Origin of the sequence: Kitasatospora sp. NBC_01300 (assembly GCF_041435235.1) — a bacterium.
Lineage (GTDB): Bacteria > Actinomycetota > Actinomycetes > Streptomycetales > Streptomycetaceae > Kitasatospora.
Genome location: NZ_CP108409.1, coordinates 1 through 115,343, shown reverse-complemented (window position 1 = coordinate 115,343; position 115,343 = coordinate 1). Strand labels below are relative to the sequence as shown.

Annotated in this window: 99 protein-coding genes and 6 pseudogenes (1 of these 105 running past the window's edge); 55 read left to right on the top strand and 50 right to left on the bottom strand. The window is 72.0% G+C overall.

What is annotated here, in order from left to right; translation table 11 throughout:
• The 4 genes from OG556_RS34270 to OG556_RS34255 form a co-directional block, all read left to right on the top strand.
• On the top strand, window positions 1-67 hold the 3' end of the coding sequence (locus tag OG556_RS34270; protein ID WP_331742997.1) for a cytochrome P450. It extends 1,181 nt beyond the left edge of the window; the window shows 67 of its 1,248 coding nt (coding positions 1,182-1,248); its start codon lies off the left edge, out of view; it ends in the stop codon at window positions 65-67.
• A gap of 26 nt (window positions 68-93) precedes the next feature.
• Window positions 94-843 (top strand): SRPBCC family protein, encoded by a 750-nt coding sequence (locus OG556_RS34265; protein WP_331742994.1) that lies wholly within the window; start codon window positions 94-96, stop codon window positions 841-843.
• A gap of 7 nt (window positions 844-850) precedes the next feature.
• Window positions 851-1,051, top strand: a complete 201-nt coding sequence (locus OG556_RS34260; RefSeq protein ID WP_331742991.1) for a hypothetical protein — start codon at window positions 851-853, stop codon at window positions 1,049-1,051.
• A gap of 326 nt (window positions 1,052-1,377) precedes the next feature.
• Window positions 1,378-2,598 carry an RNA-guided endonuclease TnpB family protein gene (locus tag OG556_RS34255; protein WP_331742988.1) on the top strand — a complete coding sequence of 407 codons (1,221 nt, stop codon included), beginning with the start codon at window positions 1,378-1,380 and terminating at the stop codon, window positions 2,596-2,598.
• Between the two features lie 33 nt (window positions 2,599-2,631).
• Here the strand turns inward: OG556_RS34255 and OG556_RS34250 are convergent, their stop codons facing one another.
• The 4 genes from OG556_RS34250 to OG556_RS34235 all read right to left on the bottom strand — a co-directional run bounded on the left by OG556_RS34250 (window position 2,632) and on the right by OG556_RS34235 (window position 7,033).
• Window positions 2,632-4,215 (bottom strand): HAMP domain-containing sensor histidine kinase, encoded by a 1,584-nt coding sequence (locus OG556_RS34250; RefSeq protein ID WP_331742986.1) that lies wholly within the window; start codon window positions 4,213-4,215, stop codon window positions 2,632-2,634.
• The gene (locus OG556_RS34245) at window positions 4,212-4,907 is read right to left on the bottom strand and encodes a response regulator transcription factor (protein ID WP_331745369.1); all 696 of its coding nucleotides are present in this window, start codon (window positions 4,905-4,907) and stop codon (window positions 4,212-4,214) included. Before OG556_RS34245 ends, OG556_RS34250 begins: the two co-directional genes overlap by 4 nt.
• A 198-nt stretch (window positions 4,908-5,105) precedes the next feature.
• Window positions 5,106-6,371 carry an ATP-binding protein gene (locus tag OG556_RS34240; protein WP_331742983.1) on the bottom strand — a complete coding sequence of 422 codons (1,266 nt, stop codon included), beginning with the start codon at window positions 6,369-6,371 and terminating at the stop codon, window positions 5,106-5,108.
• A complete protein-coding gene (locus OG556_RS34235; RefSeq protein ID WP_331742980.1) occupies window positions 6,368-7,033 on the bottom strand; it encodes a response regulator transcription factor in 666 nt (221 codons plus the stop codon). The genes OG556_RS34240 and OG556_RS34235 overlap by 4 nt, the downstream gene beginning before the upstream one ends.
• A gap of 154 nt (window positions 7,034-7,187) precedes the next feature.
• Here OG556_RS34235 and OG556_RS34230 point away from each other — a divergent pair, with 154 nt between their 5' ends.
• The 4 genes from OG556_RS34230 to OG556_RS34215 are packed head-to-tail and all read left to right on the top strand — an operon-like array spanning window position 7,188 to window position 10,660.
• Entirely contained in the window at window positions 7,188-7,679 is a 492-nt protein-coding gene (locus OG556_RS34230; RefSeq protein WP_371523064.1) for a hypothetical protein, read from the top strand.
• Complete coding sequence (locus OG556_RS34225; protein WP_331742974.1) at window positions 7,669-8,760, top strand: peptidoglycan-binding protein; 1,092 nt, start codon at window positions 7,669-7,671, stop codon at window positions 8,758-8,760. Before OG556_RS34230 ends, OG556_RS34225 begins: the two co-directional genes overlap by 11 nt.
• Entirely contained in the window at window positions 8,757-9,467 is a 711-nt protein-coding gene (locus OG556_RS34220) for an ABC transporter ATP-binding protein (protein ID WP_331742971.1), read from the top strand. The genes OG556_RS34225 and OG556_RS34220 overlap by 4 nt, the downstream gene beginning before the upstream one ends.
• On the top strand, window positions 9,464-10,660 hold the full coding sequence (locus OG556_RS34215) for an ABC transporter permease (protein WP_331742968.1): 1,197 nt from the start codon (window positions 9,464-9,466) through the stop codon (window positions 10,658-10,660). Before OG556_RS34220 ends, OG556_RS34215 begins: the two co-directional genes overlap by 4 nt.
• A 106-nt stretch (window positions 10,661-10,766) precedes the next feature.
• Here the strand turns inward: OG556_RS34215 and OG556_RS34210 are convergent, their stop codons facing one another.
• Window positions 10,767-11,981, bottom strand: coding sequence for a serine hydrolase domain-containing protein (locus OG556_RS34210; protein WP_331742965.1), 1,215 nt, complete (start codon window positions 11,979-11,981; stop codon window positions 10,767-10,769).
• 266 nt (window positions 11,982-12,247) lie between these two features.
• Between OG556_RS34210 and OG556_RS34205 the strand changes: the two genes are divergently transcribed.
• Together OG556_RS34205 and OG556_RS34200 are read left to right on the top strand one after the other, a co-directional pair.
• Window positions 12,248-12,967 carry a helix-turn-helix domain-containing protein gene (locus tag OG556_RS34205; protein WP_331742962.1) on the top strand — a complete coding sequence of 240 codons (720 nt, stop codon included), beginning with the start codon at window positions 12,248-12,250 and terminating at the stop codon, window positions 12,965-12,967.
• 198 nt (window positions 12,968-13,165) lie between these two features.
• Window positions 13,166-14,242, top strand: a complete 1,077-nt coding sequence (locus OG556_RS34200) for a hypothetical protein (RefSeq protein WP_331742959.1) — start codon at window positions 13,166-13,168, stop codon at window positions 14,240-14,242.
• 99 nt (window positions 14,243-14,341) lie between these two features.
• Here OG556_RS34200 and OG556_RS34195 read toward each other — a convergent pair whose 3' ends face one another.
• The 6 genes from OG556_RS34195 to OG556_RS34170 form a co-directional block, all read right to left on the bottom strand.
• Window positions 14,342-15,415 carry a glycosyltransferase gene (locus tag OG556_RS34195; RefSeq protein ID WP_331742956.1) on the bottom strand — a complete coding sequence of 358 codons (1,074 nt, stop codon included), beginning with the start codon at window positions 15,413-15,415 and terminating at the stop codon, window positions 14,342-14,344.
• 5 nt (window positions 15,416-15,420) lie between these two features.
• A complete protein-coding gene (moaA, locus tag OG556_RS34190; RefSeq protein ID WP_331742953.1) occupies window positions 15,421-16,455 on the bottom strand; it encodes a GTP 3',8-cyclase MoaA in 1,035 nt (344 codons plus the stop codon).
• Window positions 16,436-17,626 (bottom strand): deoxynucleoside kinase, encoded by a 1,191-nt coding sequence (locus OG556_RS34185; protein WP_331742950.1) that lies wholly within the window; start codon window positions 17,624-17,626, stop codon window positions 16,436-16,438. Before OG556_RS34185 ends, moaA begins: the two co-directional genes overlap by 20 nt.
• 62 nt (window positions 17,627-17,688) lie before the next feature.
• Complete coding sequence (locus OG556_RS34180; protein ID WP_331742948.1) at window positions 17,689-20,052, bottom strand: MBL fold metallo-hydrolase; 2,364 nt, start codon at window positions 20,050-20,052, stop codon at window positions 17,689-17,691.
• Window positions 20,037-20,636 carry a non-canonical purine NTP pyrophosphatase gene (locus OG556_RS34175; protein ID WP_331742946.1) on the bottom strand — a complete coding sequence of 200 codons (600 nt, stop codon included), beginning with the start codon at window positions 20,634-20,636 and terminating at the stop codon, window positions 20,037-20,039. The genes OG556_RS34180 and OG556_RS34175 overlap by 16 nt, the downstream gene beginning before the upstream one ends.
• On the bottom strand, window positions 20,633-21,505 hold the full coding sequence (locus OG556_RS34170) for an SDR family oxidoreductase (protein ID WP_331742942.1): 873 nt from the start codon (window positions 21,503-21,505) through the stop codon (window positions 20,633-20,635). Before OG556_RS34170 ends, OG556_RS34175 begins: the two co-directional genes overlap by 4 nt.
• A gap of 177 nt (window positions 21,506-21,682) precedes the next feature.
• On the opposite strand from OG556_RS34170, the gene OG556_RS34165 reads away from it, so the two are divergent.
• Together OG556_RS34165 and OG556_RS34160 are read left to right on the top strand one after the other, a co-directional pair.
• On the top strand, window positions 21,683-23,719 hold the full coding sequence (locus OG556_RS34165; RefSeq protein WP_331742939.1) for a DUF2264 domain-containing protein: 2,037 nt from the start codon (window positions 21,683-21,685) through the stop codon (window positions 23,717-23,719).
• On the top strand, window positions 23,700-24,506 hold the full coding sequence (locus OG556_RS34160; RefSeq protein ID WP_331742936.1) for a class I SAM-dependent methyltransferase: 807 nt from the start codon (window positions 23,700-23,702) through the stop codon (window positions 24,504-24,506). The genes OG556_RS34165 and OG556_RS34160 overlap by 20 nt, the downstream gene beginning before the upstream one ends.
• On the opposite strand, the gene OG556_RS34155 is transcribed toward OG556_RS34160, so the two are convergent.
• Window positions 24,503-25,117 carry a sulfotransferase family protein gene (locus OG556_RS34155; protein ID WP_331742933.1) on the bottom strand — a complete coding sequence of 205 codons (615 nt, stop codon included), beginning with the start codon at window positions 25,115-25,117 and terminating at the stop codon, window positions 24,503-24,505. The genes OG556_RS34160 and OG556_RS34155 overlap by 4 nt on opposite strands.
• A gap of 92 nt (window positions 25,118-25,209) precedes the next feature.
• Between OG556_RS34155 and cysC the strand changes: the two genes are divergently transcribed.
• From cysC to OG556_RS34140, 3 genes are read left to right on the top strand one after another with little or no spacing between them, the layout of a single operon-like run.
• A complete protein-coding gene (gene cysC / locus OG556_RS34150; RefSeq protein WP_331742930.1) occupies window positions 25,210-25,788 on the top strand; it encodes an adenylyl-sulfate kinase in 579 nt (192 codons plus the stop codon).
• Window positions 25,785-26,723, top strand: a complete 939-nt coding sequence (gene cysD, locus OG556_RS34145) for a sulfate adenylyltransferase subunit CysD (protein ID WP_331745366.1) — start codon at window positions 25,785-25,787, stop codon at window positions 26,721-26,723. Before cysC ends, cysD begins: the two co-directional genes overlap by 4 nt.
• A 2-nt stretch (window positions 26,724-26,725) precedes the next feature.
• Window positions 26,726-27,976 (top strand): GTP-binding protein, encoded by a 1,251-nt coding sequence (locus OG556_RS34140; RefSeq protein ID WP_331742927.1) that lies wholly within the window; start codon window positions 26,726-26,728, stop codon window positions 27,974-27,976.
• 128 nt (window positions 27,977-28,104) lie between these two features.
• On the opposite strand, the gene OG556_RS34135 is transcribed toward OG556_RS34140, so the two are convergent.
• Genes OG556_RS34135 through OG556_RS34125 form a run of 3 tightly spaced genes read right to left on the bottom strand, consistent with a single transcriptional unit; the run spans window position 28,105 to window position 30,316 of the window.
• A complete protein-coding gene (locus tag OG556_RS34135) occupies window positions 28,105-29,508 on the bottom strand; it encodes an MFS transporter (RefSeq protein ID WP_331742924.1) in 1,404 nt (467 codons plus the stop codon).
• Complete coding sequence (locus OG556_RS34130) at window positions 29,505-29,966, bottom strand: SRPBCC family protein (protein ID WP_331742921.1); 462 nt, start codon at window positions 29,964-29,966, stop codon at window positions 29,505-29,507. Before OG556_RS34130 ends, OG556_RS34135 begins: the two co-directional genes overlap by 4 nt.
• Window positions 29,963-30,316 (bottom strand): metalloregulator ArsR/SmtB family transcription factor, encoded by a 354-nt coding sequence (locus tag OG556_RS34125; protein WP_331742918.1) that lies wholly within the window; start codon window positions 30,314-30,316, stop codon window positions 29,963-29,965. Before OG556_RS34125 ends, OG556_RS34130 begins: the two co-directional genes overlap by 4 nt.
• A gap of 235 nt (window positions 30,317-30,551) precedes the next feature.
• Here OG556_RS34125 and OG556_RS34120 point away from each other — a divergent pair, with 235 nt between their 5' ends.
• The 5 genes from OG556_RS34120 to OG556_RS34100 all read left to right on the top strand — a co-directional run bounded on the left by OG556_RS34120 (window position 30,552) and on the right by OG556_RS34100 (window position 35,806).
• Window positions 30,552-30,995 carry a MarR family transcriptional regulator gene (locus tag OG556_RS34120; RefSeq protein ID WP_331742915.1) on the top strand — a complete coding sequence of 148 codons (444 nt, stop codon included), beginning with the start codon at window positions 30,552-30,554 and terminating at the stop codon, window positions 30,993-30,995.
• Between the two features lie 132 nt (window positions 30,996-31,127).
• Entirely contained in the window at window positions 31,128-32,030 is a 903-nt protein-coding gene (locus tag OG556_RS34115; RefSeq protein ID WP_331742913.1) for an oxaloacetate decarboxylase, read from the top strand.
• A 49-nt stretch (window positions 32,031-32,079) separates the two neighbouring features.
• Entirely contained in the window at window positions 32,080-33,564 is a 1,485-nt protein-coding gene (locus OG556_RS34110; RefSeq protein WP_331742912.1) for a 3-isopropylmalate dehydratase large subunit, read from the top strand.
• Window positions 33,561-34,238 carry a 3-isopropylmalate dehydratase small subunit gene (gene leuD, locus OG556_RS34105; protein WP_331742910.1) on the top strand — a complete coding sequence of 226 codons (678 nt, stop codon included), beginning with the start codon at window positions 33,561-33,563 and terminating at the stop codon, window positions 34,236-34,238. The genes OG556_RS34110 and leuD overlap by 4 nt, the downstream gene beginning before the upstream one ends.
• Before the next feature lie 404 nt (window positions 34,239-34,642).
• On the top strand, window positions 34,643-35,806 hold the full coding sequence (locus tag OG556_RS34100; protein ID WP_331742907.1) for a protein-L-isoaspartate O-methyltransferase: 1,164 nt from the start codon (window positions 34,643-34,645) through the stop codon (window positions 35,804-35,806).
• A gap of 139 nt (window positions 35,807-35,945) precedes the next feature.
• Here the strand turns inward: OG556_RS34100 and OG556_RS34095 are convergent, their stop codons facing one another.
• Window positions 35,946-36,245, bottom strand: a complete 300-nt coding sequence (locus OG556_RS34095; protein ID WP_331742904.1) for a hypothetical protein — start codon at window positions 36,243-36,245, stop codon at window positions 35,946-35,948.
• Window positions 36,246-37,289: 1,044 nt separating this feature from the next.
• Here OG556_RS34095 and OG556_RS34090 point away from each other — a divergent pair.
• From OG556_RS34090 to OG556_RS34080, 3 genes are all read left to right on the top strand, one after another.
• Entirely contained in the window at window positions 37,290-37,790 is a 501-nt protein-coding gene (locus OG556_RS34090) for a hypothetical protein (protein WP_371523187.1), read from the top strand.
• A complete protein-coding gene (locus OG556_RS34085; protein WP_331742902.1) occupies window positions 37,787-38,596 on the top strand; it encodes an isocitrate lyase/phosphoenolpyruvate mutase family protein in 810 nt (269 codons plus the stop codon). The genes OG556_RS34090 and OG556_RS34085 overlap by 4 nt, the downstream gene beginning before the upstream one ends.
• Window positions 38,597-38,982: 386 nt before the next feature.
• Window positions 38,983-40,698 (top strand): FAD-dependent oxidoreductase, encoded by a 1,716-nt coding sequence (locus OG556_RS34080; RefSeq protein WP_331742900.1) that lies wholly within the window; start codon window positions 38,983-38,985, stop codon window positions 40,696-40,698.
• On the opposite strand, the gene OG556_RS34075 is transcribed toward OG556_RS34080, so the two are convergent.
• A complete protein-coding gene (locus OG556_RS34075) occupies window positions 40,682-41,632 on the bottom strand; it encodes a polyprenyl synthetase family protein (RefSeq protein ID WP_331742897.1) in 951 nt (316 codons plus the stop codon). The genes OG556_RS34080 and OG556_RS34075 overlap by 17 nt on opposite strands.
• Window positions 41,633-41,967: 335 nt before the next feature.
• Window positions 41,968-42,594 carry a helix-turn-helix domain-containing protein gene (locus OG556_RS34070; RefSeq protein ID WP_331742894.1) on the bottom strand — a complete coding sequence of 209 codons (627 nt, stop codon included), beginning with the start codon at window positions 42,592-42,594 and terminating at the stop codon, window positions 41,968-41,970.
• Window positions 42,595-42,644: 50 nt separating this feature from the next.
• On the opposite strand from OG556_RS34070, the gene OG556_RS34065 reads away from it, so the two are divergent.
• On the top strand, window positions 42,645-43,574 hold the full coding sequence (locus OG556_RS34065) for an NADP-dependent oxidoreductase (RefSeq protein ID WP_331742892.1): 930 nt from the start codon (window positions 42,645-42,647) through the stop codon (window positions 43,572-43,574).
• Window positions 43,575-43,981: 407 nt separating this feature from the next.
• On the opposite strand, the pseudogene OG556_RS34060 reads toward OG556_RS34065, so the two are convergent.
• Both OG556_RS34060 and OG556_RS34055 read right to left on the bottom strand, forming a co-directional pair.
• A pseudogene (locus tag OG556_RS34060) lies at window positions 43,982-44,695 on the bottom strand (ISAs1 family transposase); the annotation flags it as partial.
• A pseudogene (locus tag OG556_RS34055) lies at window positions 44,632-44,772 on the bottom strand (transposase family protein); the annotation flags it as partial. The pseudogenes OG556_RS34060 and OG556_RS34055, both read right to left, overlap by 64 nt.
• Between OG556_RS34055 and OG556_RS34050 the strand changes: the two are divergent.
• A complete protein-coding gene (locus tag OG556_RS34050; protein ID WP_331745499.1) occupies window positions 44,717-44,899 on the top strand; it encodes a hypothetical protein in 183 nt (60 codons plus the stop codon). The pseudogene OG556_RS34055 and the gene OG556_RS34050 overlap by 56 nt on opposite strands.
• 172 nt (window positions 44,900-45,071) lie before the next feature.
• On the opposite strand, the gene OG556_RS34045 is transcribed toward OG556_RS34050, so the two are convergent.
• The gene (locus OG556_RS34045) at window positions 45,072-46,187 is read right to left on the bottom strand and encodes an NAD(P)/FAD-dependent oxidoreductase (RefSeq protein ID WP_331742891.1); all 1,116 of its coding nucleotides are present in this window, start codon (window positions 46,185-46,187) and stop codon (window positions 45,072-45,074) included.
• A gap of 80 nt (window positions 46,188-46,267) precedes the next feature.
• Here OG556_RS34045 and OG556_RS34040 point away from each other — a divergent pair, with 80 nt between their 5' ends.
• The 10 genes and pseudogenes from OG556_RS34040 to OG556_RS33995 all read left to right on the top strand — a co-directional run bounded on the left by OG556_RS34040 (window position 46,268) and on the right by OG556_RS33995 (window position 54,935).
• The gene (locus OG556_RS34040; protein WP_331745359.1) at window positions 46,268-46,948 is read left to right on the top strand and encodes a TetR/AcrR family transcriptional regulator; all 681 of its coding nucleotides are present in this window, start codon (window positions 46,268-46,270) and stop codon (window positions 46,946-46,948) included.
• 434 nt (window positions 46,949-47,382) lie between these two features.
• Window positions 47,383-47,562, top strand: coding sequence for a hypothetical protein (locus OG556_RS34035; RefSeq protein ID WP_331742889.1), 180 nt, complete (start codon window positions 47,383-47,385; stop codon window positions 47,560-47,562).
• Complete coding sequence (locus tag OG556_RS34030) at window positions 47,559-47,687, top strand: hypothetical protein (protein WP_331742886.1); 129 nt, start codon at window positions 47,559-47,561, stop codon at window positions 47,685-47,687. The genes OG556_RS34035 and OG556_RS34030 overlap by 4 nt, the downstream gene beginning before the upstream one ends.
• Window positions 47,688-47,765: 78 nt before the next feature.
• Window positions 47,766-47,921: a hypothetical protein gene (locus OG556_RS34025; RefSeq protein WP_331742883.1), complete on the top strand. Its 156-nt coding sequence runs from the start codon at window positions 47,766-47,768 to the stop codon at window positions 47,919-47,921.
• A 497-nt stretch (window positions 47,922-48,418) separates the two neighbouring features.
• Window positions 48,419-49,216 (top strand): phytanoyl-CoA dioxygenase family protein, encoded by a 798-nt coding sequence (locus tag OG556_RS34020; protein ID WP_331742881.1) that lies wholly within the window; start codon window positions 48,419-48,421, stop codon window positions 49,214-49,216.
• A gap of 1,353 nt (window positions 49,217-50,569) precedes the next feature.
• Window positions 50,570-51,703: a polyprenyl synthetase family protein gene (locus tag OG556_RS34015; RefSeq protein ID WP_331742880.1), complete on the top strand. Its 1,134-nt coding sequence runs from the start codon at window positions 50,570-50,572 to the stop codon at window positions 51,701-51,703.
• A 21-nt stretch (window positions 51,704-51,724) separates the two neighbouring features.
• Window positions 51,725-51,841 (top strand): annotated as a pseudogene (locus OG556_RS34010) (transposase); the annotation flags it as partial.
• Window positions 51,842-51,976: 135 nt separating this feature from the next.
• Window positions 51,977-52,777, top strand: coding sequence for a VOC family protein (locus OG556_RS34005; RefSeq protein ID WP_331742878.1), 801 nt, complete (start codon window positions 51,977-51,979; stop codon window positions 52,775-52,777).
• A gap of 722 nt (window positions 52,778-53,499) precedes the next feature.
• Window positions 53,500-54,708 (top strand): cytochrome P450, encoded by a 1,209-nt coding sequence (locus OG556_RS34000; RefSeq protein ID WP_331742876.1) that lies wholly within the window; start codon window positions 53,500-53,502, stop codon window positions 54,706-54,708.
• On the top strand, window positions 54,705-54,935 hold the full coding sequence (locus OG556_RS33995; protein ID WP_331742874.1) for a 4Fe-4S domain-containing protein: 231 nt from the start codon (window positions 54,705-54,707) through the stop codon (window positions 54,933-54,935). The genes OG556_RS34000 and OG556_RS33995 overlap by 4 nt, the downstream gene beginning before the upstream one ends.
• Window positions 54,936-54,969: 34 nt before the next feature.
• On the opposite strand, the gene OG556_RS33990 is transcribed toward OG556_RS33995, so the two are convergent.
• The 5 genes and pseudogenes from OG556_RS33990 to OG556_RS33970 form a co-directional block, all read right to left on the bottom strand.
• Entirely contained in the window at window positions 54,970-55,584 is a 615-nt protein-coding gene (locus OG556_RS33990; protein ID WP_331742872.1) for a TetR family transcriptional regulator, read from the bottom strand.
• 128 nt (window positions 55,585-55,712) lie between these two features.
• Window positions 55,713-57,341: a thiamine pyrophosphate-binding protein gene (locus OG556_RS33985; RefSeq protein ID WP_331742871.1), complete on the bottom strand. Its 1,629-nt coding sequence runs from the start codon at window positions 57,339-57,341 to the stop codon at window positions 55,713-55,715.
• A 107-nt stretch (window positions 57,342-57,448) separates the two neighbouring features.
• Window positions 57,449-58,426: pseudogene (gene speB / locus OG556_RS33980) on the bottom strand (agmatinase); the annotation flags it as partial.
• Window positions 58,427-58,511: 85 nt separating this feature from the next.
• Window positions 58,512-59,345, bottom strand: a complete 834-nt coding sequence (locus OG556_RS33975; protein WP_331742869.1) for a class II aldolase/adducin family protein — start codon at window positions 59,343-59,345, stop codon at window positions 58,512-58,514.
• Window positions 59,346-59,356: 11 nt separating this feature from the next.
• Window positions 59,357-60,847, bottom strand: coding sequence for a sodium:solute symporter (locus tag OG556_RS33970; RefSeq protein WP_331742867.1), 1,491 nt, complete (start codon window positions 60,845-60,847; stop codon window positions 59,357-59,359).
• 281 nt (window positions 60,848-61,128) lie between these two features.
• On the opposite strand from OG556_RS33970, the gene OG556_RS33965 reads away from it, so the two are divergent.
• A complete protein-coding gene (locus tag OG556_RS33965; protein ID WP_331742865.1) occupies window positions 61,129-62,691 on the top strand; it encodes a PucR family transcriptional regulator in 1,563 nt (520 codons plus the stop codon).
• 53 nt (window positions 62,692-62,744) lie between these two features.
• Here OG556_RS33965 and OG556_RS33960 read toward each other — a convergent pair whose 3' ends face one another.
• Entirely contained in the window at window positions 62,745-64,961 is a 2,217-nt protein-coding gene (locus OG556_RS33960; RefSeq protein WP_331742863.1) for a WD40 repeat domain-containing protein, read from the bottom strand.
• A 270-nt stretch (window positions 64,962-65,231) separates the two neighbouring features.
• Entirely contained in the window at window positions 65,232-66,137 is a 906-nt protein-coding gene (locus tag OG556_RS33955; RefSeq protein ID WP_331742861.1) for a hypothetical protein, read from the bottom strand.
• Between the two features lie 38 nt (window positions 66,138-66,175).
• On the opposite strand from OG556_RS33955, the gene OG556_RS33950 reads away from it, so the two are divergent.
• On the top strand, window positions 66,176-66,415 hold the full coding sequence (locus tag OG556_RS33950) for a hypothetical protein (RefSeq protein ID WP_331742859.1): 240 nt from the start codon (window positions 66,176-66,178) through the stop codon (window positions 66,413-66,415).
• A 179-nt stretch (window positions 66,416-66,594) separates the two neighbouring features.
• Here OG556_RS33950 and OG556_RS33945 read toward each other — a convergent pair whose 3' ends face one another.
• Complete coding sequence (locus tag OG556_RS33945) at window positions 66,595-67,221, bottom strand: helix-turn-helix domain-containing protein (RefSeq protein ID WP_331742857.1); 627 nt, start codon at window positions 67,219-67,221, stop codon at window positions 66,595-66,597.
• Between the two features lie 64 nt (window positions 67,222-67,285).
• On the opposite strand from OG556_RS33945, the gene OG556_RS33940 reads away from it, so the two are divergent.
• Window positions 67,286-67,804: a GNAT family N-acetyltransferase gene (locus tag OG556_RS33940; protein WP_331742856.1), complete on the top strand. Its 519-nt coding sequence runs from the start codon at window positions 67,286-67,288 to the stop codon at window positions 67,802-67,804.
• Between the two features lie 71 nt (window positions 67,805-67,875).
• Here the strand turns inward: OG556_RS33940 and OG556_RS33935 are convergent, their stop codons facing one another.
• The 5 genes from OG556_RS33935 to OG556_RS33915 all read right to left on the bottom strand — a co-directional run bounded on the left by OG556_RS33935 (window position 67,876) and on the right by OG556_RS33915 (window position 74,847).
• On the bottom strand, window positions 67,876-69,735 hold the full coding sequence (locus tag OG556_RS33935) for an ABC transporter ATP-binding protein (RefSeq protein WP_371523063.1): 1,860 nt from the start codon (window positions 69,733-69,735) through the stop codon (window positions 67,876-67,878).
• 102 nt (window positions 69,736-69,837) lie between these two features.
• The gene (locus OG556_RS33930) at window positions 69,838-71,070 is read right to left on the bottom strand and encodes a JmjC domain-containing protein (protein ID WP_331742854.1); all 1,233 of its coding nucleotides are present in this window, start codon (window positions 71,068-71,070) and stop codon (window positions 69,838-69,840) included.
• A gap of 174 nt (window positions 71,071-71,244) precedes the next feature.
• The gene (locus tag OG556_RS33925) at window positions 71,245-71,400 is read right to left on the bottom strand and encodes a hypothetical protein (protein ID WP_331742852.1); all 156 of its coding nucleotides are present in this window, start codon (window positions 71,398-71,400) and stop codon (window positions 71,245-71,247) included.
• Window positions 71,401-72,156: 756 nt separating this feature from the next.
• Window positions 72,157-73,635, bottom strand: coding sequence for an insulinase family protein (locus OG556_RS33920; protein WP_331742851.1), 1,479 nt, complete (start codon window positions 73,633-73,635; stop codon window positions 72,157-72,159).
• A gap of 633 nt (window positions 73,636-74,268) precedes the next feature.
• On the bottom strand, window positions 74,269-74,847 hold the full coding sequence (locus OG556_RS33915) for a hypothetical protein (protein ID WP_331742848.1): 579 nt from the start codon (window positions 74,845-74,847) through the stop codon (window positions 74,269-74,271).
• A gap of 152 nt (window positions 74,848-74,999) precedes the next feature.
• Here OG556_RS33915 and OG556_RS33910 point away from each other — a divergent pair, with 152 nt between their 5' ends.
• The 3 genes from OG556_RS33910 (at window position 75,000) to OG556_RS33900 (ending at window position 77,782) form a co-directional block, all read left to right on the top strand.
• The gene (locus tag OG556_RS33910) at window positions 75,000-75,671 is read left to right on the top strand and encodes a hypothetical protein (protein WP_371523062.1); all 672 of its coding nucleotides are present in this window, start codon (window positions 75,000-75,002) and stop codon (window positions 75,669-75,671) included.
• A 929-nt stretch (window positions 75,672-76,600) separates the two neighbouring features.
• Window positions 76,601-76,930 (top strand): hypothetical protein, encoded by a 330-nt coding sequence (locus OG556_RS33905; RefSeq protein ID WP_371523061.1) that lies wholly within the window; start codon window positions 76,601-76,603, stop codon window positions 76,928-76,930.
• 558 nt (window positions 76,931-77,488) lie between these two features.
• Window positions 77,489-77,782, top strand: a complete 294-nt coding sequence (locus tag OG556_RS33900) for a hypothetical protein (RefSeq protein ID WP_331742843.1) — start codon at window positions 77,489-77,491, stop codon at window positions 77,780-77,782.
• Window positions 77,783-77,828: 46 nt separating this feature from the next.
• Here the strand turns inward: OG556_RS33900 and OG556_RS33895 are convergent, their stop codons facing one another.
• The 4 genes from OG556_RS33895 to OG556_RS33880 all read right to left on the bottom strand — a co-directional run bounded on the left by OG556_RS33895 (window position 77,829) and on the right by OG556_RS33880 (window position 80,241).
• Window positions 77,829-78,020: a hypothetical protein gene (locus OG556_RS33895; RefSeq protein WP_331742841.1), complete on the bottom strand. Its 192-nt coding sequence runs from the start codon at window positions 78,018-78,020 to the stop codon at window positions 77,829-77,831.
• Between the two features lie 106 nt (window positions 78,021-78,126).
• Complete coding sequence (locus OG556_RS33890; protein WP_331742839.1) at window positions 78,127-78,585, bottom strand: winged helix DNA-binding protein; 459 nt, start codon at window positions 78,583-78,585, stop codon at window positions 78,127-78,129.
• Complete coding sequence (locus OG556_RS33885; RefSeq protein WP_331742837.1) at window positions 78,578-79,333, bottom strand: alpha/beta hydrolase; 756 nt, start codon at window positions 79,331-79,333, stop codon at window positions 78,578-78,580. The genes OG556_RS33890 and OG556_RS33885 overlap by 8 nt, the downstream gene beginning before the upstream one ends.
• 557 nt (window positions 79,334-79,890) lie before the next feature.
• Entirely contained in the window at window positions 79,891-80,241 is a 351-nt protein-coding gene (locus OG556_RS33880) for a beta/gamma crystallin domain-containing protein (RefSeq protein WP_331742835.1), read from the bottom strand.
• Window positions 80,242-81,328: 1,087 nt separating this feature from the next.
• Here OG556_RS33880 and OG556_RS33875 point away from each other — a divergent pair.
• Window positions 81,329-81,727: pseudogene (locus tag OG556_RS33875) on the top strand (Imm21 family immunity protein); the annotation flags it as partial.
• A gap of 646 nt (window positions 81,728-82,373) precedes the next feature.
• On the opposite strand, the gene OG556_RS33870 reads toward OG556_RS33875, so the two are convergent.
• On the bottom strand, window positions 82,374-82,877 hold the full coding sequence (locus OG556_RS33870; RefSeq protein ID WP_331742833.1) for a MarR family transcriptional regulator: 504 nt from the start codon (window positions 82,875-82,877) through the stop codon (window positions 82,374-82,376).
• 87 nt (window positions 82,878-82,964) lie between these two features.
• Here OG556_RS33870 and OG556_RS33865 point away from each other — a divergent pair, with 87 nt between their 5' ends.
• Complete coding sequence (locus tag OG556_RS33865; protein ID WP_331742831.1) at window positions 82,965-83,471, top strand: cupin domain-containing protein; 507 nt, start codon at window positions 82,965-82,967, stop codon at window positions 83,469-83,471.
• Between the two features lie 47 nt (window positions 83,472-83,518).
• Window positions 83,519-83,935, top strand: coding sequence for a RidA family protein (locus tag OG556_RS33860; protein WP_331742829.1), 417 nt, complete (start codon window positions 83,519-83,521; stop codon window positions 83,933-83,935).
• Between the two features lie 179 nt (window positions 83,936-84,114).
• Here OG556_RS33860 and OG556_RS33855 read toward each other — a convergent pair.
• Both OG556_RS33855 and OG556_RS33850 read right to left on the bottom strand, forming a co-directional pair.
• Window positions 84,115-84,387: pseudogene (locus OG556_RS33855) on the bottom strand (barstar family protein); the annotation flags it as partial.
• A 1,382-nt stretch (window positions 84,388-85,769) separates the two neighbouring features.
• Window positions 85,770-86,192 carry a hypothetical protein gene (locus tag OG556_RS33850; RefSeq protein ID WP_331742827.1) on the bottom strand — a complete coding sequence of 141 codons (423 nt, stop codon included), beginning with the start codon at window positions 86,190-86,192 and terminating at the stop codon, window positions 85,770-85,772.
• Between the two features lie 340 nt (window positions 86,193-86,532).
• Between OG556_RS33850 and OG556_RS33845 the strand changes: the two genes are divergently transcribed.
• On the top strand, window positions 86,533-86,697 hold the full coding sequence (locus tag OG556_RS33845; RefSeq protein WP_331742825.1) for a hypothetical protein: 165 nt from the start codon (window positions 86,533-86,535) through the stop codon (window positions 86,695-86,697).
• Between the two features lie 23 nt (window positions 86,698-86,720).
• Window positions 86,721-87,632 (top strand): aminoglycoside phosphotransferase family protein, encoded by a 912-nt coding sequence (locus OG556_RS33840; protein ID WP_331742824.1) that lies wholly within the window; start codon window positions 86,721-86,723, stop codon window positions 87,630-87,632.
• Between the two features lie 587 nt (window positions 87,633-88,219).
• Here the strand turns inward: OG556_RS33840 and OG556_RS33835 are convergent.
• Complete coding sequence (locus OG556_RS33835) at window positions 88,220-88,444, bottom strand: hypothetical protein (protein ID WP_331742822.1); 225 nt, start codon at window positions 88,442-88,444, stop codon at window positions 88,220-88,222.
• Between the two features lie 356 nt (window positions 88,445-88,800).
• Between OG556_RS33835 and OG556_RS33830 the strand changes: the two genes are divergently transcribed.
• Entirely contained in the window at window positions 88,801-89,286 is a 486-nt protein-coding gene (locus OG556_RS33830) for a hypothetical protein (RefSeq protein ID WP_331742820.1), read from the top strand.
• A gap of 703 nt (window positions 89,287-89,989) precedes the next feature.
• Here the strand turns inward: OG556_RS33830 and OG556_RS33825 are convergent.
• A complete protein-coding gene (locus tag OG556_RS33825; RefSeq protein WP_331742818.1) occupies window positions 89,990-90,211 on the bottom strand; it encodes a helicase associated domain-containing protein in 222 nt (73 codons plus the stop codon).
• A 201-nt stretch (window positions 90,212-90,412) separates the two neighbouring features.
• Between OG556_RS33825 and OG556_RS33820 the strand changes: the two genes are divergently transcribed.
• On the top strand, window positions 90,413-91,249 hold the full coding sequence (locus OG556_RS33820; RefSeq protein WP_331742816.1) for a nucleotidyltransferase domain-containing protein: 837 nt from the start codon (window positions 90,413-90,415) through the stop codon (window positions 91,247-91,249).
• 40 nt (window positions 91,250-91,289) lie between these two features.
• Here OG556_RS33820 and OG556_RS33815 read toward each other — a convergent pair whose 3' ends face one another.
• The 3 genes from OG556_RS33815 to OG556_RS33805 all read right to left on the bottom strand — a co-directional run bounded on the left by OG556_RS33815 (window position 91,290) and on the right by OG556_RS33805 (window position 95,211).
• Window positions 91,290-93,110, bottom strand: a complete 1,821-nt coding sequence (locus tag OG556_RS33815; RefSeq protein ID WP_331742814.1) for a hypothetical protein — start codon at window positions 93,108-93,110, stop codon at window positions 91,290-91,292.
• 441 nt (window positions 93,111-93,551) lie between these two features.
• Complete coding sequence (locus tag OG556_RS33810) at window positions 93,552-94,118, bottom strand: hypothetical protein (protein ID WP_371523060.1); 567 nt, start codon at window positions 94,116-94,118, stop codon at window positions 93,552-93,554.
• 895 nt (window positions 94,119-95,013) lie between these two features.
• A complete protein-coding gene (locus OG556_RS33805; RefSeq protein WP_371523059.1) occupies window positions 95,014-95,211 on the bottom strand; it encodes a hypothetical protein in 198 nt (65 codons plus the stop codon).
• Between the two features lie 1,660 nt (window positions 95,212-96,871).
• Here OG556_RS33805 and OG556_RS33800 point away from each other — a divergent pair.
• Window positions 96,872-97,879, top strand: coding sequence for a hypothetical protein (locus OG556_RS33800; protein WP_331742805.1), 1,008 nt, complete (start codon window positions 96,872-96,874; stop codon window positions 97,877-97,879).
• 246 nt (window positions 97,880-98,125) lie between these two features.
• Here the strand turns inward: OG556_RS33800 and OG556_RS33795 are convergent, their stop codons facing one another.
• The gene (locus OG556_RS33795; RefSeq protein ID WP_371523058.1) at window positions 98,126-98,263 is read right to left on the bottom strand and encodes a hypothetical protein; all 138 of its coding nucleotides are present in this window, start codon (window positions 98,261-98,263) and stop codon (window positions 98,126-98,128) included.
• Entirely contained in the window at window positions 98,260-98,508 is a 249-nt protein-coding gene (locus tag OG556_RS33790) for a peptidase inhibitor family I36 protein (protein ID WP_331742803.1), read from the bottom strand. Before OG556_RS33790 ends, OG556_RS33795 begins: the two co-directional genes overlap by 4 nt.
• A 602-nt stretch (window positions 98,509-99,110) precedes the next feature.
• On the opposite strand from OG556_RS33790, the gene OG556_RS33785 reads away from it, so the two are divergent.
• Complete coding sequence (locus tag OG556_RS33785) at window positions 99,111-99,350, top strand: hypothetical protein (protein WP_331742801.1); 240 nt, start codon at window positions 99,111-99,113, stop codon at window positions 99,348-99,350.
• 128 nt (window positions 99,351-99,478) lie between these two features.
• On the top strand, window positions 99,479-101,077 hold the full coding sequence (locus OG556_RS33780) for an IS1634 family transposase (RefSeq protein ID WP_331742799.1): 1,599 nt from the start codon (window positions 99,479-99,481) through the stop codon (window positions 101,075-101,077).
• On the opposite strand, the gene OG556_RS33775 is transcribed toward OG556_RS33780, so the two are convergent.
• Window positions 101,049-102,977, bottom strand: a complete 1,929-nt coding sequence (locus tag OG556_RS33775; protein WP_331742795.1) for an AAA family ATPase — start codon at window positions 102,975-102,977, stop codon at window positions 101,049-101,051. The genes OG556_RS33780 and OG556_RS33775 overlap by 29 nt on opposite strands.
• Window positions 102,978-103,290: 313 nt before the next feature.
• Between OG556_RS33775 and OG556_RS33770 the strand changes: the two genes are divergently transcribed.
• From OG556_RS33770 to OG556_RS33755, 4 genes are all read left to right on the top strand, one after another.
• Window positions 103,291-104,445, top strand: a complete 1,155-nt coding sequence (locus tag OG556_RS33770; RefSeq protein WP_331745354.1) for an exonuclease SbcCD subunit D — start codon at window positions 103,291-103,293, stop codon at window positions 104,443-104,445.
• Window positions 104,445-107,459 carry an SMC family ATPase gene (locus OG556_RS33765; RefSeq protein ID WP_331742793.1) on the top strand — a complete coding sequence of 1,005 codons (3,015 nt, stop codon included), beginning with the start codon at window positions 104,445-104,447 and terminating at the stop codon, window positions 107,457-107,459. The genes OG556_RS33770 and OG556_RS33765 overlap by 1 nt, the downstream gene beginning before the upstream one ends.
• A 1,224-nt stretch (window positions 107,460-108,683) precedes the next feature.
• The gene (locus OG556_RS33760) at window positions 108,684-113,342 is read left to right on the top strand and encodes a DnaB-like helicase C-terminal domain-containing protein (RefSeq protein WP_331742792.1); all 4,659 of its coding nucleotides are present in this window, start codon (window positions 108,684-108,686) and stop codon (window positions 113,340-113,342) included.
• Complete coding sequence (locus OG556_RS33755) at window positions 113,342-113,962, top strand: hypothetical protein (RefSeq protein WP_331742790.1); 621 nt, start codon at window positions 113,342-113,344, stop codon at window positions 113,960-113,962. Before OG556_RS33760 ends, OG556_RS33755 begins: the two co-directional genes overlap by 1 nt.
• 57 nt (window positions 113,963-114,019) lie before the next feature.
• On the opposite strand, the gene OG556_RS33750 is transcribed toward OG556_RS33755, so the two are convergent.
• Window positions 114,020-114,505, bottom strand: coding sequence for a hypothetical protein (locus OG556_RS33750; protein ID WP_331742788.1), 486 nt, complete (start codon window positions 114,503-114,505; stop codon window positions 114,020-114,022).
• Window positions 114,506-115,343: the final 838 nt, after the last annotated feature.

The window sequence follows — 115,343 nt, the reverse complement described above, 5'->3', positions numbered from 1 at the left end:
CACAGCGCTCGACTGGCGGCCCAACCCGCTGCAACGCCGGCTGAACGCCCTCCCGCTCACCTACTGATGAACGAAGACGAAGGAGCACCGACCATGGCCCGAGAATTCGAGGTCCGCCGGGAACAGGACCTGCCGGCCACACCCGAACAGGTCTGGGCCGCCGTCGCCACCGGCGCCGGCAACCTGGGCTGGCTGTACCCGATGGAGGTCGAGCCGCGCGTCGGCGGAAAGGCCACCCGGGGCGACTCCACCGTCGTCGCCTGGGAACCGCCGCACCACTTCGCCGTCCGGGCGACCCAGGACGGCGGCTTCTCCAACACGCTCAGCTACCGCATCGAGCCCGCCGACGGCGGAACGAGCCACCTGCGGATGGGGATCCACTGGGTGCACACGGGCATCGTCGACGAGGCCTGGAGGTGGGACGCCAAGTCGGACGTGGCCGAGAAGCACGTCGACTTCTACCAGCACGGCCTCGCCGAGTACCTGCGCCACTTCGCCGGCCGCCCCGCCGTCTACGTCAGGGCCCAGCGCCCCGAACCCACCGCCGACCCGGCCGACTTCGCCGCGCTGCGCCGCCGCCTCGGCCTCGCCGACGACGCGGCCGTCGGCGACCGGGTGCCGCTCCACCTCCCGGGGACGGACGGCCGTCCGCAGGAGGTGGTCGTGGACTGGCTCAGCACCGACTTCCTCGGTCTGCGCGGCCCGGACGCGCTCTACCGCTTCTTCAACGGCAGCACCTGGAACGTGCCGATCTGGCTCGGCCACCACCTGTTCGCCGAGGACACCGACGAACAGCGGGCCACCGCGGCGTGGACCGCCTGGCTCAACGACACCCGAGCCTAGGTCCCCGATGGAAACCTCAAGGCAAACACTGCTCTACGCCGCCGAACTCGTCGAGGAGAACGGCACCTACACGCTCGTCGTCGAGGACGTGCGTCGGGGCGGCGTCCAGACCACCCCGGTCCCCAAGGCCATGGTCGACAAGCTCCCGACCTTCCTCTCCGCGCTTGCCGCCAAGCTCGACCCGGCACCGCCGACCCGCCGCTGGTAGACCTCCTGGCCCCTCACGAGGCCGGTGCCGGCCGGAAGCCACCGCTCCCGACCGGCACCGGCCTCGCCGCCCCGGGCCGGAGTTGACGGCACACGCACCTTGGGATGGGTGATTCCGAACTCCAGCAGGGTGAGGCTGTGAGCGCAGGGACGTCGGTTACGTGATGCTCATCATGGACTTCCGTGGATACCCCCGGCTTCAGCCGGGGGAGGAATTGGACTGCCCGCGTAGCGGGTCAGGTGCCTGCGTTTCGCCTCTGGGGTGGGCCGCGGTGCTGTGACGTGCGGGATTCGAGTTGCACGGTTTGCCCCGCTAGGTTGTGGGTCATGACCACGACTCATGTGAAGCGGGCGTTCAAGTACCGCTTCTATCCGACGGATGCGCAGGCGGCTGAGCTGTCGCGCACCTTCGGGTGTGTGCGGAAGGTCTACAACATGGCGTTGCAGGCCCGTTCGGAGGCGTGGACGCTGCGTCAGGAGCGGGTCGACTACAACGCCACGTCGGCGATGCTGACGGGGTGGAAGAAGACCGGGGAGCTGTCCTACCTGTCCGAGGTGTCGTCGGTTCCGTTGCAGCAGGCGCTGCGGCACTTGCAGGTGGCGTTCACCAACTTCTGGCAGAAGCGGGCGAAGTACCCGACGTTCAAGTCCCGGAAGAAGTCCCGCAGGTCCGCCGAGTACACGTCCTCCGCGTTCCGGTTCCGGGACGGCCGGCTGACGCTGGCGAAGATGGACCAGCCGCTGGACATCGTGTGGTCCAGGCCGTTGCCGCGGGGCGCTGCGCCGTCCACGGTGACCGTGTCGCAGGACAGTGCGGGGCGCTGGTTCGTCTCGCTGCTGTGCGAGGACCGCCCGTGGATGCCCGCACCCGTGAACCCGGCCGTGGGTGTCGACGTCGGTGTCACCAGTCTGGTGGCGCTGTCCACCGGGGAGAAGATCGCCAACCCCCGGTACGGGCGCAGGGACGGGGAACGCCTGGCCAGGGCTCAGCGGGAGCTGTCCCGGAAGGTCAAGGGCAGCGCCAACCGGGAGAAGGCCCGGCTCAGGGTCGCCCGTGTGCACGCGCGCATCGCGGACCGTCGCAGGGACTTCCTGCACAAGCTCACCACTCGGCTCGTCCGTGAGAACCAAACGGTCGTGATCGAGGATCTGACGGTCCGGAACATGCTCAGGAGCCGGACGCTCGCGCGTGCCATCAGTGACGCGGGCTGGGCCGAGATGCGGTCCATGCTGGAGTACAAGGCCCGGTGGTACGGGCGGGACCTGGTGGCCATCGACCGGTGGTTCCCCAGCTCGAAACTGTGCTCGGTCTGCGGCGTGACCGCCGCGAAGATGCCACTGAACGTCCGCGAGTGGGCATGCGCCTGCGGCGCACAGCACGACCGGGACGTGAACGCGGCACGCAACATCCTGGCCGCCGGACTGGCGGTTACAGCCTGTGGAGACGGTGTGAGACCTCAACGGAGAACTCCGGGCGGGCAGTCGTCGGTGAAGCAGGAAGCATCCCGACCGCAGCGCTCACGCGCAGCGGCTCAGCCGCGAGGCTGAGGGGAATCCCCCGGCTTCAGCCGGGGGAGGAAGTCAAGGGGCGTCCTTCGTCAGGGGTCCGCGGGGCAGGACGGGGGTGAACACCGCGCCGCTGCCGGGGGCGTTGGCGGCCTCGATGAAGCCGCCGTGCAGGCGGGCGTTCTCCTGGGCGATGGCCAGGCCGAGCCCGCTGCCTTCGGAGCGGGTGCGGGCCCTGTCGGCCTTGTAGAAGCGGTCGAACAGGTGGGGGAGTTCGGCGGGTGGGATGCCCGGGCCCCGGTCGGTGACGGTCAGCACCAGGTCGGATTCCGGCTGCGGGCCACGGGTGGTGAGGGTGAGGCGTACGGGCGGGCGGCCGTGGCGCAGGGCGTTGCCGGCCAGGTTGGCGACGATGACGTCGAAGCGGCGCGCGTCCAGGCGGACGGGCAGGGCGGCGGGCAGGTCCAGCTCGACCCGGTCGCTCCAGCCGCGCAGGTCGAGGGTGGCGCGTACGGCTTCTGCGGCGTCCACGTCCTCGGTGCGCAGCGGGGCGGCGCCGGCGTCCATGCGGGAGATTTCGATGAGGTCGTTGACCAGGCGGGTGAGGCGTCCGGTCTCGTTGCTGATCATGCGCAGGGCGGTCGCGGTGTCGGCGGGCAGGTGTTCGGCGTCCTCGTCGAGGATGTCGGTGACGGCGGCCATGGCGGCCAGCGGGGTGCGCAGTTCGTGGGAGACGTCGGCGGCGAACCGGCGGCCCTGGCTCTCGACCGCCCGCAGCTCTTCGATGGTGCCCTGGAGGGTGCGGGCGGTGTGGTTGAACGTCTTGGACAGCTGGGCGAGTTCGTCGTGGCCGGAGACGGCGAGGCGGGTGTCGAGCCGTCCTTGGGCGAGGGACTGGGCGGCGTCGCCCAGGGCGCGGACGGGGCGCAGGACCTGGCGGGTGGCGAGCAGGGCGAGGCCGGCGGCCAGGACGGCGGCGAACGCGCCGGCGCCGGTGGCGGCGGCGAGCAGCGTGCTGGTGGCTTCTTGTTCGCGGTCCAGGGGCAGGAGGGCGTAGACGGTCAGCCCGGACAGGTCGCCGGCTCTTGCGGCGGTGGCGGCGGTGGTGTGGGCGGTGTGGGTGACGGGGACGCCGACCGCGAGCCAGGAGTGCCCGTCGGCGGTGAACCGCTGGAAGGCGCCGTGGCCCGAGCCGACGGTGTCCTGGAGGGCGGCCGGGACGGTGACGGCGGCGGTCCACTCGGAGTGGGCGGCGCCGTAGCGGGCCAGGACGCGCCAGTCGCGGAAGCCGCCGGTGCCCGAGAGCCGCAGGGCCAGGCGGTCGAGTTCGGCCTGGGTCGGGGGGAAGGGCAGGGCGGGGGCCAGGACGTCGACGCGGCGGCGCAGCTCGTCCAGGGCGGTGTCCTGGGTCAGGTCGAGGGTGGAGCCGGTGGCGGCCTGGTAGGTGAGTGCGGAGGTGGCCAGGGCGCTGACGGCGGCGGTGGCGACGAACGCGGCGAGCATCCGTGGACGCAGCCCCAGGACGGCCCGGCGCCACCGGAGGAGGCGGGAGGCGTCGGCGCGGTCCGGCCGGTCGTCGGCACGGGCGGTGCCGTCCGCGGCATCGCGCGTGCGGGTTTCGGCCGAGGGGTGCTCCGGTGGGTGCGGCGGGGTGGTCACAGGGGCCCGAACCGGTAGCCGAATCCGCGCACGGTCTGGAGGTAGCGGGGCGTGGACGGGTTGTCCTCCAGCTTTGCGCGCAGCCGGTTCACCCCGGCGTCGACCAGGCGGATGTCCTCCTGGCGGCCCAGGCCCCAGACGGAGTCCAGCAGCTGCTCCCGGCTGAAGACCCGGCCCGGCGCGGCGGACAGCTCCAGCAGCAGGCGCAGCTCGCCGGGTGCCAGGGGCAGCGGGGTGCCGCGTTTGGCGACGGTCAGCGCGGCCCGGTCCAGCACCAGGTCGCCGTGCACCTCCCGCACCGGCTCGGCGACCCCGGGCGCGGGGGACACGTGGGTGGTGCGGCGCAGGACGGCCTTGATCCGGGCGTCGAGGACCCTGGACTGCGCGGGCTTGACCACGTAGTCGTCGGCCCCGTACTCCAGGCCGAGGACGGTGTCGATGTCGTCCCCCCGCGCGGTCAGCATGATCACCGGGAGACTCCCGTGTGCGCGCAGCCGTCGGCACACCTCGAAGCCGTCGATCCCGGGCAGCATCAGATCCAGCACCACGATCTCCGGAGGCTCCCGGAACGCCTGCTCCAGGCCGTCCTCGCCGGTGGCGGCCATCCGTACCTCGTGGCCCTGGCGGCGCAGGCCCAGGGCCAGCGCCTCGCGCACCGACGCGTCGTCCTCGATCAGCAGTACCCGTGACATATCCACCAGTATCGGGCCCTCCGGTCTGCGCAGGGGGCCGTGGGGCAGGGATCGGCGAGGTTGTTGCAGAACGCTCATACGCAGCTCACAGGCCCGGAAACCGCGCGACGGACGGTGGTTCCCGTCGCGGTGGCCGACTGTGCCGAACGGAAGGCACTGCACGGGAGGGCCTCGCGCCCCGGCCCCCGGACCGTCGGGTCAGGCCGTGGGGAACTCGACCCGGACCCGCAGTCCGCCCGTGTCGCCGGGGACGGCGGTGACGGCGGCGTGGTGGGCGCGTGCGATGGAGGCGACGATGGACAGGCCCAGGCCCGCGCCCTCACCCGGGCTGTGCCGGCGCTCCCGGAGGCGGCGGAAGGGCTCGAAGAGATAGGGGACGGTCTCCGGCGGCACCTGGGGGCCGGTGTTGGCGACCTCCAGGACACCGTCGTGCACGCCGACCTCGACCCGGCCGCCGTCGTGGTTGTAGCGCAGGGCGTTGCCGACCAGGTTGCGCACCAGGTGTGCCAGCAGCACCGGGTCACCCTCGACGGACATGGGGGAGGTGTCGGCCCGGACGGTGACGCGGTTCTCCCGGGCCTCCTGCGAGGCGGCGTACTCGGCGGCCGCGGTGCGGGCCAGTTGGTCCAGTGCGACCGGTTCGCGGCGGTCCAGCCTCTGGTCGGAGACGGACAGCAGCAGCAGGCCCTCGATGAGCCGTTCGCTGCTCTCGGAGACCTCGATCAGTTTGCGGCGGACCCGGGCGACGGCGGCCGGGTCCTCGGTGGCCAGCCCGATTTCGGCCGCGGCCCGCTGCACCGCGAGCGGGGTCCGCAGTTCGTGCGCGGCGTTGGCCGCGAACCGCTGCTGCGCGCCCACCAGTTGTTCCATGCGGTCGAGCATGGCGTCGAAGGTGTCGGCGAGCTGTTTGAGCTCGCCCGGGGGTGCGTCGAGGGCGATCCGCTCGTGCAGGTTCTCGCCCGAGAGCCGCTGCGCCGTGTTGGTGATCACCGACACCGGGCGCAGCACCCGCCCCGACATCCACCAGGCGAGTGCCGCCGAGATGACGGCGAAGGCGGCCAGAGCGATCAGGGAGACGGTGAGCAGTTGGTTCTGGGCTGCCTGCTCGGCGGCCTGGGTGACGACCTTGACGGCCTGGAAGTGGGACTGTCCGCCGTCGGCGGGGGTGGTTCCGGGGAGAGCGCTTGCGGGTGCGGCGGTTCCCACCGTGAGGGTTTGCGCCGCGGAGGGGCCCGGGGTCCCCAGGGTGGCCAGTCGCGGTTCGACGGCGACGGCCGTGCTGATCGAGGTGTACAGGTTCTCCCGGACCAGGAAGTTGACCAGGAAGATGAGCATGGCCCCGGCGAGGACGAGCAGCCCGCCGTAGAGCATGGTCAGCCGGCCCCGCTCTCCGCCCGGCAGTCGCGGGCGTGCTCTGCCGGGCAGGGGGAGGCGGTTCAGGGCGGCCGGGGCGATGCGCCTCATGCCGGGGCGCCGATGCGGTAGCCGTGGCCGGGCACGGTGTCGATGACCGAGGGCTCGCCGAGCTTGGCGCGGAGTTTGCTGAGGACGACCCGGACCGCGTTGGTGCGGTATCCCATGTTCTGCTCCCACACCTGCTCGATCAGGTCCTCGCCGCAGACGACGGCGCCCTCGGCCTGCATCAGCACCTCCAGGACGCCGAACTCCTTGCGGGACAGGGCGAGGTAGCGGCCCTCCCGGAAGGCCTGGCGGCGGGCGGTGTCGAGGGTGATGCCGGCACGTTCGATGACCGGCGGGAGGGCGGGGTGGGTGCGGCGGCCGAGCGCCAGGACCCGGGCGAGCAGTTCCTCGTAGGCGAACGGCTTGGTGAGGTAGTCGTCCGCGCCCAGGTCCAGGCCGTCGACGCGGTCGCGGACGGTGCCGGAGGCGGTGAGCATCAGCACCCGGGTCAGCAGTCGCTGCTCGACGACGCTCTGGCACACCTCGTCGCCGTGCGCCCCGGGCAGGTCGCGGTCGAGCACGAGCACGGCGTAGTCGGTGAGCCTCAGCCGCTCCAGCGCGTCGGCGCCGTTGTACACGACGTCGACGGCCAGGGCGTCGCGCCGCAATCCCTCGGCGATCATGTCCGCCAGGAATTCCTCGTCCTCCACGATCAGTACACGCATGACACCAGGTGTACCTGAAAGCCACCTTTCGTCGCCGTAAAGGTCTCGGCTGACAGCGGCGAAATGCGGGTGCGTGCCAGCCTCTGCGTGGTCGAAGTGGCCGAAGCGGTCGGCCACTCGTCATCGGACACGGAGGAATTCCATGCGGAACCACATGCGGAACCACAGGTACGGCGCGGCGGCCGCGCTGGTGGCGGGGATCGCGCTGTTCGTCACGGCCTGTGGTGGAGGCGTCACGGGCTCCGGCGGGGGCGGCGGCTCGGACTCGTCGGGCCAGGGCGCGGCGGCGGACCAGGCCTACGAGCACCGCAAGTGCCTGCGCGAACACGGCGCCGAGGTGAAGGAGCCCGAGCCGGGCCAGGACCCGCGGGCCATGGTCCTGGAGGGCGGCCAGGACAAGATGGGGGAGGCCCTCAAGGCCTGCGGGGGAGCCGGTGGCGCGGGTGGCGCGAAGATGTCGCAGGCCGACAAGGACAGGGCCCTCGAATTCGCCCGGTGCATGCGCGGTAACGGTGTGGACATGCCGGACCCGAAGTTCGACGGCGACTCGGCGATGTCGGGATCGGCGATGAAGGTCCCGGAGGGCGCCGAGAAGGACAAGTTCGACCAGGCGAACAAGGCGTGCAGTGGTCAGAATGCGCAGTGAGCGCGGGCGCAGCCGCCGGACGTACCTGATCGCCGTGCTGGCCACCTCGGTCACGCTCGCGGGCGGGGTCACGGCCCTCTCGCAGACCGGAGGCGCCGGCAGCGCCGGCGTGGCCCGCACGGACGGGCTGCCGCCGAGCACGGGCTCGGTGGAACGCCAGGACCTGAGCAGCCGGACCCGGGTGGACGGGACCCTCGGCTACGCCGAGGAGCGTCGGATCAACGCCGGTGTGCCGGGCACCCTCACCTGGGTCCCGGAGGCCGGGGCGGTGGTGAAACGCGACGGGGTCCTCTACGAGGTCGACGGCCGGAAGGTCCGGCTCATGGTCGGCGAGCGCCCGATGTACCGGACGCTGAAGACCGGAGACGAGGGGCCGGACGTCAGGCAGCTGAAGGAGAACCTCCGCGACCTGGGCTACGGCAAGGGGCTGGCCGCGGACGAGAAGTTCACCGCCGGTACGGCGGAGGCGGTCAAGCGCTGGCAGAAGGCCCACGGCCTGACCCAGAGCGGCGAGATCGGCCCCGAGCAGATCGCCTTCTCGCCCGCCGCGGTGCGGATCAAGAAGAACGACGCGGCCGTCGGCGACCAGGCCGCTCCCGGCAAGCCGGTCCTCACCGCCACCGGCTCCGAACGGCAGGTGCAGATCAAGATCGAGGTCTCCCGGGCCGACCTCGCCAAGCCCGGTACCCGGGTCGAGGTCGACCTGCCCGGCGGTGGCAGGGCCAAGGGCAAGGTCGCCTCCGTCGACCGCACCATCGGTGAGGACGGCAAGGAGCAGGGTTCCCAGGACAAGCCCGCCAAGATCACCGCCCGGGTGGTCTTCGACGACCCGGGGCAGGCGGAGGGCTTCGACCAGGCGCCCGTCACCGTCGAGCTCGAAGGCGAGGTCCGCAAGGACGTGCTGACCGTACCGGTCAACGCGCTGCTCGCGCTGTCCGGCGGCGGCTTCGGCATCCAGATCGTGGAGGACGGGAAGGTGCGCGAAATCCCGGTCGAGCTCGGCATGTTCGGACAGGGCCGGGTCGAGGTCAGCGGGAGCGGCCTGGCCGAGGGAATGAAGGTCGGGGTGCCCAAGTCATGAGCACTGTGGTCGAGTTGAACCAGGTCGCCAAGGAGTACCCGGGCGGGGTCACGGCGCTGCACGGGGTGGACCTGCGCATCGAACGCGGCGAACTGCTCGCCATCGTCGGCCCCTCGGGGTCGGGCAAGTCCACCCTGCTGCACATCGTCGGCACCCTGGACCGGCCCAGTGCCGGATCCGTCACCCTGGCGGGCCACGACGTCGCCGCCCTGTCGGACCGCAGGCTCTCCGCGCTGCGCGCCCGGCACATCGGCTTCGTCTTCCAGTCCTTCCACCTGGTGGCCGGGGTCAGCGCCCGGGACAACGTCGCCGAGGGCCTGCTCTACTCGGGCCTGCCGCGCGCCCAGCGCCGCAGGCGCGCGGCCGTGGCCCTGGAGCGGGTCGGGCTCGCGGACCGGATGCACCACCGGCCGCACGAGCTGTCGGGCGGCCAGCGCCAGCGGGTGGCCATCGCCCGGGCGGTGGTCGGCGAGCCGGACCTGCTGCTGGCCGACGAGCCGACCGGCGCGCTGGACTCCGCGTCGAGCGAGGCGGTGATGGAGCTGCTGTACGACCTCAACGCCGAGGGCGCCACCATCGCGGTGATCACCCACGACGGCGAGATCGCCGACAGCCTGCCGCGCCAGGTCCGCATCCGCGACGGCCGCGTCGTGGCGGACCTGCGCACCGGCGCCGCCGCCCCGGCCGATCGGGGTGGGGAGCGATGAGCCGCACCCGGCTGGCCCCGGCCCGGCTCGGCCCCCGCGACGTCCTCCACGTCGGCTCGGCCGGCCTGCGCACCCGGCCGCTGCGGGTGGTGCTGTCCGCGCTGGGCATCGCCATCGGCATCGCCACCATGATCGCGGTGGTCGGCATCTCCTCCTCCAGCAAGGCGCAACTCCTGCGCCAGCTCGACCAGTTGGGCACCAACCTGCTGGTGGCCTCCCCTGGGCAGGGGCTGTTCGGCGAGAAGGTGAAGCTGCCCGAGGAGTCGGTCGGCATGGTGAGCCGCGTCCCCGGGGTCGAGCAGGTCGGCGCGACCGGGGACCTGGCGCAGTCCGTCAGACGCAGTGAGAAGATCCCCGACGGCGAGACCGGCGGCCTCACCGTGAAGGCCGCCACCGAAGGACTGCTGGACGTCGTGCGCGGCGCGGTCGGCTCGGGCACCTGGCTCAACGAGGCCAACGGGCGCTACCCCTCGACGGTGCTCGGACACGTCGCGGCCCAGCGCCTGGGCATCACCGCCCCGGGCCAGCAGGTCTACATCGGCGGCCGGTACTTCACCGTCATCGGCATCCTGGACCCGCTGCCGCTGGCCCCCGAGATCGAACGGGCCGCCCTGGTCGGCTGGGAGGGCGCTGGCACGCTGCTGGGCTTCGACGGCCACCCGACCCAGATCTACGAACGGTCGACGGACCAGACGGTCGGCGCCGTCCGCGCACTGATCCCCCGCACCGTCGACCCGCAGAACCCGCACAACGTGCAGGTCACCGACCCCTCCTCGGCACTCCAGGCCAAGGCCGCCACCGAGGGGGCGTTCACCGACCTCCTGCTCGGACTGGGCGGGGTGGCGCTCCTGGTCGGCGGCGTCGGGGTCGCCAACACGATGATCATCTCAGTGCTGGAGAGGCGCCACGAGATCGGACTGCGCCGCTCCCTGGGAGCCACCAGGGGCCAGATCCGCCTCCAGTTCGTGACGGAGTCCCTCCTGCTCTCCGGACTGGGCGGGCTGGCCGGCGTGGCCCTGGGCGCGGCCGCCACCTACGCCTTCGCCGCCTCGGGCGGCCTGCCCTGGGTGGTCCCCCTGTGGGCCGTCACCGGGGGCTTCGCCGCCACCCTGCTCATCGGCACGGTCGCAGGCCTCTACCCGGCCGTCCGGGCCTCCCGGCTCTCCCCGACGCTGGCCCTCCACGCCGGCTAGGTCCTGCCCGGTCGATCTCGGCGGATCACCTCGCGGCGCCCCCGGTCGAAGGCTGGGGGCGCGTCGCGTGCCCGGCACGATCGGCCGGACCTGGCCGGCCGACGGATCAGGAGCCAGGGCAGAACTCCGCCTTCAGCTCGTCGGTGAACAGGTCGATCGGCCCGCTGCCGCCGTTCAGCCAGTCCCCGTTGACGTTGGTGGAGAGCAGGTGGCGGCCGTCCCGGCTGCCGTAGGTGTAGGTCCACGAGCCGTTGATGGCGCCGCCCATGCCCCAGACGGTGGTGCAGGGCAGGTTGACGGAGCTGATGCCCAGGCCGTAGGCGGTGTCCTTGATCCACTTGTCCGCCGGGGTCTGGACCATCGTGAACATCTCCTGCTGCTGGGCCGGCGGCAGCAGTCGTCCGCCCAGCAGGGCGGCGAAGAAGGTGTTGAGGTCGCGGGTGGTGGAGATCATGTCGCCGGACGCCCAGCCCCAGGACGGGCTCAGCTCGGTCACGTCGTGGTCCGGAGTGTTCGGGTCGGTGTACCCGAGGTGGGAGTACGCCCGCCCGTGCGGTCCGTGGAGGGTGACGTCGTCGGAGGCGGGCTCGTAGGTGCTGGTGAGGCCGAGCGGGGCGGTGATGCGCTGCCGGATCTGCTGGGCCAGGGTGCTGCCGGAGGCCCGTTCGACGATCATCCCGGCGAGGACGTAGTTGGTGTCGGAGTACGTCCAGCCGGTGCCGGGGGCGAAGTCGGGTCGGTGGGCGCGGGCGATGCCGACGAGCCGCTCGGGGGTGAAATCGTCGAAGCGGTGCTGCAGGAAGGGCTCGTGCCAGAACTCCTTCCCGATCTCGTCGTCCATGGCGAAGTTGGGGACCCCGCTGGTGTGGTTGAGCAGCTGCCGGACGGTGATCCGGTCGGGCTGGTAGCCGGGGGCGTCGAGGACGCCGGGCAGCCAGTGCTCCACGCTGTCGTCCAGGCTCAGCCGGCCCTCGGCGGCGAGCTGGAGCACGACGGTGGAGACGAAGGTCTTGGTGGTGCTGCCGATCCGGAACCGGTCCTGCTCCTGGCGGGGCCGCCCGGTGGTGATGTCGGCGACGCCCGCGTCGCCGAACCAGCGGTGGTGCCCGTTCCGAACCTCGGCGACCGCGCCGGGGAGACCACCGGTCGTCACGCCCCGGGCGAGCAAGGCCTGCACGCCCGGGTGGCGGTCCCGCTGCCCGGCCTGCCCCGCCTGCCCGGTGGCCTGGTCGGCGAACACCGGTGCGGCGGTGGTGACGGTGGCGGCGAGCACGGCCCCGGTGAGCAGGGCGGTGACGGCGGCGCGGGCGGTGGTCCTCATGGCGTGTTCCCCTTCGGCGGTGTTTCCCGTTGACGGGGAGAAAGCTCCCGCGAATTCACGACACCGTCAACATCAACTCCGTGGCCGGTTCCACATCACAGCAGGTCAGTTGACAGATATCCTTGCAATGTGACTGCCAGTGAATGCAACACCTGGGCGCTCCCATTGCAACAATGCGGGCATCGGGTGGATACTTTCCTGACCATCGCGAGGAGCCGCGCAAGGAGCCCGCGCAAGGAACCCGAGAGGACGAGGGGCGAGGACGGATGCCCGGAGGTCGACTGACCCAGCAGGACCGCCGCCGGATCGCCACCGGCCTGGCCGAGGGGCTCGGTTACGGCGCGATCGCCCGCGGCCTCGGCCGGCCGACCTCGACCGTCACCCGCGAGATCGCCCGCAACGGCGGCCCGTCCGGCTACCAGGCCGAGCGCGCCCAGCGTGCGACCGTCCAGCGTTCCCGCCGCAGCCGCTCCGCACCCTCCCCGCGCCCGAGCATCCCGGCTCCCGGCGGCGTCGACCGGGACCCGGCCGCCGTCGGCGAATTCGCCGACCGGCTGGCCGAGTTGCTGGTTCACCTCGGCATGCCCCGGATGGTGGCCCGGGTGCTCGGCTGCCTCTACGTCACCGACGAGGGCAGCCTGACCTCCGGCGACCTGGTGCAGCGGCTGGGGGTCAGTCCGGCCGCCGTCTCCAAGGCGATCGGCTACCTGGAGGGGCAGGCGCTGGTCCGCCGGGAACGCGACGACCGGCGGCGCCGCGAGCGGTACGTCATCGACGGCGACATCTGGTACCGCGCGCTGCTGGCCAGTGCCGAACGCAACGCGATGCTCGCCGGGATCACCCGCCACGGCGCCGAGTTGCTCGGACCCGCCACCCCCGCAGGCGCCCGGATGGACGACGCGTCCGCGCTGCTGGAACGGATCGGCCAGGACATCGTGCGGTCCGTCCGGCAGTGGCACGAGGAGCGCGGCCCGGCCCCGTCCTGACCGCCCGACGACAGACCTTCGACACGATCGGCGGCGCGCAGAGCCCGTTCAACCCCCCGACCGGCAAGTACCTGCGAGGCCCGCTTTCGACCGTCGATATCGAGTCAATCGAGATGATCCTTGAGAGTGATCTGTCCATCGGAAACTAAGGTTCGTTGACAGTGCATCAGTCGGACCAGGCTGCCCCTAGGAGATCCAATGCGCCGACAGCTCTCTGGCCACGTCGACAACTCCCCTTCGCGGCATGCCACGCGTACCTGGTCGAGGGCGGCGCTGGCGGCGGTCGCGCTGGTCGGCGGCCTCGGGCTCCAGGCGCGGCCGGCCGCCGCCGCCGACGACGAGTGGATCTGTGGGCAACTGGTCAAGGGCGCGATCCTCGAGAAGTACCGGAGCATGGGCGGGCAGGACTCGCCGTTGGGCTGTCCCACCAGTGGGGAGGGCATCACCCCTGACGGGCGTGGACGGTTCACGGTCTTCCACGGCGGGTCGATCTACTGGACGCCGACGACCGGTGCGCACCCCGTGTGGGGCCTGATCCGTGACAAGTGGGCCGCCTCCGGCTGGGAGAGGGGAAAGCTCGGCTACCCCCTCACCGACGAGCTCACCAACCCCGACAACCGGGGGAAGCGGCAGCAGTTCGAGGGCGGCACCTACTACTGGCATCCCACCGTGTCCAACGGCGTGCACGCCGTGGTCGGCCGGATCGGCCAGCTGTGGAGCGAGTACGGCTGGGAGGACGGCTCGTTCGGCTATCCGGCCGGCGACGAGACCCAGGTCCTGAACTCGGTCGAGATCCGCCAGCAGTTCAGCAAGGGCTACACGCTGTCGTGGAACCCGGGCGACGGCAAGGTGTGCGCCAGCGAATGCACCTCGTACACGAACATGGTCCGCTCCACCCCCTGGGTCGAGTACACGAAGGTGTACAAGTTCGAGAACAGCGACAAGAAGCTGGTCGAGATCAGGCCGACGGCCGCCGGCTACAAGGAGCCCAGGGCCAACAGCGACGACTCCAACGTCGCCGCGGCCAACTTCAAGAAGCTGTGGGACGAGGTGTGGAGCCTCGCCCCCTATCCCAAGGGGCTGGAAGCCCAGGACAAGGCGAACTCGATCGGCAAGCAGATGTGGTGCCACGCGCTGTGGTCCTTCGACATTCCGATCAAGGGGCGCCTGGGCGGCGACACCTGGGACCTTGAGTCCTGGCGTCCGGACATTCCCTGGTCGCGTATCACCAGCGCCACCGAGGTGTGGAAGCACAAGTGCAACTGGGACTCCTGATCCGACTGAATCCGACTGATCGCCGTGCCACTGGCGCGACGGCGATCACGAGCCGCTGAAGACGCTCTCCGGCCCGGCCGCCTCAGGGACTCGGCCGCCTCAGGGGGTGGAGGCGACGAGGTCGAGGGCGATCCGGGCAGCGCCGTTCGCTGCCCGGGCCGGTGGTGTGACCGGCCGGCTCCGCGTCCCGGCCGGGCCCTTCAGGGCCTCGGCCAGAGCGCTGGCGATGGCGTGCTCCTCGGCAGCGGCCACCACCATGGTCGGGCAGGCCGCAGCCTTCAGGTGGACGCGCTGGTCGTCGAAGTCGCGGACACCGGGCACGGCCACGGCCGGTACGCGGGAGCGGACCAGTTCCTGCACGGTGTTGTACCCGGCGTGGGTGATCGCGGCGTCGGCATGCCAGTACACGTCGTAGGCGGGCCCCAGGTACGGGCGGACCCGCACCGGCCCGGGCATGCCGGGCGGCACGAGGACGGCTCCGTCGAAGTGCGGGCCGGTGAGCACCAGGACGTCGACGTCGGCGGGGGCATGTCGGCGGCGCGCGAACTCGCGGATGCCGTGCAGCGCGGCCGTGAGGAATCCGGGCGCGTCGTCGTGCCCACCGCCACCGGCCACCACCGCGATCCGCAGGGCCCGGGTGTCCTCGGGCCAGGGCGAGCGGTCGTCGAGCAGCGGTCGGACGACGTGGGGCACGCCCAGCACGCGCACCCCGTGGGCGGTCTCCTCCCGTCCCGGCTCGCCCAGCAGGTAGATGGTGCCGATGGCGGGCGTGTGGCGGGAGACCCAGTCCGGTGGGTCGGGGCGGTTGCGCTGGAAGCGGTGCACCAGGAACTGGGGGCAGCCCAGTCGGGCGGCTTGGTCGTACAGTTCCCGCTGCACCGTCACGTCGTGCAGGACCACGTCGTCGCGTCGCAGCACCCGGGTGACCATGGCCCGGGCGAGACCGTGGTCCACCGCGGGACCGGTCCCGTGCAGTGCCTCGCCGACCAGGCTGTCGGCGTCGGTGGGCAGGACGGTCTGGGTGAATCCGTAGTCGTCGATCAGCCGTTGGGCCCGTTCGGTCAGCAGCAGGGAGTCCCAGCCCAGGCCGCGCAGTTCGCTGTGCACGGCGATCTGGCGGGAGACGTGGCCCAGCCCTCGGCCCCAGGTGAAGGAGACCACGCGGCCGTTCACGGCGTTCAGCCGCCGATCATGGACATGCTGCGGTCGGGCCGGACGAAGTCGGGGTGGTTGATCTTGTGTCCGGGCCACTTGCGCCACATCGCCTCGCGGACCAGCCGTTCCAGTTCGGTGTCGTCGGCGCCCGTGCGGAGCGCGGTGCGCAGGTCGGTCTCCTCCAGCGCGAACAGGCAGACGCGGAAGGCTCCTTCCGCGGTGGTCCGCATGCGGTTGCAGCTGTCGCAGAAGGGCTTCGTCACCGAGGGGATGAAGCCCAGGACCCCGGGCGCTCCGTCGGCGAAGCGGAAGGAGGTGGCCGGCTGCGGCGCGTCCTGGGTGACGGGGACCAGGTCGTAGGCGGCGGAGACCGCCGTCAGCGTCTCCGCGGCCGGGACCACCTTCTCCCGCTCCCAGGTCCGCTCGGCGTCCAGCGGCATGTACTCGATGAAGCGCACGTCGTAGCCGCCTTCCCGCGCCAGGCGGGCGAAGTCGACGGCCTCGTCGTCGTTGGTGCCGCGGATCACCACACAGTTGATCTTGATCGGGTCGAATCCCGCCTCGCGGGCCGCCTCCAGACCCGCGGTCACCTTGTCGAAGGCGTCCCGACGGGTCATCTCGGCGTAGCGGTGCCTCATCAGGGAGTCGCAGGACACCGTGATGCGGCGGAGCCCCGCTTCCCGCAGGGGCTGGGCCAGGCGGTCCAGCAGCAGCCCGTTGGTGGTGATGGAGACGTCCACCCCCTCCAGCGCGCACACGCGGGCCACGATCTCGGGCAGTTCCCGGCGGACGGTCGGCTCCCCGCCGGTGATCTTGAAGTCGCGCACCCCGAGGGAGTGGAAGAGCCGGGCGAGCCGGTCGATCTCGTCGACGGTCAGGAGCTCCTCCTTCTCCAGCCAGGGCAGCCCTTCGGCCGGCATGCAGTAGGTGCAGCGCAGGTTGCACTTGTCGATCACGGAGATGCGCAGGTCGCCGCCGATCCGGCCGAACGTGTCGATGAGCGGGCCGCCGGTCGGGGCGGGTCCCGGATTGCGCCAGTCAACCTTGGGCTCGGTCATGTCGGTCGCTCCTTCGCTTGGCGGAGCCGGTGCGCACCGGGAGCAGTTCCTCGAAGCGCGCCAGCACCTGGTCGGGGTTCATGTCGGAGGTGTCGAGGCGGTGGACGGGGATCCGCGGGGCGAGCTCCTCGGCCACGTCCTCGAAGCACTGGGCCACCAGGGACACGTAGGAGCTGGTGAACGAGCGCTCCAGGACGCGGTTGCGGCGGCGGAGCCGGCGCATCAGCACGTCGGTACGGGCGGTCAGGTGCACCACCGCGTCGGGTGGTGGCAGCGCGGAGGTGATCAGGTGGTGGTAGCGGTAGTACGTCTCGTACTGCTGGGCGCTCAGGGCGCCGCTCAGCCGGAGCGCCTTGGCGTAGGCCAGCGCGCTGTGCACGTCCTGGTCCATGACGCCCGTCTCGCCGGTGCGGAGGTTCTGCAGCACCCGCAGGAGCAGGGTCTCCATCTGGCAGAAGAACCCCGAGGCGTCGTCGCCGCGCAGGTAGCGGGTCAGGTAGTTGTCCGGCCCCCGGTCCCGGCCCCGGCTCACCGGGACGACGTCCCGTACGTGCTCGGTCTCCGGGGCGCGGGCGGTGTGCCGCTTCAGCAGGGTGCTCTTGCCGACGGCGGGCGGGCCGATGACCACCACGCGGGCCGCTCCGTCCTTGCGCCACAGGGCGGGGACCGGATCGATCAGCCGTCGTGCCTCGTCCTCGATCTCGGCGGTGGTCCGGCCCTCCCCGTCCGTGGCGGTGGTCAGGTGGGACAGCCGCAGCTCGCCGAGGCAGTACGCGGAATGCGGATCGAGTTCGACACCCTCCCCGGTGACGGTCTCCGGCGGGCTCCAGCGGAGCCCCGGTCCGGGTGTGGTGCGCCGGGCGGTGCCCGCGCACCGGTGGGCGAACACCCGCACGTCGTAGGGCGCTTCCCCGCGGGGGCCGGGCGGGAGGTGGAGTTCGGTCAGGTAGTGCAGACGGGCCGCGGTCACGCGTTGTCGGCAGGCGTGGCGGGCCACGTCCGCCGCGACCTTCCGAGCCGTGGTTCCCGGTGGCACGACGGCCCAGGGCAGGCCGGCCCGCTCGTCGGTCGACCGCGGTTCGGTGAGCAGGACCCGGTCCTGCTCGTCGAGGATGACGCATGCGGCGCGGAGGTGCTCCGGGCGGTGCCGGGGCGGTGGTTCGGTGAGCATCGCGGTCCTCGCGGTCGATCGGGGAAGCCGGGGAAGGCGGGTAAGCCGGGGATCGGGCGGGGTCAGGCGGCGCAGGCCGGCGGCAGCCTGGCCTTCACGTACGCCCGGCGGGCCAGTTCCGCCAGGGCGAGCAGGGCCACCCGCTCCGCGAAGGCGACCGGATCCACGGCCCGTCCCGCCTTCCGCACGGTTTCCCGGGGTGGCAGCAGCCAGGAGAAGCGCACGTCACCGCTGAGCAGCGCCCGCAGGAGGGCGTCGTGCGGCGGCAGCGGGCAGGGAAACGCCGCCCGCACCCGGAACTCGGGCTGACCCACCGTCGTGTCGTCGGTGTTCCGCTGCTCCGGCCCGCCGTCCGCCTCGACCAGGCCGTGGAGTCGGCACCCGGGCGACTCCTGGAGGACCAGGGTCCGTGGGCCGTCGGACGCCTCCTCCAGCGGGGGCACGCCGAGCCACCAGCAGCGCTCGGCTCCCCTGGTCACGGCCGGGTCGGGACCGACCGGGTCGAGCAGCTCGCCGTCCCAGCCCCGGCGGGCCAGGTCGGCACGGAGCCGGTCGGCCGGGACGGGGAACAGCGAGGCCGCACGCCATCGGGGCACCCGCACCCCCGGGGGAAGCACCGCCGGTACCCGCCACCGGCGGACGGGGGAGCGCTCGATGTTCGCCAGCAGCTGCCGGTAGGAGGAGTCCGGGAACCGCACCCCGCCGCCGAGGTGGGGCTGGGCGTCCAGCAGGCTCGCCAGCACGAGCAGCCCCACGCCGTCGTCCGGCCCGGACGCGGGGGCGGGCCATTCGCCGCGCCCGAGCACACCGAGGTAGTGGGTGCGGCCCGCGTCGGTGAACGTCCCGGACGCGAGGGACGGGTCCTCGCCTCGGGCCAGGCAGTGGGCGATGCGCGGCCAGAACCGAGCCGGCTGCGGTCCGGAGCGCGGCTGCGACCGGAGGAGCGGGGGAGCGGTACGGGCCCGCGGCGCCGAGGGCGGACGCACCGGACGGCCCTGGAGCCAGGCGTCGAGCTCGCGGTCCAGTTCCACCAGCGCCGAACCGAGCCGGGCGCGCAGCAGGAGGGCGAACAGCCCGATGCCCGACAGCATCACCGGCCCGGTGGCGGGGATCGGGTCGTGACGGCTGGTGACGACGGCCGGGCCGGGGTCCGGATCGGCCGCCGGACCGGGCCGTACCTCGCGCAGCCGCCCTCCGTACTGCGCCGCGGAGTAGCCCAGAGGCCCGTCGAGCAGGTCGTCCAGGTCGCTGGCGGAGAGGGCCGTCTCGACGTCCGGCACGCTCTCCGGCGGCAGGGTGCACAGCGTGCCGTCGGCGCCCAGCCGTACCGTCCGCTCCGCCAGGGGTTCCGCGTCGGCGCCCACCGCGACGAAGCGGTAGGCGGTGGTGCGCAGCCGGCCCCGGGCGGCCGCGGCGAGGTCGGGGAGGCCTGGCACCTCGACCTCGCCGGACCGTCCCTCCGCTCCTGCGGACGCGGGGAGCAGCCGGTCCAGTGCGGCGGCAGCTCCGTCGTGGCCGTCCTCGGCCGCGGGGGCGGGGCCCGCGGCCAGCCGGCCGATCCAGCTTCCCGGGCGGTAGCTGCGGTCGCGCGGCTCGTCGGTGGCCCGCACCCAGTCCACGGCGGACTCCTCCCAGCGCACGGTCCCTCCCGCCACGGTGAGCCGGTCTCCCGGGCCGGGGCGCAGCACCCGGCGGTCCGGGTCGTCCACGCGCAGTGCCTGGTCGACGAGGCGGGGCGGTACGGGGAACTTGTGCCCGTTGAGCCAGGCCGCGTCGCCCAGTCCGTACTGCCCTTCCGGCAGCGGGACCACGTGTGCGGGACGGACCTGTGCCATCAGCGCCGTCAGCGGGTCGGACCAGTCCGGGCCCGTTCCGGGTGGGACGCCCTCCACGCTGCGGGTCTCCTCGATCGGTTGGCAGGGAGCCAGCAGGACGTCCGGGGGTGGTCCGTCGGTGAGCAGTCGTCGCACCCACGCGGGTGTGACCAGGCTGTCGACCATGTGCCAGACGAAGGCGTCCCGGGTGCGGACCGAGAGTCCGTGTTCGGGGACGGCCATGGTCGAGGGCGTCCAGGTCAGTTCGACGCCGCGGCACGGGCTGAACGCCGTCCAGTCGCGCACCACGACGGTGTCGCGGAAGCCGAGTCGGCGAAGGGCGTGCGCGATCCTCGGGTCGTCGGGGTGCAGGACCGGCAGCGTCCGGTCGAGCCGGGCCAGGGAGGCGGGGTCGAAGTGGTCGCGGTGGGAGTGGGAGATCCACACCGCGTCGGGCCGGGGCAGCGCGCGCGGCAGGACGCTTCGGGCCGGGGCGAAGCCGAGGAGGCCGCCGCGGTAGCTGTCGTGTAGGTGGGGGTCGCAGAGCAGGGTGAAGTCGTCCGCCCGGATCAGGAGCGTCGCGTGTCCGCCGAGTTCTAGCGCGACTGGCATGCCGCGCTCCTCAGGGAGGTGGCCAGGGCGCGGAACGCCCGTCCTCGGCAGTACAGTCGGGCCTTCTCGTCGGCGGTCATCTGGCCGAGCGTGCGTCCGTCGCCCTCGTCGGGCACGAACACGGTGTCGTAGCCGAATCCGCGGTCGCCGAGCGGGCTTTCGGTGATCCAGCCCCGGGCGACCCCTTCGCTGACCACCCGCCGTCCGTCCGGGTAGCAGAGCAGCGCCACGGTGCGCACCCGGGCCCCCCGGCCCGGTGCGGTGACGCCCGCCATCTCGGCGAGCACCTTGGCCACGTTCGCGGTGTCGTCCGCGCCCTCGCCGGCGTAGCGGGCCGAGAACAGGCCGGGAGCGCGTCCGAGGGCGTCCACCTCCATCACGGTGTCGTCGGCCACCGCGGGCAGGCGGGTCGCGAGGGCCACCGCGGAGGCCTTGAGGTAGGCGTTCTCCTCGACGGTCGTCCCGTCCTCGACGACGTCGGGGAGCCACATGGGTCTGGGCAGCAACTCCAGGACCCCGTCGAGCAGTTCGACGATCTCGGCGGCCTTGCGGGGATTGGCGGTCGCCAGTACGGCGTGCATCATGCGCGTGTCCCGTCCGCTTGCCGGGGGTGTGTCCGGCTGCCCCTGCGCCCCGGCAGCACTTCGGGCTCCGACCTGCTGTGGCCCATGGCCAGGTAGCCGCCGTCGACCGGTAGATCGGCGCCGGTGACGAACGACGCGCCGGGCCCGCAGAGGAACAGCACGACGGCCGCGACCTCCTCCGGCTGCCCCACGCGCCGCAGGATGTGGTGGTCGCCGAGCACGGGGCCCCAGCGTGCCCGGTCGCCACCGGTCATCCGGTCGGTCTCCGGAGTCCAGATCAGGCCCGGTGAAACGCTGTTGACCCGGATGCCGTCGTCGGCGAGGTCGAGCGCCTGGCAGCGGGTCAGCGCGAGCAGCGCTCCCTTGCCCGCGCTGTAGGTCCACTGGTGGGGCTGGGCGATGTGTCCCGAGACCGAGGCGACGTTGACCACCGAGGCTCCTCGCGCCGCGCGCAGCAGGGGTGCCAGGGCCGACGTCATCATGGCGCTGCCCTTGACGTTCACTCCCAGGCTCCGGTCCCAGTCCGTCGGCCCGGCGCCCTCGCCGAGGGCCAGGAAGCTCGCCGCGCAGTTGACGAGCGAGCGGACCGGCAGGCCTGTTGCTCCGGCCGCCCGCGCGGCCTCCAGGCAGTCCGGGTGCCGTGAGATGTCGCCCACCACCACGGAGGCCGCCGGGCCGAGTTCGGCGGCGACGCGGCGCAGCCCGTCGGAATCCCGGTCCACCAGGACGGCGTGGGCTCCCGCGGCGACGAAGGCGTGGGCCACGGCGCGACCGATGCCCGATGCGCTTCCGGTGATCACGCAGGCCGTGTCGGCGAGGCTCCGATGAGGTGGGGAGGGGGTCCTTGCGGGGTCGGGGTCGGGCGCCATGTCCCGCCTCCTCGGTTCGGAGCGACGGCGATCAGTCTTCGGACGAACCACCTACCTGTGACTTATGGTGCACGTGGTGATACGCACCGCAACCCAGTGTGTCCCCTTCTCCGATCCCCCGACCCGTCGCCAGCCGGAGGAGCGCCCTTGCACCCGCCTGAAACGACCGGATTCCCGGTGCCTCCCGAGGACCGCCGACTGTCGCCGCACACCGGCTGGACGCGAGCCCATTGGGAGGCCGTCGCCGACCGCCTGCTGGACGCCCTGCTGCCCTTCACCCGCCCGCAGGGGGCCGCGGTGCGGCCACCCGGCGCGCCGAGCTGGTCCGGCCCGGACGTCGACGGGCTCGAGGGCTTCGCCCGCGCCTTCCTCCTCCTCGCCGTCCGACTCGCCGGCGCCGAGGGCGCGGACCCGGCCAACCGCACCGAGCGCTGGGCGCTGGGGCTGGCCGCGGGCACCCGCCGGGGCGGCCCCGAGGCCTGGCCGCAGATCACCGACTGCTCCCAGCAGATCGTGGAGGCGGCGTCCATCGCCGTCGGGCTGCACCTGTCCCGGCCCTGGCTCTGGGACCGGCTGGCCCCGACGACGCAGGGCCGACTCGTCGACTGGCTCTCCCCGGTGGTCGGTTGCCGCACCCGCGACAACAACCACGTGCTCTTCCAGGTCGTCGTGGAGGAGTTCCTCGCGTCCCTGGGCGCCCTCGACGACCGCACCGGGATCGAGGCGGGGCTGGACCGCGCCGACGAGTGGTACCGGGGCGACGGCTGGTACCAGGACGGCCCGACCCGGCGCAGCGACTACCGCGACGACAGCGACGGCGCGGTCCGCCAGGGGGACCGGACGTACGAGGCCGGAGAACGCTTCGACTACTACAACGCCTGGGGCTTCCACCACTACACGCTGCTCTGGAGCCGGATGGCCGGCCCCCGGGGCGTCGCACGCGCCACCGTCTACCGGCAACGCCTGCACGCGTTCCTCGCCCAGTACGTCCACCTCTTCGGCGCCGACGGGGCGCCCGTGCACCACGGGCGCTCGCTCTCCTACCGGTTCGCCTGCCTCGCCCCGGTGTGGCTCGGAGCCCTGGAGGACGCGACGCCGCTGCCACCCGGGCTCACCCGCCGACTCGCGAGCACGACGCTGCGCCACTTCGTGCGCAACGGGGCGCCCGACGAGCGGGGGCTGCTGCCGCTGGGCTGGTACGGGGCGTTCCGGCCCTCGGCCCAGGCCTACAGCGGCCCCGGCTCGCCGTACGCCGCGAGCAAGGGATTCCTGGGCCTGCTGCTCCCTGCGGACCACCCCGTCTGGACGGCCCCCGAGGAAGACCTGCCGGTCGAGCGGGCCGGCCACGCGACGGCGCTCCCGGTGCCCGGCTTCCTCGTCCAGGCCACCCGCGAGGACGGCCTGGTCCGGCTGCTCAACCACGGGAGCCACTACCTGACCCCACCGCCCGGTACGCGCCGCGACGATCCGCACTACGCGAAGCTCGCCTACTCCACGCGGACCGGCCCCGAGGTCGGCGCAGCCGCGGGGGAGCAGCGCCTCGACAACCACATCGCCCTCGTCTCGCCGAGCGGGCAGGTCTCCCGGCGCGAGCGCATCCACCGCGTCGCCGTCACCGACGGCTACGCCGCGTCCTGGCACCGGCCCCGGATGGACGACGACGAGCTTCCGGCCGCCTGCCGCATCGACAGCGTGTCCATCGTGATCGGCGCACGGGAGGTGCGGATCCACCGGGTGGCCGCCCCCGCCGGCTACACGGTCCGTGAAGGCGGCTACGCGCTCGCCGATCAGGACCCGCTCCGCGCCGACACCAGTGGCACCCGCGCCACCGTGCGACGCGGCGACGGGCTCGTCAGCGCCATCGCCGGACTGCACGGATGGACCGGAGCGCACGTCCGACACGGGTACGGCTCGAACGCCTTCGGAACGCATTCGGCCGTACCGTACTGCTCGACCGCCCCCGGCGTCCCCGCCGTCCCCGCCGTCTCCCCGGGCCCGACGACGGCACCGCTGCGGGAATCGATCCACGTGTCCGTCGTCCTGCTCACCGCGAACGGCGCGGATCCCGCCCACGAGGCGCTCCCCCCGGGGCTCTCGGTGAGCGTCGACGGCCTCACCGTGCGCCTGGACCTCCAGGGCCGCGCGTCATGGCTGGTCAGACCCGGCACACCGCAACCGGTCGTCGGAGGTCCGCGTGTCGCCCACCCCGCATGAGATCTTCACCTCGGGAGCGCCGCACTACGCCCGCTACCAGCCCCGCTACCCGCGGGGACTCTACGACCACCTCACCGAGAAGTTCGAGCTGAACGGGACCCAGACGGCCCTCGACCTCGGATGCGGGCCCGGCACCCTGGCCCTCCCGCTGTCCCGGCTGGTCGCCCGCGTCATCGCCGTGGACCCGGAACCGGGCATGCTCGAAGCAGGCGCGACGATCGCCGAACGGCAGAACGTCGACAACATCCAGTGGAAGCGAGGAGGCTCCTCGGACCTGCGCGCGCTGGGCATTCCTCCGCTGGACCTCTGCGTCATGGGCAGATCGTTCCACTGGATGTCCCGCGAGCAGGTGCTCGCCGACCTCGACGGCCTCGTCAACCCCCAGGGCGGTGTGGTCCTCGTCGCCACGACTCCATCCGAAACGGAGTGGTCCCGTGCCGTGGACGGGGTGCGGGAGCGGTACCGCACGCACCCCGGCGGCGGAGACGACGGCTCCCGCCCGGAACCGCAAGAGCCCAACCGTGAGATCCTTCGACGCTCCCCCTTCCCCCGCGTCACGGCCGAGCACTGGACGTACCGCATCGACCGCACCCTCGACGAGGTCGTCGGCCTCCAGTTCTCGCACTCCTCCTTCACCCCCGCCCGGCTCGGCGGCCGCAAGGACGCCTTCGAACGGGACCTACGGACGGCGCTGGCCGACCTCGGCCCGAACGGCCGCTTCGAACAGACCGTCCGCACCGAGGCACTGACCGCGACGCGGCGGCACCGAGCTCCCCGCCCCGGCTAGTTGACGTGCGGAAATGGCCCCTCCGGGACCGGCACGCCGAGGAAGGGGGCGAGCCGTTCGTACCCCTCGCCCCCGACGACGTCCAGGACGAGCAGATCGTCCTCCCGACCCGCGAAGTACCCGGTCACTCCGGCGACATGCCGCCGGTGCACCCCGCGGAACCGCTCCGCGTGGAACGCGTGGCAGCCGTACACCGCGGACCTCAGGAAGCGCTGCAGTTCGAGGTGGACCTCACTCCGGACGGCCTCCTCCGGCAGGGGCCGTTCCCAGTGCGCCCGGCAGGACCGCAGCCAGCCCTCCTCCTCACGGACGGTCAGCACGAACTTGCTGCCCGGCCAGGCGAGGTCGAGATCCTGGTAGTACGGCACGACGGTGATGTCGGTGATGCCGTCGTGCGATTCGAGCAGCGGGAACCGCGCACTGCCGGCCAGCAACGTCCGGTAGGTGGCCCGGTCGACCGGGTAGTGGACGACGTCGAACCCCAGGACGCCCAGGGCCGCGGTCAGGGAGCGCGTGCCCGTGCGCGTCAGACCGACGCCGAAGACCTTCGGCGGGTACGGGAGGCCGCAGCCGCGCCCGGAGGGGACCGGCGGAGTTGAGGATTCGCTCACACAGGTACCCAACGACGCGGCATCCTCCGAGGTGCGGGGCACGGTGCCGCCCGCAATCGTGTCGTCGGGGCGTCGGCCTCGTTCTAGCGGGTGTGAACGATCCGTCCCGCTCCGCAGCCTCCCGCGCCGGCTTCCCAGGAGCCACCGTCTGGCTGACCGGCCTGCCCAGCGCCGGCAAGTCGACCATCGCGCAGGCCCTCGCCACCCAGCTGCGCGCCGAGGCCCGCCGGACCGAGGTGCTGGACGGGGACGAGATGCGCGGCCTGATCTCCGCCGACCTCGGATTCTCGCGCGTCGACCGGGACACCAACGTCCAGCGGGTGGGCCTGGTGGCCGAACTGCTCGCCCGCAACGGCGTCCTCACGCTGGTGCCCGTCATCGCCCCGTACGAGGAGGCCCGCGACGCGGTGCGCAGGCGACACGAAAAGTCGGGGACCGCGTACCTGGAAGTCCATGTCGCGGCGCCCGTCGAGGTCTGCGCCCGGCGCGACGTCAAGGGCCTCTACGCGCGGCAGCGCGAGGGCCTTCTCACCGGCCTGACCGGCGTGGACGCGCCCTACGAGGAACCGAGCCAGCCGGACCTGAGGCTGGACACGGACCGGCAGAGCACCGCCGAGTCGGTCGTAGCCCTGCGCGCGCTCCTGACCGACCGGGGACTGTGCACACCGTGACGGCCACCGGGACTCCGGCCGACGGCCCGGGCGCGTCCACGCCGGCCCCCTCCCAGCTCGACCTGCTGGAGTCGGACGCCGTACACATCATCCGAGAAGCGGTGGGCGAATCCGAGCGGCCCGTGCTGCTCTTCTCGGGCGGCAAGGACTCCAGCGTCCTGCTGCACCTGGCCCGCAAGGCCTTCAGCCCGGCGCCGCTGCCCTTCCCACTGCTCCACGTCGACACCGGCCACAACTTCCCGGAGGCCCTCGCCCACCGGGACCAGCTCGTCGCCGCCCACGGGCTGCGCCTGCACGTCGTCTCCGTCCAGGAGTTCATCGACGACGGGCGGCTGCGCGAGCGGCCCGACGGCACCCGCAACGTGCTGCAGACCGTTCCCCTGACGGCGGCGATCGACCAGCACGGCTTCGACGCGGTGCTCGGCGGCGCCCGCCGGGACGAGGACAGAGCCCGGGCCAAGGAGCGGGTGTTCTCCATCCGCGACGGGTCCGGCGGCTGGGACCCCAGGCGCCAGCGCCCCGAACTCTGGCAGCTCTACAACGCCCGGTGCGGCCCCGGCGAACACGTCCGGGTCTTCCCGCTGTCCGACTGGACCGAGCTCGACGTCTGGCAGTACATCGCACGCGAGAACATCGGCCTCCCCGCGCTCTACTACGCCCACCACCGGAAGGTGTTCGCCCGCCAGGGCATGTGGCTCACCCCCGGCGCCTGGGGCGGCCCGGAGGAGGGCGAGCAACTGGAGACCCGACGGGTGCGCTACCGCACGGTCGGCGACATGTCCTGCACCGGAGCCCTCGACTCGGACGCGACAACCCCCGCTCAAGTCATCGCCGAACTCGCGACCTGCCGCTCGACCGAGCGCGGCGCCACCCGCGCGGACGACCGGCTCTCCGAGGCGGCCATGGAGGACCGCAAACGAGAAGGCTACTTCTGACCATGCACAGCCCCAGCCATCCACTGCGACTGGCCACCGCAGGCTCCGTGGACGACGGCAAGTCCACCCTGATCGGACGGCTGCTCCACGACACCGGATCGGTGCCGGCCGACGAACTCGCCGCCATCGAACGCGCCTCGCTCCGCCGCGGCCTGCCCGAGCCCGACCTCGCCCTGCTCACCGACGGACTGCGGGCCGAACGCGAACAGGGCATCACCATCGACGTCGCCTACCGCTACTTCACCACCCGCCGCCGGTTCGTCCTCGCGGATACCCCCGGCCACGTGCAGTACACCCGCAACATGGTGACCGGAGCGTCCACCGCCGAAGTGGTGGTCATCCTCGTCGACGCCCGGAAGGCACTCGCCGAGCAGGCCCGCCGACACGCCGCGATCTCGGCGCTGCTCCGAGTACCGCGCATCCTCCTGGCCGTCAACAAGATGGACCTCGTGGACTGGTCCGAGTCCCGATTCGCCTCCGTCGTCGCAGAGTTCACCGCCCACGCCGCGTCGCTCGGCGTCTCCGGGACGGCCGCCATCCCGCTGTCGGCCCTCACCGGGGACAACGTGGTGACCCCGTCGGCCAGGATGGACTGGTACCAGGGCCCCACACTCCTGTCCTGCCTGGAAACCGTCCAGACAGATCCGGAACCAGGCCACGGACCGGCCCGCCTCCCGGTCCAATACGTCATCCGCACGGGCACGGCGGCCGACCGCCGGCACGCCTACGCCGGCCAACTCCTCTCCGGCACCCTGCGGGTCGGTGAACCCGTCACCGTCCTGCCGGCGGGCCACCGGACCTCGATCTCGGCCATCGACCTACTGGGAACCCCCGTCGACACCGCCACGGCGCCGCAGTCCGTCGCGATCAGCCTCGCAGACGAACTCCACGTCTCCCGAGGCGACCTCATCGCACCCACCGCCGCAGCACTCCCGACCCCCACCCGGAACATCCGGGCAACCGTCTGCCAACTGCACGACCGACCGCTGCGCACCGGCGACCGGATCCTCGTCAAGCACACCACCCGAACCGTCCGAGCGACGATCGGCCCGATCAGTGCCCGCACGGACGGGCTCAGCGGCGCCGTCCACGGCGAGTCGGGCAGGCTGGCCGTCAACGACATCGGAACCGTGCTGCTGCGAACCGCCGAGGCACTGGCACCCGACCCCTACGCCGAGTCCCGCCGAACCGGAGCCCTGCTGCTGATCGATCCAACCGACGGCGCCACCCTGGCCGCGGGCCTGGTCGAATGACAGCCGAGGCAGGCGGACCGATGCCACGGCAAGAAGGGCACCATCCACCAGGCTCACCGGGACGGAACGGAAGATCAACCAGGGTCACTGGGACCGGTTTTGAACGCGGTAGTCCTGTAGACGACACGTCACGTCGACGATCGCTTGCTGAGGAGCGTCAACGCGGTGATCAAGGCGAGAGCGGCGAAGACGCCGGCTGTCCCGAACGCGGCATGCTGTCCGGTGGTGAGTGCGAGCGGTGTCGGACCACCGATCGCGGACGTGCGGGCGGCGGCGACGCTGGTGCAGGTGGCAGCGCCGACGGCGGTGCCGACGGCGAAGGAGGTGTCGGCGAGGCCGGCGGCCAGGCCTGAGTCCTTCTCGGTGACGCCGGTCAGCGCGGCGATCTGTGCGCATACCGTGACGGCGCCCATTCCCGCCCCGAACAGGAACAGGGCCGCCGGCAGAAGACTCATCGGCTCACCGGCCGGTATGCGGGTGAGCAGCAGGCAGCCACAACCGAGCAGGACGGCCCCGGCGGCAGCCACCCGCCCCAGACTGTGCCTGCGCACGATCCGTTGGCTCAGCAGTGCGCCTGCGGCCGCGGTGACGGTCATCATCGCGGCCGCCAGCCCGAACTGTGCCGCCGGCCAGCCGAGCACCTGCTGCGCGAAGGAGGTGAGGGTGACGAGCATGCCGTCGACGGTCATGCCGGCGATGAGCAGGAGGAGGTTGCCGCCGATCAGCATGCGCGAGCGCAGCGACCGGAAGGGAACGAGCGGGGCCGCCGATCGCTTCTCCATCAGGACGAACATCCAGACCAGCACGGCCACGGCGGCCAGTAGCCCGATGCTCTGTCCATTAGCCCACCCGGATGTCGGCACCCGGGTGATCACGTAGACGAGCAGAACGAGTGCCGGGGCGATGGTCAGCGCACCGGGGACATCGAAGGAACGGGGGCGTGTTCGGTCCCGGCTTTCGCGCAGCGTGGCGGGGGCGAGCACCAGCACGAGGGCCCCGACCGGGACGTTGACCCAGAACACCCACTGCCAGCCGAGGGTATCGGTGATGATGCCGCCCAGGAGTAGACCGGCGGTGGCGCCGAACCCTCCGAGGCCGCCCCAGACACCGAGCGCCTTGTTCCGCTCGATCCCTTCGGGGAAGGTGTTCACGACCATCGACAACGCGGCCGGAGCGATGATCGCGGCCGAGACGCCCTGCACCGCCCGGGCGGCCATCAGGGTCTGGATGGACGGAGCGAGCCCGCACGCCAGCGAGGCCACGACCCGCAGCGCCATCCCGGCGATGAACACGCGCCGACGGCCCAGCAGATCCGCGGCGCGGCCGCATAACAGCAGCAGCCCGCTGAAGGCCAGCGCGTAGGCCGTCACGGTCCATTGGACGGCAGGGCCGTGCAGTCGGAGGTGGCCTTCGATCGCGGGCAGAGCGGCGAGCAGGCTGGTGCCGTCCAGAATCGTCATGAAGAACGCGGTGCCCAGCAGCGCCAGCACCTGCCAACGGCGAGCCTGCGAAAGGTTGCTGGTGGTCGTCACGGTTGCTGGATGCTTCGCAGCAGTTCGGCGGCGAGCGCGTCGAGCCACTTGCCGGTGCCCTGCTCCCGCCAGCTCGGTTCTTCGCGGCCGTCGAGGAAGGTGCTCTGCTCGGTGAGCAGCAGCCGGGTGCCGCCACCCTCGGGGAGGAACTCCACCGTCGTCAGCGACACCGTCGCAAGGTCCTGCCCCTCGGACAGCGTGGAGGTGTAGACGATCCGCTCGTCCTGGACGATGTCGCGGTACCAGGACTCGAAAGTCAGCACCGGCCCGCCGCCGGTGCGGCCGCGGTTGACCTCCCGCCCGCCGACGCGGAAGTCGAGCTCGTGCTCGGCGTCGGGGCCGGCGAACCAGCGGGCCTTTGCCTCGGGGGCGGCCCACGCGGCGAACACCGTGGCCGGTGAGGCCGCGTAGAGGCGTTCGAGGGTGAACGTGGCATGCGTGACCAGGTGATCGGTCATTGTGTGCTCCCTTGATCCGGGCTGTCGCGGTGTTCGGTCAGGTAGTCGCCGAGGCGATCGAGGCGGTGTTCCCAGGCGGTGCGCTGTGCAGTGATCCAGTCCTCGGCCATTCGCAGCACGCCCGGCTCGAGGTGGCAGGTGCGTACCCTTCCGGCTTTCTCGGACCGGACCAGTCCGCATGTCTCCAGTACCTGGAGGTGCTGCATCACCGCCGGCAGCGACATGTCCTGCGGCCGGGCCAGCTCGCTGACCGAGGCGGGCCCGCGGATCAACCGCTCGACGATGTCCCGGCGGGTTGCGTCCGCCAGCGCTTGGAACACCCGGTCCAACGAACCAGATTGGTTAAGCATGTGCCTAACTGTTCGATGCCGGCGGCGAATAGTCAAGCATTTGGTTAACTTTTCCTCCGGTCCTCTGCGGCGCGCCGTCACGGTCACCGACCCGGCGGTCGCGGCCGCCCTCGCCTGCCACGCACGGGCCGTCCTCGGCCGCCGCGAATCCGGGGGCCGGCCCGCCTCAATTCAGTAGCTAAAACTACGCAGTTGGTACTTGACAGTCCAGACTACCGACTTTAGCGTGGGCGGTATGGAACAGAACGCCGCGAGCGCCACCGATTCGGCCGTCCGGGCGGCCCGCGACCTGCGGGTCCTCCTCAACCGTCTGCGCCGACGCCTCAAGGAGAGCGAGGACTCGCACGGGCTCACCCCGTCGCAGACCTCGGTCTTCAGCCGGCTCGCGGACGGACCGGCGACGGTCGGTGACCTGGCCGCCGCCGAGCGGGTCCGTTCACAGTCGATGACCAACACGATCGCCGCGCTCGCCGAACGCGGCCTGATCGAGCGCCGGCCGGATCCTTCGGACGGACGCCGCCAGGTCATCTCGCTGAGCCCGCAAGGGCTGGAGCAGCTGAAGGGCAGCCGGCACACCCGGGAGGAGTGGCTGGCCGGCGCGCTCCAGGAGCGCTACACCGCCGCCGAGCGCCGGTCCATCATCGAGGCGCTCACCCTGCTGGAGCGACTAGTCGAGTGACACCTCGCCCCCTGACGTCCGTTCAGCGCGTCCCGGAGCGAACCGATTCCGGCCGGTGGCCTGGCCGATAGCCCGGCCCGGCCCCGGGCCCGGCTGCGGCCGACAAGAACGAATCAAGGAGGACGAACGACCATGAGCCGTGCCGCGAAACTCAAGGAACTCATCCTGTCCCGCGAACTGCTGGTGATGCCAGGAGCCTTCGACCCGGTCAGCGCCAAACTCGCCGAGCAGGCCGGCTTCACCGCCCTCCAGTGCACGGGCGCGGGCATCTGCGGAGTCCACCTCGGGCGCCCGGACTACTCCATGGTCTCCATGGACGACATGGCCGCCTGCACCGCACGCATCGTGGACGCCGTCTCCGTCCCGGTCATGGGCGACGGCGACACCGGCTTCGGCAACGCGGTCAACACCCACTACACGGTCAGGGCGTTCGAGCGCGCCGGTGCCGCGGGCGTCAACCTGGAGGACCAGGCGGTGCCCAAGCGGTGCGGGCACCTGGACGGCAAACAGCTCGTCGATCTCGACGAGGCCACCGCCAAGATCCGGGCAGCCGCCGACGCCCGCCACAACCCCGACTTCGTCATCAACGCCCGCACCGACGCACTGGCCCTGGAGGGCATGGCGGGAGTGATCCGGCGCGGCAACGCCTACCTGGCGGCCGGCGCCACCATGGTCTTCGTCGAGGGCGTCACCAGCCGCGAGGAGATCCGCGCGGCGGTCCGCGGCATCCGCGGGCCCGTGGCCGTCAACGTGATCGAGGGCGGCAAGTCCCCACAGCGCCTCACCTTCACCGAACTGCAGGAACTGGGCGTCGCCCGGGTCAGCCTGCCCGCCGTGCTCCTGCTGGCCGCCATGGGCGGCATGCGCACCGCACTGCGGCGGATCCGCGAGGACGACGGCACCGCCGACCTCGGCGACCTGCTCGTCCCCTTCCGCGAGGCCCACGACCTGATGGGCATGCGGGAGGTGGAGGAACTGGAGGAGCGCTACCTGCGCCCCCTGGCCGGCACGGCGCCCGCCACCGCCCGACGATGACCCCTGCCTCGCCCACCCGCACCTCCCGCCACCGAAGGAGGACCGCACCATGACCACCGAAACCCACACCCACACCGCCACCCACACCGCCACCCACACCGCCACCCACACCGCCACCGACGACACCGACACCGCCACCGACCGCAACCGGTCCGTCATCGCCAAGATCTGGGACCAGCACGTCGTCGCCGAACTCGACGACGACACCTGCCTGCTGCACATCGACCGGATCCTCCTGCACGACCGCAGCGGCGGGCTCGCCCTGCGCGCCGTACGCGACGAGGGGCGGCAACTGTTCGACCGCTCCCTGGTCTTCGGCACCATGGACCACGTCGTCGACACCCGCCCCGGCCGCACCGACGCCACACCCGTGCCCGGCGGCGCGATGTACATCGACGCCTTCCGCGCGGAAGCCCGCCACCAGGGGGTGACCCTGTTCGACATCGGCGACCCGCGCCAAGGCATCTCCCACGTCGTCTTCCCCGAACAGGGCATCGCCCTACCCGGCACCACCATGATCTGCGCCGACAGCCACACCCCCACCCTCGGCGGTATCGGCGCCCTCGCCTGGGGCGTAGGCGTCACCGAGTGCGAACACGCCCTGGCCACCCAGACCCTCGCGGTCCGCCGCCCCGCAGCAATGCTCGCCCGATTCGAGGGGACACCGGGCGAACACGTCACCGCCAAGGACCTCGTCCTGGCCCTGATCGCGAACATCGGCGCGGGCGGCGCGGCGGGCCACGCCGTCGAGTTCGCCGGCCCCGCGATCAGCGCCCTCTCCATCGAGGCTCGCATGACGCTGTGCAACATGGCCGTGGAGGCCGGCGCCCGCACCGGCATCGTCGCACCCGACGACAAGCTCCTCGCCTACCTCAAGGGCCGCCCCCACGCACCCGCCGGACCGGCCTGGGACCAGGCCGCCCGCGCCTGGCTCGACCTGCGCAGCGACCCCGCGGCCCGCTACGACCGGACCACCACCCTCCAGGTCGACGGCCTCGGCCCCCAGGTCACCTGGGGCACCAGCCCGCAGCACGCCACCGGAATCGACGCGACCGTCCCCCACCCCGACGAACTGGCCGACCCCCAGGCCGCCCGCCGCGCCCTGGACTACATGGACCTGCGACCCGGCACCGCGCTCACCTCCGTCGCCATCGACGCGGCCTACCTCGGCTCGTGCACCAACGCGCGGCTCGACGACCTGCGCGCCGCCGCCGCAGTCCTGCGCGGCCACCGGGTCGCCGAAGGGGTCACCGCCATCTGCGTGCCCGGCTCCACCGCGGTGCGCCGCGCCGCCGAAGCCGAAGGCCTGGACCGGGTGTTCACCGACGCGGGCTTCCAGTGGCGCGAATCCGGCTGCGGCCTGTGCTTCCACGCCGGCGGCGACCGCTTCCCCGACGGCGCCCGCGTCATCAGCTCCACCAACCGCAACTTCGAGAACCGCCAGGGCCCCGGCGTGCGCACCCACCTCGCCAGCCCCGCGACCGTCGCCGCCTCCGCGCTCGCCGGCCGCCTCGCCGACCCCCGGGAGCGGTGACCACCGTGCAGCCCTTCCACACGCTGACCGGCATCGCGGCACCCCTGCTGCGCGCCGACATCGACACCGACGCCATCGCACCCTCCCGGTTCCGCCCCGCGACGCTGTCCAAGTACGGCTACGAGGCAGCCCTGTTCGCCGGCCTGCGCTTCGACGAGGACGGCGCACCGCGCCCCGGCTTCGTCCTCGACCAGACCCCCTACCGCGACGCCGTCATCCTGGTCACCGGCCCGAACTTCGGCTGCGGCAGCTCGCGCGAGACCGCGGTCTGGGCCCTGCGGGACTTCGGCATCCGCGCCGTCATCGCCCCCTCCTTCGGCTCGATCTTCGAGACCAACTGCCTGCGCAACGGCCTGCTCCCACTGTCCCTGCCGCCCGCCAAGCACCGGCAACTCGTCGAGGCGGCCTTCGCCCCCGCGGCGAGCGCGCGCCTGCGCATCGACCTGGACACCTGCCGACTCACCACCGCAACCGGCCCCCAGCCCACCTTCACCACCGGTTTCACCATCGACGAACGCTCCCGCCAACAGCTCCTCAACGGCCTGGACCCCATCGGCGAGACCCTCCTCCTGCGCGAGACGATCACCCGCTTCCGCACCCGGGACCGCCGCCACCGCCCCTGGAACTACCCGGCCCCTTCCGCCCCACCCGCAGGCGGGCCGGTGCCCAGCTGACTGATCCCAAGGGCCCGGCAGCGGCGGGGGAGTACGGCGGCCGGTCGTGACGTCTGCGGGTGGGTTCGCCGAGCCGGCCGCCGTCCGAGGTGAGATCCAGACCTCGTCGCAACGCAAGCCCCAAAGGTGTCGCAACGACCGCTGGAACCCAAGACCTGCTCGGCGCGGTGGACGCTCTCGTGCGCGCCCCCTGGGCGCTCCTGCACGCCGTCTACCGCGTGGCGTGGAGGTGCGCGAGGATGGGCGGCCGACCGTGTCCGGCACACGACCGAAGGGGAAGTGACGATGGGTGAGCACGAGAAGCCGCCGCCGGATCCTCAGAAGGGCACACCGCCTCCCAACAACGCCGACGGCGAGGTCCCCCCGGCTCCGCCGTCCGACGGCAAGCACCGTAAGTAAGAACGGTGGCTGACGAGGACATGGCCGGGCGTCGGGCGCGCCTGGACGCGGAGATGGAGCGGTGCGGGGCGTGGCCGGCCGCTTCGCCGTGGCTGCGTGACGCCTTCACCGCGCTGCCGCGCGACGCGTTCGCGCCGGACCGGCTGTGGCGGTGGGACAACCGGGCCTACGTACCGCTCGACCGCTCGGCGGATCCGGGCGGCTGGGCGGCCGAGCTGTACTCCGGGATCTACTCCGCGGCGGTCACCCAGCTCGACGGCGGCCGGCCGTCCTCGTCGCTGTCCGCGCCCTCGGTGGTGGCGGACATGCTGGACAGCCTCATGGTGGAGCCGGGGCACCGGGTGTGGGACGTCGGCACCGGCCAGGGCTGGACGGCGGCGCTGGCCGCCTGGCGGGCCGGGCCGGGCCTGGTCGTGACCACCGAGGTGGACGGGCACCTGGCCGGGTTCGCGCGCGCCCGCCTCGCGGCCGCCGGACTCGACGCCGAGGTCGCCCTGGGCAACGGCACCCGCAGCGGCCCGCCCGGCGGCGGCCCCGTCGACCGTCTCCACGCCACCTACGCCGTGGAGACCGTCCCCTGGTCCTGGGTGGCGGCGGTACGCCCGGGCGGACGGATCGTCTATCCCTGGGGGCGGCTGGGCCACGTCGCCCTGACCGTCGCCGACGACGGACGGTCCGCCACGGGATGGGTCCAGGGCCTGGCCCAGTTCATGGGCGACCGGCACGGCCCGGCGCAGCCGAGCACCGGCAGCGCCGCCTTCGCGCAGGTGCGCGGCAATACCGAGCCCGAGACCCGCCAGGCACTGGACCGTGACTCGCAGCTGCTCGACGACGGGGACCTGCGGTTCGCCCTGCGGGTGGCCGTCCCGGACGCTGTGGTGCTCACCGCCCGGGACGACGACGGCCTCAACGCCTGGATTCACGACGGCATCAGGTCGTGGGCCACGGTGACCGCGCGCGGCGACGGCGAGGCGCCGCTGCTTCTCCAGGGCGGACCGCGCCGCATCGGGGACGAGGTGGTCGCCGCCTGGACCCGGTGGGAGGAACTCGGCCGACCGGACCGCTACGACTACGGGATCACCGTCACCCCTGAGGAGCAGTGGGCGTGGCAGGGCGGCCCGGACGGCCCCCGCTGGCCCATCGCGCAGGCAGCCCCGGCCGGACGCTGACCGGGGAGGCGCAGAGGGGACGCCGTTGCAGCGCCCCGAGGGCCTACTCGGTGACGGCGCGTCCGGCGCCCCGGGCGACGGCACCCGTTCCCCTGACAGGGCTGCGGCGACCGTCCTCAACCACGGTAGCGGACAACCCTCAGACTCCGTGCTCCCGGACCGCCGCGATACCCGCCCGCACCTCTTCCAACAGCGCTTCCAGGCCCTGCGCCTGCTGCCATTCCTCGGCCGAGTGATGCCACGTGTGCTGCGTCGCCGGGGCTTCGGGCGGACCGGCGACGACCTCGACGGTCCGCCTCCCCTTCCGGTCGGGGCCCGTGACCCGCAGGTCCATGTTCCGAACGTGGAACCGCTTCGGAGAGCTGCCGAAGACCTCCAGGATCCGGCCGTCGAACGTATAGAACTCTCTGCCTGCCCTGGCGGTGGTCTCCTCGGTCATGACGCGACGCTACAGGCGGGGACCTCCGGCTGCCAGACCTCCGTCCGCCGGCAGGTCCGTCACCGCTCCCGCTGCCGGACGGGCCCGGCAGCGGAGGTAGAGGACCGGGGCCGGGTGCGAGACCCGTGGACAGTCCAAAGGAATTGGGCCTCTCCTGCCCCGGCCATGGTTCGGCGCGTGCCGAAGTCTCCCGCACCTAGCGTTGGCCACATGACGATCTCCGACCCATCCGTCCTCTCCCCCCGTGTCACCGCGTACGCCGACGCCCGTGCGGCCCTCGACCAGCCGCTGCTGGTCCCCGAACCTGTCGCCGACGCGGCGGACGCGCCCGCAGGCTCACTGGCCTGGCTGCGCGCCACTGTCGCCCGCTTCACCGCCGACGCCCAGACGCACGCCCGTCGGCGCTCGCACGTGGCGGAGGAGCTTGCGCGCCTGGACCCGCGCGAACTGCGCCAGGCGGCTGCCGGCTCTGTGGTCGGCGCGGACGACCGGCACACTGTCGTACGCATCCTGGCCGAGGAACTGGGTCTGCCGAGTACGGACGCAGTGGCCGACGCAGTCATCACTGCGTCCGCCGGATACTTCGGCAGCGACCTGACGCCCGCCCAGGGGAAGATTGCCGACGAAGCCGTCGCGTCGCTGCTCGCCCGGACCGTCCAGGAGGACGGCATGGAGGACCTGGAGACCGCCGCGCAGCGGATCGGGCTGTTGGTGCAGGCGTGCGATGCGACCGCCCGACTGGTCGAGCACGCCCGTCGGGCCGCGCCGGACGGGCTCCCGTCGGGTGGCGCGGACGCCCTCCTCGCCGAGGTGCTGCGGCAGGACCCGCCGGTGACCGCGCTGCGCCGACGAGCGCTGGCCGACGTCCGCGTAGGCGCGCTGGACCTCCGGGCCGGGGAGGTGGCGCTGATCGATGTCACCGCCGCAAAGCCGGTCGCCCCCGCCGACGGCGACCAGTCCGATCCGGACATCGGCGCACACGCCGATCCGGTCCTTCTCGCCTTCGGCGCGGGGCCGCACCGGTGTCCGGGCCAAGCCCAGGCGGTGGCACTCGCCGCTGGGCTGCTGGAGCGGGACGACCCGGCCGGGCAGATCACGAAGGCGGTCGCACGGGTGCTGGACCTCGCCGCGACCTGGACCGCCTGGAACGGGCGACCGCTGACACGGGACGGCCGCGTCTACACTCCGCACAAGGCGATCCGCCGGGTCGCTGACCATATGGTGGACCACCTCGCCGAGTTGGAGGCCCGCCTGGCCGGCCAGGAGCCGCAGCCGGACCACTGGCACGGATCGGTGACCACCACGCCCGCAGACCTCGTGCCGTTCACCACGGAGGACCTCGACGAGGCGCGCAGCCGCCTGGTCCGGCTCGGCAGGATCTGGGACGACCGCCTCAGGACGCTGAGCGACGCGCAGTTGGACCGCTCGCCCGGCCCGGGCTGGTCCTTCCGACTACTCGCCGCGCACGTCGCCGGCTCGCTGGACTACTACGCCGGGGCCGTCGGCTCTCTTGGCGTCGCCGCCGACCCCGAGGACCAGTCATGAGCACTGTCGATGCTTCCCTCGCCATCGCCTTCCGCGAACTGCACCACCGCCCCAGCGCACCGTTGTTGCTGCCGAACGCCTGGGACCACGCTTCCGCAGCCGCGCTGGCCGCGGCCGGCTTCCCCGCCGTCGGCACCACCAGCCTGGGCGTCGCCGCCGCGGCCGGGCTGCCGGACGGGGCCGGCCTGACCCGTGCCGAGACGCTGCGGCTCGCGCGCCGGATCGGTGGCGGGCCCTTCCTGCTCTCCGTCGACATCGAGGGCGGCTTCAGCGACGACCCGGCCGAGGTCGCCGACCTCGCGGTGGAACTCGCCGAGGCGGGCGCGGTCGGTGTCAACCTGGAGGACGGCCGCGCCGACGGCGCTCTCACCCCGCCGCGCCTGCACGCGGCGAAGATCACCACGGTCAAGTCAGCCGTGCCCTCGCTCTTCGTCAACGCCCGCACCGACACCCATTGGCTGGGCGGGGGACGCGACGCGGAGACGGCGTCCCGCTTGGCGGCTTACCAGGACGCGGGCGCAGACGGCGTCTTCGTGCCGGGTCTGACCGATCCGGCGTCCATCGCCGCGGCGGTGGACGCGACCGCGTTGCCGCTCAACGTCCTCGCCACACCGGACGGGCCATCACTCACCCGCCTGGCCGAACTCGGCGTGCGCCGGGTCAGTCTCGGCTCACTGCTGTTCCGACTCGCCCTCGGTGCGGCCGTGAACACCGCCGCCAGCCTGCGCGCGAACGGCGTGCTCCCACAGACGTCGTCGGTTCCGGGCTATGCCGCAGTACAGGCCCTGGCCTCGCCCGGGAGCTGAGGACCCGACTGGCACCCAGGCGCATCGCTCTCGCCGCTTGCGCCGCACCAGACACGTGGAGTTACGACGCTCTGTCATCGCTGGGGAGACCTGTGCCCGTGCTGCCGTCATGGCTGGCCGACCCGCTCCGGTACCGATTCGCTGCGCTGCTGGGTTGCCGGGCCCAGTGACGGGTCCCGGCCGCTCCGGGCCGGCCGGGCTGAAGTGCCCGGTTTCCGGGGCCGTTCCGGCCCGGCGGCTCGGGCCGGCAACGCGGCCGCGGGGTGCCGGGGGCCGCGGGGAGGGCCCCGCCGGGGTGACGGCCACGACCTGCTCTATCGTTCCCGTACGGATCGGGTGGGACGGGTAGGACAGGCGGGCGGCCGTGGGCCGGGGAGGGGCGTGCGGTGTCGGGGCGTTCGGGCCGGACGGTCATGGTGTTGGGCGGCGGGGTGGCCGGGCTGACGGCGGCCATGGAGCTGGCGGAGCGCGGCTTCGAGGTGACCGTGGTGGAGCCCTCCGGGTGGGGCGGGAAGGCCCGCAGTGCCTCGGTTCCCGGGACGGGTACCGGCGGGCGGCTCGACCTGCCCAGCGAGCACGGGTTCCGGTTCTTCCCCGGCTTCTACCGGAGCCTGCCGGACACGATGCGGCGGATCCCCCTCCCGGGCTCGCCCTCGGGCGTGGAGGGCAACCTGCGGGAGGCACCGCAGATGCTGTCCGCCCGGTCGGGGAGGATCGGGGAGACGGTCTCGGACGTGTCCCTGGCCGCCGGTCCGAGGACGCCCCTGCAGATCCTGCGGGCCCGGGGCATGAAGCTGGGCGCCGGGGGAGAGTTGAACGAGGAGCTGCTGTACTTCGCCAACCGGCTGCTCGTCTACATGACCAGCAGTGCGCAGCGGCGGCTGGGGCAGTGGGAGCAGATGTCGTGGTGGGACTTCACCGCCGCCGACGGTGCCTCCGAGGAGTACCGGAAGGTGTGTGTCGTCGGGGCGACCCGTACGGTCGTGGCGGCCAGGGCGGAGGTGTGCAGCGCGCACACCGTCGGGGGGGGGGGGGTCCTGGAGGCCTTCGGCTACGGCTTCCTCGGCCGGGGCGAGGCCCAGGCCGCCGACCGGGTCCTGAACGCCCCGACCAGCACCGCCTGGATCGACCCGTGGGTGCGGCATCTGGAGCGGCTGGGGGTGCGGCTCGAACTCGGCTGGCAGGTGGAGCGCCTGACGGTGCGGGGCCGCGCCGTCGTCGGCGCCGTCCTGCGCGGCCCGGGCGGCCGGCGGCGGGAGGCGGCCGCGGACTGGTACGTGTGCGCGCTCCCGGTCGACCGGATCGGGACGCTGCTGGAGCGCGGCCTGGCCGAGGCGGACCCGGAGCTGAAGAAGACGGCGGACCTGCGCACCGACTGGATGGTCGGCCTGCAGTTCTACCTCGCCGAGCCCACCCCGATCACCCGCGGCCACGTCATCTACCAGGACTCCCCGTGGGCCCTGACCTCCATCAGCCAGGCGCAGTTCTGGGACACCGACTTCCGCGCCACCTACGGCGACGGCACGGTGGCCGACTGCCTGTCGGTCGACATCTCCGCCTGGGACACCCCCGGCATCCTCTACGGCAAGCCGGCCCGCGACTGCACCCGGGCCGAGGTCGTCGCCGAGGTCTGGGCCCAGTTCGCCGACGCCCTCGACGACGGCCGCCGCCGGACCCTCCACGACGGTCTGCTCCACTCCTGGCACCTTGACCCGGCCGTCAAGAACCTTGACGGCCCCGGTCCCGCCACCAACGACGAGGCCCTGCTGATCAACACCACCGGCTCCTGGGCGCTGCGCCCGCGGGCGCGGACGGCCGCGGTGAACCTGTTCATGGCCGGGGACTTCGTCCGCTGCCCGGTGAACCTGGCCACCATGGAGGGCGCGAACCAGAGCGGTAGGGCGGCGGCGAACGCGCTGCTGGAGGCCGCCGGGCACGGCGCCGAGCCGGCCGTGGTCCACGCCCTGTACGAGCCGGGGGAACTGCGGCGCCTGAAGGAGGTGGACGCCGCGCTCTACCGGCAGGGTCGTGCGCACATCCTCGACACCCCGGCGCCCTGGTCCTCCCGCGCCGGGGGCGACCGGTTCAGTACGACCGGTTGACGATCAGTTCGCAGAGCGCGTCGAGGTCGGCGACGGCGCCGGGCACCGCGCCGGGGCCGTCGGCGAGGCTCCGCAGACGGCGTCGGGCCCCGTCCGCGTGCTCGGCGGCGCGATCCACCGTCCAGCGCCGGCCGCCGGCCTCCTCCACCAACCGGGCCAGCTCCGCCTCCCCGACCCGGCCAGGGTCGGCCGGCAGCGCGTAGCGGCGGGCCAGTTCCTCGCCCGCCGCGGTGTTCGAGGCCATCGCGGCGACCACCGGCACCGAGAGCTTGCGGGCCCGCAGGTCCGCGAAGACCGGTTTGCCCGTGACCGCTTCGTCGCCCCAGATCCCCAGCAGGTCGTCCACCAGCTGGAACGCCATGCCCAGGTCGTGTCCGAACGCGGCCAGGGTCTCGACCTGCGCCGGCCCGGCGCCGCCGTGGAGGGCGCCCAGCCGGCAGGCGCAGGAGATCAGCGACGCCGTCTTGCCCGACACCATCTCCAGGCACTCGGACAGCTCGATACGGGGCGCGGCCTCGAACAGCACGTCCAGGCTCTCACCCACCGCGAGCTGGATGAGCGTGTCCAGCAGGGCCGCCGACGCCTCACCGGCGACGGCTTCGCCGTCGGGGCCCGCGAGCACCTCGAAGGCCAGCATCAGCAGCGCGTCGGCCGACCGGGTCGCCGCGCCCGGCCCGAACACCTCCCAGGCGGAGGCCCGGTGGCGGCGGAGCGCGTCGCCGTCCAGGACGTCGTCGTACAGCAGCGACAGGTTGTGCACCATCTCCACCGCCACGGCGGCGGGCACCGCCCGCTGCGGGTCCCCTCCCACCGCCCGGGCGCAGGTCAGTGCCAGGGCCGCTCGGACGTTCTTGCCGCCGTGCCGCCGGTGGGGGGATCCGTCGCGGGTCCATCCGAACTGGTAGGCCGCCACCTGCCCGACTGCGCCGTCCAACTGCCCTACCCAGCGCCGCAGGTGCGCGTCACAGGCGGCAGCCGCGTCCTCGAGGACCGATTCGGCCCGCGCACGATCCGACAACACCCACCCCCTGCCTCCCGGTCCGGCCGCGCCCGGCGACCCGGCCGCCTCCCCACACCCTTGCGGCACCCGGGCGAGCGTACGCGACCGTGCCTCCGGGCGGTCCGGCGGGCCCGTCCCGGATCGCCCGGAGTCCGGTCATCAGCTAAGCCGGTGATCACTCGGTCGGGTGAGATACGGCGGCACTTGTCCGCCCTCGTGACGACCGCGCGTCGGCGCCCCTGATGAGACGCCCACTGTCTGATGCGGTGCTAAGTGACAACTGTCAGCGGCAGTCGGACCGCAGGGGGTAGCGGCGGGTCGGCGGGTTCGGCGCGCATGCCCTTGATCAGCAGCGCGGCGAGGCGGCGTGAGGTGGCCATGGTGGTGGCCGGCGTGGTGGCCCGGATGCCGCTGTTGGCCATGAGGACCATGATCAGGTCGTCCAGGACGAAGTCCGGGCGCAGCTTGCCTGCCGCCTTGGCCCGGTGGGCGAGTTCGGCGGTCTTGTCCAGTGCGCGCGCCCGGTCCGCGGCGAAGTCGGTCGCACGGGGGAACGCTGTGACGAAGGCCGCGGTGAAGCCCCGGTCCCGTGCGTGTATGTCACAGATCTGCTCGATCATCCGGCAGAAGCCGTGCCACGGGTCGGGATCGGCCAGCCCCTCGTCGACCGCGCTGGTGCAGGCCGCCATCTGCTCGGTGAAGACGGTGGTGACCAGCGCCTCCTTGGTCGGGAAGTGCCGGTAGAGGGTCGCGGGGCCGACCTCGGCGCGCCGCGCGATCTCGCGCATCGCCACGTCCAGCCCCTGCTCGGCGAACGTCGTGCGGGCCACGGCGAGGATGCGCTCGCGGTTGTCCCGGGCATCGGAGCGCAGGGAGTGAGGCAATCGGTTCGTCACCGCTCTCACTTTAACGAAACGGACGGGGTGTTCCACTAGCGTCCGACGCCATGAGAGCACTGACATTCGCCGAGTACGGTCCCGCCAATGCCCTTGAGGTCGCCGACGTACCGGAACCCCACGCGGGACCGGGCCACATCCGGGTGGCTGTACGCGCCTCGGGCCTCACGCCCGCCGACTGCCTTCTGCGCTCGGGCCGGCTGCGCGACATGACACCGCTGCGCCTGCCCCACGTGCTCGGCGTGGATGCCGCGGGCGTGGTCGACGAGGTCGGCGCGGGAGTGACCGGTGTCCGGCCGGGGGACGAGGTCTTCGGCATCGTCGATCTCGCCGAACTGGGCGGCGCGAACGCCGAGTACGCGGTCCTGGCGGCCTGGTCGCCGAAGCCGGACACGCTGAGCTGGGAGCAGGCCGGCGGCGCGGCCGCGAACGTGGAGACCGCCACGCGCGTCCTGGACCGGCTGGAGGTCGGCACCGGCACGACCCTGCTGATCGAGGGCGCGGCCGGCGGGGTCGGCACGGTCGCCGTCCAGCTCGCGGTGGCCCGCGGTGCGACCGTCATCGGTACGGCCAGCGCACGCAACCACGAGTTCATCGCGGGGCTGGGAGCGATACCCACCACGTACGGCCAGGGGCTGGGGGAGCGGGTCGCCGCCCACGCACCGAACGGCGTCGACGCCGTCCTGGACTGCGCCGGATCCGGTTCGCTGCCCGATCTGGTGGACCTCACGGCAGGTCCGGAGCGGGTGGTGACCATCGCCGACCTGGGCGCCGCGAAGTACGGGGTGCACCTCTCACGCTCGGCCGGCCCCGGAGCCGACCGGCAGGCGGTCGACGGACTCGCCGCGGCCGCCGTCCTCGCCCAGCAGGGCCGCTTCACCGTTCCGGTCGCGGCCGCCTTCACCATCGAGGACGGGGCCCAGGCACACCGACTGAGCGAGACCGGCCATGCCCGGGGAAAGATCGTCCTCACCCTCTGATACCGCATCACGCAAACGTTCGCCCTGCTGACACCCACGTGCCCGCCCTCGCCGCATTCGGTACGAGCGCCAACGCGAGCGGTTCGGTGATCACCGTCCGGGGACGGTCCGCGCTCGCCGCCACCGACGTGGAGGGTGCGGACATCCGGGCGGCGGGCCCCGCTGATCGGGTCGCGCTTCGGGGGTCGCGGGCATTGCGTCGCAGTGCCGCTGCGGTGTTGGTACTGCCGACTAGTTTCAAGGTGCCAATGGCGAGGTTACGCCAGGTGGCCATCGCGCGAAGCGCGTTGCCGGTGCGCAGTTGGGAGGCGTCCTCGGCGAAGGTGGTATCGCGGATATGGTGGAGGGTCGATGCCCCAGTGGTCGTGGATCAGCTGGGCGAGTTGGGCGGGGGTGGCCTGATCGGCGGTCAGGCTGGTGACGGCGTAGATCGTCTTGATGGTGGTCTTGCCGGTCTTGCGGCAGGTGCGCTGGCGCTGGATCTGGATGGCCTGCCGGGCACCGGGGAACAGCAGGTTGTTCATGGTGGCGACCTTGATCCGGCGGATCTCGGAGCGGCCGTGGCCCTTGCTCCTCGTGCGGCCCTGGAGCGGGATGTCCCTCCAGGGAAGGGACTTGAGCTGCTTGCGTAGGTGTTTCTGGTTGCCTTTGACGATCACGATGTAGTGCGCCTGGCGGCCGAGGAGGTAGGCGGCTTGCTCGCGCTGGGTGTGCAGGGCGTCGCTGGTGACCACGATCCCGGCCAGGTCGGCAACGGTGTCGAGCAACGGCTGGAAGCAGGTGATCTCATTCGTCTTCTCGCCGACGTCCGGCTGGGCCAGGACCAGGCCGCTGGTGTGCTCCACTGCGGCGAGCAGGTGAATCTTGCGTCTGGTCGCCCGGGCAGCGCCGCGCAGGCTCTTGCCGTCCACAGACAGGCCACGCAGCCCGGCGGACCTGTTCGGCTTCGGGCGGCGGTCGGCGAGCCAGCGGCCGACCGCCCGGTCCAGTGCGTCGCGCCGTCGATCCGGGCCAGCAGCCGGCGCACGGCGGACTCGGAGGGCACCAGGCGGCGCGGCAGCAGCGGATCGGGCCGCAGTCCGAGCCGTTCGAGCACGTGGGGTGGGGCATCGGCGATCCACTCGCCGACCGCCAGCAGCGAGGTGGCCCCGGCCAGCACCGCGCACGCGGTCAGTACGAGCACGACCGCCAAGGGCATGCCGCACGCCGCGCGGATCGCGCGGGTCCGGCACCTCCGCGAGCCGTTCCAGCAGCCCAGGGACCTCCTCGATGCTGGGATCGGGCTGCTGGCGGAGTTGGTCAAGAGCGGACGGGATCGGCGATGATGCGTCGGCAGGCATTGGTCTTCCACTCGGATCACGGGACGTCGAGAAGTCCATGATCTTGGAATCCGTGCTTGCTTCCGATCTCAGAGCCACCTGCCCCACTGACCGTCAGGAACCTGACGCCACACGGCTACGCCGTAGCTCTGGGTCGCCTCGTCGTATTCGTTTACATTCAGACAAGTTGGAAGAATGCGAGCATTTTCTGGCTGGCGTCCGGCGACGCCAGCATCTCCTGCATGTCCGCGGACTGTCGGCCGACAGCGACAGTGCGGTCGAACATCTCACGTTCGTACTCCTCGATGGCGGCGGGGAAGTCGTCCGGGTGGGCGGCCAGTGCGAGGCCGAGCAGGGCACCGTCGAGCATCGCCATGTTGGCGCCCTGTCCCACCGGGGGCATCAGGTGGGCGGCGTCGCCGAGGAGGGTGACGCCTGGGGTCGAGGGCCAGGTCAGGCCGACCGGGAGGGCAGCGATCGAGCGGGGCAGGATCGTGTCCCCGCAGGCTGCGATCAGGGCGGTGAACCGTGGGTCCCAGCTGGTGAACAGGTCGATCAGGTGCGCACGGGTGGCGGCTGGATCCTCGAACGGGATCCCACTGGTGGCGAACCAGTTCTCGGCGGTGTTGTAGAAGCTGAGGTACACGCGTACTTGGCCGTCGCCGTTCCGCTGCGCCGACAGGGACTGTCCGTTGCCGAGCACCCAGTAGTTGCCGCGTCCGACCATGGCGGCGAGGTCGGGGTGGGTGAGGTCGATGTCGGGGATGGCGAGCTCGACGACGCTTTGGCCGATGTGCACCGGCAGGGCGTCGGTGAGCAGGGCGCGGACCCGGGAGTTCGCGCCGTCGGCGCCGACCAGTAGGTCGGACGTCGTACGGCTGCCGTCGGCGAAGTGCAGGAGGCCGTGGTCGGCGGACTCGAACGTGTGCCCCCAGCGCACCGCGTGTGCGGGGAGGGAGTCCAGCAGGAGGTTGCGCAGGTCGGCACGGTCGGCCTCAGGCCGATCCAGCGGGGCGTCGTCGGGCGTGTCCTCCTGCAACAGCAGGGTGCCGTCCGGTTCGAGGAGACGCAGGTCCTGGCCCTGGGGGCGGGCGATCGCGTGGAACTGGTCGATCAGGCCGGCCTCGCGCAGCGCCCGCTGGCCGGTCCTGGCGTGCAGGTCGAGCATGCCGCCCTGGCTGCGCGCGCCGGACGAAGGTTCACGTTCGTAGACGACGGCGTCGATGCCGTGCACGTGCAGTATGCGGGCCAGGGTCAGGCCGCCCAGGCCGGCTCCGATGATGGCGATGGTCATGAATGCCCCCGATTCACCATATTGGTCGATACACTGTATCGACGCTGTCACCGTATCACCCACGCGGTATTGTCAGCGGCATGTTGGTGTGGGAACGGCCGGAGCCGCCGGATCGACCAGTGCTGGGTCCACTGAGCCGGGAGCGGATCGTACGCACGGCGATCCGACTGGCCGACGCGGACGGCCTAGAGGCGGTGTCGCTGCGCAAGCTCGCCGCCGCGCTGGGAGTCGGGCCGATGCGGCTGTACGGCTACATCGCCACCAAGGAGGAGTTGCTCGACCTGATGGTCGATGCGGTCCACGCCGAGATCCGGCCGACTGGCGACGGCTGGCGAGAGGTACTGTGCTCCCTCGCCGAGGCCACCCGACAGGCCGTTCACCAACACGAATGGCTCGCCGACCTGATCGGCGGGCGGCCGCAGCTCGGGCCGAATACGCTGGCCAGCGGGGAAGCTGTGGTGGCCGCGATGGGCGGCGTCGACCTGGACGCCGCCGTGCCGGCGATCTCTGCGGTCAACGCCTACGTGATCGGCGCGGTGCGCAGGGAGATCACCGAGCGGCGCGCCGAGCGGGCCACCGGGATGGACAAGAAGCAGTGGCAGGCCACCTTCGGGCCGTACCTGGAGCGCACCTTCGCAACGGGCCGATTCCCCGCGCTGGCCATGGTCGTACGCGACGGCCCTCACCTAGACGCCGATCAGACCTTCCGGACCGGCCTCGACTTTCTCCTCGACGGCATCGAAGCCCGCATCTCAAGCTGACGCGCGGTCGGGAGACCGGACAAGCGCCGCCCGTGGCACCAGGTTGCGCTGACGCATTGCGACGACGCAACCTCACCAATGCACCTGGAAGCTGGGCAGATCACGATGAACCGGGCGCCGAGTGACTACGCCGATGCCCTGCGGGGGCGGGCCGACGAACGAGCGCCCATCGGTATTTCGCCCTCAGTCATCATGTCCTCCGCCAAGTCGTCGCGACCGTTAGCGGAAGGTACAAGTTCAAGCAGGCTCGGAATGTGTGATCGAAAATCGGTCAAAAGATCGGAAACTCCGTATCGAGAGACCTGTCTTCCACAGTCCCTCTTCTGCATGAAATCGCTGACGCGCCGCAACCATCGACGGATGCCACTTCACGCGCGGCGAAAATGACTGGTCAGCAAAGGACCTACAGACCGAATCAATAGGAGAGCACATCCGTGCGGAAGCCACTGCCGCTGCGCCAGTCGATCCGGAGGATGGCGACCGCCGCCGTCGGCTGCCTCGTGCTGCTGTCGCTGACCGCCCCGGTGTCGAGTGCGCAGGCCCCGGCCGGCGGGAAGCGGGACGTCGTTTACGACCCGGTCTACCTCGGCCAGGACGATTCGGGCAGGGGGTGACGTTCGAGGTCTACGACAACTGGGACTACGCGCTCCTGACCAACGCACCGGGCAACGGCACTGCCGTGGTCCTCACCCTGGACCACGAGGGCAACTACAGCATCGCGTCGACGAGTGCCAACTGAAGCGAATACCGGACCTGGTGCCGCTCCGGAGAGGAAATCCAGCTTGAGAAAAGCAGTTGCCCCACCCGCTGGGACATCGTGCTCGCGGGAGGAGATCTGTTCTACCTCAAGCAGGCGGGAACGGATCGGCGGGTCTACGCCAGCACGCTGCCGGGCAAGCGGTGGCTGTCAGTCGGGCAGGGGATCTTCAACGTCAACCAGGTGTACGTCAAGTTCCGCCTGGTCCGCCCCTAGCCTCGCGCTCTCACGAGCGAGGCTGGCCGAGGCGTGATCAAAAGAGCGAGGAGTGCCACTGAACTGGGACGATAGGGCTTGTCCAGGGTCAATGTCGTCATCAAGAAAGCGGCACTCCTCAGGTGAAGAAGCGCAGCGGGTTGTACCCGCATGTCCGCGTCGAGGGCGGTGGTCGCGAGTCCTTGACCCGTCCAGGCAGCACACCGTGAGGCAGTGGCTGCCGCTATTCGCCCGGCGGAGCGACGAGGGTTGCGTGATCATCACTACACGTGGCCGCCGGGATGCACCTCGCTTATGTTGGTGCTCAGTGGCGTCGCTCCTGCCGCCCGCGGGCGGGAGACCAGTTCCCTGGAGGCCGCGCGCAGGTGGCACACACGAAATCGTCCGCCGTGACCCCATGCGCGCGGGATGCTCGATGCGGCCGGGGACGCGACGCCGGTTTTCCGCTACAACGACCTCGAAGGTGTCCACCCAATTCTGAACACGCTAGGAATCCAATGATCGAGCTGGACCACGCAGAGAAATTCCGCACCGACGGATTCGTCTTCTTTCCCGGACTGCTGCCGCGAGACCTCCTGAAGAGAATTCAAGAGGAACTCCCGAAGGTACTCGACGAGCCCGGTCCGCAGAGGTTCCTCGAAGACGACGGAACCACAGTGCGAGCCGTCTACGGACTGCACCGGAAAGAAGGCGTATGGCAAGAGGTGGCGACCGACTCGGTGGTCTCGCAGACAGCCAAGAGCCTGAGCAACAGTGACCTGTACGTCCTCCAGTGGAAAGTAAACCCGAAGTCCGCTGAGGCCGGCGACCAATGGGAATGGCACCGGGACTTCACTTATTGGCAGGCCGAAGACGGCCTGCCCGCACCGAGGGCGTTCACTGCCGGCATCTTCCTCGACGATATCGACGAGGACAACGGCCCGCTTCGGATCGTCCCCGGCAGTCACACGGGCCCTGCTCTGCACGAAGAGCTGGAGGCCATGGACCACCAAGAGATCACCGACAGGGAAGCCGACGACTGGTCGGCCGCGGTCTCCGCCAACCTGTCATTCGCCATCTCCGACGGCGGGGCCACGACCCTGTCAGGTGGCCGCGAGGTGTTCACCGCATGTGGGCCTGCGGGGAGTGTGGTCTTCTTTGACAGCAACGTCGTACACGGGTCCCTCCCCAACCGCTCACGGCGACCGCGTACCCTCGCGCTGATCAGCTACAACCCGGTCGACAACGCACCGACGGACTGGCCGACGCCCCGCCCGGCCTACTTCGTCAACCTCGAACCAACTCCGCTGCCCTGACCCAAGCACGGACACAACTGATATCAGGTAGTGGTGGCGGGTGGTCGCCGAAGTATCGGCTCCTGACAGGCCGTTGGCCCTGAGCCGGTCCCCGTACGGCTCGTATGCTTCGCGGTAGGCCGAGGGCGCTCCCTTCGCCGTCGCGAAGAGCCGGGCCTCGGCCTTGTCGGCGTCGGCGAGCCGGGTGACAGTCATGACGCCGCGACGCGGCGCGAGGCGCCCGGCACGTGCCGGCGCCTGAGCCGTGACAGCGCACTGTCCAGGAAGTCCGTGTCCGTGACCAGGTCCCGTGCAAGCGTCACGAGGGCGGGCTCCTGCCCGCAGCCGACACACAGGACAGAGCGGTGCCGTTGCTCCCGTGCGGGAGGGCCGGCATCCCCCTTCCGCTTCCCCGCCTCGGCCACCATGGCGAAGAAGGCCATGAAAGCCGCCCCGCCGCCACAGACCCCGCACGCGGCCATCTGGTCGAAGACCTCGTCGGTGACAGCCGGATCGTCGATCGTGTACCTGCTCGGGGGCGCGGTCCGACCCGGCCGCGCACCGGTTCCCGGCACAGGGAGCGCCGCTGCTGTGACAGGCTGCGGCTCGGTTTTGGCCAGGCCTCTGATGACACGTGGCCGAATCCACGCCGCGGCCCGGCCCCGCCTCGTCAGTGCGCCAAGCCTGGCCCGCGCAGGGAACCCGCCCAGAGCGGCCAAAGCGTTGGTACGGGTAGGCCGTTGGCACGGGTAGGTGCAAGAGCGGCGGGCGTCTTTCGCCACGAATGGCTCGTTGTCGGACAAGAGGGCGCCCCTGCCTGCGTGCGCTTCTGTCTCCGGTGGTGAACTTCCCACCGCCCTGGGAGGCCTGTGGGTCGGATCCGTCGCGGCGACCGGGTGGTCCGGGGCATCACACGACGGTCGCCTTCGTTCACGGTCTCAACCGCTTGAGCACCGAAGGGCCGCCCTGGCTGATCGTGGCGCCCATCGCTTCCTGGTGTGACCGTGCCCCGACGCTGGTTTCGGGCGCGCGATGGTGACGTCACATCACGGCAGGTCGCGGGGCCGGTTGATGCGTGCCTGTCCCCGGGGTACGGCGGGGCCGGGGGTTGGGCTCGGACGGCGGCGTCGAACGCGGGCTGTCCGTTCAACGCGTGCACTCATGGATCACTACCCGGATGTTGCCGCTCGGGTCGGGCCGGGTGCTTGATGAGTACGTCCTCGGCGCACGTCCAGCCCTCAGTGCCTCTACGGCTCCGCGCGGCGGGAACGGCCGAGCCGATGTATCCGTCGTGGGTCAGCCCGCGCCTCCTGGTGTTCAACCACCCGCCCCCAGCCTCGAATCCGCCGACCCCTCCGATGAGGACCCCTTGCCATGACCCTGCCCTTCTCAGCCGCAGTGCCGGCTTCCACCCCGCCGCCGGCCCCCTCGCTGGATCCGGAGCGTCTTAAGAGCGACGTCGAGCAGGTCCTGCACACCTTCCTCGCCTGCAAGGAGGAGTCGACGACAGCGGGCGGGCGCTTGCCGAACGTGGCAGCGCCGCTGCGGGAATTCCTTGATGCCGGGGGCAAGCGCATCCGCCCGGTCCTCGCGCTGGTCGGCTGGCACGCCGCCGGCGGCACCGGCGGCACCGGCGACCCGCGCACGGCACGGCACCTGGCCGCGTCCCTGGAGCTCTTCCACGCCTTCTGCCTCATCCACGACGACGTCATGGACCGCTCGACGACCCGCCGCGGCCGACCCACCGTCCACCGCTCCCAGGCCCACCAGTACCGCCGGCAGCACCCGCACTTGGCACAGCAGGTGCCCGCGGATCGGTTCGGCGAAGGCGCAGCCATCCTGATCGGGGACCTGGCCATGGTCTGGTCCGACGAACTCCTCCACCAGGGCCACCCCGCCCCTGAACAACTCGCCCGCATCCTGCCGCTGCTGGACGCGATGCGCACCGAGGTCACCCTCGGCCAGTACCTGGACCTGGCCCATACCGGCTCGGACAGCCCCAGCGTCGCCACCGCCCTGACGGTCATCCGGTACAAGACCGCAAAGTACACGGTCGAGCGGCCGCTCCAACTCGGCGCCGCACTCGCCGGTGCCGATCAAACCCTGCTGCACGGCCTTTCCGCGTATGCGATCCCGCTCGGCGAGGCGTTCCAACTGCGCGACGACCTCCTCGGCGTCTTCGGCGACCCGAAGGTGACCGGCAAGCCCGCGCTCGACGACCTGCGGGAGGGCAAGGCCACGGTCCTGATCGCCCTCGCCCTGCAACACGCAAGCCCTGCCCAGGCCGACCGGCTCCGCCTGCACCTCGGCTGCCCCACCCTGACGCAACACCAGGCCGACGCCGCCCGCCACATCATCACCGCATCCGGTGCCCACGACATGGTGAACGACATGATCGCCGAACGGTACGACCAGGCACTGGCCGCATTGGACGGCGCACCGGTCGACCCCGCGGCATCCGAGACTCTGCGCCACATCGCCCGCCAAGCCGTCCAACGGACGGCATGAACGGCCGGACCGTCCAAGGGAGGTCGGCCGCCCGAGCGCGAACTGTGCGATCTCCTGGACGCGATCCTGTACGTCGACCGCACCGGCATTCCCTGGCGGCACCTCCCACGCGACTGTCCGCCCTGGGAGACGGTCTACAACGTGCTCCGCAACTCCGCGACCAGGGGCTTCGTCTGTGTGCTGATCGCCCCAGCGGGTGACGGTGCGGCTGCTGGCAGTGCTCCGCTGCCATGCTGGGCACCGGCACTGACCATCGCGTGATCGGAGTCCCTCATGCTGACGACTCGCTTCGTTCCCGGCGTACCCAACTGGATCGACCTTGGTGTCCCCGACGTCGACGCCGCCGCGGCGTTCTACTCCGCGCTGTTCGGCTGGACCTTCCAGTCGGCCGGACCGGACGCCGGGGGCTATGGCTTCCTCCAGCTCGACGGCAAGACCGTCGGCGCCGTCGGCCCTTGCCAGGAGGAAGGCGCGGCCCCGGCCTGGACGCCCTACTTCTTCACCACGGACGCGGAGGCCACCAGCAAGGCGGTGGAGCAGGCCGGCGGTCGGGTCCGGACCGCGCCGATGGACGTCTTCACCGCGGGTCGGCTCGCGCAGTTCACCGACCCGACAGGTGCCGACTTCGCGGTCTGGCAGCCGGGCGACATCAAGGGCCTGGAAACGGTCATGGAGCCGAACGCCCTGTGCTGGACGGAGCTCTACACCACCGACGCCGCCGTGGCCCAGGACTTCTACCGCAGCGTGTTCGCCTGGACCTACCAGGACATGGCGATGGGTGGGGGGCTGACCTACAACGTTGCTTCGGCGCCCGGTGCCGGCTCCGGGGATGACACCGCGCACGGCGGCATCCTCCAGCTTCAGCAGATGCACCTGGACGCCGGGTCGGCGTCGGAGTGGCACCCGTACTTCGGTGTCACCGACTGCGACGCGTCGTACCACGCCGCCGTCCAGCTCGGGGCCACGCCGTTGATCGCGCCGATGGACGCGGCAGGCATCGGCCGGTTGGCGATGGTGATGGACCCGGCCGGAGCGGTCTTCGCCGTGCTCAGGGGCGAGTCGAAGGCGGCCTGACGCCGGAGCGACGGGGGCACGGTTCGCCATCGTGCGGGAGGGGGTGCGGTTCGTCCTCCACGGTGGTGGCACGAGCGGCGGGGCCGCGACGGTGGTTGCGGTCGTCATGTAGGGCAGCCGGGCACGTGGCCATCGGCGGCGCTGGCCACACGAGCAGGATGGTTGTAGCGGATCCTGCCCCCCGTCACACGGCGAGTGGCGGGTATGTGGTCGTGGGCTGGGGAGCGTCGCGCTGTCGTGGACGTTGAGCGCGCCGGGCGACGGTCCCGCCGCCTGGTGTGCTCAGCAGCAGACGGGATCCCCTCTGTCGGCGACGGCCGTTGTGCCGATTCGCCGGCAAGGGGCCGCGCCGGGATGGCGCGGCGCGTCGGGCTGACCGTCGGGCCGTGAAAGGGGAAGCCGAGAGGCGGTCGGCCACGCACGGCTGACCGCACGCGGTCACCGGCGGGGTGGGTCTGGTGAGGAGCCGGCGGCAGTTGGACGGGTGGGTTCGCCAGTACCGGGGCCGGGGGCCGGGCCCGTCCTGTCACCGGGCAGGCCGATTTCGCCTGGTGGCTGACTGTGCGTGCCGACGGTGTTACGCTCCCGAGAGAAGAGAGAGCTGACTCTCACTTGTTGGGCCGGGACGCCGCTCATCCACCCCGGCCCGGACGTGCAGGAGAGGGCGGTTCTGCCAAGCGTTCGCTGCTCTTGTGGCCCTTCGGCCGGTGAGGAGACCCATCATGACCGCCCCCGCACCGCAGTTACCCTTCGAGCGCCCCGACGCCCTGGACCTGGCGCCGCTGTTCGCGCGTCTGCGCGAGGAAGGCCCGATCACGCGGGTGACGACACCCGTCGGCGACCCGGCCTGGCTGGTGACCCGCTACGAGGAGGCCCGGGAGGTCCTGAGCGACACCCGCTTCTCCCGGCTGCGCCCCGATTCCGAGGGCGCGCCCAGGATCTCGGAGTCGGCGCTGCACACGCGCCCCGCCCCCTCGCCCGAGGAGGAGGACCGCGAGCACACGCGGATGCGGCGGATGCTGGCGCCCGCGTTCAGCGCGCCGCGGATGCGCCGGCTGGGCGAGAGGATCGGGGAGCTCGCCGCCTCCTGCCTGGACGCGATGGAGGAGGAGCGTTCACGGGATCCGGAACGCGCCGTCAACCTGCACGACCACCTGTCGTTCCCGTTGCCGGTGATGGTGATCTGCGAGCTGCTGGGTGTGCCGGTCGCGGACCGGGGCCTGTTGCGCGGCTGGTCGGAGCGGATCGCCGCGTTGTACGGCGAGGCCGACGGCGCCGCGGCCATGGCCGAGTTCGAGGCGTACGTGGCCGGCATCGCCGAACAGAAGCGGAAGCAGCCGGGGCAGGACGTGATCAGCGACATCTTGGCCGTGCAGGCGCAGGACCCCTCGTTCACCGAGGGGGAGATGACCCGCCTGGCGGTGGGGCTGCTGTTCGCCGGCCACGAGACGACGTCGGCCCGGATCGACCTGGGCGTGCTGTTCCTGCTGAGCGACACCGGTCGGCGGGACCGCTTCGCCGCCGACCCCGGGACGTTGGCCCGCGCCACCGTGGAGGAGGTCCTGCGGATGGCCTCGCCCGGCGGCCTGGGCCTGACCCGCTACGCCCGTGAGGACGTCACCGTCGCGGGGACCGCGATCGCGCGGGGCGAGGCGGTGCTGGTGGCGATCAACGCCGCGAACCGGGACGGGCGGGTGTTCGAGGAGCCGGACACCTTCGAGCCGTCGCGTTCCCCGAACGCCCACCTGGCCTTCGGGCACGGCGGCCACTACTGTATCGGCAACGTGCTGGCACGCACCGAGATGCAGGTCGCGCTGACCGCGCTGTTCCGGCGCTTCCCCGGCCTGCGGCTGGCGGTGGACGCGCGGAGCCTGCGCGACCACGCCGAGCGGCTGGCGGGCGGCCTCAGCGAGGTCCCGGTCCTGTGGTGAACGAGGAGCAGCCGTACGAGAGGCCGGTTGCGCTGGTGGAGGCGGACACCTCGCGGTGCGTGTCGTCGGGGCAGTGCGCGGTGACCGCGCCGCTGGTGTTCGACCAGGACGAGGCCGGGCAGGTCGTCGTGCTCGCCGCCGAGCCCGGCGCGCGGGCGGCGGAACTGGCCCGCCAGGCGGCCGCCATGTGCCCGGCCTCGGCGATCCGGGTGCATCCGGCGCGCTGATCCGGTGCCCTAGCGGCCGGCACCCGCCTCGGTGTCAGGGGGTGCGGGTGTGCAGTGCGGGGGCGGGGCAGGGCAGCGGGCGGGCCCCGGCGGGGGTGAGGCCGTCGAGGACCAGGGCCAGGTACCGGCGCCAGCCGTCCTCGCGGGGTTCCATCGTCCACAGCACCGAGACCAGCATGACGACGACGCGGTGCAGGTCGTCGGGGACGAGGTCGGCGCGGATCACGCCTGCGTGCTGGCCGCGCGCGAGGAGGGCGTCGAGGGCGGCGAAGAACTCCTGCCCGGTCGCCGGGGTCAGGACGCCGGCGGAGCGGGCGGCGGCCAGCACGTTGTAGTCGCCGGCCACCGATTCCAGGGCCGCTTCCAGCACGCGGGCCAGTGCGGAGGCGGGGTCGGGGTCGTGGGCGGCGGCCTGGATGACGGGGCGGACGTTCTCGGCGAAGCGTTCGTCCAGTACGGCCCGCAGCAGTGCGGCCTTGTCGGGGAAACGGCGGAAGAGCGTGGCGGCTGCGACGCCGGCCCGGCGTGCCACGTCGTCGAGGAGGGCGTCGGGGCCTTGTTCGGTGAAGACCTCCCGGGCAGCCCGGATGATCTTTTCCGCGTTGCGGGCGGCGTCGGCGCGCAGCAGTCGGGGGGAGTCGAGGGCCATTGCCGCAGCCTATCCAAGGGCCGGCGCTGCGGCGTCGGACGGTCCGGGTGCGTGGTGGTGTGCGGTCGGGCCGGCGGGGGAGCGCGTCGGGCGCGGGCGGGGTGGGGCCGTCGCGCTCCCCTGGTGGTTCAGGTGTCCAGGTGGGTGGGGGCGAACATGCGTAGCAGGGCGGGGAGGACCAGCACGTTGGGGCCCGGGGTGGTGAGTGCGGCGGCCAGGTCCTGTGCGAGGTCGTCGGGTGTGGTGAGGGAGGCCGGGACGCCGAAGGACTCGGCCAGGCGGACGAAGTCGGGGCGGGCGAGTTCGGTGGCGGTGGCCTCGCCGAAGGTGCCCGTCATGTACTCGCGCAGGATGCCGTAGCCGCCGTCGTCGATGATCAACCAGGTGACGTTGAGGCCGAGTTGGCGGGCGGTGGCGAGTTCGGCGAGTGAGTACATCGCGCCGCCGTCGCCGGAGACGGCGAGGACCGGGCGGCCGTTGGCGGCGACGGCGGCGCCCAGGGCGGCGGGGTAGCCGTAGCCGAGGCCGCCGGCGCCCTGGGCGGAGTGCATCGCTCCGGGGCGGCGGGCGTCGAACGCGGACCAGGCCCAGTAGCCGAGGATCGTCATGTCGAAGAAGACCGGCGAGTCGTCCGGTAGGGCGCGGCGGACGGAGGCCAGCAGGTCCTGTTCGAGGTCGAGTCCCTGGCTGTCGATCCGTTCCTGGACGCGTTCGAGCAGTTCGGCGGTCACCGCCTCGGCCCGTCCGTCCGCTGTGGCGGCCGGGACCGAGTCACAGAGGGCGGCCAGGGCGAGGCGGGCGTCGGCGTGGATGCCGAAGGCCGGGTGGTTGGCCTCCAGCTTGCCCGCGTCGGCCTCGATCTGGATGATCCGGCCGCGCGGCGCCATGGTGTGGTAGTTGCTGGACAGTTCGCCCAGGCCGGAGCCGGCGACGAGCAGGACGTCGGCGTCCTCTAGCAGGTCGGTGGTGTGGCGGTCCTCCAGCCAGGAGCGCAGCGAGAGCGGGTGTTCCCAGGGGAAGGCGCCCTTGGCGCCGAAGGTGCAGGCGACCGGGGCCCGCAACAGCTCGGCCAGCCGCAGCAGTTCGTCACCGGCTCCGGCCCGGACCACGCCGCCTCCGGCCAGGATCACCGGGCGTTCGGCCTCGGCCAGCAGCACGGCGGCCTCGGCGATCAGCTCCGGGCGGGGGACCGGCGGCCGCGGTTGGGCGCGCAGCCCGGTGACCGGCGGTACGGTCACCGGCGCGAGCAGGACGTCCTGCGGGATCTCCACCCACACCGGCCCGTACGGCGCGCTCAGCGCCGACTCCCAGGCGGCGGCCAGCGCGGAGGGGATCTGTGCGGGGGTGCGGGCGGTGTGCACGGACTTCACGACGTCGCGGAAGCTGGCCTGCTGGTCGACGAGTTCGTGCAGGTAACCGCGCCGTCGTCCGCCCAGTCCGGCCGAGGGGATCTGGCTGGAGACGGCGAGCACCGGTACCGAGGCGGCGGCGGCCTCCTGGAGCGCGGCCAGTGAGGTGAGCGCGCCGGGCCCGGTGGACAGGAACAGCGGGGCCACCGTCCCGGCGGTGCGGGCGTAGCCGTCGGCGGCGAAGGCGGCGTTGTTCTCCACCCGCAGTCCCACGTACCGCAGGTCGGAGCGGCGCAGCGCGTCGAACAGGCCGAGGGCGTGCTGGCCGGGCAGGCCGAAGACGTGGCGGGCGCCGAGTGTGGCGAGTGATTCGACCACCAGGTCGCCGCCGTTGCGCAGGTGGGTCATGCGCGCACCTCGCCGGTGGTGTCGTGGGCCTCGGGGCGGGCGTCGGTACGGGCGCCGGTATGGGCGTCGGTGCGGTCGTCCGTGCCGGTGCGCGGGCCTGGCTGGGTCCGTTCGTTCGCGATCTGGCGGGCCATCAGCGTCGTCAGCTCGTAGGCGGTGTGGGAGGCGGCCACGGCGGTGATCTCGGCGTGGTCGTAGGCGGGTGCGACCTCGACCAGGTCGGCGGAGACCAGGTGGCAGCCGCTCAGACCGCGCAGGATCTCCAGCAGTTCGCGGGAGGTGAGTCCGCCGGCCTCGGGGGTGCCGGTGCCGGGGGCGTGTGCCGGGTCGAGCACGTCGATGTCGATGGAGATGTACAGGGGGCGGTCGCCGACCCGTTCGCGCAGTTGCTGGGCGACCTCGTCCACGCCGCGGCGCAGGACGTCGGCGGAGGTGACGATGCCGAAGCCGAGCTTCTCGTCGTCGGTGAGGTCCTGCTTGCCGTAGAGCGGCCCGCGGGTGCCGACGTGGGAGAGGGCGGAGGTGTCCAGGATTCCCTCCTCGACGGCCCGGCGGAACGGTGTGCCGTGGGTGTACTCGGCGCCGAAGTAGGTGTCCCAGGTGTCCAGGTGGGCGTCGAAGTGCAGCAGTGCGACCGGTCCGTGGCGGCGGGCCACGGCGCGCAGCAGCGGGAGCGCGATGGTGTGGTCGCCGCCGAGGGTCATCAGCCGGGCGCCGGTGGCCAGGAGTTCGCCGGCGGCCGCCTCGACGGTGTCGACGGCCTCGTGGATGTCGAACGGGTTGGCGGCGATGTCCCCGGCGTCGGCGACCTGGGCGAGTGCGAACGGTGAGGCGTCCTGGGCCGGGTTGTAGGGGCGCAGCAGCCGGCTGGCCTCGCGGATCGCGTTGCCGCCGAAGCGGGCGCCGGGGCGGTAGGAGACGCCGGTGTCGAAGGGCACGCCGACGACTGCGACGTCGGCGCGCGGGACCTGGTCGATCCGGGGCAGGCGGGCGAAGGTGGCGGGTCCGGCGTAGCGCGGTACGCGGGAGGAGTCGGTGGGGCCGAGGGGGCTGTGGGGGGCGTGGGGGTCGGGGGCGGTGCTCATGGCAGCTCCTGGAGTCGGGCGGTCGGGCGGGGTGTCGGCGTCGGGGTGTTGTCGGGGTGTCGGTGGTTGCGCCGGGTCGGTGGGGTCAGTTCGCGTGGTCGGGGGCGATCCGGTCGGCGAGGCGTAGGAGGGCTGCCCAGGCCAGTTCGGCGGCCTGGTCGTCCTGGAGGTCGGAGCCGTGCTCCTGACCGGTCAGCTGGCGGGCGGTGAGCTCGGCGGTCTTGGGGGACGGCAGGACGAGCGGGCCGCCGCCGGCCTGGGCGGCGATCTGGATCTCACAGGCCTTGTCCAGGTAGTACATCCGCAGGAAGGCCTCGCCCGGTGTGCGGCCGACGGTCAGCAGGCCGTGGTTGCGCAGGATCAGGGCCGGGTGCCCGGCGAGGTCGGCGACCAGTCGTTCCTGTTCGGCGAGGTTGAGTGCGACGCCCTCGTAGTCGTGGTAGCCGACCCGGTCGTGGAACTCCATCGAGATCTGGTTGAGGGGCAGTAGCCCGTCCCGTTGGGCGGCGACCGCGCAGCCCGCCCGGGTGTGCGTGTGGAGCACGCAGTGGGCGTCCTGGCGGGCGGCGTGGACGGCGCTGTGGATCACGAAGCCGGCCGGGTTGACCGGATGGGGGGTCGGTTCCACCGGGTTCCCGGCCAGGTCGATCTTGACCAGGGAGGAGGCGGTGATCTCCTCGAACAGCAGGCCGTACGGGTTGATCAGGAAGTGCTGCTCGGGGCCGGGGACGCGGACCGAGATGTGGGTGAAGATCAGGTCGGTCATCCGGAAGTGGGCGACCAGCCGGTACATGGCGGCGAGTTCGCGGCGCAGCCGGGCCTCGTCCGGTGCGGTCGGCGCCGCTGGTGCGGACGGTTCGGGCAGGGTGGGTGTCCCGGACGTGACGGTGGGCGCGGTGGGTGTGGTGGGCTGGCCCATGGGGTGTCCTCTCAGAGTGCGGCGGCCGGCGCGGTGGCGGGAGCGGCGGGAGTGTCCGGGGTGTCGGCCTGTCCGGCGAGCCGGCCGCGCCAGTGCTCCAGCACGGTGGCGTCGGTCGGGCGGGTGGCCAGGCTGACGGCCAGGTAGGCGACCAGGCTCACGGCGAGGCCGAAGTAGACCGGCTCGTTGGCGAGGACGCCCTTGGCGGCCATCAGCGCGATCACGGTGGCGCCGCCCGCGACCATCGCGGCGAGTGCGCCCGGCAGGTTGCCGCGCCGCCAGACCAGCCCGCCCAGGATCGGCACCAGCAGACCGCCGACCAGCAGGTTGTAGGCGACGGTGAGCGCCGAGATCACGTCGTCCAGGACGCAGGCGACGCCGATCGACAGCACGCCGAGGGCCACGATCGCCAGCCGGTTGGACCGCACCTCGTCATGGTCCGTGGCCGCGGTACCGGGCCCTGCCCGGCCGATGAGCGTGCGGACCCGGGCCCAGATGTCGTTGTTGGCCACGGTGGCGGAGGCGATCAGCGCGCCGCTCGCGGTCGACATCATCGCCGACAGCGCCGCCGCCAGGACCAGGCCGCGCACCCCGGCCGGCAGCGTGCTCTTCACGATGGTCGCGAACGCGCTGTCGGGGCTGGCCAGTTGGGGGTAGAGCGCCTTGGTGGCCATCCCGATCACCGCGCCGGCGACGGCGTACGCCAGGCAGTAGGCGCCGGCCACCGTGCCGCCGTACGCGGCGACCCGGTCGGTGCGGGCGGTGAACACCCGCTGCCAGATGTCCTGGCCGATCAGCATGCCGAAGGTGTAGATCAGCACGTAGGTGAAGATGGTGTCGCCGCCGATCGAGCCGAACGAGAAGTAGCCGGACGGCAGTTCGGCCTTCAGCTGGGCGAGGCCGCCGGCCTTCACGACGGCGACCGGCAGCAGCAGGAACAGCACCCCGATGCTCTTCACCACGAACTGCACCATGTCGGTGAGGGTGATCGACCACATGCCCCCGAGCGCCGAGTAGCCGACCACGATGGTGCCGCCGATCACCACGGCCGCCCAGCGGGGCACGTCGAACAGCACGTCGAAGACGCTGGCGTAGGCGATCGTCGAGGTCACCGCCAGCATCAGGGTGTAGACCCACATGACCACGCCGGAGATCACGCTCGCCGCCCCGCCGTAGCGCAGCGACAGCATCTCGGCCACGGTGTACACCCGCAGCCGGGCGATCCGGGCGGAGAAGAGGATGCTCAGCGCCAGCAGGCCGAGCCCGATCGCGAACACCATCCAGGCGCCCGACAGGCCGTAGGAGTAGCCGAGCCGCACGCCGCCGATGGTGGACGCGCCGCCGAGCACGACGGCGGCCATCGTCCCCGTGTACAGCACCGGGCCCAGACGGCGGCCCGCGACGAGGAAGTCCGCCTTCGAGGAGGCGCGCCGCTTGCCCCACCAGCCGACGCCGACGATGCCCAACAGATAGCCGATCATCACGACGTAGTCGAGGGTCATGGGGGTCCTCCGATCCGGCCGGACGCGCTGGGGGGAGCGCCCGGGCCAGGGCTGCGGGTGGGGGGAACAGGCAGGGCGTCAGGTGGGACTGGCGGGGCTCACGGGAAAGCCGGCAGGGCTCACGGGAACGGCAGGAAAGGCGGGGGAGGGGGGGCCGGGGGTGCCCGAACGGAAACGCCGTGTGCTGAACCTAGACCGCCCTGCCCGGCCCGCAGAAGTATCGGTTTCATCCAATATCGTTAGGCCGGATGTGCGAAACCCTGCGACGAAAGGCCGCCGGCGTGCCCGACCCAGCCCCCGCCCCCGCCCCCGGCAGTCCCGCCGTTCCGCTGAGCGTCCTGCTCGCCGACCCCACGCTCGGACTGCGCCGGATCGCCGGACCGGCCGAGGAGCGGCTGATCGCCACCGTCGGCACCACCGAGGTCGAGGACCCCGGCCCCTACCTGCTCGGCGGCGAACTGCTGCTCACCGCCGGCGTCCGCCTCCCGCAGACCGCCGCGGGTATCGACGCCTACGTGCGCTGCGTCGTCGAAGCGGGCGCGGCCGCGCTCGGCTTCGGTGTCGCGCCGGTCTACGACGAGGTGCCGGCCGACCTGGCCGCCGCCTGCGACCGGCACGGCCTGCCGCTGCTGCGGGTGCCCGACGGCACCCCGTTCGTCGCGGTCGGGCGGGCCGCGTACGCGGCGATGGCCGAAGCCGTCCACCGCGGCCTGCGGCAGGTCTCCGAGGCCCAGTCCGCCCTCGCCTCCGCGGCCGCGCGCCCCGACGCGCTGCGCGCGGTCGTCCAGCAGCTCGCCGTGCACCTGGGCGGCTGGACGGCACTGCTGGACGGACGCGGCGTCGAACTGTTCAGCGCCGGAACGCGCCCGCCCGCACCGGTCCCGGACGAACTGCGCGCCCTCGCGGAACGGACCACCGCGCGCGCCGCGGGCCGCGCCCGGCCGCCGGCCGCCGCCGCCCAGCACCACGCCGGGCGGCACCTGACGGTGCGGACCCTGCCCGGCTCCGACGGCCCCGGCGGCCCGCTCACGCTCGTCACCGCCGCCCAGGAGCCGCCGAGCGCCGTCCACCGCTCCGTGGCCGGGATGGCCGTGGTCCTCCTCTCGCTGCTCACCAGTCCGCGGCACGCGCTCGGTACGGACGCCCGCGGTGCGGGGGCGCTGGTGCGGCTGCTGCTCGGCGCGGCGCCGCAGGAGGCGGCGGCCGGCCTGCTGCCGCCCGGCGGGGCGTGGGTGGTCGTGCACGGCCGGCTGACCGGGCGGGCGGGCGGCGGCGGTGAGGCCGTCCAGCTCGCGGCGCTCGGTACCGCCCTGGGCACGCCGTACCTGGACCTGGACGGGACCCGGCTGCGGGCGCTGCTGCCCGGTTCGGCGGCTGCGGAGCGGGTCGTGGACACCGAGTCCGCCGTCCGGCTCGGTTGGACGCTCGGAGTCAGCGCGCCCGCTCCCACGGCGGGGCTGGGGACCGCCGACGCCCAGGCGGAGCGGGCCCTGCGTCACGCGCTGGCCACCGGCGCCCCCGCGGTCCACCACCATGAGGCGGTCGGACCGAGCGTCCACGCCCTGGTCGTTCCCGAGGACGCCGCAGCGCTCGCCCGTAGTACGTTCGCGCCGCTGGCCGGCGCGGGCACGCCGGGGCCGGCGGTGCTGCGGGAGACGCTGCGGACCTGGCTCGCCCTGCACGGCAGTTGGGACCGTACCGCGGCGGCGCTCCAGCTCCACCGCAACACCGTGCGCCAGCGCATCGCCCGGGTGGGCGAGTTGCTCGCCGTCGACCTCGGCGACGCGGAGGTCCGGATGGAGGTCTGGTTCGCCCTGCGCTGGCTCCCGCCCGACGCGCACTGACCGCGGGCCGCCTCCGCCGGCGGCGTCCGGCGAGAGTTTCGTGCGGGGTCCGGTCAGCGGCGGGCCAGCACCGCGACCTCCCAGCCGAAGCCCGCCACCAGCCGGCCGTCCGGCGCGACGGCGACCGCGCGGACCGGCAGCGGGAACACCAGTGCCGGGCCGGCCTGGCCGCCGGTGGTCAGGTCCCAGGTCCGCACGGTGCCGTCGTCGCCGCCGGTGACCGCCAGGGGACGGCCGTCGTGGACCGTCGTCGCCACCGCGTTCACGGCGCCTGTGTGGCCGGTCAGGGGCCGGCCGATCTGCTCGCGCGTGGTCAGGTCCCACACCCGCACCGCGCCGTCAGTGCCGTCGCTGCCGCCGGTGACGGCGACGGGGCGGCCGTCGAGCACCGCCGTCGCGGCCGCCAGCACGCGGTCGGTGTGGCCGGTGGGGGGCTGGCCGATCGGCCGGCGGGTGGTCAGGTCCCAGACCCGGACCGTGCCGTCGTCGCCGCCGGTGACCGCGACGGGGCGGCCGTCGAGTACCGCCGTCGTCACCGCGTTCACGTCGCCGTCGTGGCCGGTCAGGGGCTCGCCGGCCTGCCGGCCCGTGGTCAGGTCCCAGACCCGAACGTCGCCGAAGCCGCCGGTGACCGCGACCGGGCGGCCGCCGACCACCGCCGTCGCCACCGCCGTCACCCAGCCGTCGTGACCTACGAGCGGCTCACCCACCTGGCCGCCCGTGGCCGGCTCCCGCACGCGCACCGTCCCGTCCTGGCAGCCGGTGACCACGACGGGGCGCCCGTCGAGCACCGCCGCCGCCACCGCCCACACACCGTCGTCCTGGCCGGTGAGGTGCCGGCCGATCTGCCGGCCGGTGGCCAGGTCCCACACCCGTAGGGTGCGGTCGGAACCGGCGGTGACCGCCACGGGACGGCCGCCGGCCACCCCGGTCGTCGCCGCCACCACCCAGGAGGTGTGGCCGGCGGGCTGCGCACCCGCCTGGCTGCCCGGGGCGAGGTCCCACACCCGCACCGCTCCGTCCTGACTGCTGGCGACCACCACGGGGCGGCCGTCCAGCACCGCCGTCGCCATCGCCCGGACCTTGTCGTCGTGGCCGGTCACCGGCTCGCCGACCCGCGTGCCCGTGGCCGGGTCCCACACCCGCAGCGTCCAGTCCTCGCCTCCGCTGACGATGCGGGGGCGGCCTTCGATCGTTGTCGTGACCACCGACAACACCCAGCCGTCGTGACCGGTGAGCGGCCGGCCGATCTGCTCGCGCGTGGTCAGGTCCCACACCCGCACGGTCTCGTCGTGGCTGCCGGTGACCGCGACGGGGCGGCCCTCGAACACCCCTGTCGCCACCGCTCGCACCCCGTCCTCGTGGCCGGTGAGTGGCTCGCCGATCTGCTCGCACGTGCTCAGGTCCCACACCCGCACGGTCTCGTCACTGCTGCCGGTGACCGCGACGGGGCGGCCGTCGAGCACCGCGGTCGCCACCGAGTACACCCAGCCGTCCTGGCCGGTGAAGAGCTGGCCGGCCTGCTCGCGCGTGGTCAGGTCCCACACCCGCACCGTGCCGTCGCTGCTGCCGGTGACCGCGACAAGGCGGCCGTCGACCACCGCAGTCGCCACGGCCCCCACTGCGGCCGCGTGGCCGGTGAGGGGCGGGCCGGTCTGCTCGCACGTGCTCAGGTCCCACACCCGCACGGTCTTGTCACTGCTGCCGGTGAGCGCTACGGGGCGGCCGTCGAGCACCGCCGTCGCCACCGCGCACACCTGGCCGGTGTGGCCGGTGAGAGGTCGGCCGATCTGCTGGCCGGTGGTCAGGTCCCACACGCGCGCGGTGCGGTCGGTGCCGCCGGTGACGGCGACGGGGCGGCCGTCGAGCACCGCCGTCGCCACCGCCAGCAACGCGTCGGTGTGGGCGGTCGGAATACGGCGCAGGGACCGGTCGAGCTGGGAGCCGGTGGCCCACTCGACGCCCCACGGTGCGGTGGGCTCGCCCTCCACCGTCGCCGCGGTGATCCGTGCCGACAGCTCCCGGTCCCCGTACCGGGCCGCGTCCAGCGCCAGCAGCTGCCGGCGTACCCCCGCAGTGGCGTCACGGTGCAGGTCTTCCGAGGCCCGGTACACCGACGCGGCTAGTCGCGCCGCCGGGCCCGACGCCGTGTCCAGCAGCGCCATCACCGCTTCCGGCTCGGCGTTCACCAGGAACCACGGATCGGCCAACCGTCCGACGGGCGCGGCGGGTTCGGCGTGCGGGCGGGCGTCGCGCGGATCGTCGGACATGACCGGCACAGTAGTCGTACCCGGCAGCGCGGCAGCACGGCTCCGGGGGGAACCGGTGGACCACCCGAGCCGCGTCGGCCCGGTCCGCCGTGTCACCCGGCCGGCCGGACGCCCCCGTACGCGGTCGGACACCCGAAGCCGTCCAACCCGGTGGCACCGGGCAGCGGTCGCGGAAGGCATCCCCGGAGATGAACGGGTCGCCGAGGTGCGGTGGCACGGTGGGCACGCGGGCGGGCGGTCGAACGGGGCGTCCGGCCGCTTCCCGAGACCTCAGCCGTCCTGTAGCACGGTGTGCAGTGGACGGGCAGCCGCCTGCGCCGCGGGCCGTGTGAGGTGCAGGGCCGTGTGGAAGTGGCCGTCGGCCTCCTTGCCGTGGGGGTCGTCGCCGGCCGCGGACACCGCCGTGATCGCGTACAGCTGTTCGTCGGCGTCGGTGAAGCGTCTCTGCGGGTAGGTGCGGGAGGCGTCCTTCTCCGTGGTCATGCCCAGCAGGGCCAGGCCGTCGGCGATGTCCTGGTAGGAGCCGGTGCGCAGCACGAAGGCGGCCACCCACGGCTTCTCCCGCCTGTCCTCCAGCAGGAGCCGGAAGGTACGGGCGGACAGGAAGCTCGCTCCGCCGGTCACGGTGATCAGACGGGTGCCGCGGGTGGCCCGGTACAGAGCCGGGCTGGGCGAGGCGGTCTCCAGGTCCTCGGCGTACCCGTCGTCGAGCAGACCGGCCGCGCGACCGTAGGCGACGGCCGGCGCGGCGATGTCGAGGCCGATGACGGGTACGGCGTCCGGCCGGCGGCGCTGCGCGTAGTACGTGCGGTCCCACTCGATCAGCTCGGCGGCCGTCAGACGGGCTGCCTGCGGTGAGGTGTAGTGGTCGTACAACTCCCGCAGCGTCACGTGGTGGTTGAGCAGGGCCGCGTTGATGCCGTACGAGCAGCAGATGTCCAGGACCGTGGCCAGGGGCCTGTCGTCCTGGCCGTCTGTCGGGTGCTTGGGAGCGTCGGGGAAGCCGGCGGGAGGCAGGAGGCTGCGGAAGACGCTCTGGGCGTGGTGGGGCGTCTGGTATCCCAGTGCCCCCAACGCGCCGAAGTACGACCGTGGGTCCGGGCGGCTGTAGATGTCGTCGAAGCGGGTCATCCGGGTGGGTGTATCCGATGTGTGCTGGTTCCGGTCAGTGGTCATCAGGGGCCTCCATGGTCGGATACGGCAGGCATAGCGCATTGCGCCGTGGCGGGGAAGAGCGCCCGGTCGCCATCGGCGCGGCCTTCGGCCACCAGGAGGCCCGGCCTCAGGACGGACGGCCGGGCGGCCCGGGCGAGGGCCGGACCGTCCTCGTGGCCGACGCGTTGTCCGGCCTCGCGGACACCGTCATCACCGTCCGCAGCACCCGTCCGGCGAGCCTGGACCACCCACCGGCTGGCGGACACGGCCCCGCCGTCGCCCCAGGGAAGCAGCCCTGAAGACCCCCACCTCCTCGGGGGCGCCTCTCAAGTGGCTTGTACTGCACGATTTGTGTGTGTGTGGGCGGTCGACGGCGGGCCGACACCGCGACCTCCCCGCCGAAGCCCACCACCCACCGGCCATCCGGCACCAGGCGAGCGTCCGGCTTTCGGGTGTGGTGCGGCTCGCTTGCCGGGCGTCAGCCGAGGGTGGTGTCGAGGAAGGTGTGCCAGGCGGCGTGGACGCGGGCGGTGTGGTTCCCGCCTCGGTCCTTGCTCCCGCCCTCGCCCTTGCTCCCGCCTCTGCTCTCGTCCTCGCCGCTGTCGGCGAGGAGGTCCAGCAGCAGGCCTCGGAGGACGGCCAGGACCACGGTGGGATTGGCGCCGGTGCCGTTAAGGGTGCGTTCCAGGGGTGGCAGCCACTGCTCCAGCGAGGCGGTGTCGAAGTCCAGCCAGGGCCCGGAGCCGTCGAGGGCGCGGACGTACCCTTCGAAGAACAGGCGTAGCGCGCCCCGGTGTTCGGGCTTCGTCAACCACTCCCAGAGCAGTTCGAGGCTCTCGCGGGCGTCGCCGCCCTCGGCCTCGCAGCGTTCCAGCAGGGCGAGTTGCCCGGCCCGGCCGACCGCCAGGACCTCCCGGACCAGCTGCTCCTTCGACCCGAACAGGTACAGCAGCACCCGCGGGCTGGAGCCGATCTCGGTGGCCAGCGGGCGCAGCGAGAGGTCGGACGCGTTGTGCTCGGCGACGTAGCGCACGGTCGCGGCAAGGATCTCCTCGCGGCGCCGCGACGGGCGGGAGCGCGTATCTGCGGGGGCGGGGGTGGACACGTGGTCTATCGTTGCACTGAAACGACTGTTTCAGTGGAAGTGTCCTCCTGGAAGGGATGCCGCCATGGCCGCCACCGCACCCGGATCCGCGACCGTCCGCGAGGCCGTGCGCCCCGGGGACCTGGGCACCGTCGCCGCCCTGCACGGTGTCCTCTACGCCCGGGAGTACGGCACGGACGAGACCATGGAGGCGTTTGTCGCCGCTGGGATGGCCGAGTTGGTCCTCGCCCGGGCCCGTGAGGGCGGTGCGGGGCCCGGTCGTCTGTGGGTCGCCGAGCTCGACGGCCGGGTGGTCGGCGGGGCCGGCCTGGTCCGGGCGGACGAGCGTCCGGGCTGGGGCCAGTTGCGGTGGGTGCTGCTCGACCCGGTCGCCCGGGGGCGGGGTCTGGGCGGGCGGCTGCTGGAGACCGCGCTGGAGGAGGCCCGTGCCCGGGCGTACGGGGGCGTGCTGCTCTGGACCATCGCGGGCCTTGACGCCGCCCACCACCTGTACGCGAAGGCCGGTTTCGAGCTCACCGTCTCCCGTCCCGCCCGCAGGTTCGGCCTGGACACGGTCGAGCAGCGGATGGACCTGCGGCTCTGAACAGGCCTCTGGCGTAGACGACTTCGGCCCTGCCGCCTTTCCGCCTTTCCGTCCTTCCGCGCTTCTGTCCTTCAGGGTTTCGGGCCGGGGGAGCCGTTCGACCGGCAGAGTTCCGCGTACCGTCCGGCGCGGGCGAGGAGGTCCGCGTGTGTGCCCGACTCGACGACCCGGCCGCCGTCCAGGACGATGATCCGGTCGGCATGGCGGACCGTGGACAGCCGGTGGGCGATCGTGATCGTGGTGCGGCCCGCGCAGAGTGCGTCCAGTGCTTGCTGGACGGCTTTCTCGGTGATGGTGTCCAGTGCGCTGGTGGCCTCGTCCAGGACGAGGACCGGTGGGTTCCTCAGCATGGTCCGGGCGATCGCCAGGCGTTGTTTCTCGCCGCCGGAGAACCGGTACCCGCGTTCGCCCACGATGGTGTCGTACCCCTTCGGCAGGCTTGCGATCAGTTCGTGGATCTGGGCGGCTTCGGCGGCGGCCGCCAGCTCGCTGGCGGTTGCTCCGGGTTTGGCGAAGCGCAGGTTGTCGGCCACGGTCGTGTGGAAGAGGTGGGTGTCCTGCAGGACGATGCCGACCGTCTCGGCGAGGGTGGTGAAGCTGAGGTCGCGGATGTCGACGCCGTCGATGGTGATCCGTCCGCCCGTGACGTCGTAGAGGCGGGGGACGAGGTGGCCGAGGGTGGTCTTGCCCGCGCCGGTGGCGCCGATGACCGCCAGTTTCTCACCGGCGGGCAGGTCGAAGTCGACGCCCTGGAGGACGGGTCCCGAGGCCGGGTAGGAGAAGCTCACCTGCTCGAAGCGGACGTGTCCGTGGCGCCCGGTGAGCGCAACGGGGTCCGTGGGCTCCGCGACGTCGACCTCCAGGTCCAGGTATTCGAAGACCCGGTCGAACAGGACCATGGAGCTCTGGATGCCGATGCCGGTCTGCAGCAGGGTCATGACGGGCCCGAAGAGGCCCTGTTGGAGGGCGGTGAACGCGACGACGGTGCCCACGGATATGGTCGGGCCACCGTGCCCACCGACGATTCCGGCCGTCCAGTAGAACGCTATCGGCATCGCGGCCACGATGATCGAGATGACGGACTGGCGCCATCGTCCGGCCATCGAGGAGCGGACGGTCAGGTCGGCGAGGTCCCGTGACCGCCCGGCGAACTCCTTGACGAGCGTGTCGGTGCGCCCCATCGTGCGGCCCAGCAGGAAGCCGCTGACCGACAGCGACTCCTCGATCAGGCTGAACATCACGGCGAGCAGGTTCTGTTGCTGTTCGACGATTCCGCGACGCTCCGTGCCGACACTGCGGCTGATCCCGACGAAGAACGGGAGTACCGCGAGGGAGACGGCCGTCAGCTGCCAGTTCAGGGAGAGCATCGCCAGCAGTGTGGCCACCACCGTGGTGGCGCTGGCGACGATCGTGGCGGCCGCGCCGGTCACCGTCGACTGCATGGCTCCGATGTCGTTGGCGATCCGGGACTGCACCTCGCCTGTGCGGGTCGCGGTGAAGAAGGACAGGGACATTCGCTGCAGGTGTGTGTAGACCGCGGTGCGCAGGTCGTCCATCACCTGCTGTCCCAGGGTGACCAGCAGGTAGGCCTGGAGCACTCCGGCGGAGGTGCTGGCCACCACCAGGGCGAGCATCCCGGCGGCCAGCCCGGTCAGCAGTCCGAGCCGGCCCTGGGGCAGTGCGACGTCGAAGATCTGCCGCAGCATGAACGGCGGTGCGATCGCGGCGAGCGATCCGGCGGCGACCAGCAGCAGTACGGCGCCGAGCCGGAGGCGGTGCGGCACGAACAGGCCCATGGCCCTGGCCAGTGGTGCGTGCCGCCTGTTCTTCCGTTCTCCGGCCAAGGGGCTCCTCCCTTCTGTCGGTCGGGCGCGTCCGCCCGGTGCCCCGGCCCGCGGGAGTGGGGCACCGGGCGGATCCGCGTGAGTCATCAGGCCGGCCCGGCCCGGGCCGTGCCGGGCCGGCCGGTGCCGCCCGGCCCGGTACGCACCCGTGCGGCCGTCTGTCCGTCTGTCCGTCTGTCCGTCCGTCGGTCAGGACAGGGTGAGGAATCCTTCGTGGACCAGCGTGCGGACGAGCAGCAGGCGGCCCGGCTGGTCCAGGTCGCCGGGGATCGAGCCGGGGGTGAATCCCTGTCCGTCGTTCTCCGTCACGAACCTGACCTCGTCGGCCACGTGGACCGGCAGCTGGATGGTCTTGCTGTGGAATTCGAGCTCGATGATCTCCTCGCCGAGTGCCACGCTCCACCGCAGCCCCGGGCGTCGCCGTACCCGGGTGTCGGGGTCCAGCCGCGGCAGGTTCTCCAGGTCGCCCAGGTGGCCGCGGAGCGTCACCGGGGCGAGGGAGGTCGTCTGCTTCACGGCCCTGGCCGTCATCTCCTGGGGTGAGAGCCGGGCGGCGAGCGTATCGATCAGCTCGGCGAAGGCGTCCTCGGCCTGTTCCTGGAGGTGCTTGTCGTTGGCGAATCCGATGGGCATGCTCCTGCGGAACCGCTCGTCCCCCTCGAAGACCTCCCGGACCGCGTCGCTGATCAGCGCGGGTATCAGGACCGGGTGGACGCCGAAGGTGAGGTGCATCGACGCGGCGTCGTTGGACGTCGCGGCGTGGATGGTGCCACGGGGCAGGTAGAGGAGGCTGCCCGGCTGGAGGTCGAACTCCTCCTGGACCTGCGGGACTTCGCTGGAGTGGTCGTACCTCTGGCCCTCCAGTGGCAGCGTGTGCGGCGCTCCGTAGAGCCGCCAGCGCTTGCTGCCGTAGGCCTGCATCACGATCACGTCGTGGCTGTCGTAGTGCGGGTCGAATCCGCGGGCCTGCCCGCCGGGGGTGAGGTACACGTTCACCTGGAACCTGGCGTTGACCTCGGCGCTCAGCATCGAGGTGAGACGCGCCAGCGGATCCCAGCGGCGTTCGAGGGAGTTCAGGATGACGGTCGAGCCGGACCGGTACCGCTCGTACAGCGCCTCCAGCCGGCTGGCGGTCATGTTGCGGCCGGGGGCACCCAGTTCGGACACCGGGGTTTCCTGGCCCTCGCGGATGACCCGGACGTTCCCGAAGTCCGGGCCGGACTGGCCCAGCACCCGGTCCACGTCGTCGAGCGTCAGGAGATCCGCGAAGTACTCGGGGTCGTTCCTGGGGATGTGCAGCGGCCGCCGCTCCCAGTACTCGTCGCGGAACGTCGGAAGGGGCACCGGGTGGAGAAGGCGGGAGAGGCCGGAGGAAGGCCCTTCCTCGGGCTCGGCCCCCACCCGGTCCGTCAGAGAAGTCATCGAGATCTCGTGTCTCCTAACAGAGGTCGGCCGGCCCTGCTGACGCGGTGACCGGCAGCCATGTCGTCCTTGCCGTCCTTGGCGTTCTTGCCGTCCTTCGGGGAGGGGGCGCGCCGGGAGCGCGGCCCCTCCCCGGCCCGTGGGACTTCTCGGACGGGCTCCGCTCAGGCGGGGTCAGTCGGTGTCGTCGATGAAAAAGTCCTTGTGACCGGAGTCGTTGTTGTTGTTGTCGTCCGCGGGCCCGAAGCTGATGTCATCGGGCGTGATGGCCGTTTCCACGTCCGGAGCGCGCACGACGACGATGTCGGCCGGGTCGAGGCTGTGTGTCACAGGAACTCCCTTCTGAGAGTCGGTGGAAGCTCCAGCGTGGGATCCGCGGTGATTGTCCGTCTACAAGAGGGAGCGAAGGCCCAGGTAAGTGGCGGACAACCCGAGGCGGCCGCGGACAGCGGAGGGGAAAGGGCGGGATCCGGGGTTGTCCGCGCCGAGGCCGGCCGGGCTCCGGACAGTCCTGTGAGTAGGCCGGTTGTCGTCCGTCCGGTTGTGTGCGGTGGAGCGTCAGCGTGGTACGGGCCGGTCCGGATGCGGTGCCTCTACCGCGAACCCTGTCGGCACGGCGTTCGTCCGGGGGAGTCGTCCTGGCCCCGCGCCGGTGATCACCGTCGTTCTGGTGTGGGGCACCCCGCGCAATGGCGTCGCCCTGTCACCAACGGGACGGGCGGCTTGGTGTCACGACGGGCTCTCGGGGCTGCCAGTGGGCAGGCCGCGATCTGCAACTGGCGTACGACGCCCGGCCTGCCGCGCGCCGTGCGGCCGAAGCGGTGATCGGGCTCCGGCCGGATGGCGTCCACCGCGGTGTGGCGGCAGCCGAGACGGGCGCGCGCTCCTGGGCGACGTCGTCTCGTCCGTGGCGGCCGGCCCCAGCGAGGAGGCCATCGTGCTGCTCCCGCCCCGCTGTCTGTGGTGGCTGCCTCTCGGCCGGGCGGTGTCTGCCGCAGCTGTGTCGGTCGCCGGGCCCGTTCGCCGGGGCCTGTTGTGACGGTCTCTCAGTTCGTCAGTTCGTCAGTTCGTCGGGTTGCCGGTTCGTCAGTCGGTTGGTCGGAGTGCTGATGTCGGGTAGCGCAGTGATTCGGGGACGGCCGCGTCGATGGCGGCCACGGCCGGGGCGGCGTCGGGGAACAGGTCGGACAGGAGAGGGATGTAGCAGGTGTTGCGGCCGAGGACCACCCGGTTGTCGCCGTCGACCTCCACGCCTACCACCTCGTCGTAGCGGACGTGGCAGAGTGTGCCGTCGGGCTGGTGCATCCACAGTCCCGAGTCGTCGACGGCCAGGCGTATCCGGCGGGCGTTGGCGGAGAACAGTCGGGCGAGCAGCGGCGGGCGGAACGTCCGTGCGTGGGTGGGTAGTTGTCGGTCGGTGTCGCAGGAGTACTTCGGGAGTGGGGTGCCGTCCGGCTGTCGCACGTCCGGTTCGGTTCCGCAGGGGACCACCAGCAGTGCGGTGTGCAGGGCTCCGGCGAGCGCCTGCCGGGCCTGGTCGGGGGTCACCCGCGTCAGGCTGTCGAGCCGGGTGGCGGCGTCCCGGTACTCGCCGCCGAACAGCATCTCGGCTGCCGCCTCGCGCAGTTCGAAGGGGGTCGACCGCGGGTCCTGGAGGGCCTCGCGGGCGGCGGCCAGTTCCTCGGCCAGTTCCTCCTGGGACATGCCGTCGCGGGCCAGGCGCACCGTCTCGGCCCAGAGCAGCTCGGCGACCCGCTGCTCCTGGCCTTCGCGGGCGTCCAGGACGAGGGTGCGCTCGCCTTGGCCGGGGCCGACGAACACGCTGTCGCGGCCGATGTCGTAGGAGAGGCCGTGCTGGTGGCGGACGGTCTCACGCAGTCGGTTGGACAGTACTTCGACGGCGAGGAACAGCGCGTCGTCGTCGAGGTCGCCGTGCAGGGCGAGGCCGGGGCTGGGTACGTTCTCCTGGTACCAGGAGGCGTTCGGGTGGAGCACGGGCTGGGTGGCGTCGCGCTGCGGGCGCTGTCCGGTGGGCAGCGGCAGGTGCAGTCCGGTCGGCGGCGGGCCGGTCAGCACCAGCACGGCGTTGCCGGTGTGGAAGTGGCGGGCGAGTGTCTCCCGGACCGCCTCGAGCGGGATCCGGTCCGGGCCCGGGCCCGTGTAGGCGGCCAGGCCGACGCCCTGCACGCCGTAGCGGTGCGAGAGCAGTTCGCCGGTGACCGGGTCGGCTGCCCGGCCGCCCTCGGCGGCCAGGACTCCCGCTTCCTGTTCGATCCGCTCCAGCGGCAGCGCGCTCAGTGCCCGGCACACCAGGTCCAGGAAGTCGACCACCTGCTCGGGCCGTCCGGAGCAGGTGAATTCGGTCGCGGTCAGGCCCACCGAGGCGTTGTGCTCGTGGTGCAGGCGGGGCAGCGTGCCCATCGCGAGATGCTCCACCAGGTGGGTCACCCCCAGGGTGCGGAACGACTCGTCCCGGGCCCCGCACCCGAAGACCAGGGCGGCCTCCAGCGGGCCGGGCGCGTGCGCCCACAGGACGGGGACCCCATCGATGACCTCGTGATTCACGGCTTGATCATACGGCCATACGGGTGACGTTCTTTACCTTTTCATTGCGCCGCCAAATGCCGTGCGTTGCCCTTGTTCCCGCCCGGCGGGCGGTGCTGTTCTGCCGTCCAGGCGGGGGCCGCCGCGCCGGGCGCGCGGTGCGGGGGCCTGGGGGCGCGTCCGGGGGACATCCCGTGACTTCCCCCCTTGCGGGCGGGCCCTCGGAGGAGGGACTGCCCCCCAAGGGGGCGTTCTGCCGCCGGTGCGACAGCCGACCCGGGCCCTCCCGGGTGCGCTGCCGAACCTCCGCGTGACCCCGACCCGCCCCAGCCGCCGGGGTCACCGTCTGCTGGGACCTGGGGCGCGGCCGTACCCACTCCTGGCAGGACATCGGGTGGGTCGACATGGCGCGCACCGCGGCGTGACGCGGAGACGGCCGACGGCCGGCCGCGCGATCACGCCGACCGCTCCGAAGTGCCGATGCCGGGAATCCCGGGTCCGTCTTTGGGGCGGCGCGCGTGCCGGGTGCGGTCACGCAGGCGTCCGGCTGTACCCGGCTGTTCCTGGCTGTACCCGGTTCCTGGCCGTTCCCGGCTGTACCCGGCTGTACCGGTACCCGGCCGTTCCCGGCCGCATCTGGCCGTACCTGGCCTGTCAGTGCTGTTGGGTGGCGATGACGACGAAGCCCGCCACCGCGATGACGATTCCGGCGAGGACTCCGATGACGGTGGGGGAGAGGCGGTCCCGCAGTTTCCGTGCGGGCTGGATCCGCGTGTCCTGGTGGGTGCTGTGCTCCCACCAGTTGAGGACCCGTTGGACGTCCGCGTCGAAGTCGGGCCTCGGGTAGGTGGCGCTGTCTTGGAGGCCGGGCAGTGAGCGCCGTCGGCCGTCGGCGAGGAATATCCGGGCCGCGCGCGAGTTTCCGTACTGGCGGCTTTTGGTCTCGCGGACGTCGACCCAGCTGATGTCCTGCCAGGAGTGGGTGCGGCCGCGCCCCAGGCCCCAGCAGACGGTGACGCCGTCGGCTCCCACCCGGCTCCAACTCCGTTGGACCATCAGGGCCAAGGGGGCGGCGACCGCGAGGGTTGCGCCCACCATCCAGTAGGTGGCCACGGCGCCGAGCCGGTAGGCGCCGAACGCGACCTGGACGACCAGCAGGGCACCGAGCATCGCGAGACGGGTGTACTTCGCGTGTCCGTACAGGTCCTTCCCTCGGAAGATCAATTCGTTCACGGCCCGCAGACTACGTCCCGATCTCCCGCCGCGTGAAGTGGCTTTCGGGGACGGCTGTGCGAAACGGGCGTCCCGGCGCTCGACGACAGGGTCCGGAGGCGTCAACAGGACCGGCGGAGGGGGGCGGTGAGGGCGAGTGCTACGGTCGGGCCATGATCATGCGGGGGGATGACGGGGCGGCGCGGCGGGTTCTTCGCTGGCACCGGCAGAGCGTGCTGCTGGGTGCCGGCTATCTGGTCGCGGCGGGGGTCGAGCTGATCGGTGTGGCCCTCTCCGGGAAGCCGTATCTGGTGGTCAGCGTGATCGTCGCGGTGATGCTGCCGGTGCTGTGCGGCGGCTATCTGACGGTGCGCAACAGCGGTGCGGCTGCTGGGATGGCCGAGGTGTCGGGTCGGCCGGTGGCGCCGGGTACCGCGTGGGGCGCGATGACGTTCGTGCTCGTGCTGCTGGCGCTGTGCGGCTCCGCGACGGTGGTGCGCCAGGTGCGCGACAACGTGGCGATGGACACCCGGACGACGGCCACCATCACGAGCTGCAACGAGTTGAGCCGGAACCCGCACTGCGGGGGCCGCTGGACGGTCGAGGGCCGTACCTATGAGGGGAACCGGCTGGCGGGGATGGTGGCGCTCGGTTCGGTGGTCGAGGTCCGCTACGCGCCGGGGGATCCGACGCGGGCGGTGCCGGCCGAGGAGTCGGTCACCCAGGTGTCCGTCGCGGGTGGCATCGTGGTCGTTTGCTGTCTGATCGGCCTGGTGCCGACGGGGTGGCGCGAATGGCGGGCCGGACGCGCGATGCTGACGGAGGCGCGTCGGCTGGCCGTGTGAGACGGCCGCACCACGGCCTGCCAGCGGGCGAGTTGCCGGCGGGGGCGGCTCCCGCGGCCGCGCGGGTGCTCTCCGGCGTCCTGTGCTGGGGCCGGTGGTGCGCCTCGGTCGTACTCCCGCAGGATTTCGACGTTCTGCCTGATCGGAAGGCTGCACGGCGAGTGCGGCGCTTCGGTGCCCGTCAGGGGCGGTTTTCCCGGGGCCGCCCCTCGAGCGCGTGTGGCCGGTATGGGCAGTGACAGTGGCGGGCGTGCCCGGTCGGTGTGCTGGTCCGTGCGAGCGTCCACCGCCGGTCGACCCAGCCGTGAACCGGCGGGCCGCTGTCCGGCTCCCGTTCCAGCGTCGAGGCCGGCGCGTCGCTGAGCCTCGGCCATTCCGGTGATCCCTTTGAGGGGACCCGGGCTTCGCCGCGCCCGCACCACTGCCGGCGCTGGCGTTCCACGGACCAGGCACACAGGGCCGGGCCTGCCCGGACGAGGATCGGCCGTCTTTCGGGGCCCGGGCTCACCGGTCCGTGGGCTGAGCCTCGGGGCGGGCACGGGCCCGGGCCGGGTTCCGGACACCGGTGGGCCCGGGCCCACCGGTGTCCGGGGGGGGACGGGTTCACCGCGTGATGGCCGGCATCCCGCCCGCCCTGACCCGGTTCCTGCCGCCGACGCCCGGGTGGTTGGAGCCGGGCCTGTACGGCAGGCGCCCCGCGCCCGCCGGCCGCGGCCAGGGCTGGGCTGTCCGGTGTTCGGCTCCCCGCCGGTGCGCGGCTCGATGGGGCTGCGCTGGTCCGGCCATGACGGCATCCGTACCCTCCGCCCCGGTGCCGGCCTGGCCCGTGGCCGGGTGCAGAATGACGTCGGCGGGCCCTCCTGCACGAACTGCACGCCGCTGGCGCGCTGCTGGTCGAGTCGGACGGCGGCGACGACACCGTGCTGCGCGTGGTCGTCGGCAGGCCCGCGAAGCCCGGCGACCCATGGCTGTTCGGCGGTGACGCCGCCGGCGATCTGGTGCCCCGGACCTGCGTCCCCGGTGACCCACAGGTCCTCGGCGCGGAGAAGTTCGGCGCACTGGGGTACCTGCGGTCCCACCTCTCGTCGGGCACGGTCGGCACTGCGGAGGAGTACGCGGCGTTCGAGGGTGTTGGATCGGTCGAGCGTGCCCGGGGGCTTTTCGACGCGGTCGCGGACCTGGTCGGCGTCCGTGGCTGCCCGGCTTGCCCGGCCGCGCACCTGTGCACTCGCGATCCGGACGCCGACCAGGTGGCGTGAGGACTCGCCGGGCCCGGGCCCACCGGTGTCCGGCGGGGAGACGGCTGCGCCACGCGATGGCCGACACCACCCGCCCCGGCCCCTGACCTCGCCGCCGCGACCGAGTCGCTGGAGCCGGGCCTGTACGGCAGCCGCCCCGCGTCCGCCGACCGCGACCCGGGCTTGTCCGGTCCTCGACTCCCCGCTGGTACGCGGCTCGATGGGGCTGCGCTGGTCCGGCCACGACGGCATCCGCGCCCTCCACCACGGTGGCGGCCTGGCCCGCGGTCGGGGGGAAGGGCGTCGACGGGCCTCGGCGGTTGGGCCTGCCCGCCCGGGGGCGGCCCGCTGACGAGACGACAGCGGCTTTGGGATGGTGGAGGTGTGGCGTGAGTGGTTCAGGGGCTCGGTCCAGAACCCAACGCCATGCTGCCTCGCGAGGAGATGGCCGCGGTGGGGTGATCGAACGGGCAGTGAGTCCCCGACTCGTAGAGGTCCGGGGTGAAGCTGCCAGCATCGCTGACGAACCTTCGCGGGCGGCATCACCACAACCCGACTGGATTGGAGAACTCCCGAACCATGCCTCAGCTGCACCGCTTCGACAACGACAGCAAGATCGGCGACATCTCCAACGAACAACTCCAGTTCCTCAACGACCACCTCGCGAATGACAGGGACACGGAGTTTTACGTCGACTACGACATCCTCAGATCCCTCGCCGCCAACGGGGCCGACCCGGTGCTCATCGGCATGCTGGAGAATTCCCTTGGTCACCAGTACTGGATGAAGTTCACCTGGAGCACCGACGGCACCCACCGGCCATGGATCCAGGTGGTTCCTGCCCGGCCCGGCCGCAAGGGCGGCCGGGCCTGACACGGGTCCGCGACCAGCCACCGGCGCGTGCTTCGAGGTGGGCGTTTCAGTCGCTGGCTGCGCGGCGACGCCACTTCTTGGTGGTGCCGACAAGAAGGCCGGACAGCGGCGCGAGCTCACGCCGCAGCCCGGACGGAAGCGGCAGGCTCATCCAGACCGGGCGCAGCCGGCCTTCGGCGTCGGGCCAGGCGAGGACAGTGGCCTGCCAAGCGCGGTCGGCGGCCGCGGTGATGCGCAAGTGCTCCTCGGCCGGGCGCGGGAGTGGGCGGGCTGGCGGCAGGTTGCCGGTCCCGTGCGGCTGTGCGGTCCCGTTCGGGCCGTGGTGTCGGCCCGGGGGCGGGGTGTCAGTCGAGGGCGAGGCGTCTGTTGAGGGCTTCGCCCGAGGGCAGGGAGTCGATGAAGTTGTGCAGGAACGTGAGCATCGCGTCGGTGTCCAGGCCCTGGCAGGCGGCGTCCATCGCGGCGTAGAGGGAGTCCTCGATCCCGGCGACGGCGGTGGCCAGGTGTTCGCCCTCGGGGGTGAGGCTGAGCTGGAGGTAGCGGCGGTCCGCGGCGTCGGTGCGGCGTTCGACCAGCCCGGCCGCGACGACGCGTTCGACCAGCCGGCTGGGGTTGGTGCCGTTCTCGCACACCAGGAGCTGCCCGAGCCCGTTGAGGCTCAAGGTGCCGTGCTGCTGGAGCAGGCGCAGCACCTCGGCCTGCGACGGGGTGATGCCGTGCGGTTTGAGGGCCTGGATCAGCAGTCGGTTGCCCTCGCGCTGGGCCGCCAGGATCGCGAACCGCAGGTGTTCGGCCTTACGCATCGGCGTTCCGCCGGGTGGTCGGCACGGTGGCGAGGAAGTCGTTGACCGAGGCGGCGTAGGTGGCCGGGTGGGAGAAGCGGAACATGTGGCCGGTGCGCGCCAGCACGACCTCCCGGGCGTCGGGGATGCCCGCGAGCATGACCTTGGAGGCGCTCTCGCCGATCAGCACGTCGTGGAAGGGGGTCAGGATCAGGGTCGGGACCTGGACCCGGCCCAGCGCGTCGACGTAGTCGGCGGTGAGGACGGCCCGCAGGCGGGCGCCGAAGGAGGCGGCGGGGGTGTTGGCGAGGAACAGTTCGCGGCTGCGCGCCCTGGTCCAGGGCACCTGGCCCTCGCCGTCGAACGGGGAGGTGAGGCGGTGGGCGTGGGCGCGCAGCGTCAGCTGCCGGTAGAGCGGCCCGCGGGCGCTGCCGATCGCCTGCATCAGGGCCTTCCACGGCTTCGAGTCGACCGGGTTGGCCGCGAAGCCGCCGGACACGACGAGGGCGCGCAGGCCGGGCGGGCGGCGGGTCGCCAGTGCGAGGGCGATGTTCGCGCCGAAGGAGTCGCCGACCAGCACGTAGTCGTCCAGGTCCGCGATCGTGCTCTCGACGTGGTCTGCGTAGCGCTCGATGTCGTCGACGCCCTCGGGTAGGCGCAGCGTCCGTTTGGGTGCCTCGCCGTAGAGGGCCAGTTGCTCGGCGCCCCACGGGGCGCCGGAGAAGCAAGGGATGAAGACGAGGGTCGGATTCTTCTCTGAAGTGCTCATATCGGACACATTACATGACACGTGTGTCGTGACACATGTGATCCGGGTCTCATTTCTGGCCTGTATTCCCTGGACTCGCCCGGCCTCGGGCAGCGGTGCGAGCCGCCCCGGCGCTCGGAAGGCGGTCAGCAGGCCGCGGGCCGGTGGGAAGGCGTCGAGCCAGCGTTCTTCGGTGCCGTCGCCGCGATCACCGTCGCGGCTCGGTTGGTTGCTCGCGCGGTACTGCCCGTTCGATGGGGTCTCGGGTGTCCGGCACCGGGCCCGGCCCGTCGGCCGCATCGTTCGGTCGGCCGCGGGGGTGCCGGGGCGTGATCGTGGCGCGGACGGCGGCGCTGGGACGGTGGTCTTCTCTCGATGGAGCCGGTGGAATTGACTGTCAGTCAGTTCCAGAGGGGAGCGCCATCGGGGGAGCGTTGGGCGCGTCGGCCGTGGCCGGGGCCGGTGGGCGGCGTCGTTCGTGGCCTGGCTCGTGGTCCTGCGTTGCCGCGTGTGCCACACCGCCTGCCCGGTGGGGGCCGGTCACAGGGGCCACGGGTTCCTGTGACCGGCTGGTGGGTTCAGTTGATGTGGAGTGTGGTGATGGTGCCGTAGTTCTTGGTGATGGCCTGGTTCTTGCCGAAGGTGTGGCGGTAGAGGGAGCCGTCGCCGGGCTCGTACTCGAAGTACCCGGCGTTGTTGCCGCTGCTGAAACTCGTGACCGACCGCTGGTCGATCCAGATGTCGCCGGCGTTCGCGAAGCACCTCCTGAAACCGGTGCCGTTGTCGTTGGTGATGCCGATGGCGAAGTAGTCGCTGGCGAACAGGCATTCGGCGAAGTTGACTTCGTTGGTCGCGTGGGCGGGCACGGTGCCGACGGCCAGAGCCATCATGGCGACTCCTGCGGCCACGGCGATTCGTCGCTTCAGCATGACGCAGACTCCCTGGTGTGTGAGGTGGGGCATGCGAGTCGAACTGAAGGGACACTAACAAGAGGTGTTCAGGTCGCAACCTGGTGTAACGATTTTCGGACATCATTCCATTTCCCGGGACTTTTGCGGGACTTTGCTGAGCCGAATTCCGCACCTGTCACACGGACCTGTATGGCCGTCAGGGCCGGGCCGGTCCCCCGGCGCGGGGCGCGGGGTGCGGGGTGCGGGTCGTGTGTCGGAGGCCTGCTCTCCTGTCCGGCCACCGGAGCCGGTCCCGCTGGCACCGGATGAAAGGGAGGACCCGCCCGCACGACCACCCGCCCGGACGCTCGCACCCTGCGGTGCCCCACCGCCGTCGAACGCCTCGGCGCCGCCACGCTTCCGGCCTCGACCCGGGCGGCCCGCTGCCGCTGCGCCGGACCGCCCGAGGACACCGGCGGCGTATCGCGAGTACCTGCTCGACGCCGCCGCCGTCGCCGGCGCTGGCCTCGTCCTGGCGGAGGGCGTGGGCGAGAGGGCCGCGGGCGAGAAGCCTGACGGTTCGTTGGCCGTCGCGCCCGACACGGCCGCCGCCCGGGCCGGGCGTCCTTTGTTCGCGCCGGCCGGGTAAGCGTCCCGCGTCGATGTGATCCGCGCGGTCGAGTCGGGCGTCGACCACCGGACGCGGCCCAGTTCTACGGCTCCGGTTTCGCCGACGACGTGATCCGCGAGGCGGATGGGGGCGGCCTGCGGGGCCGAGCCACTTCGGCCGCCGGTGTTGCCCCGCTGCCGGAAGTGCCGGGCACCGGCCGGGGCGGCGCCGTCCCGGGCGTGCGGGCGGGAGCGCCTGCACGGCCTGCTTCTCCGGGAAGGCGGGGGCGGGCCGTCGCGTGTACGGGCCCGCTCGCCGCGCTGCGCCCGCGCGCGCGGACCGTGGGCGATCGCCTGGTGCGCGCGGGTTGTGTGGCTTGCCTGCCCGCGGACCGTCAGTGCCCTCTGACGTGCGAGGATCCCCGTATGTTGACCGTGGGGCAGGGGTGGCTGGACGGGACCGGCCCGGGGCTGTTCGTGCTGTGTCCCGAGGTGGCCGCCGGGGGGGTGGACGGGTTGCGACGAGGGCTTGTTGGAGGCGGCCGCGGACTACGCGGCCGCCTGCCCGGTGCCCGGGCATGGGGACGTGCTGGTGTTGGGCGGGGAGCCGCTGCTGGTCGGGTGGCTGGCCGAGGAGTGGGTGTTTGTCAGGCCGCTCCACTTCGACTGCGCGCACGACGTCAGGCCGCTGGTGCGCGAGGCGCTGCGGTCGGGGGTGTGGGAGGACGGGCCGTTCCTTGACCTGACCGCCGGGCGGTACCTGCTCACGGACGTCTTCGACGACGGCCAGGCCGTCCTCGAACGCGGCGGGTACCTGACCGTCGAGCTCCCGCCCGGGCGCTACCTGGTCCAGTCGCTGAAGGCCGAGCCCGACAGGCGGGCGCGGTTCCATCTGGAGCGCCTGCTGCTACGGTGAGCGGCCGCCCGGGGCCCTGTGCGGAGACGTGAGGCCCTGGAGTCCGGGGCCGGTGCCGGCGCCGGGGCGGTGCCGCTCGCGGCCGGCCGGGCGGTCGTCACCCCTCTGGAGGCGGAACCCGGCCTCCACCGCACGCCGCACGAGCTGATGGCCCGCGACCCGGTCCGCGCCGGCCCCGGCCGCGGTGTCCGGTTCGCGTCGCTGTCGCGGATCGCCGAACCGCGGAGCCGGGACAGGTTCGACTGGGCCCGCGCGGTCGCCGAGGGCGTCGGTGGGTTGGACCGTCGGCCCGCCCGGCATCGTGCTGCCGGGCTCGGCGCCGGGCGTCGGCGCCACGGTCGGGCCCGCCTCGCTGGTGATGCTCGGTGGGAGGGTGCCGGCCGTGTTGCCGGCTGGGTGACCCGATCGCCGCTTGGCCGACGGCCACCGCCGCGGCTGTGGCCGTGGCGGAACGGGCGCAGGCGCCGCGCCGGGCCGGGCCGACGGCCGTGGCGGAAGCGGAGTGCGTCAAGGTGCGGTGGTCGTCACGGACGGCACGCCGCGCCGGGTGTCGGCCGGGGTACGTGTTCCCCGTGTACGGCGGCCGACGGCGTTGCGCAGCGGTCGCGGGTGGCCGGACCCCGGGCGGGGGTGTCGGGCGGGGGCGTCAGGGCGTCGGGTTCTGCGTGCCCTCGACGTCGGCGAGCAGTTTGCGCAGGAGCCCGTCCAGGGTGGCCTGTTCCTCGTTCGAGAGGGCGGAGAGCAGCGCGGTCTCGTTGGCCGCGTGGTCGGTGAAGGCGGCGTCCACGAGGGCGCGTCCGGTGGCGGTGAGGGCGATGCGGACGCTGCGCCGGTCGGCCGGGTCGGTGCGGCGTTCCACCAGGCCCGCCGATTCCAGCCGGTCGATCCGGCTGGTCATGCCGGCCCGTGACATCAGCAGGAGTGCGGCGAGTTCGGAGGGCATCAGTTCGTACGGCGCTCCGGAGCGGCGCAGGGTGGCGAGAACGTCGAACTCGCCGCGCTGGAGGCCGTGTTGCTTGAACACCTCTTCGATGACCCGGCCCGCGAGCAGCGCGAGGCGGCCGAGGCGGCCGACGGTGCCGACCGCCGCCAGGTCGAGGTCCGGGTGCTCCCGGCTCCACTGGTCGAGCATGACGTCCACGTGATCCATGGGGGCAATATTATTCGATGGGAGATAGTTAGACGTAGTACTATCAGCCAGGGAACTATCGGAGTGCTCGCTGTAGGGGAGAGGCCAATGACGCTGATCGGACCGGAAGCCGTGGTGGTACGGGGCGACGAAGCCGAGACCGTCGAAATGCTCGGCGGCAAGGGGCGGCTGCTGGCGGACTCCAGCGCCACCGGCGGCGCCCTGAGCACCCTGCGCGTCACGCTGGGGCGCGGCAAGGACGGCGCCACTCCGCACTACCACGGGGGCTCCTCGGAGCTGTTCTTCGTCGTCGACGGCTCGGCCCAGGTGCTGGTCGGGAACGAGGTGGTCACCGCCCGCAGCGGCGACCTCGTGGTGGTGCCGCCCCATCTGCCGCACGCCTTCGCGGCGGCGCCGGACTCCGGAGCGGACCTGCTGATCGTGATCACCCCCGGGGTGGAGCGCTTCGACTACTTCCGCCTGCTGGAACGGATCCGCGCGGGCGAGGCGACGGCCGAGGAACTGCTCGCCAAGCAGGACCTCTTCGACAACCACTTCCTGGAGTCGCCGAGTTGGCGCGACGCCCGGGAGGAAGCCGCCCGGTCCGAGCCGTAGGCCGCCCGGCACCGAGTCCGGCCCGCCAACCATTCTCAGGGAACCCCGTGACCGACACCCGCACCATCACCAACCCGCCCGGCCTGCACGACCCGACGCCGTTCGGCTACAGCCACGCCGCCTCCGCGCCCGGCGAACCGGTGTTCATCGGCGGCCAGTACGCCTCCGACGCCGGCGGTCAGGTCGTGCCCGGCGACTTCGCCGCCCAGGTGGAGCTCGCCCTCGCCAACCTGCGCACCGCGCTCGCCGGGGTCGGCCTCGGCTTCGAGCACGTGGTCCGGCTCGGCTCGTACGTCGTCGACCACGACCCGCAGAAGCTGGCCGTCCTCGGCAAGACCCTGGCCGGGGCCTGGGGCGACCGGCTGCCCGCGCAGACGCTCAGCGGGGTCGCCTCGCTCGCCCTGCCGGGGATGCTCTTCGAGATCGACGCGGTAGCCGTCCGGCCGACGGCGGCGGCGGGCTGACCCACCCGCGCGCAGGGGTCCCACCGGCCGGTGGGACCCCTCGCCGTACTATCGCCGTTCGATCCGGCGCGGACCGCCCACACGGCCCGGGCCGCCGCGCACAGCCGTCGTCCCACGGCGCCGGGGCCGTCGCCGAGGAACGGCACCCGCAGGAACGGGCCCTCGCCGGCGGCGGCCGCGTCGAGGATCCGGAGCAGGGCCGTCGGCTCGCGGACCGGCTCGTCGACGAGGACGGCCTCGGCCCCGCTCACCAGGATCGGCAGCCCGGCCGGGTCCGGCCGCCGGGACGGGTGGCGGGTGCCGGTGAGGCGTTCCTCGAAGGCGTCCCAGTGGTGACCGAAGCAGGCCGGGAACGACAGGGCTCTGGCCCCTCTCGTGGAACAACTCGTCTCTGGTCCGGCGGAGTTCGCCGCGCACCCGGTGGGGGCGGACGCCGTCGCCCACAGACGCACGCCGACTGCTGCACGACGACTCCCAGGCCGCCGCAGACCGGGTTGACGAGGATCCCGGATGCTTCCGCGGCCTGCTGGTCAACCGGCGCGGCGGCATGCTGCCGCAGCGGATCCGCCAGGCCGAGCAGGACGCCCCCGCACCGGTCCGCTCGTTCGCCGGCTTCCTGCGCCAGGACCTCGACGCCGTGACCGCCGGCCTCGCCATCTCCCTGCGCTTCCTCCACACGGCCACCGGACGCAACCCGCCCGAGCCCCTGAACCAACCCCGTCCTGACTGTTCCGCGGCGGCCGCGCGGCCTGTCCCGGCATGCTTTCTCCCCTGGGACCGGGGGGCTTGTCCGCTGGTCTGGTCTGCCATCGGTGACCGCCCTGGCTGTTCTGACCCGTGTCCCGGCCCGGTGCGGTCGTAGGACGGTTGTGTGCGGGCGGATCGCCTCCTGACCACCCGTCCCCGGGCCACCGGCACCAGCGGCCATCAGCCCCGCCGACACCGCCGGCACCGCTGGACCGGAAATTCTTCGGCACGCCCCCGCCCGGGTAACCCCCTGAAGCCATCCGTGACAGGAAGATCTCCCGTTTCGCACGCCGCGCCATCGGGACCGCCCGGTGCCACGTGGCCTGCCCGGCCGCGCCCCACCCGACTCTTGTTCCCGCAGCCCTCCCGCCGTCCCCGGCCGCGCCCCCGTCGTTGTGGCAGGCGCCGACCGTCCCGTCCTGCTACGCCCCGGGGACGACGTCGTCCCGATCGCTGCTCTCTCCGGCGCCGCCGCCCGTGGCCTGTTGTCGGGGTTCACCTGTCGGTCGTCGTCACCGCCCCGCCTCGGGGGTGGGGAGAGCCTGTTCGCCGCCCCGGTCTGCCGTCGGTGACCGCCCGCGCCAGCCGCCCCCTCCGGCCAGGCCCCCGATCGGGCCCGCCCCCGGCCTGGCTGTCGCACTGCTGGCCCCGGCCGGACGAGGCAAGGGGGCTGCCCGGGGCCCGAGCTGTCCGGGCCTGCTGTGCCCCGCGTGGTCGTCGTGCCCGTATGGCCAGGACGACGCCGAGCCCGGTGTCCCTGGTCGGCGTTGTTCCCGCAGCCCTTCCATGGTTTCCGGCCGTGCCCCTTGCCCTGTTCTGCTGCGCCTCGGGGGTGATGTCGTCTCGGTCGCTGCTCTCTTCGGCGTCGGTGTCGCTTGTCGTCTGTTGTCCGGGTCCTGTTGTCGGCGCTTTCGCTGTCCCGCTGCCCTGCCCGCTGCCCTGCCCGCTGCCCTGCGCCCCCGCCACTGCCCTGCCGCCTCGCCTCGCCGCCTCGTCTCCTCGCGGGCCGGGTTGACGGTCCGTCGGCGGCTGGTCGGGTTGATGGCCCGTCGCCGTGGGTTGTCGGGTCGTCGGGTTGCTGGTGCGGTCAGGGGCTTGGGGAAGCGGGGTCCCGCCGGGGTGGGGTGCTGGGACGGCCTTGGGGCGCGGTGTCGGTGAGGTGGCGGTGGGCGGCGTGGAGGTGTTCAGCGGCCTGGCGCAGGTGGTCGCAGGCCATGGAGGGAGAGAGCGCGTTGTAGGGGCGGAGCCATCGTTCGGCGGCCTGTACGCGGGCGAGGGCGGCGGTCAGGGCCTGGTGGGCCGGCCGCATCGAGGGGATCTCGGCGACTTCGTCCACGGTCCGGGCGAGCAGGACGGCGAGGTCCTCGGTGTCGGGCCACGCGCCGTCGGTGAAGTCGTGGCCCCACCAGGCCAGTCGGGCCGCGCATATCCCGACCCAGGCCTCCAGCCGGTCTTCCCAGGACGGCGGCCTGGCGGGCGGGGACGGGGGCGGGTTCGCAATGATCGGCACCCGAACATGATCTGCCCACGGGCCACGGTCGCGTGGCCGTTTCACCGGAACCTGTTGACGACCTGTTGCACAACCCCGACCCGGCGGCCGCCCACCCCGGCCGCGGGACGGCCGGGGACTGCTTCCCGGGTGCAGGGGGCGGGGGACGGCCGGCGAGCGCTTCCCGGCAGCCGCCCCGTCCGGGCCGCACAACGGATCAGGGCGAGGCGGTCTCTCCCGTGAGGTCACAGATACGCCCGGCGGGCGGCACAAGCACCCCCCGCACAGGTACACCCGTCCTGGATCCGTACGGGAGTTCTCCGGCCCTCGGCGTAACTCACCTGACAGGCAAGGGCATCCGGTGCATAAGATCTCCTGTCGACCCACCCGCCCCTGCGGACGCACCGCACCGCACCGCACCGCACCGCACCGCAACCGCGGCGCGCCCGCACTGCACCCGCACTGCACCCGCACCACACCGATCGGCGCGGAACGGGCCGACGACAAGGCCTGGACCAGACCGTGACGGAGACGCCGGATGGAGACACCGTGACTTCCGCAAGCCCGCAACAACACCGCCTGACGCAGGTACCCGAATCCCTTCGGACCTTCGGCCGCTGGCAACACGAGGGCGAAGCGGGCCACCGCTGGCTGACGGCCCTGCCGGACACCGTCACCCGATGGTGCGACCACTGGAACCTGAAACCCGACGGACCACCCATGCACGGCTACAACAGCCTCGTCGTGCCGGTCCTCCGGGGCACCGAGCCACTGGCACTGAAAGTCACATGGCCCGACCAGCAGATGCAGGAACAGGTACTCGCCCTACGCCTGTGGAACGGCCACGGCGCGGTCCGCCTGCTCGACACCGACCCCACGGCGGGCGTCATGCTCCTGCAACGCCTCGACCACACCCGTCCGCTCCGGGACGTGCCACTGCAACAGGCCGTCCCCGTGATCGGGACACTGCTACGGCACCTGGCCATCGAGCCACCCCACGGCCTGCGCACGACCGCAGACATCGCCGCGGGCCACCGACGGGAACTCCCCGCCCAGTGGGAGGAACTCGGCCGCCCGGTACCCCGACACACACTCGACCGCGCACTGGACCTGGCCGAGGAACTCTCCCACGACGACTACACCGTCCTGGTCAACAACGACCTCCACTACGACCAGGTCCTACGCACCCCCGACGGACACTGGTCCGTCGTCGACCCGCTGATCGTCCGCGGCGTCCTCGAATACCAGGTCGCACCCCTGCTGTGGAGCCGCTTCGACGAACTCGGCCCCTCCCGCGTCCAATGGGCCATCGACGCCCTGACCGACGCCGCAGACCTCGACCCCGACCGCGCCCGCAAATGGGCACTACTGCGAGCCGTCGAGTACTGGATATGGGGCCTACGCGCCGGCTTCACCGAAGACCCGGCACGCTGCGCCCGCATCGTGGAAGCACTCACCTGACCCCCGCCCCGCCCCGCCCCGCCGTGCGGAACAACCGGCGCCGGCCCGACCGGTCACCGTCGATCCCGCAGGCCTGCCGGACGGGCCCGCAGGAACCCGGGCGCAGTGGTTTGCGCAGACGGATCGGGGTGAGAAGAGGACCGGTGGTCGGGAACGCGGTCCGGATGGTGGATATCCCCCTCTTCACCGTCCGGACCCGTGCCACGGGGGTCCAGAGCCCGGCCACCGTGGCGGTCACACACCGGTGGCCGGGCGCCCCATGGCCGGCGTCAGGGCCGCCGGCCGCCCCAGCGTCAGTCGAGTCCGAGTCCGAGTCCGAGTCCGAGTCCGAGTCCGAGCGCGGTGCCGTGGGGACGCATGGGCCGGCGACGGCACCTCCGCCCTGGCCGACAGGCGGGCGGGCAGGACGCTCAGCCGCTCGCCGACGCTCCGAAGCCGGTCCAACGGTGGCGACCGTATCGGGGGTCCACTTCGGGCGCCACCGGCCGGGAGTTGAACTCAGGCCAGACCGGGTTCGGGACGCGGCCTGTGGCGTACTGCCGAGTGGTGTCACCCGCTCCCGGTCGAGGACGCGGGACCGAACCTGCTCAGCCGAAACCGACCTCGGTGAAGCAGCAGCCTCCGCGCTCGGCTGCGGACAGGGCCTGGACCGACGTGAGGCGCGGGGTGTCGCGGAAGTACTGACAAAAGCCCGACGCGCGGAACCTCAGGTCGAACGAGTGGCCTTCGACGTGCCAGTGCGGCCAGTCCTGCCTGCCGTCGTCCGGCGCCAGCCGGTGCACCGAGACGCTCTGCTGGCCGCGGACCCGCACACGCTTGCCGCACCCCGGCGGGGGCCGGCTCGCCCTGCTGCCCGCCGCCCGTCGGATCGGGGGACGGTGCAGCGAGGCCAAGGACAGTGAAAGCGGCGCCGAGGCCGGGCCGGGAACCCCGGGGCGGTCGGGCAACTGCCCCGGGGGCACGCGCTGTGTTCCCGTCCCGGGCAGGGGCCTGGTCCACCCGCCCCGCCGGGCTCGACGGGTAGGGGGTCCGTCCTGCCGCCGCCCCGGGGCCGCGTCATCCGGCCGGCGGGCGTGCGGTCGCGGGGCGGCTGTACGCGGTGTCACCGTGACGGTGAGCCCCGGCCGGCGCTTCGCCGGTACACACAGGGCCGCCGCTGGAGGCGTGTATGGAGATCAGGCTCGTGGACGAGCACTTCATGAAGGCCCGATGGGACGACATCGAGACGACCCTGCGCCGCACGTTCCGGGACTCGTCGTTCAACGACAGCGGGTACACGGTCGACAACCCCGTGGACTTCACGCGCTCCGCGGTCCACGGCGGACTCGGCCCCGGCATCAAACACCTGGTGGCACTGGACGACTCCGGGCACCTCATGGGCGGCTTCTTCTGCATCCCGACGGAACGCGGAGAAGGCCAGGAGGCCACCGACATCGGCTGGTTCTTCTCGGTCCCGGAACTCGACCGCGACCACCGGCGGGCGATGGTCGACGCCTTCGTGGAACGCATGTTCCAGACGCTGCGTGAAGCGGGGTTCAAACGGATCGAGACGAACATGGGAACCCCGGCAGGCGCGAAGGCGCTCGGCCAGCGCTACGGCTTCGTCCACGCGCCCACCGCGGAGCACGCCAACCGCTGGCTCCGGGAACTGTAGCCCCGTTCCAGCCCCGAACCGCGTCTGCGCCCCGGCCGGCCACGAGACCACCGTCGAGGCCATGAAGCCCGGCGGCGCAACCGGAGCGCACGCTCCGCCCCGAGCTGCCCCGAGCCGGCCGTCCCTTCGCCGTGCACGGCGTGGTCGATCTCGGGCGGCATCGCCATCACGGGCTCCTCGAAAAGTCGGTGCCCGCCGCCCCGGTGGCGGCGAGCACCGTACGAAAGCCCGCGGTTCTCACCACTTTTCTCCCCAACACCGGCCCGTACGGTCACGGTCCGACAACGGGTGCGCTAACCAGCACGACAACCGGTGGCGAGAACCGGTGACCGCTCCTCCCGCCCGCTGCGCCCGGATTCCTGGTAAAGCCACAGGTCAGATGCCATGGTGAGTGGCCGGCAAGGCGAAACTCGCCACCCCGACAACCCTCTCCTTCCCCTTCCTGTCCTTGGCTTTGTGGGTGGTGTTGGTTGGGTGGGGCGGTGGCAGTGAGGGTTTGCTGCGCCTGCGGCAGACCTCTTCTTCTCTCGCGTCCCGCTGGCGCCGGCCGCTCGCGGCGGGGCGGGGCGGGTTGGGGCACGATGGCCCCAGAAAGACCGCGGGGCCGCCTCCACACCGCCCGCCCGCCGCCGTCCTCCAACGCGGCAGGCAGACGGCAGAGACGACCTGGGACGCTTCTCTGCGGGCACCAGGCCCGGCCGGGTCAGCGCCAGTCGAGACCGAGCGCGGCAAGCCGATCGAGCTGCTCGCCGGCGAGCTTGGCCCGGCGGGTCTTCGTGTTGGAGATCCACACCCCGAGCTTCACCTCCACCACCCCGCCGTCGTTATCAGGGATCTCCTCGACATGGCCGCGTGACACGGTCACCGACCCGGCCCGCTCCCGGTACTGCGCGAGCGCGGCGAGGCCGCGGTCGAACCCGCTCACCTTCCCGCCGGCAGCCCTCCCACTCGCTGCACCCCTCTCCGCTGTGCCCTTCATGCCTCCGGCGGGGGCCACCAACGGCTCGACACCGAGAGCGGCCAACCGTCCCTTCTGCCCGTCCATCAGCCCCTGCCACACGATGTACTGACGCTGCCGCTCCAGCCACCGCCTTTCGACGCACGAGGAAGAGCTGGGAGTGCAGAAGTGAAGCGCGAACGCGGTACCAGACTGCTGACCGACATGATCGACCGGCTGGAGGTCGGGCAATGGCCGCTGGGCCTGGTCGACGAGGTGTACGTCTTCGGGTCCTACGCGCGTGGCGCCCTCGAACCCAAGGACATCGACGTGGTCGTCGAGCACAGCACCGACAAGCGGTGGCTCAGCGAATCCCTCCACGCCTCCTGTTGCGGCAAGGACTCCTACACGTCCATGAAGCAGGGCCTGCGGGGCAACACCCGGGGGATCTCCTTCCAGTTTCGCAGCCGCGACTCCCTCACCGCAGAGGGGTTCACACTCACCCTGCTGTGGCGTCGGGGCGAGCCGTTCGACGTCGCCAGACAGCGACTTGCGGCCCTCACGCCGGACCCTGCCGCCGGCAGCGCCCCGCGCGACCACATGCTCCCGGCGTTCGCCGGCATCGAGGACCTGTTGCCCCGGCCCGCCCGCATCGAACTCCACACCCGGTACACCGTGGGCGAGATCGCGGTCACCCCTCTGATCCTGGACGACGGCCGCCCCGGGGACCGGAGCGTCATCCGGCACATCGAGCGGCGCTGGATCGACACCAGCCCCCTGCGCAGGGCCGCACTCACGGCCGCGGCCTTCCTCGAGGGCCGGGGCAGTGACCTGTCGACCGTCACCCTTCACGGCAAGGGACTGGATCACGCGGTGGCCGAGGGGACGTGTTTTGTCGACCTGGGCTGGCACTACTTCCAGTTCATGCCCCGATACCTGGACTGCGGGCAGGCGTGGCTGGAGGTCCTCAATCCCCACCCGACGAAGACCCTGCACGCCCTGCTCGTCGAACCGGCCGACGGCTGACCTTCGCCTCGGCCGGTCCTCGTACAGCTAAGGAAGGGCTTCAGGGGACGAGCGGATTCTCCCGGCTGAGTTCGACGACGTGCAGGCGGTTGCGGAAACCGGCGGGCAGGTCGTTGTCGACGATGATGACCTGGGAGGGGCGGACCAGGGTGGCGCCCTGCCGCACCGCGGTGATGTGGTCGAGGAAGTGGGTGTAGAGGCGGCTGGTCAGCCTCTGGTCGTCGTCCCCGTAGCCGACGTTCTTACGCGGGGAGTCGATGACGAGCAGGGTCGGCAGGTCGGTGGCGCCGGTGACGAGCGCGTGGCTGGTGAACGCCATGCGGTAGGCGACGTTCAGCACGGTCCGCAGGCCGTGCCCGACGTTGGTCAGCGGCCCCCGCCGCACCCGCGGCAGATAGGTGCTGCGGTCGATCGCCGCGCCAGGATCACCCGGAAGGCCGAGGGCCTCGATGATGTTCTGGAAGAACTCCTCGATCTCCTGCACGGCGACCTGCCGACCGGACAGCATCGAACGGTGGTCCTTCAGCTGCTGCCTCACCTTGTCCCGCTCGCCGATCGCCCGGGCCAGTTCCTGACGGTAGTCCCGAAGCCGCGCGTGCGGCTCCAGGTCCGTCTCGATCGCGGCCGTGCGAGCCTTCGCCGACGCATGCGCGGCGACGAGCTGCTCCAGGCTGCCCGCGATCGGGCCGATCTGGGCGTCGAGATGGGCGTCCAGCTCGGCCTGCGCGGCGGCCAGGTCGGCCTCCTTACGGCTCAGCTCCTTGGCTGCCCGCGCGGCCTCCTGGCCGGCCGTCAGGAGTTCGGCCTCGGCCGCGCCGAGCAGCGCCTCGAACCGCGACCCGTCCCAGGGCTCCGTGCACACCCGGCAGCACCCCTCCTCGACCACCCGGTCGGTCAGGTCGCCGCCGCAGCCCGGACAGGGGCTGACCGCGCGGGGACCGGCCTGCGCGCGCTGCTGCATCGCCCGAAGCTGCCGTTCCAGCCGTTCCACCTCTGCCTGCGCCTGCGCGACCGCGGACCGACAGGATGCCGCTGCCCGCTCCTGCCTGGCGACCTTGCGCCGCAGCGGATCCTGGTCGACGGTCAGAGCCCACTGGCGGCCCTTGAACTCCTCCAGCGCGATGAGTGCCTCCCGCTCCGCCAGGCGGCTGCTCTCGAGCTCGTGCCGCAGCGCGTTCTCGTCCAGGGCCCCGGGTCGGGCCAGGAACTTCTCGACGTGCTCGACCCGCGCCTTCAAGGGACGCACCGCCTCACCCAGGAGCTTCAGCCGCGCCGTGAGGACCCTGGTGTATGGATCCGTGAGATGCAGCAGCAGCTCGACGACGGCCTTGTAGCTGGCGGCGGTGTTCGTCCCGCGAACCTGCTCCCCGCCGTCGACCATGTCCTGGCTCAGATAGCACAGCGGGTACAGGTGCTCGAACGACAGCCGGCCCGTCCCGCCCGCGATCGCGACCTCCTCCGGCGGGGCGAACAGTGGTGCCAGGCCGAGCAGCTCGACCAGCAGCTCGCCGACCGTACGCCGCCCGCTGCTCGGGTCCGGCTTCACATCGAGGATCTCGTCGACCTGCCCGGTGCGGGGGTCGACCAGCTCCACCAGGTGCGCGCGGCTGCCCAGGGCACGCCGGAGCGCGATCCGCATGCCCTCGACCCGCAGGACGACCATGACGGAGACCAGACGGTCCTTGGGGACCTGGCGCCAGTTGACGGCGTACCCGAGCGGATAGGCGAGAGCGTCGACGAGCGTCGTCTTTCCGGTGTCGATCGGCCCGAACACGCCGATCACCGGATGGTCGAGGTCGACCTTCCGGACTCCGTTGACCGATGTCAGGTCCAGCCTCTCGTAAGCGAACTCCCGTGCCATGCCGCCTCCTTTGCGTCGAATCCCGGTTCCGGTGAACGGACGCCGGCTTCCGACCGGCCGAAACGAACGGTCGGTACGTACTGTCACGGGGGCGGCCGGAATCGCCGCCGGATCAGGTGAAGCGCGCGGGCGTGACAGGTCGGTGCGCGGGCGCTCACGGATCGGTGAACACGCACGGCGTGCTCCCGAGTACGGGGCCGAGCAAGTGTTACGACGCGGACTGTCGCTGAGCCAGAACATGGGAGGGGACAATCACGGTCTCGCGCTGGCTGCGGGTGATATCCGTCCACTGTGGTAACCCGGGCAGGCATGCATTTGCAGGTACGGGCGGGGGATTCGCGAGTCCCTGGTTTCCTCCACCGATCTGTACAACGGCAGACGTCCCGCGCGAGACCTTGGCGAGTTGCTGAAGCAGGAATCCGGAAGATCAACGCACCTGCATCACGTAGCCCTGACTCGCCGGGTGTAGAAAAGCCCCCGCAGGAGGGGCTGGCCACCAGCGGGCGATGGGGTACAGGCCACCCTGGGGAGCGAGGTGCGGCGGGGCGGTCCGAAGACCTGGTCGAAGGCGAGGGCACGGTCGGATGGGACGAGGAGGTAGGGCGCGCCGGAACCTGCGGTGGTTCGCGGCCCGTGGATACCCGTGCCGAGGGCGTCGCCGGGGGTGAGGAGGTCGAGGTTGTCGAAGGCGTAGTACAGCGGCAGGCGGGTCCAGGCGACGAGCTGGAGATGGGCGGTGACGGCGGCGTTCTCGATGGCGTGCCGACTGCTGGTCCGGCTGGTCATCCGGCTCTTGCAGTCGATCATGACGACCTGTCTGTCCCGGGCCGCGATGAGGTCGGGGGTCCAGCGAAGGAAACTGTCGGTGCTGCGGAGGGCCAGGCGCACGGGCTCGCCCATGACTCCTTGGCCCCAGGGGCTGACATCCCAGCCGCGGTGGTTGAGTTCCTCGGTGACGTGTCGCTCATGGGCGTCACCGATCGCCTTCCTGTCGTGAAAGCTCGGCATGCTGGAAGTGTGGCGCGACCTGGCCCTGACGAAACGACAGCTGCTCCTGGCACGCCCGGGTTCGGCCAGGCCCGTTCGCTGTCCGTGGAGGTTCGTGGTTGTCCGTGGTTGTCCGCGTGGGTCCCAGGCTGTCTCACCGTGTCTCATCGTCGGCGGTCTGAACATGACCGGATTCAGCCCCCGTCGACGAAGGGTTCTCTGCGATCTGGACGGCGGTCCTCCATCAGCGGTGATCGCGCCTCGGACGTCGGTAGTCGGGCCGATGGGTGTGCGGGGTGTCGGATGGGAGAGCGGGGGATTGCTGGAGCAGAGCCGCTCGGGAGCATCTGCCACTTGTCGGCAAAGCGGCGCGGTCGCGGCCCGGGGTGAGTCCTCGACCTCCCACCACCGCTCGGTGTCCGCCTGCGGGTCGGGGCACCAGCGGAGCGCCGCCGCGGCCCCGGCAGCGGGGTGTGGTGTTCGGAGAACTGCTCGGCGAGATCCCCGACGGCCATCTCCCACTCGCCCGCGTCCCACGTCGACAACACGCTGGCCGCCGGCACCGCCGGGTCGAGCAGGCCCGTGAGTCGCAGGAACCCGGGGCGGTGGATCGTGAAGGGAGTCGTCGCGGCAGCTATTGCACCGAGGTCCCGCGGGCGCCGCCAGGACTTCCCGCACGACCGCGACGTCGCGACGTCGCGGTCGAGGTCCCGGCGGGCCGGTCGCCGGCACCGGGCGACCGGTTTTCGACACGCCGTCCCGGCCGAACGGCTGGCCCGTGGCGGCTACGTGCTCGCCGGCGCCACGGTCGCGGAGGCCGCCTTCACGGTCCTCAGCACCACCGACCCGCACGATCGGGCGGTCCACCTCCACCGCTGGAGCGGGTCGGCGCACCCCGCCCGGGGCGGACGACGGGTCAGGGCGGTTCGGTGAGGCGGGCGGCAACCGTCAGGAGCAGCAGCTCGCCGGTGGCGGCGGCGGCCTTGAAGTCGAGGACACCGGTGAACGGCCCGGTGACCAGCAGCAGGGTGCGGTGTGCGCGGATCGCACGCTGCCACTGGCGGCCGGCGGCGACGGGACCCTCGTACCAGGGATGCCCGCCGGGCCGGCACACGGCCAGGTGCTGCCCGTCGAGGACGGCGGACCATCCGGGGGCCGGGTCGCACCCGGGCAGGTGCGCCGTCCATCCTCCCCGGCCAGGACGGGAGAGGCGGCCACGGCGGGCACGACCAGGACGGGGCGCCGGTCGGGCAGCAGTTCCGGCCACGGCGAGCCGCACAGACCCGTACCGGTCAACTCCACACACGACCCCTTCCCCCGCCCCGGGCCGCCTCCACGGACCCGGCACGCCCCATCATCGGCCACCACCCGGGCCGACGGAGGCGAAATCCGCCGACGAACCGACCGACACCCCTGCCGGAGGACACCGCTGCCGGCCCACACGGCCCGCCCCGCCCCCTACCCTGCGGGCCGCTGCGCCGGGCCGCAGGGCGAACCGGGCACCCACCAGCCCCCGCGAACCCCGCACCGGCCCACCGCCCCTGTCGATCCCACGCCGCTACGCTGGCGGTGGTGCCCGCTGGCCCCGAGACGCACACCCCGGGCCATCACCGGCGGGCACCACCAACCCGCGCCCGGCCCCTCGGCCCGCCTTGCCACTCACCCGGGCACGTACCGTCCTGTTTCTTCCGCAACTGCTGCTCGGCGATGGCGCCCATGGGTCCGGCGGTGCCGATGTGGGCCATCACCACCTCCGCGTGCGCCCGCCGACTGCGACGTCGGTGCGGCCCGCAGTTCGGCTGCGCCAGCACCTGCGGAGGGGTCGCCCCTGTGCCACCGTGCCCGCACGGCCAGATCATCGTCCTGTCGGACACATTCGAGGCCACAGGTTCCTGGAGTGCCCGGCGAACGACGGGCTTCCGCGTACAACCGGTCTGGGCGCGTGGCACGATGGCGCCCGATCACCACGCTGAGGAGGCATCTAGTGACGTTGCGTCGTGACGAGTGGATCGTGCTCGAAGACCTCGGAGAGTAGCCGTCGGGTGCCTGGATGACGGGCACAAAGGCCGTTGGAGAAGCGGTAGCGGGCCGGCGCGGCCGTGCGGGACGTCGCCGAGCGCGGCCTGTGCGACCTCGCGCCGGACAACGTCCTGGACAAGCTCACCGCCGACGGCGCGCGGCCGGAGTGGGCCGCCCGGATCACCCCGCTCGGCCGGACCGTCCTGACTTACCGCGAACTCCAGGAGAATCCCGACCCCACAACGGAACCCGCTACGGCCCCGGAGGGGCTCAAGGTCCGCGGCACCGACATCGACATCCTGCGCTCCGCGCTCGCCTCGGCCGAGGCCGACGCCCTCCCCGGGATCGACGCACCGGCATTGCGCAACGCCCTGGCCGGCGCCGTCCCGGTCCCCGGATCCCGGCAGCACCCTCACTACCAGCAAGGAAGGCCTCGCCGCGGTCGTCGCTGTTCTCCACCTGGAGTCGCTCGTGCGGGACTCCACCGGCTACCACCAGCTCCTGCGACAGCTGCCCCTGTCCTCGTGGAACGGACCACCTGGGCGACCGCCCACGTGTTCACGCGGTGGTCTCGGCGCTCGGTGACGGATGAGATGACATCCGTTGAGCGGCAGGAGGCAACCTTGCCGACGCAATCACAGCCTCAGTCCATGTGACGCAGATCACGCAGTTCGAGTCAAAATTCTTTGCCTCTCCGGTTCCCTGCCGAGCCCGAGGGTGAGGGAGCCTCATCCCCACGGATCGGAGGAGAAGAGATGACCACCACGGACCAGCCGTGCGCATTGCCGCCCGAGCTTGCTGCGCTCGCGCAGTCGAGGGGCTGGAGTGGCCAAGCCGTGAAGTGCGCCATTCCCAGGCCCGGGGGTCGGCACTTCGGGGATGAACTCTCCAAGTGGATACTCACTGCTGGCGTCGATGACCGATTCGAGTTCGACGGCTTCTTCGTCCAGGTCGGCCTCGCCGAGATCGAGTGGTCACCCCGAAGGGTCGACTTCACGTTCGGCAAGACGGGGCGCGTCGACTCCCATCTCATAGACGATCCCTACGACTTCATCGAGACGATGTGGTCCTGCTGCACGGTCGAAGCCGTGAACGACCAGCAGGAGCTCACCCGCTACGTCCACGTCGCGTTCGGTGTGTACAGGGTGGTGCTGCCCACCAAGCAGATGCTCCTGGTAGCCCTCGCCGCCCGGTGGGCCGCCATCGAGGGCGACCACGAGACCGTCGACGACTTCACCCGCAATGTGCTCGGACGCGCCAGGCCCGAGGAGTGGCGGGACGCCGTTATCAGCGGCCTGCTCGGCGACTGGGTCGACTGCCTCGGTCATTACCTGACCGGCCCCGAACTGCTGGCCGTCCTGCACGCCTATACCGCCGCCGAGCACCGACGATGGACCCCGCTGTGGGAACGGAGGACCGGTGGAGGAGGGAAGACCCCCAGCCGACGGGTCCTCCTTACCGGCACCGCGATCGGTGAGGACGGCCTGACCGTCCAGGACCTGCTCGCCGACCTCCTCACCGCCGAGGACCGGGCCCTGCAGCACCGGATCGGCGACGCCCGCATCCACGCCGTCCTGCGAGGGCTGAAACCGGACGAGGCCGCCGTCGCCGCCCGCTGGGCCCGCAGCGGAGACACCTGGGGCCAGGCCGCCGCCGGCGGCGGCCTGCCCGAGTCCTACGGCGAGCGTGTGCGGCGCAAGCTGCACCGCCTCGGCGACCGCCACACCGAGCGCGCGCTGGCTGCGGCGGAGGCGACCCGGTGATCGACATTCTGTACGCCGCGCTGCCCGAATTCCTCGGCGGCCTGGGCGCCGCCCTCGCCTTCGCCGTCGGCACCGCCACGTACCGAGCCCTGCGCGCCAGGCTCAAGCGGTAGCCCACCCCCGGCCCGGCGCTATCGCGCGCCGGGCCCAGGCTTGGCTCGGGGTCTGCCGCACCTCGGCCCCGGGCCCAGCCGCAGGTCCAGAGCAGGCCACGAACGGGGCCGACCAGTTGCCTGTGCTGCCCGGCTATGCTCCGCAGAGCGTGTCGTTGACCTTCAGTGAGTGCGTGACATCGTTGAGCTGGTACGAGCGCAGGTCGTTGATCGACCCTCCCTCGCGCCCCACACACACGTGCCGGCCCGTCCGGCCACTGTTGTTGATCACCGAGCTCCTCGCCCCCGGATGTAGTCCGGCAGATGCCGAACACTCCCGTCGACGGCCCGCTTCACGTACGGCTGCCCCACGAAGTCGATCTCCGGATAGATGCACACGAACCCACGGGGACAGGCGATCTTGTCACGGAGCTGCGCCGGAGCGGCCTGGGCCGGCACCGCACCGACCAGCACTGTTCCCAGAGCAACGGTCGCACCGGTGAACGCCAACGACGAACGGACACGCAGGCTGCGCATGTGATGGTCCCTTCGGTAGTACCTCGCGTGCCTCGGTGGTGGCTTGACGGCAAGCGTCGGCGGGCGGCAGACGGAGTGGAGCACGAACGGTCTCGAGGGACCTGTGCCGCCGAACCGTCTCCGCATGCGGCCGGGGACCGGGATTCACGCGAAGGAGCTGTCCGAAGGGTGCTCGCGTTCGAAGACCCCACCGACGCGCTGGATCCCGGCGCTGGCGGCGTTCGGGTGCGGTGGACGGGCGAGACCGCAGGGGAGTAGAGCATGACACGCTGATCAGGCGCGCCTGGCGTTGAGGACTGTCCCGTCTCAAGGCTGATGTACTTGCCGGTCGGCTGGGCAGGCGTCCAGGACGGGGCGTCGACCAGGGGCCCGAGCCACAGGTACTCGGGGACCGGAAGCCGCCATTTGCGCTCGTGGGTCCAATCCGAGCTCCCCAGGAGCGTGCTGTGAGCAGCATCCGCCCGCGGGCCCGACCACGACGGCGACGCTGACCTGACCGAAGGCTCAGCACCCTCGTGTGCGGCCGACTCTTTGGCCATGCGCCTGCACGCGTGATGTCAGTGCCAGGGGGCAGAATCGAAGACGTCGCGAGAGGAGTGGACATGCCCGCGAAGGGTCTCGACGTGCACATACCTTCACCCGGCGGCTGCCGCTGGTGCGGTGTGGAGGAGCGCCAGCACATGCAGCGCTGGAAGCCGCCCGTTGGTTGGCACACGTGGGAGCCGCCCACGCTGGAACAGCGCAAGGAGCGGATGCAGGCCCGCCGGGCCCGTCAGCGGCCCGACGGGCAGGCCCTGTCGGCTGCGATCATCCCGCTAGCCCCGTACTTCGCGGGTCGTTGAATCGGTTGGAGTAGGGGGTTCGGTCGTATCCGGGGCGAGGCTGTGGGCGTTAGCCGGGTGTGTCGATGACTTCCCGGTCCCCGCGGCCTCGGTCCCAGCGTCAGCGCCTTGAGTGCGTGGTGACGTCTGTGGTGGAGAAGCGTCTGGGCGCTCTGCCTGTCGCTGCCGAGTTTCTGCGCCGGCTGGACGTGGCCGGGATCGTCGACGGGTTGTGCCCGTCCGCGCCGAGCGCTCACCTGACGCACGGGCAGGTCATCGAGGCGCTGGTCGCGAACCGGCTGACCTCGCCGATACCGCTGTTCCGGGTTGGCGACTGGGCCCGGACCTGGGCAGTGGAGGAGGTCCTGGGCATCGAGGCGGGCCTGCTCAACGACGACCGCCTCGCGCGGGCACTGGACGCGATCGCCCCGAAGCTGGAGCAACTCGCGGGCACCGTCGGCGCGCGGGCGATCACCGAGTTCGGCATCGACGTGTCGCGGTTGCACTGGGACATGACGTCCATGTCCGTCCACGGGGCCTACCCGCTGGAAGACCAGGACGACGCGTTCCCGGTGATCAAGCACGGTCATCCCAAGGACCGCCGGGTGGACCTGAAGCAGGTCCAGGCCGGGCTCGCGGTTACCGGTGACGGCGGTATCCCGGTCCACGCCCGGGTCTTCGGCGGGGGCGCGGCTGAGGTGTCCCAGGTGGTCGGGGCGATGAAGGATCTGCGGAAGCTGGCCGGCGAACAGGACTTCCTGCTGGTTGCCGATTCCAAACTGGTCTCCTACCCGAACGTCGCCGCACTGCTGGCAGCCGGGACGGCGTTCATCGCCCCTGTCCCGGCGGCCCAGGTCAAGGACGGTTTCTATGCCGCCTTGGACCTGGAGGCCGCCACTGTCGTGGACTGGGTGCCCGACCGCGACGCGGGCAAGGACCCCGCCCGGCGCGAGGTCTACCGGGTGCTGGAGGACGTCCACACCCTGAACGGTCCGCGCAAGCGCGACCCGGTCCTGAGCGTTCGCCGAATCCTGGTCCACTCCACCGGCAACGCTGCGGGCCAGCAGGCCGCCCGCAACAAACGTCTCACCCGCGCGGCCGAGGACCTGGACAAGGTCCAGCGCGGAGCCGGCGGCAAGTACTACAACACCGTCGAGAAGATCGCGGCCCGTATCGGCGTGATCGCCAAGACCCGGCGGGTCGCCTCCTGCCTGCGTACCGAGATCGGCGAGGACGACAACGGCAGGCCCACCCTGGCCTGGCACTTCGACCAGCAGGTCTTGGACGACGAGGCGGCAGCCGACGGCTGGTACGCGCTGCTGACGGCGCTGGCCCCCGAGCAGGCCGACCCTGGGCAGGTCCTGATCCAGTACAAGGGCCAGGGATCGGTCGAGCGCCGTTACGCGGACTTCAAGGGCCCCCTGGCGGTCACCCCGCTGTTCGTGCAGCACAACCACCGCGTCGCCGCCTTGATCCAGGTCATCTGCCTGGCCCTGCTGGTCTTCAGCCTGATCGAGCGCCAGGTCAGACAAGCCCTGGGCCCCGAGCAGACGATGGTCGGCCTCTACCCGGACAACCGCCGGGTGCGGCCCACAGGCCGCATGATCCTCTACCACCTGAGCGAACTCACCCTGCGGATCGGCAATGTCACCGATCCACCCACCGTCCAGATCAGCCGAGGAGTCCAGCTCCACCTCCTCGACCTCCTCGGCATCGAAGTCACTCAAACCCGCTGGCCAATGACCTGAAACGGCGACCCGCGAAGTACGGGGCTAGCGTCCTGAGCTCGGAGAAGACCGAGCGCAACTGGAGAGGGACGTCATCGGGGGTGTCCAGCGTGGCGGCGAGCGTGTACATCATGTCCGGCTTGCCACCCGGTCCCTGCGGGCTGCCGACCTGAAGGAGCTCCTTGACCTGCTCGCTGAACTTCTTGCCCGGGGCGCGCAGCGCGGTGAAATCGGACGCCGACCACTCGCCCTCCTCCTTCGGCCAGGCCTTGTTGGCGACCTTCGCCCACACTGGGTCGGTGAAGATCTCCTCCAGCTCGTTGTCGCGTTCCTGGCCCTCGGCGGCATGGTCCGGTTCGCCGAGGAACTTCACGTACCGGTCAGCGCTGGTCCCGAAGAACTGGGTGAGCTTCGCCTCCTTGAAGATGCTCTTGCTGACATTGCGGCTGTCGGCGTCGACCACGAGCATTACCGTCCGATCCCACTCCACGAGGTAGCGGGCCAGGTGCAGCGCGCCTTCATTGTTGAAGCACGCCCACAGGGCGATGCCGGCGGCCTGCAGCGACATTCCCTCGCACAGCCGGAACAGCACGGGGAAGGCACGCTGCTCGGTGTCGCCCTCCACCGCCAGGAAGCAGCGCTCGTGGAGCAGCACGGTGTTCCGCAGTCCGACTGCGGCGGCGATCTTTCCCAGGTGGATGTCTATGGCCGGGCCGACCACGCCCGCGCCCAGCCGTTCCACCATGGTGCGGTGGTTCTCCAGCTTCAGATGGACGACGTCGCTGATGTCGACGCCGTCGATCAGGTTCATCGAGTGCGTGGCAACCATGACGCTGACGTGGGGGAGTGCGCTCTGTTCACGGATCAGGTTCATGATCCGCCGCTGGTGGTCGTAGTCCAGATGGGTGTCGGGTTCGTCGTAGACCACGATGGTCTGCACGGGCGGAGCCACCGGTTCCCCGTCGTCGGCCGAGTCCTCCGCCGCGGCGGTGATTTCCTCTTCTATCAGCAGCTCGTTGTTCCACTCCCAGATCGCCAGGGACACGCGACGGTTGCTGCCCAGCCCCGACCGCTCCAGCCCGACCGGCTCTCCGGCGGCGCGGGCGATGCGCAGCGGAGCGCCGCGGAAGCCCTGGGTGAAGGACACCTCGGGCTCCACGAAGACCTCAGCCAGGTCGGGGCACCGGTCCTGGATGTGCTCGCACAGCGACTTGGCGTCGATCCGAAGACGCTCCTGGATGTCCAGCTCTATCGCGCCCAGGCGGCCCTTGAGCTCGGGGTCGGCCATGTGGTGCTGGAAGCGGCCGCTCAGCGCGGTCTTGATCTGGTCGTCGGGCCGTGCGGCCTTGCCGTCGAACGGCAGGAACGCCGGCATGCGCTTGTCGAAGCCGCCAGGGGCCGGGCCCCAGCCCTCGGCGGAGTGCCCGGCGGCGTACTGCCGCAACGCTGCCTCTAGGTCGGCCCGCCGTTGCGAGAGCGGTGCCAGCCCCAGCTCCGCCACCAACGCCTTCAACGCGGGCACCAGATGCCGCGACAGGTCCGCCAGTCGCTCGTCGTCGGGCACTGGCCCCCACACCTGGAGAAGCGGCGAAGCCTCCAGAGCTGCCCACCGGCGCGCCCTTACCTCGGCCGGCAGGTCGAACGCGCCCTGCTCCCACTCGTCCAGCAGGAACACCCCGGTCACGCTCGTGCTCGGCATCCGGCCGGCACCCTCACCGGGCTCCTGCTCGGTGTCGGTGCCGCTGTAGCTGCGGTCGTCGTCGGACAGGGACCGCTTGCCCAGCAGGAACGCCAGCGCGTCGAGCACGGCGCTCTTGCCCCCGTCGTTGTGCCCGGCCAGGATCGTCGGCCTGCTCACCGGGATGTCGGCGACGTCGGTCAGCGATCGAAACCCGCTGATGCTGAAGCTCTTCAGGTGCACTGCCTCGACCGCTCCATGGCTCCGGGGGCCAACCCGACCAACGACCACTGCGACAGGGGTGCCGCACCGTCAGTTCTGCTGGCACATAACTGTGATGATGTGAGGGACACCATCCTAGAACGTCCGCCCCACTCCACGCGGGCAGCCTGGCGCCCCCAAGGGCCCGCCAGCTGGGGCTCCTGCCCAGATGAGTGCAGGACAGGCCCTCGGCGACCAAGCCACTGCCCGCCGACCGTCTCCTGAGACTAGCGAACTCAGCTGATGTGTAAGTTCGTTCGCGGGGGAGACCGTGCGTCAGGTACTGTCGCTGCGCATGCGGATCCTGCACACCTCCGACTGGCACCTGGGCCGCTCCCTGCACCGCGAGTCGCTCATCAAAGCCCAGCGGGCGTTCCTCGAAGCTTTGGCGGACCTGGTCCGCACCAAGAACATCGAGGTCGTCGCCGTTGCCGGCGATGTGTTCGACCGTGCGATCCCGCCGCTGGACGCCATCGACCTGTTCACCTGGGTCCTCGAAGAACTCGCCGGCCTCGGCGTCCCACTGATCATGATCAGCGGGAACCACGACTCCCCGCGGCGCCTGGGAGTCAACGCACGCCTGATCGAACGGGCCGGTATCCACCTGCGTACCGATCCCTCCGACTGCGCGCGCCCCGCCGTCGTCGAGGACGAGCACGGGCCCGTAGCCTTCTACGGCCTGCCCTACTTCGAGCCCGCCCTGGTCCACGTCAGCCTTGGCGCGGAGGCTGCGAGCCACCAAGCCGTGCTCACCGCTGCGATGGACCGGGTCCGCGCGGACCTGGCCGCCCGGCCCGGAACCCGGTCCGTCGTGCTCGCCCACGCCTTCGTCACAGACGCCAAGACCAGCGACAGTGAGCGCGACATCAGCGCCGGCGGCGTCCCGAGCGTTCCGGCGGCGGTGTTCACCGGCGCCGACTACGTCGCCCTTGGACATCTGCACCGCTGCCAGACCATCAGCGACCGCATCCGCTACAGCGGCTCCCCGATTGCTTACTCGTTCTCCGAGGCCCCTTACGACAAGGCGATGTGGCTGGTCGACCTGGGCGCCGACGGCGGCGTGACCGCCGAGAAGATCCCCTGCCCGGTGACACGACCGCTTCACCACATCACCGGCAACCTCAAGGACCTCCTGAAGGATCCGGACCACACCCGGTTCGAGCAGTGCTGGCTGCATGTCTCCCTGACCGACCCGGACCGCCCCTACATGGCCATGGAACAGTTGCGGCAGCGCTTTCCCCACATCCTCAAGCTCACCTTCACCGCCGAAGAGCAGCCCGCGGACGACACGACGTTCCGCTCCCGGGTCGAGGGACGAACAGACCACGAGATCGCCGTCGACTTCCTGAGCTACGTCACCCACAGCCACGCGACCGACACCGAGCAGCAGCTCCTGTTGCAGGGACTGGAAGAGGTCCGCACCGCCGCCGCTGAGCGAGAGGCCAGCTGATGCGCCCTCACCACCTGACCATCACGGCCTTCGGTCCCTTCGCCGGCACCGAGACCGTCGACTTCGACGAACTGACCAACTCGGGCGTGTTCCTCCTGCACGGCGACACCGGAGCGGGCAAGACCAGCGTCCTGGACGCGCTCTGCTTCGCCCTGTACGGAAGAGTGCCCGGCCAGCGCACCGAGCACCGTCTGCGCAGCCACCACGCCCAAGTTGGCATCCGCACCGCGGTCGCCCTGGAGTTCACCGCGGCGGACCGCCGCTTCAAGATCATGCGTACGCCCAAGCAGAGCTATCCCAGCACCCGGGCCAAGAACGGCATCGCCACCGCCGAAGCCACCGTCCAGCTCCTGGAGCGCACCACCGGTCCCGACGGCGCCCACCACTGGCAGGCGATCTCCTCCAGCCACCAGGAAGCCAACAAGGAAGTCACCGACATCCTGGGACTGACCAAGGAACAGTTCTGCCAGGTCGTGCTGCTCCCGCAGGGCGAGTTCGCCGCGTTCCTGCACGCGGGCGCCGAAGAACGCCGCAAGCTGCTCGGCAAGCTGTTCGGCACCCGGCGCTTCCGCGACCTGACCGTCTGGCTCGCCAACCGCGCCAAAGCCCTCCACCGTGAGGCCGACGGTGCAACCGCACACGTCCTGCTCCTGGCAGAGCGCATCGACCAGGAGGCCGGCCCCACCCTGACAGCCCGCACCGACGCCCGGCCCGACGAGCGTCACCTCACCGCCTGGCTCCCGTGGGCACGACGCCTAACCGCCACCGCCGAGGACGACTGCACAGTAGCCGCCGCACAAGCGCAGCAGGCCGAACAGACCTACCAAGCCGCCAAGGACCACCTGAGCAAGACCAGCGACCTGGCGGGGAAGCAAGCCCGGCACCAAACGGCACTCACCCAGCGCGCCGCTTTGGAGGAGACCGCCACCGACCACCCGCGCCTGCGCCGGCAACTCGAGGCCGGTCGCCGCGCCGAGCCGCTACGCCCTCTCCTCGACCAGACGGCAGCCCACACCAAGGCCCTGAAAGCCGCGAAGGACGCAGAGAGCCGCGCGCGTTTGCTCCTGGACGCACAGGACACCAGCGAGGACATCCCCGGACTGCAGGCGGCCCAGCAACGACTCCACGCCGAGAAGGGACGACTGGAGGGCCTGCTGCCCGAGGAGGAGCGGCACGCGGCCCTGTCCGAGCAACTGGACACCCTGCGCGAGAAGGAAGAGCACGCCCAGGAGCAATACGACGAGGCCGAAGCCTGGCTCAAGGACTGGCTCAACACCCTGGAACACCACACCGGCAAGATCGCCGATCTCGAGCGTGCCGTCCAAGAGCTGCCGTCCCTGGAAGCGACCCACAAGTCACTCGCACTTCAGCTCGCGACCGCGGTCGAACGCGACGCCCTCGCCGTCAAGCTCAGCCGCGCCACCACCAATGAGACCGAGCGCGAGAAGGAGATGCTGAGGGCACAGCAGACCTGGCTGGACCTGCGGCAGCGCCGCATGGACGGCATGGCGGGCGAGCTCGCCGCCGTGCTGGAAACCGGCCAGCCGTGCCAAGTCTGCGGATCACCCGTTCACCCCGCCCCCGCCCGGCCCGCCGCAGACCAACCCACCCGCCAGGACGAGGACACCGCACAAGAGAACTACGACGAGGCCCGCAACGCCCACGAAGAGGCGATGAACCTGCGCAGCGACCTCGCCGCACAGCACGCCCGCACCATCGGGGCCGCCGGAACCGATCCAGTACCCGACCTTCAAGCAAGGCTCGCCGACGCCACAGCCACCCAAGACCGCGCACGGGCCAAAGCAGCCGAACTGCATCCCGCCCAAGAAGCACTGACACGCCTCCAGAACGAGCACGAGACACAAACGAACCAGCGCAACCGCACCCGCGAAGCGCTGACCGAGATCCAGGCCCGCAGCGCCCTGCTCGCCCAGCAGGAGAGCCAGCTCGCCGCCGTCCTGACACAGGCGCGCGCCGAGGAAGCATCACTGACCAAGCGGCTCACCTCGCTGACCACCACTGCCGATCGCCTGGCCACCGCCCTGGACGCCGCTCAGGCCACCGAGAGCGCCAAGGCACACCTGGCCGAGACACAGCGCACCACTGCCGACGCCACCATGCAAGCGGGCTTCGCCGACCTCGACGAAGCAACCGCAGCGCTCTCCTCCTCCTCGGTGCTGCAGCAGTGGCACGAGCAACTGGAGCAGTGGGGGAAGCAGTTCGCGGTGGTCGACAGCATCCTCGCCGAAGCAGAACTCCTCGAAGCAGCCCGCCAGCCGCAAGCCGACCCTGCAGTGGCACAAGAAGCCCTGGCGCACGCCGAGAGCAGCGCCACCGACGCGGCCGTCAAGCTCCAGCAGGCCCGGGAGCGCGCCCAGAACCTGGCCCACCTGACCGCTGACCTGGACGCTCGTGTGGCAGCGGCGGAGCCGCTCAGGGCCGAGAGCGCGCTCGTCGACCGTCTTGCCAGCGTCGCAGCCGGAACCGGCGCGGTCAACACGCTGAGCATGGAGCTGGAGGCGTACGTCCTCGCGGGCCGCCTCGAACAGATCGCGGACGCGGCCAACAAGCGCCTGAGCATCATGACCAACGACCGCTACCAACTTCGCCACAGCCACGAGAAGGAGACCGGACAAGGCCGCGCCAAAGCCGGCCTCGGCCTGCGCATACGTGACGACTGGACGGGCGTGGAACGCGAGACCTCCACCCTATCCGGCGGAGAGACCTTCACCACCGCTCTGGCCCTGGCTCTGGGGTTGGCCGACGTCGTGACCCAGGAAGCCAGTGGCCGGCCGCTGGGGACGCTCTTTATCGACGAGGGCTTCGGCAGCCTCGACGAGCAGAGCCTGACCGACGTCATGGACGTGCTCGACCACCTGCGAGCCGGAAACCGGGCAGTTGGCGTGGTCAGCCATGTAGGAGAGCTGCGGCGCCGCATCCCCACCCAGCTCCACGTCAAGAAGCGCCATCAGGCCGGCTCCACCGTGCACCCGCTGGTCGACGCAGACATATGAACCGTCCTCAGCCGAACCGGCCCGATTGACGGTTCAGGCTGAGGCAAGCGGGATCGCTGCTTGGGCCTGACCAGCTGGTACGAGGCTTGGCAAGACGTGTCGGCCGCAGGCCTCCCATGTTCGCCGCGCGTGCCGTCCCGCCGTCCCGCCCGGTCGTCGTCCCCGTCCGGCCTGCTCGTGAGTCTCCGCCCGTCGTTGCGTCGGCCGTCAGGCCAGCTCAGAGCCTGCAGCTCGTGGTTTGCGGCGGCCCTGCGGCTCCGGCCGGGGTGGCGGGGGAGTGTGCTCTCCCGGCCCGCCGCTGCCTCCCGCTGCCGGGCTGTTTCCGGCCGGTCCGGTGGGGGAGTGGCTTCTCCGCCGCCGCTATCCCGGGCCGTGCCCCGGCGGCCACCCGCGCCCGCTCCCGTCCGCTTCTGCCGCCCGGGTCGCTGTCCGGCCGCCACGCGGGCCGGCCCGGAGCCTCTGCAGGTCCGTCACGGGTTCCGTCCGCCATCCGTTTCTCCCGCCCGACCCGCCCGTTCTGGGAGCCTCCCGGCCGCCGGGTGTCGCGCCGGGCCACGCCCTGTGAGGCCGGCCCCCGGACAGCGCGCCTTTCACTCGTTCTCGTTACAACAATCGGCCCCACATTGTGTACCGGTGCGGCTAGACTGACGGCCAGCGTTACACCTTCGGTGGGTGCGGGTACACCCACCGCCCGGGCGCTGGCTGTCGCCCGCGCGCGGGCCCGCTGCCGGGCTGTTCCCGCCGGTCCGGCCGGTCGGACCGGCGGCCCGCCGGGGCCGGTCTGCTCTCCTCACTCCTTCTGCGTCCTTGGAGTTTTTGGTGCCCTCCTCCCGTTCACGTCTCTCCCGTGCAGCTGCGGGCAGCACCAGCAGCACGGGTGGTGCCGGTACCACCGGCACCGGCACGGCTCCGGCCGGCGAGGACCCGCTCCTCCCGGCCGCAGGGGGCGTCGGCCCCCCGGACACAGCTGCGGGAACGACCGCTGGCGGTCCGGGCACGACCGGCGGCCGGCCGCCGGGCCCGGCCCACTCCGGCAGCACCCCGCGCGAAGGCGCACGCGGGGCCGAGTCCTCACGCCGTGCCCCCGCCCGGTCCGCCGACGCTCCGTCCGCCCGGTCCGCTGCTCCCGCCCCGGAGCCGGGGGCGGCCGGGTACCTCGTCCTTCCCGGCCCGCAGGACCCGCTGTGGACGTCGATCCCGCGGGGGCCGCGCCAGAACCTGGCGATGCCCGCCTACCAGCTGGTGAACCCGGCACGCGGTCACCTGGCCACTCCGGCGGGCCGCAAGCTGAAGTCCGCCCTCGGAGCCGCGGCCCGGGGCAAGCTCACCGGTCCGCACTGGCTCGCGCTGCTCACCGCTCCCCGCGGCGCGTTCGGCGGCCCGACCAGCCAGCGGGCCGGCCAGATGTACAAGGCCCTAAAGCAGCTTGTGGCCGACCACCTGCGGCCCGCACTGGGCGCGGTCGCCGCGGCCGAGTTCGCCGCCGGGGTGGAACCGGCCCAGGCGCCGCCCGCCGCTCCGGAGACCGACACCACCGTCGGCCCGGCCCCGCTACGTCCGGCCCCGGGCAGCGATGTCCCCCACCCGGCTACCCAGGCCGCCATAACTCTCCTTGTTTCCAAAGCCGTTGACGCTGCATCGGCTGCGCTGGCCGCCACCCCGGTCCCGGACCCCGGCCCGGCCCCCGTGTCCACTGCTGCGCCGGTTGCGGGCGCGGCCGCCGCCGGGTCGGCGCCCGCTCCGGCGGCCGACACCGCCGCCGTGCCGGTCCCCGCTGACCACCCCAACCCAACCGCCGCCGACACGACCGTGCCGCCGGCCTCTCCGGCCGCCCACCCAACGGCGGACAGCCTGCTCCAGGACCTGCTCACGACCGTCGAACACCGGGCGATCCTGTGCGTCACCGGCCCGGCCACCACCGCGACCCCGGCCATTGCCACGGCCACCCAGCAGCAGCCCCTGCCCGCCGTCCAGGTCCGCCCCCACCCCGGCACCGACGAAGCCGCCCTCATCCACGTCCTGTACACCGCCCTCGGTCTCGACCACCGCCGCCCTCGGCCCCGCGCGCGGAACGCCGCGCTGGAGCTGATCGCCGCCGAGCTCGGCCGCGCCGCCCGCCTGCTGGTCGTGCCCGACGCCCACCGCCTGGCCACTGCCGCGCTGCAGACGCTCCACGGTCTGTGGGCGCGGGGCGGGCCGGAGCGCTTCCCCCTGGTCCTGGTCGGCGAGCCCGGTCTCGACACCGTCCTTGACCGCCCCAAGCTGGCGAGCCTGAAGTCCACGGCCGGCCACCACCGCCTGGCCCCCGCGCCGGAGGCGCGTGAGAACGCCCTGGCCGCCAGCCGTCCGCCGGGCACCGCTGGTCCGTCCGGTGAAGACCTTGTCACTTCCCGCCCGGCCGTCGGCCGGACCGCACCCGAGCCCGCCACCAGCCGGCCCAGGGCGACCGACGCCGGGGCACACCTGCCGCCGCCCGCCGCTTCCGGCCCGACGGCCCCCGCTCTGGCCGTCGGCCCCGACGTCGCCTCACCCGGCCCCGCGACCACCGTGCCGCGGTCCGCTCCCGGCCAGGCCGCCCCGCCCACCGGAGACCTCACACCGCCGCCCGGCCCCGCCTTCCCCGACACCCCGGCCGACGACCCCGTACCGGCGTCCGCCGCCGCCCCGAATCCCCAGGACACCACCGTGCCCACGGCCCCCCACACCCCCGCCGCCCGGACCCCGGCGCCCGTACCGCCGCGTACCGACGCTCCCGCCGCCGGTTCGCCGCCCACTCCGGCGGCCGACACCGCCACCGTGCCGGACCCCGTCCCGCTGCGCCCCGCTCCGGCCCCGCCTCTGGACCTCGCCCTGGTCCTGGCCCCGAGCCCGCAGACGCTCCACCAGGCCCGCAGCACCCTCCCGCAGCTGATCCGCGCCGCCGGCGAGGGCACCTCCACCCCCCTGGCCCGCGGCACCCACCACGCCCTGCTCACCGCCCCCACCACCGCCACCACCCTGGGCTGGGACCTCACCCCCGCCCCCGCACACGGCACCGCCGACGCCCGCAAGAAACTCGGCGACCTCATCCAGGCCGCCGCCACCGGCCACCCCCAGGTCCTGCGCCGCCACGTCACCCCCCTCGCCGTGCTGCTTCCCGCCACCCCCGACGGCACCCCGCTCCCGCCCACCACCCACCCCGGCCGCCCCGCCCCCGGTACACCCGACACGCCAGCAACAACCCCACACAGCAACGAAGTTGTAACGATTACCCCGGGCGCCGAGCCGGCCGCTCCCGGCAGCCAGCCGACCCCCACCCCGATGCCTGCCGCAGCCGAGCCCGTCCCGGCCACCGTCCCCGCCGCAGCTGCGCCCCTCGCACCGTCCGCCCCGAGCGCGCCCGCGTCCTCGACCGCTCCGACCTCGAACAACCGCGCCCAGGCCAGCACCACCCGCCAGGGATCAACAACCCCGCCCGGTAGCGGGGTTGATGCACCGGACGACACCCTGTTCCCCACCCCGGCGACCCCGGCCGCCACGGTCACCCCCGGCCCGGCCGCGCCGCTGCTGCCGTTGGTCGACCCCTCCGAACTCCTGCCCCTGGTCGACCCGGATGCCCTGCTGCCGCTGGCCGCCGACCCGCCCGCGCCCACCGGACAGCCCGTCCCGGCCCTGGCCGCAGTCGAGCCCGTCCCCGCCACAGCTGCGCCCGGCCAGCTGGCCCCCGCCGACGCCGAGCCGGCCACCTCGAGCGCGCCCGCGCCGGCCGCCGGCGAACCCGCCCTGCACGCCCCCGCGGCCATGCCCCCGCCGGCCACCACGCCCCCCGCGGCGCCCGCCACTCCGCGGCCCCCGCGCCGCCTGGCCCCGCTCGCCGACGCCCTCACGACCGTCCTCACCCCCCAGACCCCAGACCCGCACACCAACACCCCGGCCGGCCCGCGCGCCCTGTTCACCGGCATCCCCACCCTCGACCAGGCCCTCGGCGGCCTCCAGCCCGGCCGCTTCTACCTCGCCGCCGCCGCCCCCGGCATCGGCGCAAGCCTCCTTGCCACCACCACCGCCCGCACCACCGCCCTCGAACACGGCCTGCCGGTCCTCTACGCCGCCTCCGGCCTCACCCGCGCCGACGTCGCCGCCCGGATCGTCGCCGCCCACCTGCACGTCGACTACCGCCGCCTGCGGACCGGCCGCCTCACCCCCGCCGAACAGGCCGACGTCACCGCCCTCCACGCCGAACTCGCCGCCGCCCACCTCTACATCGACGACGGCAGCGACCTCACCCCCGACGCCATCGCCGAGACCGCCGTCGACCTCACCCACCCCACCGGCCAGCCCGGCCTGGCCCTGGTCGTTGTCGACCGCCTCCAGGCCCTCGACGACCCCCGCCTCCCGCTCTCCGGCCCCCGCCTCACCGACGCCGCCCAGGCCCTGGCCCACCTCGCCCGCACCCACCACGTCCCGGTCCTGGCCATCCTCGACACCGACCAGCACGACCTGATCACCACCCTCAGCCTCGACACCACCCTCACCCTCCATCCCCACCCCGATGCCCCCACCACCCAACTCCTCGTCACCATCGCCGAACGCGACCTCGGTACCCAAGCCACCCTCACCCTCACCGCCGACCGCACCCACGCCCGCCTCACCAACCCCACCCCCTCCAACCCCTACGCCACCCACCACCCGGCGCCGGAGGCGCCCACACCGGCCTCCCCTTGGCCCACTGCCGCCGTCCCCGGCCACACCACCCAGAACACCCCCGCTGCGCCCCGGCCCGACGCCGACGCCGAGGTCACCCCGGCCACCGCGGCCGCCCTGGACACCCTGACACCCGACCAGCCCCCCACCCACCCGCTGCGCCCGACCCGGGACCACGCGCCGCGTACGACCACCTCCAGGCCCGCCCGCACCAACGGCGGGAACTACGCCGGCCGGGACTACGGCTACTACCTCGACATGATCAGCTCGGTCGTCGACCAGGCCCTCCAGGAACACGACGGCGACACCAAGGCCACCATCGCCGCCCTGGAAAACAAAGCAATTCCCAACGCAATGGCCCTCTTCGAAGCAACCCGAGTCGGCGGAAACTACGAACACACCGTCTATCCCGAACGCCTCGAATTCCTCAGCAAGAAGACCAAGAAGGGAGCCGACGACATCTGGGAAGGCCGCCACAAGTGGGAGAACGGCCCACTCATGACCCAGCTCAAGGACGGCACCCTCACCAGCGTGGCCGTCGACGTCCTCGACACCAACGCCGCCTACTGCAGCGCCCTGAAGGCTTGGCTGCCCATCGGCTCCCTCGTCCACCAGCCCAACGGCGGCTTCGACCCCAAGCGCTCCGGCGTCTACCTCCTGCCCGAACGCCCCACCTGGCACCACCCGCACCTGCCCGACCCGATCGGCAACCGCCGCGAGCCCGGCCCGGTCTTCCTGGACGACGCCACCATCCGCCTCCTGATCCGCTGCCACAAGCTCGACCTCTGCGATCCCCCGTACATCACCCAGGCCTGGACCTCCGGCGCCTCCGAGAACATCGCGGAGAAGTTCCGCCGCGTCCTCACCACCGCCCGCGAGAAAGCCGTCCTCGAAGGCGATAAAGTCACCGAAGAATACATCAAGGCCATCTACTCAATTTTTGTCTCTACCATCGGCGAATCCACCACCAACCGCGACCTCCGCCGACCCGACTGGATGCACATCTTCCGCAGCCAGGCATTCGCCAACCTCTGGTACAAGGCATACCGCGCCCACGAACACGGCCTCACCATCGTCCGCCTCCGCGGCACCGACGAACTCCACATCACCGGAGATTTCCCCTGGCGCACGGTATTCGAAGAAGGCCGCCTCACCACCCAGCTGAAGCTCAAGACCCAGTACACCCTCGGGAAGGCCGCCTGATGTCGACCGACGGCTGGAAGAACTTCGGCAAATACGGCGCCGCCGACGACCCCGAAAACCGCCACGGAAAAATCGTCCTCGCCCGCGCCCTCGAAGACGCCCTGGAACGGATGATCATCGAAGGCGGCATCAAATCCCCCGTCACCACCCGCCGGGGCCTCACCGCCCGCATGAAGTACCTCACCACCACCCAAGGCGGCGCCCAAGCCATGGCCGACGCCGGCATCACCGCCGTCCCCAAGACCATCAGCGCCTGGACCAAGGGCAAGCAACACCCCCTACCCGCCAACCTCGACGCCATCGACACCGCCTACTGGAACCTCCGCGCCGCCAACATCCTCAACAACCCCGGCGCGTTCAAGCAGCACCTCAACAACGCCGGCAAGGGCACCCGGGTCGAGATCCACCCCATCAACCAGGACGTCGTCGACGAACCGCGCCGCCGCGACAACCTGCGCCTCCGCACCCTGCAGGTCCGCTACGTCTGGGACGAAGCCGTCGACGCCATGGTCGCCGGCGACATCGGCAAGCTGGAGGAGATCTGGGACGACGTCATCGCCGACCTCGACTCCGACTGGGGCGCCTACACCTACGTCCGCCACATCGGCCTTGGCGCCTGACCACCCCCACCAGCCGCGCGCCCGCCCCACCGGGCTGCAGCTGCGCCCCACCCCAGCTCAGACCAGCACCACCGGGCACAACAGCGCGTACATTTCCCCCGCAGCTGCGCCTCCGCGATGTCCCAAGGGCCGGTGATGCAGCCAGCCAGGGCGAAGAAGGCACCGTGGCGGCGCGCGGTACGGCGCCAGACGCGCGAGCTGTTCAGACCGCCCTCGTAGAAGCAGACGCCAGCCCGGCCGGTCACCGTCCTGGACGTTGCCGGCCACGTCCAGGACGGCCGACCAGCCGACCGCCGGCTCCGCCCAGCCCTCGAAGTCACCGAACCGCGCCCACCCGCCGGACGCCAGCCCGGCCAGGTGCGAATCCGGCCCGCGGCCGCCGGCCAACGCGAACGTCTCGACCCGGTGCGAGGCCGCGAAGACCACCTGCGCCCGCTGCCCCTCGACGGCCCACGCCTGCATGCCCAACGGCCGCAACGGCTCGCTGCCGACATCGACGGCGTACATCGTGCCGCCGTCCACCGGCGCCGCCTCGTCGCTCACACCCAGGCCAACGAGCCCGCCCCCCGAGGTAACCCAGTCAGCGACCGGCCCCGCCCCGCTGTGCACCGCCGGGGCCCGGGCCGGAGCTCCACCACCTGGCCGAGCAGCAGCCGGCCGAGCCGCCCGCCGGCGGCACCGCAGCCACCCCGTGCCTCCGAATGCCCGGCTACTGAAGGAATTCTCGGTACAATTCTCGAAGCGCCGCAGCATGAATCCCCGGTACAACCTGGAGGGGAGACGGGGCATCAGGCGGAATTCCCTGACCGTGCAATTCTGATACAGGCTCAGGCTGATAGCGCCCGGTACAACTTCCCCGTCTGCAGTGGGAAACACGTAGGATATGAAGGGTCATCATCCCGATACAGGCGACCGTCAATCAGGCGCGTTACAGAAAATGCCCCCGATGCCTGTACAGGGCCCGATTGGGGCGCTAGAAGTGCCTCACTGGTTCAGACCAGCTAGCAAGTCCCTTATCTGACTCAGAGTCACAGATCCTCTGGCCAATGACTTGTAACGACGCGGGTGCCGTGACAAAACTGGAGCCCGGTACAGAACAGGGCAGGCGCCCGGAGGGCGTCCCCCCGAAGGAGCTGGCCGGCCCCGGGAGTAGCCCGCTCGCGACAGGCAAAGCCCGAGAGCACAGAAGAAAAGCCCAGTTCAGAGCCCTAAAGAACCGTCTTCACGAGGGAAAAGGCCAGCCAGGGGGTGTTCGGAATCGGTACAAGGGCCGGCCCCCGGGTAGCCCACCGACAGGCGAGAGTTGTACCGGAACCCTCCCCCAGTTAGACAAGAGCCACGGAGTGGCGTTACAGCATTCCGTCACGGTAGTGACGGCGCG

Coding starts and splice junctions, on each gene's coding strand:
- OG556_RS34265 (WP_331742994.1), top strand. CDS start 94: ATGGCCCGAGAATTCGAGGTCCGCCGGGAACAGGACCTGCCGGCCACA.
- OG556_RS34260 (WP_331742991.1), top strand. CDS start 851: ATGGAAACCTCAAGGCAAACACTGCTCTACGCCGCCGAACTCGTCGAG.
- OG556_RS34255 (WP_331742988.1), top strand. CDS start 1,378: ATGACCACGACTCATGTGAAGCGGGCGTTCAAGTACCGCTTCTATCCG.
- OG556_RS34245 (WP_331745369.1), bottom strand. CDS start 4,907: ATGTCACGGGTACTGCTGATCGAGGACGACGCGTCGGTGCGCGAGGCG.
- OG556_RS34240 (WP_331742983.1), bottom strand. CDS start 6,371: ATGAGGCGCATCGCCCCGGCCGCCCTGAACCGCCTCCCCCTGCCCGGC.
- OG556_RS34235 (WP_331742980.1), bottom strand. CDS start 7,033: ATGCGTGTACTGATCGTGGAGGACGAGGAATTCCTGGCGGACATGATC.
- OG556_RS34230 (WP_371523064.1), top strand. CDS start 7,188: ATGCGGAACCACAGGTACGGCGCGGCGGCCGCGCTGGTGGCGGGGATC.
- OG556_RS34225 (WP_331742974.1), top strand. CDS start 7,669: ATGCGCAGTGAGCGCGGGCGCAGCCGCCGGACGTACCTGATCGCCGTG.
- OG556_RS34220 (WP_331742971.1), top strand. CDS start 8,757: ATGAGCACTGTGGTCGAGTTGAACCAGGTCGCCAAGGAGTACCCGGGC.
- OG556_RS34215 (WP_331742968.1), top strand. CDS start 9,464: ATGAGCCGCACCCGGCTGGCCCCGGCCCGGCTCGGCCCCCGCGACGTC.
- OG556_RS34210 (WP_331742965.1), bottom strand. CDS start 11,981: ATGAGGACCACCGCCCGCGCCGCCGTCACCGCCCTGCTCACCGGGGCC.
- OG556_RS34205 (WP_331742962.1), top strand. CDS start 12,248: ATGCCCGGAGGTCGACTGACCCAGCAGGACCGCCGCCGGATCGCCACC.
- OG556_RS34200 (WP_331742959.1), top strand. CDS start 13,166: ATGCGCCGACAGCTCTCTGGCCACGTCGACAACTCCCCTTCGCGGCAT.
- moaA (WP_331742953.1), bottom strand. CDS start 16,455: ATGACCGAGCCCAAGGTTGACTGGCGCAATCCGGGACCCGCCCCGACC.
- OG556_RS34185 (WP_331742950.1), bottom strand. CDS start 17,626: ATGCTCACCGAACCACCGCCCCGGCACCGCCCGGAGCACCTCCGCGCC.
- OG556_RS34180 (WP_331742948.1), bottom strand. CDS start 20,052: ATGCCAGTCGCGCTAGAACTCGGCGGACACGCGACGCTCCTGATCCGG.
- OG556_RS34175 (WP_331742946.1), bottom strand. CDS start 20,636: ATGATGCACGCCGTACTGGCGACCGCCAATCCCCGCAAGGCCGCCGAG.
- OG556_RS34170 (WP_331742942.1), bottom strand. CDS start 21,505: ATGGCGCCCGACCCCGACCCCGCAAGGACCCCCTCCCCACCTCATCGG.
- OG556_RS34140 (WP_331742927.1), top strand. CDS start 26,726: ATGCACAGCCCCAGCCATCCACTGCGACTGGCCACCGCAGGCTCCGTG.
- OG556_RS34130 (WP_331742921.1), bottom strand. CDS start 29,966: ATGACCGATCACCTGGTCACGCATGCCACGTTCACCCTCGAACGCCTC.
- OG556_RS34125 (WP_331742918.1), bottom strand. CDS start 30,316: ATGCTTAACCAATCTGGTTCGTTGGACCGGGTGTTCCAAGCGCTGGCG.
- OG556_RS34120 (WP_331742915.1), top strand. CDS start 30,552: ATGGAACAGAACGCCGCGAGCGCCACCGATTCGGCCGTCCGGGCGGCC.
- OG556_RS34115 (WP_331742913.1), top strand. CDS start 31,128: ATGAGCCGTGCCGCGAAACTCAAGGAACTCATCCTGTCCCGCGAACTG.
- OG556_RS34110 (WP_331742912.1), top strand. CDS start 32,080: ATGACCACCGAAACCCACACCCACACCGCCACCCACACCGCCACCCAC.
- OG556_RS34095 (WP_331742904.1), bottom strand. CDS start 36,245: ATGACCGAGGAGACCACCGCCAGGGCAGGCAGAGAGTTCTATACGTTC.
- OG556_RS34085 (WP_331742902.1), top strand. CDS start 37,787: ATGAGCACTGTCGATGCTTCCCTCGCCATCGCCTTCCGCGAACTGCAC.
- OG556_RS34065 (WP_331742892.1), top strand. CDS start 42,645: ATGAGAGCACTGACATTCGCCGAGTACGGTCCCGCCAATGCCCTTGAG.
- OG556_RS34045 (WP_331742891.1), bottom strand. CDS start 46,187: ATGACCATCGCCATCATCGGAGCCGGCCTGGGCGGCCTGACCCTGGCC.
- OG556_RS34040 (WP_331745359.1), top strand. CDS start 46,268: ATGTTGGTGTGGGAACGGCCGGAGCCGCCGGATCGACCAGTGCTGGGT.
- OG556_RS34020 (WP_331742881.1), top strand. CDS start 48,419: ATGATCGAGCTGGACCACGCAGAGAAATTCCGCACCGACGGATTCGTC.
- OG556_RS34015 (WP_331742880.1), top strand. CDS start 50,570: ATGACCCTGCCCTTCTCAGCCGCAGTGCCGGCTTCCACCCCGCCGCCG.
- OG556_RS34005 (WP_331742878.1), top strand. CDS start 51,977: ATGCTGACGACTCGCTTCGTTCCCGGCGTACCCAACTGGATCGACCTT.
- OG556_RS34000 (WP_331742876.1), top strand. CDS start 53,500: ATGACCGCCCCCGCACCGCAGTTACCCTTCGAGCGCCCCGACGCCCTG.
- OG556_RS33990 (WP_331742872.1), bottom strand. CDS start 55,584: ATGGCCCTCGACTCCCCCCGACTGCTGCGCGCCGACGCCGCCCGCAAC.
- OG556_RS33985 (WP_331742871.1), bottom strand. CDS start 57,341: ATGACCCACCTGCGCAACGGCGGCGACCTGGTGGTCGAATCACTCGCC.
- OG556_RS33975 (WP_331742869.1), bottom strand. CDS start 59,345: ATGGGCCAGCCCACCACACCCACCGCGCCCACCGTCACGTCCGGGACA.
- OG556_RS33970 (WP_331742867.1), bottom strand. CDS start 60,847: ATGACCCTCGACTACGTCGTGATGATCGGCTATCTGTTGGGCATCGTC.
- OG556_RS33960 (WP_331742863.1), bottom strand. CDS start 64,961: ATGTCCGACGATCCGCGCGACGCCCGCCCGCACGCCGAACCCGCCGCG.
- OG556_RS33955 (WP_331742861.1), bottom strand. CDS start 66,137: ATGACCACTGACCGGAACCAGCACACATCGGATACACCCACCCGGATG.
- OG556_RS33940 (WP_331742856.1), top strand. CDS start 67,286: ATGGCCGCCACCGCACCCGGATCCGCGACCGTCCGCGAGGCCGTGCGC.
- OG556_RS33935 (WP_371523063.1), bottom strand. CDS start 69,735: ATGACTCACGCGGATCCGCCCGGTGCCCCACTCCCGCGGGCCGGGGCA.
- OG556_RS33930 (WP_331742854.1), bottom strand. CDS start 71,070: ATGACTTCTCTGACGGACCGGGTGGGGGCCGAGCCCGAGGAAGGGCCT.
- OG556_RS33910 (WP_371523062.1), top strand. CDS start 75,000: ATGATCATGCGGGGGGATGACGGGGCGGCGCGGCGGGTTCTTCGCTGG.
- OG556_RS33900 (WP_331742843.1), top strand. CDS start 77,489: ATGCCTCAGCTGCACCGCTTCGACAACGACAGCAAGATCGGCGACATC.
- OG556_RS33890 (WP_331742839.1), bottom strand. CDS start 78,585: ATGCGTAAGGCCGAACACCTGCGGTTCGCGATCCTGGCGGCCCAGCGC.
- OG556_RS33885 (WP_331742837.1), bottom strand. CDS start 79,333: ATGAGCACTTCAGAGAAGAATCCGACCCTCGTCTTCATCCCTTGCTTC.
- OG556_RS33880 (WP_331742835.1), bottom strand. CDS start 80,241: ATGCTGAAGCGACGAATCGCCGTGGCCGCAGGAGTCGCCATGATGGCT.
- OG556_RS33870 (WP_331742833.1), bottom strand. CDS start 82,877: ATGGATCACGTGGACGTCATGCTCGACCAGTGGAGCCGGGAGCACCCG.
- OG556_RS33865 (WP_331742831.1), top strand. CDS start 82,965: ATGACGCTGATCGGACCGGAAGCCGTGGTGGTACGGGGCGACGAAGCC.
- OG556_RS33830 (WP_331742820.1), top strand. CDS start 88,801: ATGGAGATCAGGCTCGTGGACGAGCACTTCATGAAGGCCCGATGGGAC.
- OG556_RS33815 (WP_331742814.1), bottom strand. CDS start 93,110: ATGGCACGGGAGTTCGCTTACGAGAGGCTGGACCTGACATCGGTCAAC.
- OG556_RS33810 (WP_371523060.1), bottom strand. CDS start 94,118: ATGCCGAGCTTTCACGACAGGAAGGCGATCGGTGACGCCCATGAGCGA.
- OG556_RS33800 (WP_331742805.1), top strand. CDS start 96,872: ATGACCACCACGGACCAGCCGTGCGCATTGCCGCCCGAGCTTGCTGCG.
- OG556_RS33790 (WP_331742803.1), bottom strand. CDS start 98,508: ATGCGCAGCCTGCGTGTCCGTTCGTCGTTGGCGTTCACCGGTGCGACC.
- OG556_RS33785 (WP_331742801.1), top strand. CDS start 99,111: ATGCCCGCGAAGGGTCTCGACGTGCACATACCTTCACCCGGCGGCTGC.
- OG556_RS33770 (WP_331745354.1), top strand. CDS start 103,291: ATGCGGATCCTGCACACCTCCGACTGGCACCTGGGCCGCTCCCTGCAC.
- OG556_RS33765 (WP_331742793.1), top strand. CDS start 104,445: ATGCGCCCTCACCACCTGACCATCACGGCCTTCGGTCCCTTCGCCGGC.
- OG556_RS33760 (WP_331742792.1), top strand. CDS start 108,684: ATGCCCGCCTACCAGCTGGTGAACCCGGCACGCGGTCACCTGGCCACT.
- OG556_RS33755 (WP_331742790.1), top strand. CDS start 113,342: ATGTCGACCGACGGCTGGAAGAACTTCGGCAAATACGGCGCCGCCGAC.